This window comes from Streptomyces albiaxialis (assembly GCF_039530985.1).
Classification (GTDB): Bacteria; Actinomycetota; Actinomycetes; order Streptomycetales; family Streptomycetaceae; genus Streptomyces; species Streptomyces albiaxialis.
On record NZ_BAAAPE010000001.1, the window covers coordinates 302657 to 414978 of the forward strand.

The following is a 112322-nucleotide window of genomic DNA, read 5'->3' on the forward strand; positions in this document are numbered from 1 at the left end:
CAGCGCGGTGAACGGCCCGACGAGCACGGCGACGGCGACGATCCGCACGGTGCCCGCGCTGTCGAGGGCCTCCAGGCCGGCGGCGCACAGGCCCAGCACCACGGAGAGCAGCACCTCGCGGGCGATGCGCCGGGCGGGCCACATGCCGGGCGCGAAGAGGTCCCGGACGGGGGCCGCCAGCCGGGCGGCGACGGTGGCCGGACGCGCGTTCGTACGTTGCAGGGGGTTCACGCCGCCACGTTAGACACGCTGCGTCACCCGTGCACCTGACCTTCGTCGCGACCGGCAGCGACGAAAGTGATCACCGCCCGCTCATACGTCCGTGCCGGGCAGCGGCTCCTGCTCGATCTCGACGTCCGGGGGCCTGGGGGCCAGCCGGAGCCGGAGCCGGTCGCGGCAGGCGGGCCCGAGGCCCCAGACGCGCGAGACGCGGTCGTGGAGGAGATGGCCGCAGAGGCGGCAGTGGGCGGGTCCGGGGTGGACGGGCTCGCTGTCGGGGAGGGTGGGCTCTTCGGTCACGGATTCCGGCACGGCTCCGGTCTACCATTCCGCGCGTGCGACGAGCACGGACAGCACGGCGCCGCCGCCCCGGCGGCACGGCGGCACGGCGGCACGGCGGTACGCGGCGCGACACAGACCGGCCCCGGGCCGGACCTCCCCGCGCCGAGCCGGCGCCGGGCCGGCCGGTGACCCGTCAGCGGGGGCTCTCGCGTGGTTCCACCGTGCCCGTGTCCGGAGCCCCCGGCGCATCCCGTGCGGCCAGTTCGGCGCGGAGCCACTCGGGCGCGTACCACTTCTCGGCGTACGAGCGCGCGCAGGGCGGGCAGGCGTACACGATCGCGCCGGGCCCCGAACCCGCCTCCACCGCGCCGATCATCACCGGCTCGTCCGTCGCCCCTCCGCACCGCGCACACCGCTTCCCGCCCGTCATGACGGCTCGCCCCCTCCCCGTGGTTCACGTCTTCACCCCAGCGAACAGGGCGGCGCCCGCCAGGACCATGGCGGATCTGCCCGGGTTCTGTCCCAACCTCGCAGCGAAGCCCAGGGGGCAGTTGTGCTCTTCTCCTGCGTCCCGTTCCGCGTCCCTCACCGCGACACCCGGCCGTCGCCCGCCGTTCGCCTGTCCTGCTTACGGTCGTCGCCGCCCCGTAGTCGTGGGGGAAGCGCGGGAGGTGCGGTGTCGTTCGAGGAGGAGTGGGCGGAGCTGAAGGCCGTCCACGCGCCGTCGGGGTCCGTGGGGATGCAGATCGACGGCGCCGGGAAGGGCCCCGGCGGAGGGCGGGACAAGCCGCTCGTCGTGACGCCGTCCGTGCTGCGTACGCGCGCGGGGCGGGCGGAGACCGTGCGCGGCCAGTTCCTGAAGGCCGACGACGAGGTGATGCGCGAGACCGGGCAGGTCGACGGGACGCTGAAGGGGTTCGCGACGCAGGCCGCGCTCAAGACGTTCCAGGAGCGCTGGCGCGGCCAGATGGCGTACGTGAAGGGCCAGTTCGGGAGCACGGCGGGAGCCCTGCGGTACGCGGCCGACCACTTCCGGAGCACGGACGTCGAGCGCGGAATGGCGACGCGCGACGCCGCCGGGGACACGTCCTCATGAGCGGCTCCATCAGCTACGCGGACCTGCGCGACGCCGACTTCGGCCCGCTCGGCGAGGCCGTCGCCGAGTGGGGCAAGGCACCCGGCAAGTTCGACCAGATCGGGGTCAACTTCGGCACCGAGGTCACCAAGGGGCTCGCGCACTCCAACTGGGAGGGCGAGGCCGCCGACGCCGCCTGGCGGGGACTGCGGCGCGTACGGGCGCAGATCCAGGCCGCCGAGGAGGAGGCCCGGCGTGTGCACCGGGTCATGTCGCAGGCCCTGGAGAAGTTCAAGGCGGCCAGGAAGGTGCTGGAGGACATCGAGACGGAGCTGGCCGGACACGAGTTCCTCCGGCTCGACAAGCGCGACGGCTCGGTCTCCCTCCATCTCGACGCCGAGGAGGAGAAGAAGCGGGCGGAGCTGGAGGACTGGTACCGGGAGACGATCGCGGCGTACGCCGAGCGCACCCGCAGGGCCCTCACCTCCGCCACCGAGGCCGACAGCGACCTGGCCCAGGCGCTCACCACCGACGTCAACGGGACGTCGCGCGGCTTCAACGACCGGGCGTACGACACCCTGGTGGGGGCCCGCGAGGCCTCGGAGAAGGACCTCCAGGACGCGCTGCGGATCGCCCGTACGGAGAACGGCAAGCTGCCGTCCGACGACTTCGCGCGGCTCACCCGCATCGTCGCGCGGCACTCCCAGGACGCCGAGTTCGCCGAGCGGTTCGCGCTGCGGATGGGCCCCGAGGGGACGCTCAAGCTCTTCTACAACGCCACCCACCCCCGCAACCTCGACTTCCCCGGCACGGAGATCGACGAGAAGGAGTGGCAGCGCTCCGCGAAGGTCTTCCAGAAGTCCCTGGGCACGACCCTGGCCACCGCCTCGCACGCGGACAGCCCCGCCATGCGCGAGTGGCAGACGAAGATGATCGCGATGGGCGACGACCGGCTGGAGAGCAGCGGCGGCCGCACGCACCCCTTCGGCTTCCAGCTCATGAGCAACCTGATGCGGCACGGCACGTACGACGGCGGATTCCTCAACCGGTACGGGGACAAGCTGCTGGCCTGGGACAAGAAGGAGAACACCCGCGGCCCCTTCCCGTACTGGGCCAACCAGGCCGACACGGACTCCCTCAATCCGCTCGGCGGCGGCCGGGACACGGGGCACGACGCGGTGGTCGGCTTCCTGGAGGGGCTCGGCCACAACCCCGAGGCGGCCACCCGCTTCTTCGAGCAGCCCGGCGGCGTCAGCGGCGCCGTCGACCGGGGGTCCGAGCTGAACGACCGCCTCAAGTACCTCACCCAGGACCGCAACTGGGACTTCGACGGGATGAAGAGCAACGGCCCCGGCGAGCTGCCCGGCCACGACGCGCTCGGCCACGCCCTGACGGCGGCCACGACGGGGTACGCGTACGACGCCGACGAGCTGACCGGCAGGAACCCGGAGATCTTCCAGCACGGCGGCGACCGCCGCACGGCCGCGACGGCGGGCGTGATGGAGCAGGTCGTGCACGTGTACGGCGGCGAGGACGGGCCGAAGCTGCTGCACGAGCAGCCCGCGATGGCCGCGAGCCTCGGCGCGATGGGCGGCGCCTACGTGGACGACCTCAACCGGAACATCTCCGGGGTCGGCGAGTCCCTGGAGAACGACGCGGCGTTCCCCGCCGCGTACAAGGGCCACGCCGACTTCGGGCGCGGGCAGGCCCTGGACTTCCTCAGCGTCCTCGGCCAGGACAAGACCTCGCACGCGCTGATGAACCAGGCCGAACACCTCTACACCCTCGACCGGTTCGCGCAGCACCCGCCGTCGGGGAGCGACGCGGACTGGGCCGCGGGCCGCCGGGTGCTGCTGACGGAGGCCGAGGCGCGCGGCACCCTCGACCACGCGCGCGTCCAGCAGATCGAGGCTCAGTACAACGCCGAGTCGGCGAAGGCGCAGGACGCGTTCCGAGAGTCGGCGAACTGGACGCGCGTCGGCATGACCGGCGCCGCGCCCGGCGTCACGGCCGGGATCCTCAGCGTCGCCGGGAAGTCGGGCCCCTGGGGCGTGGCGATCCCGATCGTCACGGGCGCGACGACCGAGTTCTCCAAGCTCTTCCACGACGACGTGGTCTTCGGCGGCCCCGACATGCCGGAACCGCCGAAGGACAAGGACCAGTTCTTCGCCCGCGGCGAGAACGAGCTGGGCGCCGCCGCCGACAGACATCTGAAGGGGCGTGCCCCCGGGTTGGACCCGACCGGTGATCTCGCCGACGCGATCAAGAGCAAGTATCTGGCGATCGGGCCTCAGGGGAACGCCTTCGAGGGGCGCGAGCCCTATGTGGGGTAGACCGGTGCGTTCGGGCTCGCGCTCTTTCCGGGTGCGGCTGCTGCGACGGGGCTGCCCCTTGCCGCCGCACGCGGTCCGCGGTCGCGTCGTGGCCGGTCGCGCAGTTCCCCGCGCCCCTTACGGGGCACGCCCTCTCGCGATCGTCGGGCTCGTTCTCGTGCTCGCCGGATGCACCTCCGGTGGGGGTGAGGACGAGGGCGTCGAGGCGCGGGAGTTGTGCCACGGAGTCCTGTCCCCCGGCGCCGTACGGGCCGTACGGGTGCTGGGCGCGGAGGACGGGCGGTACCGCGAGTCGCGGGACGTGCCGCTCGCGCAGGCCGCCCGTACGCTGCGCGGGAACGCGGACGCCGCCACGTCCCGCACCGTCGTCTGCCGGGTGAGCGCGGCGGAGGACGGCAAGGGCGACGACCCGCTCCTCCAGGTCGAGTTCACGCACCTGGGCGCGGGCGACGAGCCGCGCCGCGCGCGGGAGCCGGGACAGGTGCGGTACGGGGTGGGCGAGGTGGCCTGGGCGCGGGACAGCGGGGCCTTCCTCGCGTTCCGCTGCGCGGGCGGACTGCGGCGCGGGGACCCGCCGATGGTGGCGGGCAGCGTGCACGTCCCGTTCACGGACAGGCACGCGAAGCTCTCCGGCGCGGCACGGGCCCGCGCCGCCATGACCGTGCTGCACTCGGTGAGCAGGGCCATGGCCGCGCGGCTGGACTGCCGGAAGGAGTCGCGGATCCCCGCGAAGCCGCCGCGCCCGCTCACCACGTCGGATGCGCGCTGACCCCTCCGTCGACCGTGAGGTCCGTGCCGCTGATCCAGGAGGCGGCCGGGGACGCGAGGAAGACGCAGGCGTTGCCGATGTCCTCGGGGCGGCCGAGCCGGGTGAGCGGGGCCGCCTCGGTCCAGCGGGCCACGCCCTCGGGCCAGTTCTCGGCGAGGCCCGGCTGGTCGATGAGGCCGGGCGAGACGGTGTTGACGCGGATGCCGCGCGGGCCCAGCTCCAGCGCGGCGGCGCGCGCGTGCATGATCACCGCGGCCTTGGAGGCGTTGTAGTGCGCGTGATGGAACGCGGGCTGGCTGCCCTCGATCGAGGCGATGTGGGTGACCGAGCCGCCGCCCTCCTGGACGCCCATCACCTCGGCGGCGGCGTGGGTGCAGGCGAACGCGCTGGTGACATTGGCCTCGTAGAGGCGCCGCCAGTCGTCCGCCGTCTGCTCGGCGAAGGGCTGCACGGGCTGGATCCCGGCGTTGTTGACGAGCGCGTCCAGCCGCCCGCCGCGCCAGGCCGCGGCCTCCTCGACCAGGCGCCGGCACTCCCGCTCGTCGGTCAGGTCCGCGGCGAGGGCCGTGGCCTCGGCGCCCAGTTCGCCGGTGAGGCGCTCGACGAGGGCGCGGGCCGCCTTCTCGCCGTGGTGGTAGTGCGCGACGACGGCCGCGCCCGCGCGGGCGAACCGCTCGGCGATCCCGGCGCCGATGACGCCGCTGGCGCCGGTGACCAGGGCCACCTTTCCGGTGAGCGCGGGCAGTCGGGGGTCAGTCATCCTCGTCCTCTCACTGCGGGTCTTCGAGCGTGTCGGGCATCTGCGACGGCGCGTCCGCACGGCACAGGGCGCGGATGAGGCCGGCGCGCTCCGGGTGGCGGGCGCACAGCGCGTCGGCGTCGGCGCCCTCGTAGTCGGAGGGCAGGAAGCCGGGGGCCATCGTCGTGCCGAAGAGCGACCACCGGCCGCCCGGCGCGACGCGGGCGCCCATCCAGGTGCCCGCGGGGACGACCGTCTGCACGTACGGCTCCCGGCCCAGCGGCACGACCTCGTCCCGCCCGTCGGGGTGGAGGAGGAGCAGCTCCAGCGGGTCGCCCCGGTAGAAGTGCCAGACCTCGTCCGTGGGCAGCCGGTGCAGCGCGGAGAAGTCGTCCGCGTCGTCGGTGAGGAGCATCATGATCGCCGTCCCGGCGGGCCTGCCGTCCGCGTCGGGCGGCCCGGCCCAGGTCTCCCGGAAGAGCCCGCCCTCGACGGGCAGGGGGGCGAGTCCGTACTGCTTCGCGAGTTGTTCCGCTGTCGGGTCCACGCAGGTGACTGTAGGGGGCGGGTCAGCGCTCCGCGAGACCGCCGGGCCCGTACTCGCCCAGCGCGACGGGCAGTTCCGCGAGCGAGTGCGAGCGGAACGAGGTCTCCCGGCGCGGCTCCCCCGTCACGCGCAGCCCGGGGAAGCGGGCGAGCAGCGTCTCCAGCGCGACGGACAGCTCCAGGCGCGCGAGGGGCGCGCCGAGGCAGTAGTGCACGCCCTGCCCGAGCGCGAGGTGCTGGGCGGCGTCGGTGCGGCGGATGTCGAAGCGGTCCGGGTCCGCGTACCGCTCCGGGTCGCGGTTGGCCCCCGCGAGGCAGAGCAGCACGGTGTCCCCGGCGGGCAGCGTCGTGCCGCCGTACGTGACGGGCACGGTCGGGAAGCGCCGGATCGCGGTGAGGTTGGGGTGGCAGTGGCGCAGCGCCTCCTCGACGGCGCCGGGGAGCAGCCCGGCGGGGTCGGCGGCGAGCGCGGCCCACTGGTCCGGGTGGCGCAGCAGGGAGAGCACGCCCGCGCTGAGGGTGTGCTGGACGTTGTCGATGCCCGCGCCCAGGATGAGGAACGCGAGCGAGCACAACTCGTCCTCGGACAGCCGGTCGTCCTCGTCGCGGGCCCTGACCAGCGCGGACAGCAGATCGTCGGCGGGCGCGGCACGGCGGGCGGCGACCAGGCGGCGCAAGTAGTCGTGCATCGCGCCGACGGCGGCGACGACGTCGCGCGGGTCCCGCGGCGCGAGCATCGTCCGCACCCACCCGGCGAACGGGCCCCGGTCCTCCTCCGCCACGCCGAGCAGGTCCCCGACGACCGCGAGCGGCAGGGGCAGCGCGAAGTCCCGCACGAGGTCCGGGCGTTCGGCGGCGGCGAGCCGGTCGGCGCAGCGCGCGGCGACGGCGCGGACGCCCTCGCCCATGCCGCGCACGCGGCGCGCGGTGAAGCCGTGCGACACGAGGCGGCGCAGCCGCAGGTGGTCCTCGCCGTCGAGGTTGAGGAGGTTCGCGTCGAGCGCGGGCGGCAGCGAGAAGCCGGTGTAGCCGTCGCCCGCGTGGGACTTGTCGACGGTGAGGCGGGGGTCGGCGAGCGCGGCGCGTACGTCCGCATCCCGGGTCACCAGCCACACCGCCGTCCCGTCGGGCAGCGCGACCCGGTGCACCGGCCCCTCGGCGCGCAGCCTCGCGTGGACGGCGTACGGATCGGCCCGGAACTCCTCGTCGAAGGGGCGGGGAAGGGGCTGATGCGGGGTCATGGGTTCCCTCGTCGCTGCTGGTGCGGCCGCGTGTGTCAGGGGCACGGTAACGAGCGGAAATCCGGAGGCGCACCGGGCCCCTGCCCTGCGAGCATGAGGCGGTTCTTGTCGTCCTGGAGCACTCCGAGGGGAAACTCGTGGCTGGTGCCGTCCGTCTCATCCGTTCCGGTTCGCTGTCCGACGTCGCCGAGTACGCGTACGCGGCGACGGCGCCCGCCGACGCGCGGTTCATCCATCTCGCCGGGTCCTGCCCGCTGGAGGCCGACGGATCGACGGCCGCCGTCGGCGACTTCGCGGGGCAGGCCGCCAAGTGCGTGGAGAACCTGCGCGTGGCGCTCAAGGACGCCGGTGCCGCGCTGGAGGACGTGCTGAGCACCCGCGTCCTCGTCGCCTCGTCCCGCCAGGAGGACCTGGTGACGGCGTGGCAGGTCGTCCGGGACGCGTTCGGCGCCCACGACGTGCCGAGCACCCTGATGGGCGTGACGGTGCTGGGGTACGCGGACCAGTTGGTGGAGCTGGAGGCCGTCGCGGCGGTGACGGACTGAGCCCGCCGCGCCCTGCGGGGGCGGTACCGGCGCGGTGAAGCCGCCTTGACATCCTCGCCGCCCTGAAGGACGGCGATTCCCGCCTACCGCGCCGTTGAAGGCTGCGGTGTCGGGTGGGTTCCCGCTTCGCCGCGCGGTGCCGGGACGAGTCCCGGTCTTACCTGCGCTCCACAGGCTGACACGGCCAGTCCGGCCGCCTTGGCGACGTTGACCGCCGCGTTGATGTCCCGGTCCAGGACCGACCCGCACGTCCCGCACGTCCACACACGGACGTGCAGGGGCTTGGGGCCGTCCTTGACGCCGCACTGCGAGCACACCTGCGAGGTCGGCTCGAACCGGCCGATCTTCACGAAGGTGCGCCCGTACCGGGCGGCCTTGTACTCCAGAATCGACACGAACTGGGCCCATCCGGCGTCGTGGACGGACTTGGCCAGGCGCGTGCGGGCGAGTCCCTTCACCGCCAGGTCCTCCACCGCGATCGCTTGGTTCTCGCGGATCAGCTTCGTGGAGAGCTGGTGGTGGAACTCGCGGCGCGCGTCCGCGACACGGGCGTGAGCCCGTGCGACACGTGTCCTGGCCTTGTCCCGGTTCTTGCTGCCCTTCTCCTTGCGGGACAACTCCCGCTGCGCCTTTTTCAGGCGCTTCTCGGCCCGGCGCAGGAAGCGCGGGCTGTCGGCCTTCGTCCCGTCCGAGAGAACCGCGAAGTGACCGAGACCGAGATCGATGCCCAGCTCGGGCGCGACCTCGGGAAGGACTACCTCCGGGCCGGTCTCGACGACGAAGCTCGCGAAGTACCTGCCCGCGCTGTCCTTGACCACCGTCACCGTGGACGGCACAGAGGGCAGCGTGCGCGACCACTTCACCTTGAGATCGCCGATCTTCGGCAGGCGCAGCTTCCCGCCGGTCGTGATCGACCAGCGGGCGTTCGCGGTGAAACGGACGGATTGCCGGGTGTCCTTGCGGGACTTGTACCGGGGCGCGCCCATGCGGGGACGCTTGCCCTGCAGGCCGTCGAAGAAGTTCCGGTATGCGGCGTCCAGGTCCCGCAGGGACTGCTGGAGGACGACCGCCGACACCTCGGCGAGCCAGGCCCGTTCCGGGGTGCTCTTCGCCTCGGTGATGAGCTGCTTCGACAGGTCGCCGGTCTTCGGGAACGGCATGCCTTCGCTGCGGGCGGTCTCCCGAGCCCTGAGGGCGTCGTTGTAGACCACCCGCGCGCACCCGAACGCCATCGCCAACGCCGCGCGCTGACCGGTGCCCGGGTACAGGCGGAAGCTGTACCGAAGCTGCACGCGAATCACGATACACAATTGGTTTATGGGTATTGATGAGAACGTTCGTACAGGTCGTCATTGCGTATTCCGGATGCATGTCCACTTGGTTTTCGTGACGAAGTACCGGCACTCCGTCTTCGCCGACCGGCACCTGACGCGGTGCGAGGAGATCATGCGAGCCGTGTGCGAGGACTTCGAAGCCGAGCTGGTGGAGTTCAACGGCGAGGCCAACCACGTCCACCTGCTGGTGAACTTCCCGCCGAAAGTCGCCGTGTCCAGGCTGGTGAACTCCCTCAAGGGCGTGTCCTCGCGCAGACTCCGCCAGGAGTTCCCCGATCTCGTCCGCCACTACTGGCGAGCACAGCGCCTGTGGTCCGGCTCGTACTTCGCCGGGTCGGTCGGCGGTGCGCCGCTCAGCATCGTGAAGCAGTACATCGAGCAGCAGAACCGGCCGCTCTGACCTGAGCTGAGATGAACAGTGCGGATCCGTGCACACATCTGAGGTCAGAGCAGTTCTCAGATTCGCCTCACCACCGGGCTGAAGCCCGGTGCACTGCGACTAGACCCGGTAGCGCACCTACCCCGCGCTACCCACACGTCAGGAGTGCACCCCTCAGACTGCGCCCGTGTCGCGCCGCCACAACCGGAGGCCGGAGAGGCCGAGTCCGGGCAGCACCTGGTCGAGGTGGCGCACTCCGGGGCGCGCGGCGCCGTCGAGGACGGCGCGGGTCGCGTGCGCGGCGACCCGCGCGGTGACCCGCGACTGGTCCCGCCCGGTGAGCGCGTACGCCAGCCGCCGTTCCCCGCGCACGGCCTCCGCGCGCAGTGCGAACGCGTCGCTGCCGAGGGCGCGGAGGGGCCCCTTCGGCACCCGCGCGAGCAGCGGCGCCAGCGCGTGGGCCGGGCGGCGCAGCGCGAACAGGGCGGTGGTGGCCGCCCGGGAGTCCAGGCACAGCCGCGTGGTGACCTCGGGCACGCCGAGCGTCGCCCGCAGCGCGTACTGGTCGGAGAACGGGAACGGGCGGGCGCGCCGCCGCCCGTGCAGCGGGAACCCCTCGACACGCGCGCCCTCCGGCCCCGCGCCCGCCGCCGTGTCCGGTCCCGTGCCCGGCCCCGTGCCCAGGGACTCCAGCGTCCAGCGGAGCGCGTCGGCGCCGTGGTCCTCGCCGGTGCCGAGCAGCACGGCGAGGTCGAGCCGTTCGGCGCCGCCGATCTCCCGGTGGGCGCGGCGGGCGAGGAGGTTGGTGAGGCCGGGCGCGACGCCGACGCTCACCAGCGCGGTCGCCCCGCCCGCGACGGCCGTGCCGTGCAGCGCCTCGGTCGCGGCGAGCAGCCGCGGCGTCGCGTTGAGGTCCACGACGTGCACCCCGCGTTCCAGGCAGAGCCGGGTGATCCCGGCGTCCGGCGGTTCCACGCACAGCACGACGACGCCGACCCGGTGCCGTTCGAGCAGTCCGGCGAACGACTCCGGGTCCCGTACGTCCGCGCGTACGGCCTCCGGGTCGCCCGAGGCGGCGGGGCGGCGGCCCGCGGGCAGCACGCGGCCGGGCAGCACGGCACGCAGGAGCCGGGTGAGCGGGGCGCCGACCGCCCCGTACCCGCCGAGGACCAGGACCGTGTCACGCATGCGCTTTCCTTCCGCAGGCCATTTTCGCTAGAGTTCCACTCTAGTGAATACGGGCGGGCCCGGCCTCGTCCCTTCGGCCGAGGACCGGGCGGCGGAACCGGCCTGGTGGCCGAGGGCGTGGGGCGGGGCGGGCGCGGAGGATCGGATCAGCGGCGCAGCCCGCGCCGTGCCCGTACGAGAGCCGAACCGGAGCCCTTCATGAAGCGCATCGTCATCGCCCTGTCCGTGGCCGCCGTCCTGGCGGGGGCCGCGATCGTGGGATGGAGGGTGCTGGACAACACCTCGACGGCCACGGCCCGGGGCGAGGACCGCACGGTGCCGCGCGCCGAGGTCGAGCGGAAGGCCAAGGACAACTTCGCGCGGCCGCTCATCGAGGAGGCCCCGGACAAGGTGAGCTGCCCGCGCGGACTGCGCGCGAAGCAGTACGACCACGTGCGCTGCGACGCGACCTTCGACGGGGAGCGCAAGACGCTCATCATCTCCGTGACCGGCGTCGACGGCGACCGCGTCACCTTCGACTACGGCGTGGAGGAGAAGGAAAGCGAGTAACGGCAAGGGGCCCGGAGACCCCGGGGCCAAAGCGACCCCGAGAGACCCCGTGGGGGAGGCTCAGCCCTCCCCCACCAGCCCGTTGCGCCAGGCCCAGGCCGCGATCTCCACGCGGTTGCGGACCTCCAGCTTGCCCTGGACGCTCGCCAGATGGGACTTGACCGTGGAGAGCGAGACGAACAGCTCGTCGCAGATCTCCTGGTTGGTCCGCCCCACCGCGACCAGCCGCGCCACCTCCAGCTCCCGCTCCGTCAGCGGATGCCGGGCCGCCCCCGAGGCACCCGCCGTCTGCTCCCCCGGCTGCTCGCCGAGCCGCTCCAGCAGCCGTACGGTCACGGCCGGGGACACCAGCGCGTCGCCGCGCGCCGCCGCCCGCACCGCCTCCACCAGCAGCCCCGGGCCCGCGTCCTTGAGCAGGAAGCCGCAAGCGCCGTTGCGCAGCGCCCCGTAGACGTAGTCGTCCTGGTCGAAGGTGGTCACCACCACGACCCGCAGCGGCTCCACCGCGCCGGGCCCGGCGAGGTGCCGGGTCACCTCCAGCCCGTCGAGCCTGGGCATCCGGATGTCCACGAGGCACACGTCGGGCCGCAGCCGCCGGGCCAGCTCCACGCACTCGGCCCCGTCCGCCGCCTCCCCGACGACCTCGATGCCGGGCTGTGCCTGGAGGATCAGCCGGAAGCCCGTACGGACCATCTCCTGGTCGTCCGCGATCAGCACGCGGGTCGCTGCGCTCATGCCGCAGATCCTGACACGGCGGCGCGGACCGGGAACGACGCGGTCAGGCGCCAGCCACCGTCCTCGGCCGGGCCCGCGGCGAGCGTCCCGCCGACGGCCTCCGTGCGCTCCGACAGCCCGACGAGCCCGAGGCCGCCCCGCCCGCCGAGCGGTTCGGCCGGGGTGTGCCGGGGTGGCGGCGCGTTGTGGACGGTGACCAGCAGCCCGTCCTCCAGGGAGACCCGCACGGTGACCGAGGGGGCGCCGGGGGCGTGGCGGCGCACGTTCGTGAGCGCCTCCTGCACCACGTGCCGCACCGATGTGCCGACCTCCGGGTCGACGGGCGCGCGCCGCGCGTCCTCCGCGAACTGGAGCGTGGCGGGCGCGTCCCGCTCGGAGAACGCGGCGACCAGCTCGGCCAGTTCGGCGAACAGCTCGCCCGGCCGCACCGGGCGCCCGCCCTCCGTGGGGTCCTCCCGCAGCACCCGTACGAGCCTGCGCATCGACTCCAGCGTCTCGGCCCCCGCCCGTTCGATGCCGCTGAGCAGCGGATCGACCTGCTCGGGCGCCGTCTCGCGGATCGTCCGCGCCGCCTGCGCCTGCACGACGATGCCGGTGACGTGGTGCGCGACGAAGTCGTGCAGCTCGCGGGCGAGCGCGAGCCGCTCGCTCTGGCGTACGTCCGCGACCGCGCGCCGCCTGCGCGCGTCCAGCCCCCGCACGTAGCAGCCGAGCCCGATGGCGCCGCCCGCCGCGCAGGTCAGCACGAAGCCGAAGAAGCCGTCCGAGGGGCCCGTCATCCGCAGCGGCGTCGCGATCACCGCGGTCGCCAGCGCGGCGCAGAGCGCGGCGGCGAGCCACGGCGGGGAGACCTCCCGCGCCGAACGGGCCAGCAGGAGCAGCAGGCACAGATTCTCCAGCAGCCCCCAGGACGACTGGAGTTCCGTCAGCGCCGTCAGATACAGCACGGTCGTCGTCCCGGAGGCCAGCGCGGCGGCGCCCGCGCGCCAGCGCAGCGCGAGCATCCCGTCCGGCATCAGCACGGCGACGCCCGCCACCACGCCCGGCGCGAGCACCCACCAGTCCGTCGGGGAGCCGCTGAGGGCGGACGTCGATTCCAGGCTGAACACGTCGAACAGCCACAGCAGCGCCATGCCGGTCCACAGCGTGCCGAGGGCCGCGCGGCGCGTCAGTCGGGGAAAGGGATTGGGATCGTCCACGCTCCGCAGCGTACGGAAGGCGGGGGCGCGCGGAGACCGGCCGAAAGGACGACACGGCGGGCCCCGAACCGGCCGGTCAGCCGAGGCCGGGGCGCGGCGCGGGGCAGCACGGTGGTGCCATGACTCACGCTCCCGCCCCGCCTCCCCCGGTTCCGTCCGGCGCCCCCGTCCTCCAGGGCACGGGCCTCGCCCGCTCCTTCGGCGAGACCCGCGCGCTCGACGGCGTGGACATCGCCGTGCGCGCCGGTGAATCGCTCGCCGTGATGGGCCCCTCGGGCTCCGGCAAGTCCACGCTGCTGCACTGCCTCGCCGGGATCGAACGCCCGGACGCCGGGCAGGTCCTGCTGGACGGCACGCGCGTCGACGAGCTGCGCGAGCCGCACCGCAGCGAACTGCGCCGCACCCGCTACGGCTTCGTCTTCCAGTTCGGCCAGCTCCTGCCCGAGCTGCCCGCCGCCGAGAACGTCGCGCTGCCGCTGATGCTCGGCGGCACCGCGCGCCGCGAGGCCGAGCGCCGGGCCCGCGAGTGGTTCGCGCCGCTGGGCCTCGCGGGCAAGGAGGACAGCCGCCCCGGCGAGCTGTCCGGCGGCCAGGCCCAGCGCGTCGCCCTCGCCCGCGCCCTGGTCGCCGGTGCCCAGGTCGTCTTCGCCGACGAACCGACCGGCGCCCTCGACCAGGCCACGGGCCAGGACGTCATCGCCCTCCTCACCCGCATAACCCGCGAGCAGAACGCCGCCCTCGTCGTCGTCACCCACGACCCCTCGGTGGCCCGCTGGTGCGACCGTACGGCCCATATGCGCGACGGCCGCATCGTCCGCGAGGAGACGAGCACGAGCACGAACGCGAGCACGCACACGGGCGCGGGGGCCGCCGCCGCGGCCGAGGGCGGTCACGAGACGGCGGAGGCGCTGTCGTGACCGCCCTCGACCGGACCACCTGGACGCTGACCTGGCGGCTGCTGCGCGGGGGCGGGCGGCACGCGCGCCTCGGGGCGGCGCTCTCGGTCGCCGCCGCGGCCGTCTCCACCACGCTGCTGCTCCTGTGCGTCGCGGCGAACCTCGGCTTCGACTCCCGCGCCGCGCACGCGGACTGGCGTACGCCCGCGAAGGCGCCCGCGTCCCGCGCGGTGGCCGTGCAGGCGACCGGCACCACGTTCAGCGGCGGAGAGCCGGTGACGGTCGTCGACGTCGCGGCGCTGCCGGGCGGCAAGGACGAGGTGCCCGCGCCGCCCGGCATGACGCGGTTCCCGAAGCCCGGCGAGGTGTGGACGTCGCCCGCGCTCGACGGCGAACTCCCCGGCGTCGGGAAGGCGTCGGGCACCCTCGGCCGCGAGGCCCTCACCCGGCCCGGCGAGAAGGTCGCCGTGGTCGGGCACCGGGCCGGCGACCCCGCCGTCACCGACTCGCGCGCCACCGACCCGCGCCGCGACGGCGACCTCGCGCCGCCGACGCCCGTCGCGGACTTCGCGGGCGAGCGCGCCCCCGGCGGGCTCGGGGAGCGCTATCTGGGGCTGATGAAGTTCGCGACGGTGCTCGTCGTCGTCCCGCTGCTGGTGCTCGGCACGTCCTCCGCGCGGCTGTCGGTCGCGCGGCGCGACGCGCGACTGGCAGCGCTGCGGCTGGTCGGCGCGACGCCGGGCCGGATCGCCGGGATGACGGCCGCCGAGGCCGCGCTGACCGGCGCCGCGGGCGCCCTCGCGGGCGTGCTCGGCTACGCGGCGCTGCTGCCGCTCGCCGCGCGCGTCCCGGTCGGCGGCGGCGGTTGGTTCACCGGTGACCTGTGGACCGGCCTCCCCGTGCTGTTCGGCGTGGTCGCCGGGGTGGTGCTGATGATCGTCGTCAGCGCGCTGGCCGGGCTGCGGCAGGTGGTCGTGGGCCCACTGGGCGTCGCGCGCCGCTCGCGCCCGCCGCGGATGAAGGCCGCACGGGCCCTCGTGTTCGTGGGGATCCTGCTCGTCTACTGGCAGGTCTCGGACGACAGGGACGTCGAGATCAACACGATCGTCTACCTCTTCGCGACCGTCTTCCTCGCCCTGTCCGTCGTCGGCCCCTGGGTCGTGGGCATGCTGGGCCGCCTCGTCGCCGCCCTCGCGCGCCGCCCCGCGACGCTGCTGGCCGGGCGGCGGCTGACCGACGACCCCAAGTCGGCCTGGCGCGCGGTCTCCGGCCTGACCCTCGCGGGCTTCGTCGCCGGGTTCTTCGCGCTCTTCTCCTTCTCCGGCTCTGCCCCCTGGGGCAGCCCGGACACCCTCGCACTCGCCGTGCCGAAGGACCGCGTCGCGGCCGTCCAGCACGAGGCGCGCGAACGGCTGGAACGCGCGGGCGTACGCGCCACGGTCGGCGTCGACGACGACTGGGTCGCGACCGGCACCGACGGCCCCGGCGCACGGACCGAACGCCAGGTCACCGCCGAGGTCGCGGACCCCGCCCGGCTGGACACGGCACGCACCGCGCTGACCGGGCTCGTCCCCGGCCAGTACCCGGTGACGGGCACGGACGTGGACTGGCAGAGCCGCGTGTTCGGCGGGGACTTCAAGCCCGCCACCCTCGGGGTGCTCGGCGCGAGCTTCGCGGTGGCCATCGCCTCCGCGGGCATCACGGCCGCCTCCGCGATCCTCGACCGGCGCCGGACGTACGGGCTGCTGCACCTCGCGGGCACGCCGCTCACCGTCCTCAACCGCGCGCGGCGTACGGAGACGCTGCTGCCCGTCGCGGTCCTCGCGGGCGGCGCGGTCCTCACGGGCCTGTTCTGCGCGGCCCCGCTGACGTTCGCGGGCGGCACGCCCGACTTCGACGGGACGAGCGTGGCGCTGCTCGCCGGGTGCCTGGCCCTGGGCGCCGCGGGCATCGCGGGCGCGAGCGCCGCCACCCGCCCCCTGCTCCGCGGGGTGACCACGGGCACGGGCCCGAGGCCGGACTAGGGCGTTCGCGTGAGAGCATGCGACGGTTCGGGTGACCCACCAGGATCGCGGATGACAGGTACCTCTGGATGTGCGCAGCGCAGCGGGCGGAGGCCCGCGTCGAGGACGCGGGCAATGTCCTGGTCGCGCCTTCGGCCCGGCGGGACGACGAGTCGGTCAGGGACTTCTTCGGGGCCGTGATCACGCCGGAGGAGCTGTCCTCCGGCGCGCCGCCCGGCCTCGCGCGCAAGACCGTCTATCTGTACGGCGACATGCCCGGGATCAGCCACCGCCGACTGGCGGCGGCGGACCGGGTGTTCGCCGTCCGGGAGCCGTCGCCCGGTGACGACGGGGGCGCCGGCGCGCCCTGGCCCCTCGTCGGCCCCGGCCGCATTCCCCTCCGCGTGCACGGCGCCGGGGTGTACTACCGCCGTTTCTTCGACCCCGGCGAGGACCATTTCGGGCGGATACGCGCGGAGCACGAGTTCCAGTCCCTGACGGAGTCCACCAAGCCCGGAACGGCCCGCCGCAGCGGAATCTATCTGACGCCCGTCACGCGCGACGGCGAAGAACTCCGTTTCCGCCTGCTGCGGTGCTCCACGAATCTCTCGGGCCCGACCGAGAACTTCGGCCCGACCGACACCCGTATCGTCGAGGCCCTGAATCGCGAGGCCGACGCCGTCTTCCGGGACCACGCGCCCCTCAATCACGTCCTCGCGCAGATCTACCACAACTCCCTCGCGACGGCGGAGCGCAAGCAGTCCAAGGCCAGGATCTCGTCCCACGCCGACAAGACCAAGGACATGCCCGCCAACGGCATCATGGCCTTCTGCACCTTCTACGACGGGCTCGACAAGCTGAGCCCCCTCGCCGAAGACGCCTACGACCGGGGCGTGAAGGGCACCAGCGGGCTGACCAGGCTCCGCTTCCGCCTCAAGGAACCGGCCGCCGCGCGACGCGAAGGGGCCGCGCTCCCCGAGCGGTTCACGCTGACCCTCCACCCCGGCTCCGTGTTCTTCATGCCGCTTTCCACCAACCGCCTCTACACGCACGAGATCCGCCCCTCCGCATTGGACGCCGCCTCGCTCCCGACCCGCCTGGGATACGTGGTGCGCTGTTCCGGCACCGAAGCCGTCCACAGGAACGGCCGGACGTTTCTCCGCGCGGGCGGAGAACTGGTGGAGCTGGAATCGCCGACGGAGTCGGGAATGGACGAGCTGCGCAGGCTGTACGCCGAGGAGAACAGGACCTCGTCCTTCATCGATTACGGCGACGCATTCCTCTTCAGCATGAACACGGGAGATTACCTTGCCCCCCGGCTCTAGGATCCAGGACGAGATCGTCTCGTGCGCTCTTCCGGCCGAGGGGAATCTCTTCACGGAGCTGTCCGCGTCGGTCCGTTGGGAAGACGTGGGAAAGGGACGCCGGGGAGCCGTGCTCACCCGGCCCGACGAGACGGGCGGCGTGCCGCTCGTCCGTACGACCACGCGGTACGGGAGCCCGGCGCGGCGCTTCCGGGCGGCGCACGAGAGGCTGGCGCGCGAGGTCCGGGAACGGGCGGGGCTCGCGGCCGACTTCAACAACGCGCTCGTCGAGACCTACACGAACGCCTACCGGACCATGGGCGCCCACTCCGACCAGGCCCTCGACCTGGCCGACGACTCGTACATCGCCGTCTTCTCCTGCTACCGGTACCCCGAAGCGGGCCCGCTGCGAAGGCTGATCTTCGAAACGAAGGAGCCCGGCGGAGAGAGGTTCGAGATCCCCCTCGCCCACCACGGCGTCGTCGCGTTCTCCGTCGCCACGAACCGGCGCCTCCGGCACAAGATCGTGGCGGACACGCCCGTCCCGGCGGCGGACAACGAGTGGCTGGGCGTGACGTTCCGGACGTCGAAGACCCTCGTCCGGTACCGGGACGGCCACGCGTACCTCCCGGGGGGCGCGCGCCTGGTGCTGGCCGACGAGGCCGAGAGCCGCGAGCTCTACGCCCTCCGCCGCCAGGAAAACCAGACCCCCACCTTCCCGTACCCCCCACTCCCCCACACCCTCAGCAAAAGCGACCTGCTCCCACCCGTCTGACCTGGATGCTGCGCATCAGGAGCCGAAGAGAATCTGCCCCTTCCCGCCCCCGGCGGGCTGCGGCAACACCGTGGTCACCCGCGCAGTGCCCCGCGCCCCTTCGGGGCGCCCCGAAGCGTCGGGAGTGCCCCATCCAGGGGCGCGGGGAACTGCGCGACCGGCCACGATGCAGCGACAGCCGCGCGACAGCGCGAGGGGCTGCCCGGTAGGCGCCACACGCGCTGTCAGGCGGCGCTCGGCTACTCGGACCGGCGGCGGGCGTCGCGGAACCAGGTCAGCAGGACGAGCCCGGCGGCCACGTACATGACGCCCGCGGCGTTCGTCACGGACGAGACGTACGACTCGTAGCCGTCCGCGCGCAGTTCGCCCGCGAACACGCCCAACACGGTCCCGAGCGCCGCCAAGGCACCCGCCAGGGCGCCGAACTGAGGCTTTCCCATTCCCTCTCCTCCAGACAAGCGAGCCGAAACGATCACCGCCGAGTCTACGGAACGGCCGGTCGGCGAGGATGAACGGCCATGGAGACGACCATGGAAGAGAACCCGGCGGACCGCCCCTCCTGGACGGTGACCCTCGTGTGCGGCGCCTCGGGGGCGGGCAAGTCGCGCGTCGCCGTGCCGCTGGCCGCGCGGTACGGCGTCCCGCTCGCCGAGGCGGACGACATCGTCACGGCCGTCCAGGCGCTGACGACCCCGCGGCAGGCCCCGCTGCTGCACTTCTGGGACACGCACCCCGAGGCGGCGTCGTGGGCGCCGGAGAAGGTCGCCGAGCAGCACTTCGCGGTGGCCGCCGCGCTGCGCCCCGCGTTCGAGGCGGTGATCGCGGACCATCTCGCGTTCGACGCGCCGGTCGTCCTCGAAGGCGACTATCTGGTCCCCGAGTCGGCGTCCGGGCACGGCGGCCGGGTCCGTGCCGTCGTCGTCGCCGAGGACGACACCGCGCGGCTCACGGCGAATTTCCTGGAGCGCGAGCCCCACGCGGGCGACCAGCGCCACCGCGCCGAGGTCAGCGCCCTCGTCGGCGCGCGCCTCGCGGAACGCGCCGCGGAGGCGGGCGTCCCGGTGGTCCCGGCCCGCCCCTGGCCGGACGTCCGGCACCGGGTGCACGAGGCACTCCGCGCCACGCCCCGACCGCACCGCCCCTGACCTCGCACTCTGGCCGGACGGGCCCGTCTGACCTACGCTGGGCACACGTCTTGGTCGGTCGCCCAAGGCGAACGCCCAACGGACGATCGGAGTCAGCGATGACAGGGGCCGCGGCAACCTCTGCCGAGCGGGGCCGGGAGGTGCGCCAGGCACTGCTGTCCGCCGCCACCGGGCTCATCGCGGAGCGCGGCTGGTCCGCGGTCAGCACGCGGATGCTCGCGGAGCGGGCCGGAGTCGGCGCGGGGCTGGTGCATTACCACTTCTCCTCGCTCCGGGCCCTGCTCACCGAGGCCGCGCTCGACGCGATGCGGGGGCTCGCGGACGGCCTCACCGAGCTGCTGGACCGGGCGCGTACGCCGGAGGAGGCGCTGGACGCGATGCTCGGCGCGCTCGACGCGTACGACGGTCAGGACCCGACCTCGATGCTCTTCACCGAGGCATATCTCGCCGCCGCCCGCGACGAGGGGCTGCGGGACGGCATCGACGCGTTGATGCGCGGGGTCCGCGAGGAGTTCGCGGCCTGGCTGGACCGGCACGGGGTGGCCGGGCCGGAGGAGACCGCCGCCGTGCTCGCGGCGGCGGTCGACGGGGTGATGCTGCACCGCACCTTCACCCCGGGTCTCGCCTCGGCCGCCGTCGGGCCCGTACTCCGCAGGCTGCTCGTCCGGGACGGGGCACGCGAGGAAGAGGAGGAAGCGCAATGAGAGCAGTGATCGTCGGAGCGGGGATCGCCGGACTGGCGCTCGCCCAGCGGCTCGGCACCCTCGGCGGCTGGGAGGTCGAGGTGCTGGAGAAGGCTCCGGGCCCCCGCCCCCAGGGATACATGATCGACTTCTTCGCCCCCGGCCACGACGCCGCCGAGGCCATGGGCGTCCTCCCCCGGCTGCGCGAGCTGGGATACCGGGTGGACGAGGCCGCGTTCGTCGACGGGCACGGACGCCGCCGCGCCGCGATCCCCTACGCCCGGCTCGAAAGGGTGGTCGGCGGCAAGCTGCTCAGCATCATGCGCCCGGACCTGGAGCGCGGGCTGCGCGAGCACCTGCCCCCGGAGGTCGCGCTGCGGTACGGGACGAGCGTCACCGCCGTCGAGGACCGCCCCGGCGGCGGCGTCCGCCTCACGCTCACCGACGGCACGACCCGCGAGGCCGATCTCCTCGTGGGCGCCGACGGGATCCACTCGGCCGTGCGCTCCCTGGTGTTCGGCGAGGAGTCCCGCTTCGTGCGCCCCCTCGGCTTCCACACGGCCGCGTTCGTCTTCGAGTCGCCGGAGGTCTTCGAGGCGGTCGGCGGCCGCTTCTGCATGACGGACTCGGCGGGCTGCGAGATGGGGTTCTACACGCTGCGGGACGGCCGCGTCGCCGCGTTCGCCGTGCACCGTACGGCGGAGACGGCGCTCCCCGAGGACCCGCGCGCCGAGGTCCGGCGGGCGTACGCCGGGCTCGGCTGGGTCGCGCCGCACGCCCTGGAGGCCTGCCCGCCGCCCGAGGAGGTCTACTACGACCTGGTCGCGCAGACCACGGTCCCCGCCTGGAGCCGGGGCAGGACGGTGCTGCTCGGCGACGCGGCCTACGCCGTCTCGCTGCTCGCCGGGCAGGGCGCTTCGCTCGGCGTCGCGGGCGCGTACGTACTGGCGGAGGAGCTGGCCGGTGGAGACGTCGACGGGGCCCTGGCACGCTACGAGCGCCGGTGGCGGCCCGTCACCGACGGGAAGCAGGAGGTGGCGCGGAAGGGCGCGCGCTGGTTCCTGCCCGCGACCCCGGGCCGGCTGCGCGCCCGCCGCGCCGCGCTCCGTCTCGCGCGCGTACTGCCGGGCGCCGACCGGATGATGGCCGCGGCCGTCGTCGGCAAGCCCGCCACGCTTCATCAGAACGGCCACGCACGCGCACACGAATCCCGTACGGGAATCCGTACCGCGCGCCGATGAGTTCCCCGGGCCGCCCCGGTCTATCTTTCGACGGCACCGAAAGCCGCACAGACCGACAGGAAAGAGGCCCGCCATGGCTCGCATGATCTTCGTCAACCTGCCGGTGAAGGACCTGGACCGTGCCAAGGACTTCTTCACCAAGCTCGGTTACGAGTTCAATCCCCAGTTCACCGACGACAACGCCGGCTGTCTCGTCCTCGGCGAGAACATCTACGCGATGCTCCTCACCGAGCCCTTCTTCCAGGGCTTCTCCAAGCGGGACCTGCCGGACAACTCCAGGACGACCGGCGCGATCGTCGCGCTGAGCGCGGAGAGCCGCGAGGAGGTCGACGAGTACGTCGACCGCGCCCTGGCCAACGGCGCCACGGAGGCGGGCTCCGGCATCGACGAGGGGTCCATGTACGGCCGCAGCTTCCACGACCCGGACGGCCACCTGTGGGAGTACATGTGGATGGACCCGTCCGCCGTCGAGGGCTGAGCCCTCCGCGGCACGCGCCCTCGGCTCAGCGGAAGTCCGCGGCGTGGTCGCGGGCCCACCGGGCGTACGTACGGGCCGGGCGGCCCGTGATCCGTTCGATGTCCGGCGAGACCTCGGGGGCGTGGTCCACGCAGCGCGCGGCCAGCGCCAGCAGCGTGTCCGCGACCTCCCCCGGCACCCCGCCGGAGGTCATCCCGGCGCGCGCCTCCGCCGCCGGGATCTCCACGAACCGCACGGGCCGCCCGAGCGCCTCGCCGATCAGCCGGACCTGCTCGGCCTTCGTCAGCGCCTCGGGCCCCGTCAGCACCGGCGCCTGCCCGGCGAGTCCGCCGGTGAGCAGCGCCCGCGCCGCGACGGCGGCGACGTCGTCCTCGTGCACGGGGACGGAGCGCGACCAGCCGTAGGCGTCCCGCACGACGCCGTCCTCGCGGATCTGCGGCGCCCAGCCCCGCGTGTTGACGGCGAACGCGTCGGCCCGCAGATGCGTCCACTCCATCCCCGACGCCTCGACCTCGGCCTCCAGTTCGTGGTGGTGGCGTGAGATCGGGTTGTCAGCGGGCAGGTCCAGCGTGCCCGTCACGGAGGACGAGGAGAGCGCGACGACCCTCCGTACGCCGCTCTCGCGCGCCTGCCGCAGCAGCGGGCCCGCGCCGCCGTCCCAGACGACGGCGGCGTTCAGGAAGAGGGCCTCGACCCCGTCCGTCGCCGCCGGATCGCCCGTGCGCGCGCCCTCGACGCCCTCGGGGAACCGGGCCGCCGCCGGATCGCGGGTCAGCGCGCGGACCTTCGCGCCCGCCGCCGCCAGCTCGGCCACCAGGGGGCGCCCGACGTTGCCCGTCGCGCCAGTCACCAGGAACACAGCTCTCTCCTCCGTACCGCTCGGATGCGTCCGTACCGCTCGGACGCGTTCCCCCGCACTTTCATCCATCGGGTTGAAGTTGTCAAACGAATGGATGAAGTCGCGGGGGCACGGCTACCCTGGCCCGGTGACGACGGAGCGAGGGCGAGAGCGAGCCCGGAACCGAAGCCGCCGCGCGCCCGCGCCCGGCGAGCGCCGGCAGGACGCCGAGCGCTCGCGGCGGCTGCTGCTGGACGCGGCGAAGGAGGAGTTCGCGGCGAAGGGTTTCGCGGGCGCCCGGGTCCAGGACATCGCCGACCGCGCGGGGCTCAACAAGCAGCTCATCTCGTACCACTTCGGCGGCAAGGAAGGGCTCTGGAACGCGCTCACGCAGCAGTGGCTGGAGAGCGAGCAGGCGCTCGACGAGCCGGAGGTGCCGCTCGACGAGGTGGTGGAGCGGTATCTGCGCGCCATGTTCGCCGATCCGCGCGGCCCCCGCCTCAGCGCCTGGGCCGGGCTCACCGGAGGGGCCCCGCCCGACCCGGACGAGGACCTGACCGGCCTGGAGCGGCGCCAGGCGGCCGGGGAGATCGGTGCCGACCTCGACCCGGCCGCCGTGCTGCTCATGATCACCGGCGCGACCGCGATCCCGCTCGTGATGCCGCAGGTCGCACGCGCCATCTGCGGGCTCGACCCGGAATCCCCCGAGTTCCAGGACCACTACGCCGAGCAGCTACGCCGCGTCGTACGCCGCCTCTCCTGAAGAGTCCGCCCCCTCGCCCGTCGTCCCGGACCGCTCCCCCGTGACCGTCCGGCCGCCGGGGCGGGCGTCCTTCGCGACTCGGCGGGCCAGGACGTACGACGACGCCAGCAGTACGGTCGCCGCCGCCGGGACCCAGGCCACGTCCCCGTCGCCCGCCTTGAGGATCAGGCCGCCGAGGGCGCCGCCGACGCCCGTGCCCAGGTACATCGCGGAGATGTTGAGGGCCAGAGCCGTCGTGGCGGCGTGCGGCGCGATCGACATGAGGACGCCCTGGGCGGGCGGGTTGAAGGACCAGCCGACGACCGACCAGGCCGCGATCACCAGCGCGAGGGGGACCAGGGCGGCCCAGCCGCCCCCGTCGGCCAGGAACGCCAGGACCGTCGCCGCCGCCATCGCGAGCACATGGCCCCCGACGGAGCGCCGCAGCGTACGGTGCGGGCCCCACGCGTCCACGGCCCGCCCGCCCAGCAGTGCGCCCGCGACGCCCGTGACGCCGACGAGGAAGAGCGCGCCGACGACCAGGGGCCCGGCCTCGTCCGACGTCCGGCCCGAGACGTCGGCCACGTAGGGCGCGAGGTAGCTGTAGAACATCAGCCCTCCGCCCGCCCCGACGAACGTCACGCCCAGCAGCCGGACGACCGGCACGCTGCGCAGCGGGGCCAGCCGTTCGCGCAGCGGCGCGGTCGCGCCGCCCGGCAGGTCGGGGGCGGTCAGCCGGACCGCGCCCGCGGCGACCGCGCCCACCGCGGCGATCAGCCAGAACGTGCTGCGCCAGCCGTAGGCCCCCGCCAGCCAGGCCCCCACCGGCACCCCGGTGAAGAGCGCGACCGTGATCCCCGCGACGACCACCGACAGATAGCGCCCCTGCCTGCCCTCCGGCGCCCCCTCGGCCGCCACGGCGAACGCCGCCGAGGTCACCACGGCCGCGCCCACCGCCGACAGCACCCGCGCCGCCACCAGCACCCCGTATCCGGGCGCGAGCGCGGCCAGCGCGTTGGCCACGGTGAAGAGCAGCAGTCCGCCCACCATCACCGTGCGGCGCGGCAGCCGGTCGGTCACCAGCGAGAGCAGCGGCGCGCCCAGCCCGTAGACGACGGCGAACGCCGTGACGAGCTGGCCCGCGGCGCCGGCGGACACCCCCAGGTCGCGCCCGATCTCCGGCAGGACGCCCGCGATCACGAACTCGTCGGTGCCCGCGGCGAGCAGCACGAGGAACAGCACGTACAGCCAGCCCGGCAGCCCCCTCATCGCGCGCCCCGCCCCTCGGCGTGGGCGCGCTCCGCGATCGTCCGCAGCCGCTCCAGGCGGTCGGCGATCTCGCCCCGGTACCGCTCCAGTTCGGCGGCGCGCTCGTCCAGGACGGCCAGCCGCTTCTCGTACATCCCGATGGCGTGCGCGACATCCTCGCAGGCGAGGAAGTCCGCGTGCTCCTGCTCCAGGCACGGGGCCACGTCCTGGATGTCCTCCAGGGTGAGCCCGGCCGCGAGGAGTTCCCGCACGTTGCGGACGCGGTCGACCGCGTCCTCGTCGTATTCGCGCCAGCCCTTCGGGGACCGACGCGGGTGCAGCAGCCCGTGCTGCTCGTAATAGCGAAGGGACCGGCGGCTCGCTCCTGTGCGTTCCGCGAGCTCACCGATCTGCACAGCGACTCCGTTCATGGCCGTGACCGTAGGTACTGACATCCGTGTCAAGGTCAACCCCGAGGGATCGCCGAGGCTTCCGACGGCCCCCGGTCGTAGGACCGGCCTACGCCGAAGGACCGAGCCGGAGGGTGAAATTCCACGCCGGGGCCGGGAGTTGAGCAAGAGTGAACGCGACAGTACCGAGCGTCACCAAGGAGGGAGCCACCATGGCCATCGAGCTCAACCACACCATCGTGCACGTCAGGGACAAGAAGGCGTCGGCGGAGTTCCTCGCGGGGCTGCTGGGCCTGGAGGTGGAGCCGGAGTTCGGCCCGTTCCGGCCCGTGCTCACCAGCAACGGCGTCGGGCTCGACTTCATGGACGTCGAGGGCGAGATCGTCCCGCAGCACTACGCGTTCCTGGTCTCCGAGGACGAGTTCGACCAGGTCTTCGGCCGCATCAAGGACGCGGGGCTCACGTACTACGCGGATCCGTACCGCTCGAAGCCCGGCGAGATCAACCACAACGACGGCGGCCGGGGTGTCTACTGGCTCGACCCCGACGGCCACGTCCTGGAGATCATCACCAGGCCGTACGGCAGCGGCGGACGTACCGGCTAGCCGTCACCCTCGCCCGCCGTGCCCTGATCCCTCTGCTCATCCTCCCCGTCAGGGCACGGCGTTCCGCGCGGCAGCTTGTACGGGGCGGCGATGCGGTACGTGCCGGGGCGCGGGGCCTCCAGCATCGTCCAGGTGTCGAGCACCGGGTCGTCCTTGCCCTCGGGCGGACGGCCGCCGAACGTCGGCTCGGCCTTGCGCAGGCACCCGTGCTCGTTCGCCGAGGGCCAGTCCGGCGGCTCGATGCGCTCGCCGTCCCTGTCGACCAGACCGAGCCACGGCGAGTACGGCACACGGACGAGCACGGGCCCCTTCTCCCGTACGCGCACGGTCACGCCCTCCGCGTCGGCGCGCTTGACCGTGGCGGGCGGGGCGGCGAGCGGCGTCGGGTCGGAGACCTCGTAGAGCCGCCAATTGGCGTCCGACCAGATCTCCTTCAGGAACGGCTGGCCCTTCCTGACGAGCCTGGCCTCCTCGATGCCGCCCGAGATGTCCGGGTCGTCCGAGGGCAGCACCACATAGTGCACGGCCCAGCGACGCAGCCACTCGTGGTACTCGTCGGGGCTGAGGTCCTTCTCGTAGAAGAGCGGATTGCGGTCGAGGTCGGCCTGCCGGTTCCAGCCGCGCGCGAGGTTCACGTACGGCGCGAGGGCCGAGGCCTCGCGGTGGCTGTTGACCGGCACGACCTCGACCCGGGCCTTGGCGGCGTCGCGCTCCTTGAGCTGGTGCACGAGCGGCGCCAGTTCGCGGGCCCAGGAGGCGTCCGGGGTCGTGTGCACCACGTCCCAGGTCGGCTTGGCGATCTGCCAGCCCGCCGTGACGATCAGCGCGGTCGCCATCGCCACGCCCTTCCACGACAGCCACGACCGCCAGCCCGGCTCCATCACGAGCGGGATCGCGGCCAGCAGCGCCACCGTCGCGAAGAGCAGCCCCAGCCGCTCCACGTTGGAGCCGACCTGCGAGGGGATCAGCCAGGTCAGCACGATCCCGACCGCGTAGACGGCGCCCCCGATCCGGACCGCCATCCACCGCTTCGGCATCAGCAGCACGGTGACGACCGCGCCCAGCACCGGGAAGATCAGCGAGACGAAGGGCATCGGCATGTTGCCCTGGAACGGGAAGAGCAGCGCCGAGACGGCGACCACGGCGGGCATCGGCACCGCGAGCGCGAACGCGGCGGCCCGGCGGCGCTGGAGCAGCAGCGCCCCCGCCACGACCTCCAGGAAGAGCCCCGCGACGGGACTCGCGGCGGTCGCGAGCGCCCCGCACAGGATGGCGACGGCGGCCCGTACGTACCGCTGCGACTTGCTCCCGGGGCGCAGCCAGCTCTGCGGCCAGGCCCAGACGGCGACCACGGCACCGAGCCCGAAGAAGACCCCGAGCGCGAAGGTCACCCGCCCCGAGGCCGCGTTGCACGCGAAGGCGAACGCGCCCCACAGCGCGGGCGGCAGCGGCTTCTTGACGCTGGGCACGCGCGTGAGCAGCCACGCGAGCAGCCCGGCGGAGAGCACCCCGGAGGCGATCAGCGTCGCGCGGACGCCGATCACCGCCATCAGATACGGCGAGATGACGCTGTACGAGACGGGGTGCAGGCCCCCGTACCAGGCCAGGTTGTACGCCGAGCCCGGGTGACGGCCCGCGAACTCCGCCCACGCGTCCTGCGCGGCGAGATCGCCGCCGCTGCTGGCGAAGAACCAGAACCAGACGAAGTGCAGCAGGGTCGCGCAGGCCATGGCGGCCAGCGCCACGTTCAGGGAGCGGGGCAGCCGCCGCCAGGGCCCGCGCCGGGCACCGCGCGCGGGTAGCCGCGAGGACAGCCCGGCGTCTGCTCCTGGGCTGTCTATGTCACCGGCGGCTTCGTCCTCGTCGTCCTCGGACGTCCAGGGCCGCTGCACAGTGGTCACTGCGCTTCTTCTCCCCGTGCGGCTGCTACGAACTGCCGACGTTACCGGACACCCGCGGGTACGCGGCCCGCGGGTGTCCGGCGGATCACAGGATTCTGGTCAGCTTGGAGCCGAAGCCCGGTTCGGTCATGGGCTCCTGGAGCGCCACCGGGACCTTGACCTGGCCCGGCCCCGCGCCCACGGTCAGCGTGCCGACCTTGTCGCCCTTGTCCCCGGTGTGCGGGACGGACTTGCCGCTGTCGGTGAGCCCGAGCTTCACCTTCAGCCCGGACCAGCCCACGGCCGTCACGTCCCTGGTCGCCACGACGGGCGTCCTGCCGCCGAGCTGGTCGTCCACGTACCCGACGACGTCGCCCTTCTTCACGACCTTCCGGGCCTGGAGCGCGTCCTGCCCGGCGTCTATCAGCTTCTTGCTCTCCCCCAGCACCGTGTCCAGGATCGAGGGCTTGTACTGCCCGAGCACCGCGCCCACGATGAGCTGCCTGGTGCCGCCGATCTCCTTCTCGGCCGCGAACAGCAGATTGCCGCCCGCCTTGGTGGTGGTGCCGGTCTTGATGCCGACGACGCCGTCGAGCGGGACCAGCTTGTTCCAGTTCGGCTGGGTCTTGCCGTTCAGGTCCTCGTACTGCGGCTGCTTCACGATCTCCCGGAAGAGCGGGATCTCCATGACCTTCTTGCCGAGCTTGACCTGGTCGGCCGCGGTGCTCTTGGTCTCGGCCTTCAGACCGCTGGGGTCGGTGTAGGTCGAGTTCTTCATGCCGAGTTCCTTGGCGGCGTCGTTCATCTTCTTGACGAACGCCTTCTCCGAACCCGCGTCCCAGCGGGCCAGCAGCCGCGCCACGTTGTTCGCGGACGCGATCATGATGGCGTTGATCGCTTCCTTCTCGGTGAGCGTCTGGCCCTTCTTGACCTCGACCGTCGACTCGTTCTGCGCGCTGAGTCCCGCGTCGTCCTCGGCCTTCTGGTCGACCGGGATCTTCGCCCCGGTCGTGCCCTTCTTCACCGGGTGGTCGCGCAGGATGACGTAGGCCGTCATGACCTTCGCGACGCTCGCGATCGGCACGGGCTTCTGCTCGCCGTACGAGCCGAGCGAGCCCAGTCCGTCGACGTGCACCACGGCCTGCCCCTCGGACGGCCACGGCATGGAGGGCTTCCCGCCCGCGAAGCCGTACGTCTTGGAGGCGGTCATCTCCAGCTCGGCCGCGGGCAGCGGGCGTACCGCCTGGGCGACCAGGAAGAGCACCACGAGCAGCAGCGCCAGCGGCGTCCAGATCTTGACCCGGCGCGTGAGCGTCCGCAGCGCCGTCTCGGGCGGCGGCGGGGTGTTCGTGAGCTGCGCGAGCAGGTCGAGCGGCTGCGGCTGCCCGCCCGTGGCGGGCTGACCGCCGTCCGGCAGCGGCTGCTGCCGGGTCCGCTCGACCTCGTCCGGCTGGGCCTGCGGCTGAGGCTGGGGCTGGGGCTGGGCCTGGGACCGAGGTTGGGGCTGCGGCTGCGCCGCCGGCTTGGCCGCCGGCTTCGCCGGGGGCTGCTGCGGCGGCGCGGGCGCCTTCCTGGGCTCGGCCCTGGCGCCCTGCTTGGGCTCCAGCTTCGGCTGCGCGGGGGTGCGCGGCGCGTCGGTGGACTTCAGCGGGACGAACTGGCTGGTCCGCTCGGCGTCCGACTCCTCCCCGCGCCGGTACGGGGCACGGGGATCGGCCTTGGCACCGGACCTGGCACCGGACTTGGGCCCGCCCGCGGGCTTGTCCCGGGGCTCGCCCTGGGGCTCGTCCGTGTCCTTGGGCCCGGTCTTGGGCCTGTCCGTGGCGGGGAGCTTGAGGACGGTGGTGTTCTCGTTGACCGAGCGCTGCTCGGCGGACTCCCCTTCGGGCCGCCCCTTCTTGTCCTCCTTGGGCTCTTCCTTCGGCTTCGTCCGGAAGGTCGCCGTGGGCTGGTCCACGGACTTGTTGCCGCGCGCCGCCTCGTCGCCCTCGGCCGGCTTCTTCCCGGCCTTCTCCTCCGGCGCGGAGGCTTTGGCCGCGCTCTTCGGCGCACCGAAGAACGCGGTGGTCAGACGCTCGGCGCGCTCGGCGGCGTCCTCGTTGTCGCCGTCGTCGCGGCGCACGACCCCGAACATGGCCGTGGGCGGATCGCCGTTGTCCCCCTTGCCCCTCTTGTCCCCCTTAGCCCCCTTGTCCGGCTTGCCGCTCTTCGAGTCGCGGACGGGAAGATCGCGGGGCGAAGGGCCGGAATCCGACCCCTCCGCCTCGTCGGCGGGCGACTCGGCGGTGCCACCTGTGGCACCCTCGTCGCCCTTGCCCACCTTGCCGCCATCATCACTTTTGCCGGATTCGCCACTCCGGCCGGATGTGCGGCCCTCATCCTTCTTGTCGCCTTCGCGCGCGACCCAGGCGGCCACGGCGGACTTGAGCCGCTCGTCGCCCTCGTCGCCACTGACGCCGCCCTCGCGGCCGTCTTCCGCTTCCGGGCCGGATTTCCCGGACTCCGCACCCCCGTCGCCCTCAGCGGGCGCCGAGGCGTCCTCCGGGGCATCCTCAGGGCCTACGTCCGCCCCCTCGGCGCTCACCGCGCTCCCCCCGGCGGCCTCGTCGCCGGACGCGTCACCGGACGTGTCGCCGGGTTCACCGGCGGACTCCGCTTCGGACTCCTCGGGGGTCGCGCCGGCCTTCGCGTCACGTTCCTTTTCGGCCGTGTTCTCGGGACGCGCAACCACGTCACCGCTCTCCGTCGTCTCCCCCGACGACCTCTCCCGCTCCACCTTGTCGGGGGACTCGCCCGCCACCGATGCCTCCTGCTGATGCTCGCCCGTCGCCATACCAGTTAACAGTGTCCTGTGCACCGCGGCCGCCACCCGGTGTGGCGACGCTCCTCAGAGTCGACCTCTGGCCTCCCCTACCGGCAGACGAGAACGACATACCTACTGGTTCCCGTCCATAACACCCGCGCACTCTCGACAGACCATTGTGAGAGGGGTCACCCTGTCATTCATCCACGCGGGGAGGCATGGATGGGCAGGAGCCGCAGAACAATTCCGGAGGAGCTTCTGTTGCTCGCCTTGGACCCGGCCACGGGCACCACGGCGCAGCCTCAGTCGCTCGACCTCGGCCTGGCCGGGGCCCAGCTAGTGGAGCTGGCTCTGGCAGGACGGATAGCCCCTGATGGGGATCGTATCGCCGTGGTGCTGCCACGGCCGACCGGAGATCCGACGCTGGACTCCGCACTGGAACTGCTGCGCAGGCGCGGCAGCCCGGTGCGCGCTGTCCACTGGATCGGCGGGCCCCGGCTGGGGCTGCGCCAAACCTATCTCACGCATCTGGAGCGCTGCGGCATGGTGCATGCCGTTTCCGGCCAGATGTGCGGGGTGTTGCCGACGACTCGCTACCAGGCGACGGAGACGGCCATCAGCCGGGAGATCAGGACCCGACTGGATTCCGCGATCCGCACCGGCGTACCGCCGGACCCGCGGACGGCGGCGCTCGCGGCGCTGGCACACGCGGTCGGCCTCGGCAAGCACCTCTATCCCGGGAACGAGGGGCGGTCGTGCCGCTCCCGGCTCCGGGATCTGATCAGGCACGACCCGATGGGCGGCCTCGTCGCGCACGCCGTGATGGACGTGCAGAACGGTGCCGCGGCGCAGCCCCGGCGGGCACAGGGCGGCGGCGGAGCACCGGGACGTCCCGCACCGGCACGTGCGGCGGCGCCACCCGCGCCGGCCCGTCACGTTCCGGATCAGGCACGGCACGCGACGGCGGGCGGCATGGCCCGCGCCGGAGTGCGCTGAGCCGAAATCGCCGGGTCCGCCGAGTACGCCGGGTCCGCCGCGTACGCGGTGCACACCGGATACGCGGTGCACACCGAGTACGCGGAACGCGCCAACAGTTCGGAACGCACCAACACGGAAAGCACGCGACGCACCACGGATTCCAGCACCACCAGCACGCGATTCCCTTGTCCGCAGGACCATTTCGGGAGCCGCTGAGACGTGCGGGGTGGCGGTCCGACCGCCGAGGACGACGGCCGGATTGCCACCCCGCGCGTGTGCTTTCTGAGTCGACTGCTGTACTCGGCTCCGCACTCTCTGTTGCCATTTGCCAGCGGTGGTGCACATGTTGGTGGCAACCTGCTGGAAGTAGTCGTACTTACGCGGAGGTGCGGTCCCGTGGCGTCGAACGTCAATCCCACAGTCCGGCGTCGCCGGCTGGGCCAGGAGTTGCGCCGCCTGCGCGAGCAGAGGGGCATGACGGCCGAGGAGGTCGCGGACCGGCTGCTGGTCTCCCAGTCGAAGATCAGCAGGCTGGAGAACGGGCGCCGCAGCATCAGCCAGCGCGACGTACGCGATCTGTGCGGGGTGTACGAGGTCGAGGACCGCCGGATAGTCGACTCCCTGATGCAAATGGCGAAGGAGTCGCGCCAGCAGGGCTGGTGGCACGCGTTCGGAGACATCCCGTACAGCGTCTACATCGGCCTGGAGACCGACGCCGCCTCGCTCCGCGTGTACGAACCGCAGGTCGTGCCCGGCCTTTTGCAGACGCCCGCGTACGCGGAGGCCGTCGTCGCCGGTGCGCTGCCCGAGGCGAGCGGCGCGGACATCGAGCGGCGTGTGCAGGTGCGCATGCGGCGCCAGGAGCGCATCCAGGAGGGGCGGCACCCGCTGCGGCTGTGGGCCGTGCTCGACGAGTCGGTGCTGCGGCGCGAGGTCGGCGGCAAGGCGACCATGGCCGAGCAGCTCGAACACCTCAACACGCTCTCGCGGCTGCCGCACATCACGCTCCAGGTCATGCCGTTCTCGATGGGGGCGCACCCCGGGGTGAACGGGCAGTACGCGATCCTGGAATTCCCCGACGCATCGGATTCGACCGTCATCTATCTGGAGGGCGTGACGAGCGACCTCTACCTGGAGAAGGCGAACGATGTGCAGAGCTACAGCGTGATGTACGAGCACTTGCGCGCACAGGCGCTGAACCCGGACCAGACCCGGGAGTTCATCGAGAAAGTGGCGAAGGAATACGCCAGAGGCTGAGTCACCCCGCACACACCGCCCCTCGCACGCCCGCTCCTTGGCGGGATCGGGAGGTTACACCCCGTCAGAGTCCGGTGTGAAGAGCTGCCTGGAATATGCCATCCGGTCGAGTGAACGACCGCTTCGTGACCCGAAATTGCCGCGTAACGTCGCTCACACGTCACGAACAACCGGAACACCGGAGCAGACATGTCGATTCAGCAGGGAACGACCCACAAGTGGACCAAGTCGAGCTACTCCACGGGTAATGGGGCATGCGTGGAGGTCAGGTCTCCCGAGACGCGCGTGGTCGCCGTGCGCGATTCCAAGGACACCGGCCTTCCGGCGCTGAGCTTCAGCCCGGACGCGTGGAGCGGCTTCGTCGCACGGGTGAGTCGCAGGTGAGCGACGACGCCTGAGTGCGTCGTCCGTAGTCACACAGAAGAGCCCTCTCGACTGGTCGCCGTCCCGGCCGAGGGGGCTCGGCCCTTCCCCCGTCCCGCTCTTCCGCGGGCCTCCCCGCTCGGCGCGTCCCGTCAGCGCAGCTCGTCCACGTACGTGTCCGTGCCCGGGATCGTCGGGACGAACGGGGCCACCAGCTCCACCCTTCCCCGCCCCGACCCCGCGACCTCCTCGCCCAGCCCCGCGAAGGTCTCCTCCCAGCACTCCCGGGGGTCCGCCTCCAGGAACCACAGCAGCGTCAGCCGGGTGTCCACGCCCTCGACCTGCTTCACGTACGTCATCCGGTCCCCCGGCAGCGGCGTCGGCCGGAAGACCGTCACCATCGCCGCGGCCGAGCCCTTCAGCCGCGCCGGGAGGTGGTCGTCCCGCAGCCACTCCAGCAGCTCCGCCCGTCGGCCCGCGTCCGCCGCGTCGATCACCTCGACGACCAGGCCCTTGTACGGGTGGTCGAGCGCGTGGAAGTCCCTCGGACCTCTGTCGCCGTCGCGGTAGAGCGTCGCCTCGTGGTCCTGGAAGCTCGTGAAGACGTGGGTGCGGTCCTGGTGGACGCGGTCGTCGCGGTTGAGGCGCTTGTTGATGGCGACGGTCCACCTCATGTGCTCGTCGTAGCGGCCCTCCGTGATCCAGTACGTGGAGATGTAGCACCCGGCGGTGACCGGCCGGGCCACGGCGGAGCCGGCCGGGTAGCGCAGGAGCTGAAGGTCGCGCGTGGCCACCCAGCGGCGTCCGGCGTAGATCCAGGGCATCGCCATGGCGCCCGCGATGTAGTGGTCGTCCTCGTACCAGCGGTTGTAGGCGCGCTCGTGGCCCGGGTGGGGCTCGACCATGGTGATCAGGGCGTGCCCCGGGCGTACGCCGTAGGGCCCGACCGCGGCGAGTTCGGCGTACGTCCCGCTCCGGGTGTCGCTCCCGTTCCGTGTCTGCTCGGACATTCCCTCTCCTCCCGTCTCCCCCTACGGTGTATCTGACTTGCCGTCAGATAGCGAGAGGCGGGACGCCATGCTGCTGGGTGACAGGACCGTGGTGGTGTCCGGGGTCGGGGCGGGCCTCGGGCACCGGGTCGCCGCCGCCTGCGTGCGCGAGGGCGCGCGGGTCGTGCTCGGGGCGCGCACGGAGGAGAACCTCGCGCGGTGCGCCGCCGAGATCGACCCCGGCGGCGGCCGTACGGCGTACCGGGCCGTGGACATCGCCGAAGAGAAGCAGTGCGAGGCCCTCGCCGCCCTGGCCGTCGAGCGGTTCGGCGGCATCGACGCGGTCGTCCATGTCGCGGCGCTGGACACGGTGATGGGCGGCCTGGAGGACGCGGACTTCGAGGAGTGGCGCCGGGTGCTCGACGTCAATCTCCTCGGCACCCTGCGGATGACGCGGGCGTGCCTGCCCGCGCTGAAGGACGCGGAGTCCGGCTCGGTCGTCATGATCGGCACGCAGTCGTCGGTGGCCGCGCCCACACAGGTGCGGCAGGCCGCCTACGCCGCGTCCAAGGGCGGCCTGGTCTCCGCGATGTACTCCCTCGCCCGCGAACTGGGCCCGTACGGCATCCGCGTCAACACCGTTCAGCCCGGCTGGATGTGGGGCCCGCCGGTACAGGGCTTCGTCGCCGCCAGTGACGACGGCGAAGCCCTGCTGGCACGGCTGAACCGCCGGATGGCTCTCCCGGAGATGGCGACGGACGGCGACGTCGCCGAGACCGCCGCCTTTTTCGCCTCGCCGCGCGCCAGGGGGGTCACGGGCCAGTGCCTGCTCGTGAACGCGGGCGAGGTCATGCGCTAGGCCACGTCCCCAGTGCCCTCGCCTCTGAGCTGGGCAGGGGCTGCCCCGTGCCGTGAATGCAGACTGCGGCTGCCGTCGTGGCTTGTCGCGCAGTTCCCCGCGCCCCTTGAGGGCACTCCTCGGAGCGCCCCGTCAGGGAGCGCCCCGTCAGGGGCGCGGGGAACTGCGCGAGCAACCGCCCACGGCCCGCAGCCTGCGGTGAACAGGCGGGGCAGCCCCTGCGCAGCGGGGGGGCGCTACGCCGGGTTCGGGGACTCCCAGGCCCGTACGAAGAGTTCCGGCACCGGGCACGAGGGGACCGCCGCCATGTGCGCCGTCGCGCGGTGCTCGGCGGTCAGCGGGAGCAGGGCCCGCCTGCCCGACTCGACGGGGAGGCGCGGCGGCTTGGTCTCCTGCCAGGGGCCGCGCAGGAAGAGCGTGCGGCCCGCGCGCGGACGTACGGTGCGGACGACGAGGCCCGTGCCGTCGAGCGCGTCGCACGCCGCCTTGAAGCGGGCGGGCTTCCAGCCCGTCCACTGCTTCACGTTCCGGTCCGTCGGATCGGGGAGCGCCAGCAGCATCAGATAGAGCGCCGCCGCGTCCTCGTCCAGGCCGTGGCGCGCGGCGCACTCCGCGACGAGGTGCGGGACCGAGCGCGTCGGGTCCTGCTCCCAGCCTCCGGGGGCCGCCGATGGGTCCGCGCGCAGATGTTCCCCGAGCACCGCGAAGCCGTCGTCCAGCAGCAGCCGCAGGTCAGCGAGCGCGGGCAGCCCGGCGGGCGTCGGCAGCCACTGGGACGGCAGGACGGAGTCGAGGTACGCGTCGAGGGCGTCCAGCAGTGGGTCGTCGGCGCCCTTCAACAGGGCCGGGTCGACGCGGAGACGGCGTATGTCGTACGTCTCGTCCTCGGTCACCGTGACCGCCTCGTGGGCCGTGAGCGCGTCGGTGGAGGGCGGGGCGCCCATCAGATAGTTGCTCTGCAGCGAGAAGAGGTGCTGCGGGCCGGGCCCTGCCGCCAGCTCCTCGCGCAGGCGGCCGATCGCGGCGCCGACGGCGGGGCGCAGCGGGTCGCCGGCCGGGGTGCGGTACGCCAGCCAGGCCGCGACGCGGGGCAGGGAGAGCAGCTCCGGCTCGCCCGCGAGGCCCGACGCGTCGGGGTCCAGACAGGCCGCGCCCGAGGCGACCCGGCCCAGCAGTCCGGTCAGCCGCAGCACGGGCCAGCCGTCCTCGCCGTGGACGTCGAAGTGCCCGCGCTCGCGGCGCAGCGGGTTCTCTCCCTCCGGGGCCCTCGTCTCCTTGGTGGCGAGGGGCACCAGCGCGTGCGGCACGGGAGGCCGGGCGCCGATCTCCTGCTGCCACCAGGCCACGGCGCGGGCGACGTCGGGCCCCGAGGTCCACAGCGTCTCCGGGTCGTCCGGCAGCAGCCGCTCCACCAGTGCGGCAGCGCGGTCCGGGGCGAGGAACTCGCGAAGGGTGTCGTACGCCCACGCCGCGTCCTTCTCGCGGATGCCCCACCCGCTCAGATCGGCGCCGCGGTGACCGGCGTTCAGCCCCGCCGTCTCGTCCTGGTGCGGGGCCGCGACGGCCCTCCCGGCGAGGACATGGGCCGCCTCGGCCGCCGAGAGGCCCGTCCCCTCGGCCAGCGCGAGCGCGTACTCGGGGCGCGCGGACGGCCTGCCGCGCTCCTCGTACAGCTCGGCGAAGCGCCGGAACCAGGCGCCGGGGCGCTGGGGCTCCAGCACGTACGCGGAGACGAGCGTGGCCCCGGCGGCGGCGAGCGGGCCGCCCTCGCAGAAGGCGCCGTCGGGCGCGTGCTCCAGAAGGATCCGCCGCCGGTCCCTTCCCGCCATCACGACGACGGCGGCCGAGGTCGCCGTGCGGAACGCGTCGCCGGAGCGGGCGGGGACCGGGGAGGAGAGCAGCTTCTTCCCGGCCCCGGGGGTCTCGGGCAGGTCGCACCGCACGACGCGCCAGCGCCCCGGGTCCCCGGCGACGAACGGATAGGTGGCGTAGGCGCGCAGCGCGTCGCTCGCGGGCCTGTGGTCGCGTGAGCCCTGGAGCACGGTGCGCAGGACGAGGGAGGCGGCGTGCGCGTGCGTCGCGCGGAAGTCGCGCGCGGGCTCGATCCGCGACGTGGGCACGGCCGGGTCGCCCTCCCAGACCGGCTCCCCGGACCCGGCCAGCTCGCGCAGCGCCTCGCACATCCGGAGAACCGGATCCCCCGGCGCGGCGGGCGCGGCCTTCTCGTCCACGGGCGTGAGGCGGTCGGCCAGGGAGGCGAGGCCCGCGCGGCAGTTGGCGGCCCTCACCAGCGCCAGGTACGCCTCCTCGGTGGCGCCCTCGTCCGGGACCAGCTCCGGCAGCTCCGCGCCGAGGACGGCGCGGTTGGTCCGCACGCGCTCGGTCACCCACTCCGGCTCCAGCTTGCCGACCACGGCCTCCACGCGCTCGCGCGGCAGCCCGGCGGGGGCACCGGGCAGCGCCGCCAGCTCGTCCATCAGCGGCGGCAGGACGTCCATGGCGGCGAAGTCGGCCGCCGCATCCGCGTCCCTGAGCACCTGGGACACCACGACGCCGACGTGCACGAAACGGCCGAGGAGCAGCACCAGTTCCCGCAGGTCCGGCCCCGCGCGGAGCCGCTCGCGCTCCCGCGCGCACCAGGCGCGCATCTCCTCGTGCCCGGCGGGGTTGTCGAACAGCTTCGGGACGGACCGCCAGCCCTTGCTCTCGTGCGGCTGATACCAGGCGTTGTCGCCGTTCCGGTGGTCGAACGTCATCTCCAGGGTGCTGCGCACCCGGGCACGCAGCTCGCGTCCGTACCGCTCGTCGGCGCGGAGGTGGGCCAGTTCGGGGCGGGCCGACGTCACATGGTTCAGATACGCCGGGCCCAGGGCCTCGGGCGGGTCGCAGACGGGCGCGCCGTGCTCCAGGAGGACGTCGACGAGGTCGAGCGCCATGGCGTCCCTCCTGTACTGGCCCTTCGCCGGGAAATCGAACTCGACCGGCACCCCGTCGGCCTTGAGGCGCGGGGCGACCAGCTCTGCCAGCTCGTACAGCTCGGCGGGCGGGCCCTTGTGCGGGTCGTGGTGGCGGGCGCAGGCCGCCAGCCAGCGCGCCGCCTCGCCGTCGGGCAGGCCCGGCTCCTCGCCGGTGAGCAGCGCGAGCGCGCCCGTACGGTCGAGCAGCTCGCGCCAGAACCCGCCGGTCGTGCCCCAGCCGTGCGGGCGGAGGCGGAGCGCGGCGCGGGCGGCCTCCGGGCCCCGTGCGCGCAGCAGCTCCATGGCGCGGCCCTTGAAGACGGACTGCCACAGCTTGTCGTCGTCGAGGGAGATGCCGTGCGCCGTGACGATCTCGTGGAGCACCCCCGCCAGCGTCTCCTCGGGGTCGAGCCGGGCGGCCTTGGCGATCTTCCGTACGTCGGTGGGGAGCTGCGGATGCACCTCGCCCGTCGCGCCCAACCGGGCGAGGACGAGCGCGCGGAACCGGTCCACGTCGTCCGGAGTCGCGGCCCCCGGCTTCCCCGTGCCGATCAGCTCGCGGACCCGCTCGCGCAGGGTGGTGGCGGAGAGGGCCTGGCCCTCGGCGTAGGTGAGATAGCGCGCGTCGAGCCAGGCCTGGTCGACCTCGCGGGCCTGGAACCGTTCGAGCTTGCGCGCCCGGCCGAACCAGGCCGCCGCGACCGCCTCGTCCTCCTTCGCGAGCGCAAGGTCCGCCATCCCGTCGAGGAGGGTGATCAGCAGCGCGGGCGCGGTCTGGTCGAGGTCCGCGAGGACCCTGTCGACGTCCTTCTTGAAGGGGAACGACAGGTCGAGGGTCTCCGCGCGCAGCTCGCGGATCTTCTCCAGGACCAGCGCCTCCAGGCCCGGGTGCGCGGCGAGCGCCCGCTCGGGGAAGGGCAGTTCGCCCGCGGCCGGATCCGGGATGCCGGTCGCGAAGAGCCCGTCGGGCTCCCAGCCGTCCTCACGCAGGAGCGTGTCGCGGTACGAGATCAGGTCCTCGGCGAGCAGTTGCGTACGGACGACGCCCAGCGGCCCGGTGTACGTACGGGCGAAGAGCGCGCCGTCCATCTCCTCGTCGGGGCGCTCGTCCGCGAGGGGCACGCCCTCGTCGTCCAGCGCGCGCCGCCACGCGGGGTCGGCCTCGGCGAGGGCGCGGGGCGCGTGCCGCCCGGCTGCCGCCCACTGCCGGGCGAGGGCGCGGCACTGGTCCTCGTGGGCCTTCAGCTCCCGGCGCACGGCGAAGAGCGCGAACCTCTCCGGGGCGCTCTTCAGCTCGCGGGGCTCCTTCTTGAGCTCGCGGCCCGAGGTGCCGTAGAAGACGATCTCCAGGTCGTCCGTCAACTCGGCGCTGTAGCCGTCCTTCTCGATACGCGTGCGCATACGGCGCCGCCCTCCCCCGTGTGGATGATCAACCGTTGCGCACAGCGTAGAGGTGCCCGCTGACAACGGAACGGCGCCCTCCGGGGGCGGGCCTCCTCAGGCCCGGGGGTAGCGCGAGAGCCAGGCCGGGGACGCCACGCCCGGGCCGTGCAGCGCGGGGCCCTGGGTCATCTCCATGGCGAAGTCGTCGGCGAGTTCGAGGATCGTCGCGCGGCCCTCCAGCTCGGCGACCCAGCCGGGCGGCAGGGCCGTCTCGCCGTGGATGGTGCCCAGGAGATTGCCGCAGATCGAGCCCGTGGAGTCGCTGTCGCCCCCGTGGTTCACGGCGAGCAGCAGCCCGTGCCGGACGTCCTCGGCGACCAGCGCGCAGTACACCCCGATGGCCAGCGACTCCTCCGCCGTCCAGCCCTCCCCGAGCGCCGCCACCCTTTCCGGCGACGGCATCCCCTGGCGGACCGCGCCGAGCGCCTGCTTGAGCGCCTCGGTCGTCTCCTCGTGCCCGGGGCGTGCGGCGAGCTGCGCGAGCGCGCGCTGTACGGCGCCGTCGAGGCCCTCGCCGCGCGCGAGGGAGTGGATGATCGAGGCGAACGCGCCCGCCGCGAGGCAGCCCGTGGGGTGCCCGTGCGTCTGCGCCGCGCACTCGACGGCGAGCTGGAAGACGAGCTGCGGCTCCCACCCCACCAGCAGCCCGAACGGCGCCGAACGCATCACCGTCCCGCACCCCTTCGACTGCGGGTTCTTCGGCTTGTCGAGCGTGCCCATACGGTCGTCGGCGAGCCCCGACAGGCAGGCGTTGCCGGGCGCTCGGCGGGCGTACAGCCATTCCTCGCGCGCGAGCCAGCCGTCCTCGTCCCGCCGCTCGTCGGGCCCCCAGTCCCGCTGGGTGGCCGCCCAGCGCAGATACGCGGCGTGCAGATCGGTCGGCGGGTGCCAGGCGCCGGTGTCCCGCCGCACGTGGGCCCGTATCAGGCCGTCGACCGTGAAGAGCGTCATCTGCGTGTCGTCGGTCACGGCTCCCCGCCGCCCGTACGCCGGAACGTAGTCCGTCACGCCCTGGTCGCCGCACTTCGCGCGGATCTGCTCCAGCGAGTCGAACTCGACGCCCGCGCCGAGCGCGTCACCGACCGCCCCGCCCAGCAGGCAGCCCCGCACCCGGCTCCGGAAATCCTGCTGCTCGGCCCGGCCCCAGATGGCGGCCGGGCCCACACCGCTCCCGGCCCCCGCACCGCTCCCGTTCCCCGCGCTCTCCGACTCGGTCACGCTCCGCCCCTCCCTCGACACGCCCCCCTTGTCCGGGCGGCACTCTAACCGAGACCGCCTCCGCCGGACAGGCGGGCCCGGCCACCGGAATCCGCCCGTCGGATCAAGAAAGAGCAGGTCAGCGAGGTGCCACCGGCAACTGCTCCCGGTAACTCCCACCCGCGGGCCTCTGCTCCAGCACCGGCGGCTACTCCAGCACAGGCAGCAGTTCCGGCAGGTGGCCGTCCGAGTCCCGTGCCGCGCGCCGTCGTTCCTCCGGGACCGGGCCGTAGGAGGTCGTGCGGGGGCGGGAGGGGCGGCCGGCGGTGTCCGCGATGGCTTCCAGGTCGCGGATCGAGCGGTACGAGCCGTAGGACGAGCCCGCCATGCGGGAGATGGTCTCCTCCATGAGCGTGCCGCCGAGGTCGTTCGCGCCGGAGCGGAGCATTTCGGCGGCGCCCTCGGTGCCGAGTTTGACCCAGCTCGTCTGGATGTTGGGGATCCAGGGGTGGAGGAGGAGCCGGGCCATGGCCGTGACCGCGCGGTTGTCGCGGGTCGTCGGGCCGGGGCGGGCGATTCCGGCGAGGTAGACCGGGGCGTTCGTGTGGATGAACGGCAGCGTGACGAACTCCGTGAAGCCGCCCGTCTCGCGCTGGATCTCCGCGAGCAGCCGCAGGTGGCCGAGCCAGTGCCGGGGCTGGTCGACGTGGCCGTACATCATCGTCGAGGACGACCGCAGGCCCACCTCGTGCGCCGTTTTGACGACCTCGACCCAGGTCGCGGTCGGCAGCTTGCCCTTCGTGAGGATCCAGCGGACCTCGTCGTCGAGGATCTCCGCGGCCGTGCCCGGGATCGAGTCGAGCCCGGACGCCTTCGCCTCGGTCAGCCACTCGCGGATCGACATGCCCGTACGGGCGGTCCCGTTGACGACCTCCATGGGCGAGAAGGCGTGGACGTGCATGCCCGGGACGCGTTCCTTCACGGCGCGCGCGATGTCGAAGTACGCCGTGCCCGGCAGGTCCGGGTGGATGCCGCCCTGCATGCACACCTCGACGGCCCCGACGTCCCACGCCTGCGCCGCGCGGTCGGCGACCTGGTCGAGCGAGAGGGTGTACGCGTCGGCGTCCGTACGGCGCTGCGCGAAGGCGCAGAAGCGGCAGCCGGTGTAGCAGACGTTGGTGAAGTTGATGTTGCGGGTGACGATGTACGTGACGTCGTCGCCGACCGCGTCGTGCCGTACGGCGTCCGCGACGCGGCACAGCGCGTCCAGCGCCGGGCCGTCCGCGTGGAGCAGGGCGAGCGCCTGGTCGTCGGTGAGCTTCGTGGGGTCGTCGGCGGCGACGGACAGGGCCTCGCGCACGTCCGCGTCGGCCCGCTCGGGGGCCATGCCGGGCGCGGCCTGCGCTGCCAGTTCGCCCCAGTCCCCGTACACCTCGTCGAAGTCCTCGCGCCGGTCGCCCGTACGGCCCTCGGTGTCGATGGTGCGGTGCAGGTCCGTGCGCCCGACCGGGACGAAGGCCTCCTCCGGCTCCTGCCAGGGCCTTCCGGTGACGGCCGCGTCCTCGCGCGCGAGGCCGGTCTCCGGGTCGGCGAGCGCGGCGACGTGCGGGCGGATCCGGGGGTCGAGCCAGGGCTCGCCGCGCCGGACGAACTCCGGGTAGACCGCGAGCCGCTCGCGCAGCGCGAAGCCAGCGGCGGCGGACCGCTCGGTCAGCTCCTCGATCTGCGGCCAGGGCCGCTCCGGGTTGACGTGGTCGATCGTCACCGGGGACACCCCGCCCCAGTCGTCGATCCCGGCGCCGATCAGCCGCCCGTACTCCCCCGCGACGAGGTTCGGCGGCGCCTGGAGGCACGCGGACGGCCCGAGGATGTGCCGCGCGACGGCGACGGTGGCGACCAGCTCGTCCAGCTCGGCGTCCGGCATCCCGCGCATCGCCGTGTCCGGCTTGGCGCGGAAGTTCTGCATGATCAGTTCCTGGATGCCGTGGTACGTACGGGAGATCCGGCGCAGCGCGAACAGCGACTCCGCGCGCTCCTCGTACGTCTCGCCGATCCCGATCAGCAGCCCGCTCGTGAACGGTACGGACGAACGCCCCGCGTCCTCCAGCGTCCGCAGCCGTACGGCAGGCTCCTTGTCCGGCGAACCGTGGTGCGGCCCGCCCGGCTCGCTCCACAGGCGCTCGGCGGTCGTCTCCAGCATCATCCCCATCGACGGCGCGACGGGCTTGAGCCGCTGGATGTCCGTCCAGGACATGGCCCCGGGGTTGAGGTGCGGCAGCAGCCCCGTCTCCTCCAGGATCCGGATGGAGATCGCCCGTACGTACGCGATCGTGTCCTCGTACCCCTCGGCCTCCAGCCACTCCCGCGCCTCGGGCCACCGCTCCTCGGGCTTGTCCCCGAGCGTGATCAGCGCCTCCTTGCAGCCCAGCGCCGCGCCCTTCCTGGCGACGTCCAGGACCTCGTCCGGCGACATGAACATCCCGTGCCCGGCACGGCGCAGCTTCCCCGGCACGGTCACGAAGGTGCAGTAGTGGCACTTGTCCCGGCAGAGCCGGGTGAGCGGGATGAACACGCTCTTCGAGTACGTGATGACGCCGGCCCGCCCCGCCGCCTCCAGCCCCGCGTCCCGCACCCGCGCGGCCGACGCGGTCAGGTCCTCCAGGTCCGCGCCCCGCGCCTGGAGCAGCACGGCCGCCTCCGCGACATCGAGCGCCACACCGTCCCGCGCCCTCTTGAGCGCCCGCCGCATCGCGTTGGCGGTCGGCCCACCGGGCCCCTGTCCCTGCTCGTTCGACGTCATCCAACGAGCGTAACGATCCCTCTCCGGGAAGCACCTACGCAGGTCAGCGAGTATGGGAATCGGGCATTCCCGCCGCGCTTCCAAGACAGCGCGCCCCCGCCGCACACCGGGCTCGACGGGTCGTCCAGCCAGACCGTGTGCGTGCCGTCCGGTGCGACGTCGAGGCCGAAGCGGGTGAAGGCCGGGCGGCCCCGGGCGTCCCACCCTCGTCCCGGGCGCAGAGCGCGGTCGGGACGGTGCCCTGTCTCGGCGGCCTCTCGCCCGCGGCGCCGTCACAGGTAGCGGGCGTAGTCGTCCAGGGCGCGCAGGACAGTCGCCTCGTCGCCGTCCGGGAGCTGGAGGATCACTTCTTCCGCGCCGAGGTCGCGGTAGTGGGCCAGCTTGCCCGGGGAGGGGACGACGAAGGCGGGGACCAGGTCGGGGGTGCCCTTGCGGCCCGCCTCCTGCCAGGCGGCCCGCAGACGGGGGGCCGTGTCCGTGAGGCCTCCGCCGCCGACGGGCATCCAGCCGTCCGCGTACGCCGCGATGTCGGCGAAGAGGCGGGGGCCCGCGCCGCCGCCGACGAGGACGCGGGGTCCTCCCGGGCGTACGGGCTTGGGGTGGGCGTGGCTCGGGCTGACGGACGCGAACCGGCCCTCGTGGCCTGTCGGTCCCTCCGACCACAGGGCGCGCATCACCGCCATCCGGTCCTTCACCAGGGCCCTGCGCGTGCGCCATTCCACGCCGTGGTCGGCGGCTTCCTCGACGTTCCAGCCGAAGCCGACGCCGAGGGTCACGCGGCCTTCGGAGAGGAGGTCGAGCGTGGCCAGCTCCTTGGCCAGGACGATGGGGTCGCGCTGGGCGACGAGGGTGACACTGGTGCCGAGGGCCAGCCGCTCGGTGACCGTGGCGGCCACGGCGAGGCCGACCAGGGGGTCGAGCGTACGGGTGTACGAGCGGGGGAGTTCGCCGCCCATGGGGGGCGGGGTCTCGCGGGAGACGGGGATGTGGGTGTGCTCGGGGAGGTAGAGGCCGCCGAACCCGCGCTGCTCCAGTTCGCGCGCGAGACGTGCCGGACGGATCGACTCATCGGTCAGCAAAATCGTCGTGGAGATGCGCATCCGGACACTGTGCCCCCGCCTGCCCGTGAACTCCATGTCTTTCGCGGGGCTTTCGCGCGTCACCCGGCGCACGTAGAACCACCGTCATGGACACAGGCATCGACGCAGGCATTGACGCACGCATCGACAGACGTGACGTGCTCAGGTTCTCCGCGGTGGCGGGGGCCGCCACCGCGCTTACGCTTCCTGCCATGAGCTTCGCCCACGCCGAGGAGGGCCCCGGCCCCGAGGGCTCTTCGCGGACGGTCCGCGGGCATCTGCCCACCGGGGCTCCCGACTTCGTGTACCTCCCCGTCGAGGTCCCCTCCGGCATCCGCGAGATCGCCGTCTCGTACCGGTACGACAAGCCGCAGGTCCCCTCCGGCACCCCCGGCAACGCGCTCGACATCGGTGTGTTCGACGAGCGCGGCACCGGGCTCGGCGGGCGCGGGTTCCGGGGGTGGTCGGGCGGGTTCCGGGACTCGTTCGCGATCAGCGCGGAGAAGGCCACGCCGGGGTATCTGGCCGGTCCCGTACGGGCGGGGACGTGGCATGTCGTCCTCGGGCCCTACACGGTCGCGCCGCAGGGCATGGACTACGAGGTGACCGTCACGCTGAGGGAGGGGGATTCCGGGGAGACGCCGCGCCCCGTGTATCCGCCCGAGCGCGCGAAGGGACGCGGAAGAGCCTGGTACCGAGGTGACTGCCATCTCCACACGGTCCACTCGGACGGCGCCCGTACGCCCGGGGAGGTCGCCGCGGCCGCGCGGAAGGCCGGGCTCGACTTCGTCACGACCACCGAGCACAACACGACCTCCGGGCATGCCGCCTGGGAGGGGCTGTGGGGCGATGACCTGCTGATTCTCTGCGGCGAGGAGATCACGACGCGCAACGGGCACTGGCTGGCGCTCGGCACGGATCCGGGCACGTTCCTGGACTGGCGTTACCGGGCGCGCGACGACGCGTATCCGCGCTTCGCGCGCGCCGTGCACCGCGCCGGCGGACTCGTCGTCCCCGCGCATCCGAACTGCCCGTTCGTGGGATGCCAGTGGAAGTTCGGGTACGAGCACGCCGACGCCGTCGAGGTGTGGAACGGCCCCTGGACCGCCGACGACGAACTCGCCCTCGCCGCCTGGGACAACCTCCTCGTCGCCCAGGACGACTGGCTGCCCGCGATGGGCAACAGCGACGCGCACCGCGAGCCGCAGGTCGTCGGCCTGCCGCAGACGGTCGTGCACGCGGACGGCCTCAACCGCCGCGACCTGCTGCGCGGCATCCGCGCGGGGCGCTCGTACCTCGCCGAGTCCTCGGCGCTCTCCCTCGGCCTCACCGCGACGGGCCCGCGCGGCGCCCACGCCACGATCGGCGGCACGCTCCGTACGGACGACGAGGCCGAGGTCACCGTCACGCTGACCGTGAAGGGCGCGCCCGAGGGCGCCACCCTCCATCTGGTCACCGACGAGGGCACGATGCGCACCGCCCCGGCCGCCTCCGGGCCCCTGGCCTGGAAGACGACCGCGTCCCTCGCGACCTACGTGCGCGCAGAGGTCCGCCGCCCCGCGAAGGAGGGCTCGGGGCTGCCGGGCGCGATGGCGGCCATGAGCAATCCGGTGTGGCTGGAGAGCCGTTAGGGCCGGTAGGGCCGACGGGCCGGTGAGGCGCTATCGCTCGCCGTTCCGGCGCTCCTCGCCGACGAGGCGTACGCACACGGCGAGGCCCTCGACCGCCTGCTCCAGCTCCTCCAGGGAGGGGTAGCTGGGCGCGAGCCGGATGGTGGCGTCGCGGGGGTCGTTCCCGTACGGGTGGGTCGCGCCGGCCGGGGTCAGGACGATCCCGGCCTCGGCGGCCCGCCGTACGACCTCCTTGGCGCAGCCCTCCGGCACGTCGAGGGTGACGAAGTAGCCGCCCTTGGGCGAGGTCCACGCCGCCAGGCCGGTGCCGCCCAGCTCGGCCTCCAGGATGCGGGCCACGGCGTCGAACTTGGGCTGGAGGAGGGCGCGCTGGCGCTCCATGTGCGCCCGTACGCCCTCCTCGTCGCGGAGGAACATCGCGTGCCGCAACTGGTTGACCTTGTCGGGGCCGATCGACCGCTTGGCGTTCTTCGCGAGCAGCCAGTCGAGGTTGGCCTCGGAGGCGCCGAAGAAGGCGACGCCGGAGCCGGCCGTGGTGATCTTCGAGGTGGAGCCGAAGACGAGGGCCCGGTCCGGGTTCCCGGCCGCCGCGCAGGCGGCGAGCAGGTCGGCGATCTCGACGGGCTCGTCGGTGAGGTGGTGCACGGCGTACGCGTTGTCCCAGAAGATCCGGAAGTCGGGTGCCGCCGTGGGCATGGCCGCGAGCCGCGCGGTCGTCTCGTCGCTGAAGCAGACGCCGCTGGGGTTGCTGTACTTCGGGACGCACCAGATGCCCTTGACGGCCGGGTCGGCGGCGGCGAGCCGCTCGACCTCGTCCATGTCGGGCCCGTCGTCCGTCATCGGCACGGGGATCATCTCGATCCCGAACCGCTCGCAGAGGAAGAAGTGCCGGTCGTATCCGGGCACCGGGCAGAGGAAGGCGATCCGTTCCTGGTCGGCCCACCGGGACTCCGCGCCGGGCACCACGCCGAGCAGCGCGTGCACCAGGCAGTCGTGCATCAGCTCCAGGCTGGAGTTGCCCGCCGCGAGGAGCTGGTCCGCCGGGACCTGGAGCGGCCCCGCGAAGATCTCCCGCAGCTCGCGCAGCCCGCGCAGATTGCCGTAGTTGCGCACGTCGGAGCCGTCGGCCGCCCGGTAGCGCCCGGTGCCGGGGAGCGCGAGCAGCGCGTCGGAGAGGCCGAGCTGCTCGGGCGCGGGCTTGCCCCGGGTGAGGTCGAGGGAGAGGCCCCGCGCCACCAGTTCCCCGTACGCCTTCCGGGCCCGCTCAAGGGCCCCGGTGCTCGCCTCGATGGTCATGTGCATCCCCTCACGGCCGCTGCTGGTGCCCGCCGAGGTTACAAAGCAGGGCAGGAGCGACGCTCAGGCTTCAGCCGCCGCCAGTCGGCGCAGGGCCGTCTCCGTCGGGGAGCCGGGGTCGGCGGTGTACGTGCAGAGGGTCTGGGTGTCGTCCGTGGCGAGGCGGAAGGTCTCGTACGCGACGTCCAGGTCACCGGCCTCCGGGTGGCGGATGAGCTTGCGGCCCGACATCGTCTCGCGCACCTCCTGGTCCTCCCACAGGGCACGGAACTCGGCGCTCTCCGCGAGGAGTTCGGCCACGACGCCCTTGACGCGGGGGTGACAGGGGTGCCGTCCGGCCTCGGAGCGGAGGGCGGCGGCGGTCTCGGCGGCAACGCGGTCCCAGTCGGGGTGCAGGGCGCGGCTGCCGGGGTGGAGGAAGACGAGCAGCGCGGCGTTGCGCCGCTCCGGGGGCAGCGCGGCCACGTCGAAGGCGAGACGGGCGCCGAGCGGGTTCCAGGCGAGGTAGTCGAGGCCGGGACCGACGACGAAGGCGGGCACGGCCTCGCCCATCGCGTCGAGCAACCGCTGGATCTCGGGGCGTACGACGGGCGCCGTGCCCGGCTGCGTTCCCGGCGGGGCGGCCATGTTGCGCAGATACGCGCGCTCGTCGTCGTTCAGCCGCAGCGCACGGGCCACGGCGTCGAGCACGGAACCGGAGATGCCCTGGGCACGGCCCTGCTCGATACGGATGTAGTAGTCGACGCTGATCCCGGCGAGCTGCGCGACCTCCTCGCGGCGCAGCCCCGGGACGCGCCGGGGGTTGGGGGCCGGGGGCAGGCCCACGGCCCCGGGGTCGAGCGCGGCGCGGCGGGACCGGAGGAACGCGGCGATCCCCATCGTCTCCTGGACGCGTGCGCGCTCGCTGTGCCGCGTCCTGTCCTGCGTCGTCATACGGCCCAGTATCCGTCGGACGGCAGGCCGGTACCGAGGTGTGCCCCGGGGCGTATCCCGGGTGGTACTGGCGGACCCAGGTTGAGCCTGATCTGGTCCGGCGCCGGGAGGGGGCGCAGGGTTCCCGTACGACACCTCGGAACGTGAGCAGAAGGAACCCCATGCGCCACACCACCCTCGGCGGCACCGGCATCTCCGTCAGCGACCACGGCCTCGGCGCGATGATGTTCGGCACCGGCAACACCGACCACGACGACTGCGTACGGATCATCCACCGCGCCCTCGACGCGGGGATCAACCTCGTGGACACGGCCGACGTCTACGAGCAGGGCGTCAGCGAGGAGATCGTCGGCAAGGCACTGCGCGGCGCCCGCCGCGATGACGTCGTCCTCGCGACCAAGGGCCATATGCAGATGGGCGAGGACCACACCCACCAGGGCAACTCCCGCCGCTGGCTGACCCGCGCGCTGGACGACAGCCTGCGCCGCCTCGGCACCGACCACGTCGACCTCTACCAGCTCCACCGGCCCGACCCGCACACGGACATCGACGAGACGCTGGCGGCGCTCACCGACTTCGTGCGGGCCGGGAAGATCCGCGCGTTCGGCACCTCGACGTTCCCCGCCGAGCAGCTCGTCGAGGCCCAGTGGGCGGCGGACCGGCGCGGCCATCTGCGCCCGCGCAGCGAGCAGGCGCCGTACTCGATGCTCGCGCGGGGCGTGGAGGGGGCGGTGCTGCCGACGGCGCGGAAGTACGACGTGGGCGTGCTCGTGTGGGGTCCGCTCTCGGCGGGCTGGCTGTCGGGGCGTATCCGTTCGGCGGCGGACATCGATCTGTCCCAGGGGCGGACGGCGATCGAGGCCCACAAGTTCGACCCGGCCCGTCCGGGGAACGCGCGCAAGCTCGACGCCGTCCGGGAGCTGGCGAAGCTCGCGGAGGAGGCGGGACTGCCGCTGCCGCACCTGGCAACGGCCTTCGTCCGCGCACACCCCGCCGTCTCGTCGGTACTGATCGGCCCGCGCACCATGGAGCATCTGGAGTCCCTGCTGACGGGCGCGGACGTCACGCTCCCGGCCGACGTGCTCGACCGGATCGACGAGATCGTTCCGCCGGGCACCGACCTGAACAGCGACGACTTCTACTACACGCCGCCCGCCCTGGAGGACCCCGCCCTGCGGCGCCGCTGAGGGTCGGGCGGCCCGGACAGGCGGCACAGGTCACACAGGCCGTACGGGACCCGGTGCCGTACGGCCCGTACGGGACGCGTACGGCACTTCCTTCCGGCCCGGCGCCGACCGGACCGGCGGGCTCACCAGGCCAGTGGCCTCGACGTCCTGCCGGACTCGGCGTCGATCTCGTCGTGCGCCTTGGTGAGCAGCCGCATCGCCATCTCGTTCAGCGCGCGGGCGGCCGCCACCTCCTCACCGACCCTCGGCTGGTTGGGGTCGACGGGGTGCCGCTTGGCGAATCCATGGGTACGGACCTCGCTGCCATCCGGCAGCCGGACAAGTGCGACGGCACGCGTGCGCTGGGAGTCCTCCTCGAACTCCATCTCGACATGCCATCCGACGACGGTCTCCATCATCGCTATCACCTCTCCCTCCAGGGTGCTCCTGTCGCGCCGGGTACGCACACACGCCCACACACGCCGGGGGCCACTGTCAGTGGCCGCGTCTAGCGTGGCGTCATGACTGGGACCGCGGGTGAGCTGAGGATCGTCGAGCTGCGGCAGTACACGCTGCGGCCGGGCCGGAGGGACGAGCTGATCGGGCTGTTCGAGCGCGAGTTCGTGGAGTCGCAGGAGGAGGCCGGGATTCGGCTGCTGGGCCTGTTCAGGGACCTGGAGCGGCCCGACAGGTTCGTCTGGCTGCGCGGCTTCCCGGACATGGAGGCCCGCGCGGAGTCCCTGGCGGCGTTCTACGAGCGCCATGAGGCCTGGAAGCGCCACGGTCCCGCAGCCAACGCGACCATGATTGATTCGGACGACGTCCTCCTGCTGCGCCCAGTGACGGGCGATCTCGCCCGCGAAGGGGCCCGCCCCTCCGGGGACGGGGAAGGGGACGGGGACGGCGTCATAGGCCTGACGGTGAACGGTTTCCGGGACGCGGAGGAACTCGACACCCACGTCCGCGCGTTCACCCCGCGCACCGGCGCCCCGCGCACCGGCACCCCGCCGCTGGCGACCCTCCGCACCGAGCCCGCGGCGAACTCGTATCCGCGCCTCCCCGTCCGCGAGGGCGAGCACGTCTTCGTCCGCCTGGCCCGGTATCCCGACGAGGCCGCCTGCCGGGCCCACGGCCCGACGCTCGTCCTGGCTCCCACGGCGCGCTCGGCGCTGCGCTGAGGACGGCCCAACTCCCCGTGTCCCACTGATCGTTGGTGCACCTCGAATGATCTTCCGGAGGGTTCCGGGAATCGCTGGAGGGCCTCGCTCTACGCGTGTCACGATCACCGCCATGCGTACTCAGAAGGCCGCGGCGGCGGCATGCCTGGTCGCCGCCGCGGCGCTGCTCGTGGCAGGGTGCTCCGGCGGCGGCGGCAAGAAGAAGTCCTCCGGCGCCGGGGACACGACGGTCGGGAACGGAGCCGACCAGACCGCCACCGTCGAGGTCCGGATCACCGGCGACTCCCCCGCCAGCGTCTACATCCCCGGTGTCCTGGGCGAGCGCGGGGCGAGCAGCAAGGATCTCGACCTGGAGCACCTCAAGACGCCCTGGTCGAAGAAGTTCGAGGCCGTGAAGGGCGACATGGTCAACATGCAGGCGGCCTCGGAGGACCCGAAGGCACGCATCTCCTGCCAGGTCCTCGTCGACGGCAAGGTGAAGAAGCAGAAGACGGAGAGGGAGAAGGAAGGCAGCACCCTCGTCTCGCACTGCTACACCACGGTCTGACGGAAGGACGCCCCGACGGGCGGTCCTTCGAACGGCCGGGCGGACAGCCGGGCGGACGGCGCGGCAGCGCCGCGGGACGCCGCCGCCGGGAGCACGCCGTGGAGGCGGCCTCCCGGCCCGGCGCGGGCGAGCCAGTCCCTGCTCAGTGGGGGGCTCGGACTGGCATCCGCTCGCCCTTCCGGCCCCCGCCCCCAGCCGTCACCGCGTACTGACCGTCTCCGTGTCCCGGCCCGAGCGCAGCACCGTGCCCGGCACGGCACCGGTGACCACGTCGTCACGGAGCGTCTCGACGCCGTTGACCCAGACGGCCACCACGCCGATCGCCTTGGAGTCCAGCCGGGGGCTGTCCCCGGGCAGGTCGTGGACGAGCGTGGCCTGGCCCGCGTCGATCCGTTCGGGGTCGAAGAGGACCAGGTCGGCGTGGAAGCCCTCCTGGAGGCGGCCGCGCCCGCGCAGCCCGAAGAGCCGGGCCGGGTCTTCGGTGAGCATCTTCACGGCCCGTTCGAGCCCCATGAGCTTGCGCCCGCGCAGGCAGTCGCCGAGGAACCGCGTGGTGTACGGGGCCCCGCACATCCGGTCCAGGTGCGCGCCCGCGTCGGAGCCGCCGAGCATGACGTCCTCGTGCTCCCACGTCTCGCGGCGCAGGTCCCAGCTCGCCGGGTCGTTGTCGGTCGGCATGGGCCACAGGACCGTGCGCAGTTCGTCGTTGGCGCAGATCTCCACCAGGCACGCGAAGGGGTCCTGGCCGCGTTCGGCCGCGATGTCCCGTACGACGCGTCCCGTGAGGCCCTTGTTGGCCTCGGAGTAGGTGTCGCCGATGACGTACCGGTCGAACTTCGCCAGCCGCCGGAAGACCCCGGCCTCCTTGCTGTCGGCGCGGCGCAGCATCTCGGCGCGGACGTCCGGGTCCCGGAGCCGGGCGATCCGTTCGGGTACGGGCAGGGCGAGGATCTCGCCCCAGCCGGGGATGAGGTTGAGCGCGCAGAACGTGCCCAGGGACATGTTCATCGGGGTGAGGATCGGCATGGTCAGGGCGACGATCCGGCCGCCCTCCTTGCGGGCGCGCTCGCTCGGCACGAGCTGGCGCGGCACGCGTTCGGGCACGGCGGCGTCGATGGTCAGCACGTTCCAGTTGAGCGGGCGTCCCGCGGCGGCGGACATCTGGACGAAGAGGTCGATCTCCTCGTCGGTGAACTGGTCGAGGCATCCGGCGACGATCGCTTCGAGCTGGGTGCCCTCGTGTTCGGCCACGGCCCGGGAGAGGGCCAGCAGTTCCGCGGGGCGGGCGTGGCGCGAGGCGACGGGCTTGCCGTCGCCGTCGGAGTGCGTGGAGGACTGGGTGGTGGACAGCCCCCACGCGCCCGCGTCCATGGCCTCGTGGAAGAGCCGCAGCATCTCCTCCATCTGCGCCTCGTCGGGCTGTCCGCCGACCGCGTCGGGCCCCATGACGTGGCGCCGCAGGGCGCAGTGGCCGACCATGAATCCCGCGTTGACGGCGGTGCGGCCCTCCAGCGCGTCGAGGTAGTCGCCGAAGGAGTGCCAGTTCCAGGGCGCGCCCTCTTCGAGCGCGACGAGGGACATGCCCTCGACCTTGGACATCATCCGCCGCGTGTAGTCGGCGTCCTCGGGCCTGTCCGGGTGCAGTGGCGCGAGAGTGAAGCCGCAGTTGCCGCCGGCGACGGTGGTGACGCCGTGGTTCATCGACGGGGTGGCGTACGGGTCCCAGAAGAGCTGTGCGTCGTAGTGCGTGTGGGGATCGACGAAGCCCGGTGCGAGCACGAGGCCGGTCGCGTCCTCGCGGTGCCGCGCCTCCTCCCGGATCTCCCCGGGTCCGGCGATGAGCGCGATCCGCCCGTCGCGGATCCCGACGTCGGCGACGTACGAGGGCTCTCCGGTGCCGTCCACGACCGTCGCGTTCTGGATGAGGTGGTCGAGCATGACTTCCTGCAACTCCCTTCTCGGCCTTCCCGGCTCCCTTCCCGGCCGGTCCGCTCAGCTCCGGGCGGCGTCCCGGAACCGGGTGGTGCGGTGCACCGGGTCCGTGTCGATCTGGGGGATGACGTGTTCGCCGATCAGCTTGATCGTGTTCATCGTGTCCTCGTACGGGACCCCGACGGGCAGGCCGAAGGAGAGCTGGTCGGCGCCGGCCTGCTCCCAGCGCTTGCACTGCTGGAGGACCTCTTCGGGGTTGCCGCAGATCATCAGCTCCTCGGCGATCAGCAGGTCGACGACCTCCTCGGTGTAGTCCGGGATCAGCTCGGGCCACTCGGGGATGCCCTCGGGCCGGGGGAAGGTGTCGTGGTAGCGGAAGAGCAGCGACTGGAGGTAGTTCAGCCCGGCGTTCACGGCGATCCGGCGGGCCTTCTCGGTGGTCTCGGCGCATATCGCGGTCGAGGTCACCATGACGTTGTCGTTGACGTAGTCGCCGATGGGCTCGGCGTCCTTGACCGCGCCCTTGTAGGACTCGACGACCCACTCCATGTCGGAGACCTTCTGCACGCTGAAGCCGAGGACCCCGAGCCCCTTCTTCGCCGCCATCGCGTACGAGGAGGGCGAGCCCGCCGCGTACCACATCGCCGGGTGCGAACCCCCGTACGGCTTGGGGAGGATCTTGCGTGGGGGCAACGACCAGTGCTTGCCCTGAAACCCCTGGTACTCCTCCTGGAGCCACATCTTGGGGAACTCGGCGATGGTCTCTTCCCAGATCTCCTTGGTGTGGTTCATGTCGGTGATGCCCGGCAGGAACCCGAGGATCTCGTGCGAGCCCGCGCCGCGCCCGCTGCCGAACTCGAAGCGGCCGCCGGACAGGTGGTCCAGCATGGCGACCTTCTCGGCGACCTTCACCGGGTGGTTCACGGTGGGCAGCGGGTTGAAGATCCCGGAGCCGAGGTGGATGCGCTCCGTGGCGTGCGCGAGGTAGCCGAGGAAGACGTCGTTCGCGGACAGGTGCGAGTACTCCTCCAGGAAGTGGTGCTCGGAGGCCCAGGCGTACTTGAAGCCGGACTTGTCCGCCTGGATGACGTACTCGGTCTCCTCGACCAGTGCGTGGTGCTCGGCCTGCGGGTCGGCCTGCGCCCGCGAGGCGGGCACGTATCCCTGAACAAAGAGCCCGAATTCCACGGCGGTTCACTCCTCCGGCGAGCCTGCGGTTGGTGATCTGTTCATTTTCTGACGCCCCGTCAGATGCGATGGCACCACGACTCTGGCACCGAGGGGTGGGAGCGTCAATAGCTGACGAGCCGTCAGACCGACCGGCTGGCGTCCGTCAGAACACGGACACCCCGGCCAGCCACCCGCCGTCGATGACCACGGGCTGCCCGGTGATGTACGAGGAGTCCTCGCCGGTCAGGAACAGCGCGAGCCGCGCCACCTCCTCCGGCCGCCCGATCCGGGCCTGCGGCACGACCTTGGCGTAGAGCGCGTCCAGCGCGTCGTCCGTGCCGTCGCCGACGCCGAAGGAGCCCGGGGGTCTGGCCATGGGGGTGTCGATGGCGCCGGGGCACACCACGTTGACCCGTATCCCCTTGCCCGCCAGCTCCAGGGCCGCGACCCGGGTCATGCCGAGTATCGCGGCCTTCGTCGCCGCGTACGAGGTCAGGAAGGCCATGCCGGAGAGCGCCGCGTACGAGGCGACGTTCACGATCGTGCCGCCCCCGGCCGCCTCCATCTCCGCGACGACCGCCTTCATGCCCAGGAAGCAGCCGACCTGGTTGACCTCCACCACCTCCCGGTACTCCTCCACGGACGTGTCCGCCAGCTCCCGGAAGCGCAGGATCCCCGCGTTGTTCACGAGCCCGTCCAGGCGCCCGAACCGCTCTCTGGCCAGGGCCACGGCCGCGGCCCAGTCCTCTTCCCGGCGCACATCGAGCGGTACGTACGCGGCGCGTTCCCCGATCTCCCCGGCCACGGCCTCGCCCCGCTCGTCCAGCACGTCGCCGAGCACGACACTGGCGCCCTCCTCCGCGAAGAGCCGGGCCTCCTGCTCGCCCTGGCCCCGCGCGGCCCCGCTGATGATCACGACCCGGCCGTCGAGCTTGCCCATGCCTGTTCCCTTCTTCTAGAGGAGGGGGGCGACCTCGTCCCCGAACGCGGCCATCTGGTCCGTCAGTTCGCTCACGGAACGGCTCCGGAAGCGCACCTGGATCTGCTGGACGCCCATGGCCGCGTACGCCCTGAGCGACTCGGCGATCCGTTCCGGTTTCCCGGAGAGGGTGCGGCGGCCCACGTGCCAGCCGGGCTCGCCGACGTACAGCGGCTCGGCGATGGCGCCGATCACGGGCGGCTCCTCCACCCCGGCCTGGGCGCGCAGCGCCCGCAGCCGCGCGATCTGGGCCGGGAGCGCCTCGCGCGGGTCCCCCTGCGGCAGCCACCCGTCGCCCCGTACGGCCGCCCGCCGCACGGCCGCGCGGGACGAGCCGCCGACCCAGACCGGCACGCGCGGCGTCTGGGCGGGGCGGGGTCGCTGGCCGAGGTCGCGGAAGGAGAACCGTTCCCCCTCCCAGACCGGGAACTCCTCCTCGCCGAGCGCCGCCTTCAGCGCGTCGATCGTCTCGTCGAGGACGCCGCCGCGCCCGTCGAAGTCCGCGCCCAGCGCCGCGAACTCCTCCTCCACGTGCCCGGCGCCGACGCCCAGGATGAGCCGCCCGCCGGAGAGGTGGTCGAGCGTGGCGTACTGCTTGGCGGTCGCGAGCGGGTGCCGCAGCCCCACCACGGCGACATGGGAGAGCAGGCACACCCGTTCGGTCGCCGCCGCGAGGTAGGCGAGCGTCGCGACGGGGTCGTACCAGACCGTCGACATCGCGCTCGCCAGGCGCCGCGGGATGGCGACGTGCTCGCAGCAGGCGACGTACGCGAAGCCGTGCCGCTCGGCCGCGCGGGCGACCGCCAGCAGCTCGGCCGGGCCCGCCCCGGCCTCCCACGGTTCGGCGTAGAGAGCGCTCTGCGATTGAACGGGCAACTGGATGCCGTATACAAGTCGGCCAGATTCCACGGTGAACGGGGCAGCGAACGGAGCCACGGCCGTCCCCTCCCCCTCAGCTCGTCGCGCCGCTCGGCGGGCCGCTCCCCGGGCCGCCCGGCGCGTCCGCCCACAGGCCTTCCGGGGTCAGCCCGAGCAGGTCGATCGCGTTGCCGCGCACGATCCGTTCGACCACGTCCGGGTCCAGGTGCCCCATCTGCGCCTCGCCGACCTCCTTGGACTTGGGCCAGGTCGAGTCCGAGTGCGGGTAGTCCGTCTCGTAGAGCACGTTGGGCACGCCGATCGCGTCGACGTTGCGCAGCCCGAAGGCGTCGTCGAAGAAGCATCCGTAGACGTGCCGGGCGAACAGCTCGGACGGCGGCTTGAGCACCTTGTCGGCGATGCCGCCCCAGCCCCTGTTCTCCTCCCACACCACGTCGGCGCGCTCCAGAATGTACGGGATCCACCCGATCTGCCCCTCCGCGTACATGATCCGCAGGCCGGGGAAGCGGTCGAACTTGCCGCTCATCAGCCAGTCGACCATCGAGAAGCAGCAGTTCGCGAAGGTCAGCGTCGACCCCACGGCCGGCGGCGCGTCGGCCGAGGTGGAGGGCATCTTGCTGGAGGAGCCGATGTGCATGGCGATGACCGTGCCGGTCTCGTCGCAGGCGCGCAGGAAGGGGTCCCAGTCGTCCCCGTGGACCGAGGGCAGCCCGAGCCGGGGCGGTATCTCGGAGAAGCAGACGGCCCGCACGCCGCGCGCGGCGTTCCTGCGCACTTCCTCGGCCGCGAGTTCCGCGTCCCACAGCGGCACGATGGCAAGCGGAATCAGCCGCCCGTGCGCGTCCGGGCCGCACCACTCCTCGACCATCCAGTCGTTGTACGCGCGCACGCACAGCAGGCCCAGTTCGCGGTCCTTGGCCTCGGTGAAGGTCTGTCCGCAGAAGCGCGGGAATGTCGGGAAGCACAGAGCCGACTGGACGTGATTGACGTCCATGTCCGAGAGGCGCTCCCGCACATCGTACGAGCCCGGACGCATCCGCTCGTAGGTGATGGCCTCCAGCTTCACCTCGTCCCTGTCGTAGCCAACAGCCGTATCGAGCCTGGTCAGGGGCCGGTGCAGATCCTCGTACACCCACCAGTCGGCAATCGGGCCCTCGTCCCCCGCGGCGCCCATCTTCGGCGCGAACTTCCCGCCCACGAAGGTCATCTCCTTCAGCGGGGCACGCACGATACGGGGGCCTATGTCCTGGTATTTCGACGGGAGCCGGTCCCGCCAGACGTGGGGCGGCTCCACCGTGTGGTCGTCCACCGAAATGATCTTGGGGAAGGTCTCCATGCCGACCACCGTAGCGCCGATCTGACGATCCGTCAGCTAGCGTGCGATGGGCGATAGGAGCAAAGAGCAGGGGTTTGCGAAGGCTTGGCAAGGGTTGGCAGAGAGGCTGGTACCCGAGCTGACGTAATTGCCAGGGACAAGGCAGACTGGCCCCTGCGGCAATGGAGCGCGGATTCGCAGGGGGCACCATGGGCGCCGAGGACCTCAGAGGACCCGAACCGGAGCAGCGGGACACCCAGCTCCGCTTTGCGGTGCTCGGTCCCGTACGCGCATGGCGCGGGGACCGGGCCCTCAGCATGGGATCACCGCAGCAGCGCGCGCTGCTCGCGGCCCTGCTGCTGCGCGCCGGGCGCACCGCGACGGCCGAGGAGCTGATCGACGCGATCTGGGGCGAGGAGCCCCCCGAGCAGGCCAAGGCCGCCCTGCGTACGTACGCCTCCCGCATCCGCAAGTCCCTCGGCGCCGACGCCGACCTCCTCGTCAGCGAGTCCGGCGGATACGCGATACGGACGGGCGGCGAAGCCGTCCTCGACATGGACACCGCCCAGGACCTGGCGACCCACGCCGAGAAGGCCGCGAGCTGCGGCGACCACCTGCGCGCCCGCGACCTCTACAACAACGCCCTCGCGGAATGGGACGGCGAGCCCCTCGCCCACGTCCCCGGGCCCTACGCGGACACGCACCGCACGCGCCTGGAGGAATGGCGCCTCGGCCTCCTCGAACACCGCCTCGACCTCGACCTCCAGGTCGGCTGCCACGCGGAGGCCGTCAGCGAGCTGACGGCCCTCACGGCGGCCCATCCCCTCCGCGAACGCCTCCGCGAACTCCTGATGCTGGCCCTCTACCGCAGCGGCCGCCAGGCGGAAGCGCTTGCCGTCTACGCCGACACGCGAAGGTTGCTCGCCGACGAACTCGGCGTCGACCCCCGCACGGAGCTGTCCGAGCTCCAGCAGCGCATCCTGGAGGCGGACGAGGAGCTGACGTACCAGACGGACGCCGCCTCCGACACCTCCACGGTCACCGTCACCCGCCCCGCCCAGCTCCCCGCCACGGTCGCCGACTTCACTGGCCGCGCGTCCTTCGTCAGCGAACTCAGCGACCAGCTCGCGGAGGCCGACGGCACGGTCATGGCGGTCTCCGCTGTCGCGGGGATCGGGGGTGTGGGCAAGACGACCCTCGCCATCCACGTCGCCCACGGCGCGGCGGACCGCTTCCCGGACGGCCAGCTCTACGTGGACCTCCAGGGAGCGGGGTCCTCCCCCGCCGACCCCGAGGCCGTCCTCGGCTCGTTCCTGCGCGCCCTGGGCGCCCCGGACTCCACGATTCCGGACGGCGTCGAGGACCGCGCGGCCCTCTTCCGTTCCCTCCTGGCGGGCCGCCGCATCCTGGCCCTCCTCGACAACGCCCGCGACGCGGCCCAGGTCCGCCCCCTCCTGCCCGGCACGGCGGGCTGCGCGGCCCTCGTGACGAGCCGCGTCCGCATGGTGGATCTCGCGGGCGCCCACCTCGTCGACCTGGACGTCATGAGCCCCGACGAGGCGATGGCCCTCTTCACCCGCATCGTCGGCGAGGAGCGGGTGGGCGCCGAACGCGAGGCCGCGATGGACGTCGTCGCCGCCTGCGGCTTCCTTCCCCTCGCCATCCGCATCGCCGCCGCCCGCCTGGCGTCCCGCCGCACCTGGACCGTCTCGGTCCTCGCCTCCAAACTCGCCGACGAACGCCGCCGCCTCGACGAACTCCAGGCCGGCGACCAGGCCGTCAAGGCCACCTTCGAACTCGGCTACGGCCAACTCGACCCGGAGCAGGCACGGGCGTTCCGCCTGCTGGGGCTGATCGAGGGGCCTGACGTCTCTCTCCATGCCGCGGCAGCCGTTCTCGATCGCGCTCCGGACGACGCCGAGGAAATCCTGGAGTCCCTTGTGGACACGTCTCTCCTGGAATCGGCCGCACCAGGGCGCTATCGATTCCACGACCTGGTCCGCCTCTTTGCACGCGTGTGTGCGGAGCGCGATGAACAGCCGCCAAGCGTCCGGGAGGCAGCGCTGTCGCGTCTGCTGGACTTCTACCTGGCGACGGCACGGAATGTGCGTGCTTTGGAGCGTTCCGGCGAACGTCTGGCGGACCACCTGGAATCAACGGACACCGAGGGAATGCATTTCTCGGACCAGGGTGCCGCCCTCGACTGGCTCTTCGCCGAGTCCGCCTGCTTCCTCGCCTGCGCCAGGCAACTGGCCTCGGGAAGTACACTGCGCAGGGCGGTCGATCTTCTGCTGGCGACGAACGGACTCGCTGAATCCGGAGTCAACAGCCGTCAGTACGAGCTGATAGCCGAGACCATGAAGGAAGCTTCGCAAGCGGCAGAAAACCCCTATGCCGAAGCGCGCGCCCGGACCATGCTCACCAGCCTCCACCTCGCCGTCGGCCGATTCGACGAGGCGAACGAAGAAGCTCGCCTGGCCGGCATACTCGGAAGCTCGCTCAACGATCCCATCTCATCGTCGTACGCCCTGAACGACCAAGGGATCGTCGCGAATTATCAAGGGCGGCACGCAGAGGCTGAGAGGTTCCTCAGCCGGGCACTCGAAGCCTTCCGCTCCTATGACAACGAGATTGCCGAAACCAGCGCGCTCTGCAACCTCTCTCGTTCCAACACGGAGCTGGGACGTCTGGACACCGCGATCTCACTCGCCGAGCAGGCGCTGACCATCCACGACCGTCTGGACGTCTCCTTCCGCCGCGCCAACGTGCTCTACGCGCTGGGGATCGCACTCGTGCAGGCCTCACGCCTCGCTGAAGCCGAGGGGCACTTCCGCAATGCCCTCGACATCTTCAAGTTGAGTCGCCAGCGCATGTGGGAAGGCATGGCGCACTTCCGTCTCGCCGAAGTGAGCCTCGCCGCTGGCCGTCCTGCCGAGGCGGCCGCGCTCGCTGAGCAGTCCTTGGCCATCCTCCGCACCATCGGAGGGCCCTGGCGCCGGGCCAACGCCCTGACGCTCCTGGGCCGGGCCCTCGAGGCCATCGGACAGCACCGCCGGGCACAAGCGTGCTGGCGGGAGGCCCTCGCACGGTACGAGGAAATCGGAGCCGGCGAGGCTCACGAGGTGCGCGAGCTGCTCACACCGACCACGGCGTAACAAGTCCGTACGCTCCGGAACCGTCTCGCATGATTCGTTCATCGTTCGTTTATCGAGAGCCGCCATGCTCGTTGATGTCGATCCGGCGCGTCGGGGGGCAGGCGGATCGACTGGGGGAACAGGCCGCTGCCCCGTCATGGTGAGCGGCCCTGACAAGCCCGTCCGGCGGCCCACGGGGGAGCCGCTGGGCGGGCACCGACCAACCGCACGGCCCGAGTACAGGAGAAGCCACCATGAGCACTCATGAGGAAAAGCCCGTTCGCAAGAAGGGCAAGATCACTACTGAGGACAACCACCAGACGATCAATCCGGTCAAGACCGAGAACGAGGAAGCTCCGCAGCCTGGTACTGATGACAACCACCAGACCACCAGCCCCGCGAACTAGGTCCTGATTGCCACGGGGGAACAGCCGGGCCGCTGTCGACGACACAGAGGGGGAGTCGTCGACGGCGGCCCGACATCTGCGCCCTCTGCCACCAGCAAGTGCTCTGTTCCGCTGGTCCGGACATCACGACGGAACAACCCTTCTTACTCTGCTCCAGCCGCCGGGCGCTGCCTTCCCACACCTGACATGACGACTTACCGTAGCTATCAACTCACGAATAGCAGTCCCCAGAGAAGGAGTTGCTGTGTCCGGCCTGAAGAGAATCGCCGCGATCTGTGCCCTCGCCTTCGGCCTGAGCATCATGAGCGGCGTCGCCAGCCCCGCTATCGCTGACAACGTACAAACGCTCGCGCCATCCCAGCAGGCGCACGATGCTGCACACATGGACAAGCCAGCGCGCTGATCCTTCTCCGAGCCCCCGGTCGGGAGCTCCGACCGGGGCGAACGGCCAGCAATGCCTGGCCTTGCCTTCTCAGCTTGCTCCACCGTCACCGCTGGGCCAATAGCGCCGCCACTTCGGCGGCTTCCCTCGCTTCTTCCTTTTCGAAGATCTCCAGTGCCTCGCGCCACCGCGCGACCGCCTCGTCCCTCCGGCCGAGCGCGTCGTACGCGCGCCCCAGGACGACCAGGACGGTGCCCCGGCGCCATTCGCCGCCGATGGCGCGGAGTTCGAGCGCCAGCTCGGCATGCTCGGCGGCCTCCTCCGGGCGGCCCGCGAGCAGATGGGCCTCGGCCATACGAAATGAGGTCACCCCCTCCCACAAGGGCTGCCGGCTCTCCCGGAAGGAGGCCTGTGCCCGCCCCAGTTCGGCGAGCCCCTCACTCGTACGGCCGGACTGAGCGAGGGCGTGTCCCAGCGTGTAACGGGCGTTGCCCATACGGAACGTGCTGCCCATGTCACGGTAGATCGCGAGGCCCTGTTCGGCGAGGGACACCGCGCTGTCGTAGTGCCCCAGCGCGACACGGGTGCGCGAGAGATTGCACAGGGCGCTCGCCTCGGAGGGGCGGTTGCCGTCTCTCCGGAAGGCGTCGATGGCCTGCCCCAGGTGGGCCTCGGACTCCTCGTACCGCTCGCTGTAGTACGTGAGGATCCCCAGGTCGTTCTCCGCGGACGCCCGCGCGAGCGCGTCATCGGCGGCCTCCCCGAGCCGAGCGGCCTCCCTAGCCTCCTCCTCGGCCCGGGAGAAACTCCCCGTGACGCTGAAGAAGTGCGTCAGCATCATGCGGGCACGGGCCTCGGCCCGCGCGTCCCCGGCACGTTGCGCCGCCTCGCGCACGGACAGCGCGCACCGCTCGAAGCGGGCCGCGCAGTCGCCCCTGTCGGCGAGCTGCTTCACCACGATCAGCAGGTCGGCCGCGAGCCCCGGCCGTTCCGAGGCGGCGAGCTGGGCCGCACATGCCAGCAGACAGCCGGACTCGGCGACGAACCAGTCGATCGCCGACTCCCTGTCACCGAACTCCAGGCCGTCCTGCCCCGCCGGTTCCAGATGGTCGACCGTACGGTCGCCGGGGTGTTCCCTCACGAAGGCCCGCACCCCCGTCGCCAGATAGAACCGGGCCAGCCGTAGCAGCGCCCCCTCCTCGCGCCCCGCCTTCCCCCGCGCGAACAACCGCACCAGGTCGTGGAACCGATAGCGCCCCGGCGCCACCGACTCCACCATCGACGTATCGACCAGGGACTCCAGCACATCCTCCGCGTCGAACGGCGAACGGCCCAGCAAGGCCGCGGCCGCCGCCAGCGAGATGTCCGGCCCGTCCACCACCCCCAGCAACCGGAACGCCCGCGCCTGCTCCGCCTCCAACTGGCCGTAGCCCAGCTCGAAGGTGGCCACCACGCCCTGGTCGCCCACCCGCAGTTCGTCCAGGCGGCGCCGTTCGTCCGCGAGCTTTGAGGCCAGCAAGGCGACGGTCCAGCTCCGGCGGGCCGCCAGCCGCGAGGCCGCGATGCGGATCGCCAGCGGCAGGAACCCGCAGGCGGCGGCCACCTCCCGCGCAGCCGTACGCTCCGGCCCGAGGCGCCCCTCCCCCACCACCCCGGCGAAAAGGGCCAGCGCTTCCTCCTCCCCCATCACCTCCAGGTCGACCAGATGGGCCCCGGCGAGGTCGGTCAGGCGTGCGCGGCTGGTGAGGAGCGCCGTGCATCCCTCCGCGCCGGGAAGGAGGGGCCGTATCTGCGCCGCGTCCCGCGCGTTGTCCAGCACCACCAGGACGCGCCGGTCGGAGAGGAGCGAACGGTACAGGGCCGCACGTTCCTCCGTACCGTCCGGAATGGCGGGTTCGGGCACGCCGAGTGCCCGTATGAACGACGCCAGGACGCCCTCCGGGTCCGCCGCGGACGGGGCCGCGCCGTGCAGGTCGGCGTAGAGCTGACCGTCCGGGAACTCACCGCGCACCGCGTGCGCGACATGCAGGGCCAGCGTGGTCTTGCCGACCCCGCCGATGCCCGCCACGGCGACGACCGACGACGCCCCCGTCACGACCCGTTCGCGCAGCTCCGCGGCGAGGGACGCGCGCCCGGTGAAGTCACCCACGCCGCTGGGGAGCTGGGCGGGCCGTACATCCGCCACGGGCAGCGGATACGGCACGGCCGTCCCCTGGCCTCCACTCCCACCCCCGAACTGGACGGTCCCGACATGGACCGTGCCCACGTTCACCGTCTCCGCCGAGACCGTCCCCACGTGAGCGGTCTCCGTGTTCACCGTCCCGGCACGCGCCTGCTCCTGCCTCCGCTGCCCGTCCTCCGACCGCAGGACGCGCCGTTGCAGATCGGCCAGCTCGGGCGACGGGTCCACGCCCAGCTCCTCGACGAGGGCACGGCGTACATCCGCGTAGTACGCGAGCGCGTCCGCGCGCCGCCCGCTGCGGTACAGCGCGAGGATGTACTGCCCCGCCACCCGTTCGTCCAGAGGATGTGCCGCGGCCCGCGCCGCCAGCTCCGTCAGCAGCTCCGCGTGCCGGCCCAGGCGCAGCTTGCGGTCGGTGAGGTCCAGCTCCGCGGCGCGACGGGCGTTCGCGAGGGTCGTCCGCAGATCGTTCAGCCAGGGGCCGTCCTCTCCCGCGAACGCCTCGCCCCGCCACAGCGCGAGCGCGTCCTCCAGCAGGCCGACGGCCGTACGGTCGTCCTCGCCCCGCGCACGCCCGGACAGTTCGGAGAACCGGTGCAGGTCCACGGCCGCCGGGTCGGCGGTCAGCACATAGCCGCCCGCGCGGCGCGCCAGGCCCGCGTCCCCGGCGGCGGGGACCAGCGCGTGCCGCAGCCGCGACAGATACGAGTGCAGGGTCCCGCGCGCCCGCTGCGGCGCGACCCCGCCCCAGACCCGCTCCACGAGCTGGTCGACGGTCACGACCCGGTTCACGTCCACGAGCAACGCCACCAGCACGAGACGCTGCCGCGCGTGCCCGATGTCCAAGCGGCTTCCTTCCGCGCGTACCTCGATGTTCCCGAGGAGCCGGAACTCGACCCCGCGCGTCCCTTTCCGCTGGTCCGCCTCCGGCCGTCCCGTCACGGGCTCTCACGCCCGTCCAGGAGGGCCGAGACCTCGGCCGTTTCCTTCGCCCCCCGCTCCTCGAAGATCCGGAGCGCGTCCCGCCAGCAGTCGCGGGCCCGTTCCGGCTCTCCCAGGACGTGCAGGCCGCGCCCGAGCGCTGTGAGGGTCCTGGCGCGCATCCACTCGCCGCCGACGGCACGCAGAGTCAGTGCCTGTTCCGCGTGGTGGACGGCGTCCAGCGGACGGTCGGCCGCGAGCAGCGTCTCCGCCATGCGGGCGTGCGTCGTTCCTTCCCAGAGCTGCTGCTGCGTCTCACGGAAGAGGTCGAGGGAGACCGCGAACTCCTCCAGCGCCTCGTCGAACCGTCCGGCCTGCGTCAGCGCTCGTGCCAGGACGTTGCGCGCGTTGGCCACGCGCATCCGGTGCCCCAGGTCCAAGTAGATGCGGAGCCCGCGTCGCGCGAGGTCGATCGCGCTCTCGGTGCGGCCCTGGGCGACATGGACGTGGGCCAGGTTGCAGTACGCGCTCGCCTCGCTCGGCCGGTTCCCGTCCGCGCGGAACGCCTCGACGGCCAGGAGGTGGTACTCCTCGGCGAGGTCGAACCGCCCCTGCACATTGCCGACCAGGGACCGGGTGTGCAGGGCGTAGCTTCTCGCGAGCGTGTCATCGCACTCCTCGGCCAGCGGAAGCGCCTCCCGTGCGCTCCGGTCCGACTGGTCGAACCTGCCGGACAGGAACTGGACATGCGACAGCATGATCAGAGCCCGCGCCTCCGCCGAAGCGTCCCCGCTGTCGCGTGCCGCATCCCGTACGGCGTGGGCCGCCCTCTCGAACTGTGCCGAGTGGGCCCCGGAGTCCCCCAGGTCCTTCGCCGCGAACAAGAGGTCGGCGGCAAGACGGAACCGATCGGTACCGGCCGCCTGGAGGACGGCTGCCAGCACGCAGTCGGCCTCTTCGAAGAGCCACGCCAGCGCGCTGTCCCGGCCCTGGAACGTGAGGCCTTCGCACGGCGCCCTCATCAAGTGGTCGACGGTCCGCTCCCCGGGCCTCTCGATGGCGAACACCGTAGAGACCGTCGCCAGATAGAAGTCCAGGAGCCTTTCAACGGCCGCGTCCCGCTCCGTCCGCGACTGTTCGTCGCGCTCGGCCCGGCTCCGGGCGAAGAGCCTCACGAGGTCGTGGAAGCGGTAGCGGCCGGGCGTCATGGATTCCAGCAGGGAGACGTCGACGAGCGACTCGATGACGTCCTCGGTCGCGTACGGGTCACGGCCCAGCAAGGCCGCGGCCGCCGCCAGCGAGATGTCCGGCCCGTCCACCACCCCCAGCAACCGGAACGCCCGCGCCTGCTCCGCCTCCAACTGGCCGTAGCCCAGCTCGAAGGTGGCCGTCACCTGCAGGTCGCCCACCCGCAGTTCGTCCAGGCGGCGGCGTTCGTCCGCGAGGCGGGCCGCCAGGCCGGAGACCGTCCAGTTCTTCCGTACGGCCATACGGGAGGCGGCGATACGGATCGCCAGAGGGAGGTATCCGCACGCGGCCACCACCTCCTCCGCGCGGGCAGGCTCCCCGGCCACCCGGGGCTCCCCTACGACCCGGGTGAAGAGGGCGAGAGCCTCCTGTGGGCCCATGACGTCCAGGTCGACGTGGTGGGCCGCCGTGAGGTCTCCCATCTGGGCCCGGCTGGTCACGAGGGCCGTGCCTCCCGCTCCCGGCAGCAGGGGACGCACTTGGGCCGCGTCCCGCGCGTTGTCCAGGAGGACGAGGAGAGGCCGTCCCGCCGACAGGGAGCGGTAGAGCGCGGCCCGTTCCTCCACGCCGTCGGGGACGGCTGATTCCGTCACGCCCAGGGAGCGGAGGAACGTGCCGAGTACGGCCTCGGGGGCGGCGGGTGCGGCGGAGCCGCCGTGCAGGTCGACGTAGAGCTGTCCGTCGGGAAAGGCCTCGCCCGCCGCGTGGGCGACATGCAGGGCCAGCGTCGTCTTGCCGACCCCGCCGATCCCGGCCACGGCGATCACCGGGACGCCCGACGTCAGGCGGTCGGTCAGGTCCTCCGCCAGGGCCGCCCGGCCGGTGAAGTCCGGGACGGTGGCCGGAAGTTGCGCCGGGCGGATCGCGGGCGCGGCGGGCTCCGATACGGACAGGTGCGCCACATGCACCGTGTCCACGCGCAAGGTGGACACCCGCACGTCCCCCGAGGCCGATTCGAGGCCGCTCGTCGGCGCCTCGTCGGCACGCAGGATCCGCTGCTGCAACGCGGCCAGTTCCGGGCTGGGGTCCACGCCCAGCTCCTCCGCGAGCGTCCGCCGGACCCTCTGCAGATGGGCGAGGGCGTCCGCCCTGCGGCCGCTGCGGAAGAGGGCCAGTACGTACTGTCCGGCCAGCCGTTCGTCCAGTGGATGCGCGGTCGTACGTAACGCGAGGTCCGTCAGGAGGGCGGCATGGTGGCCGAGCCGGAGACGGGCGTCGGTGAGGTCGAGTTCAGCCGTACGGCGCTCGTGGGTGAGGCTGTCGCGGAGGGTGGCCAGCCAGGGCGTGTCCAGGCCCGCGAAGGGCTCCTCGCCCCGCCACAGGCCCAGCGCCTCCTCCAGGAGCGAGGCCGCACGGGTGTCGTCCGTCCCTCTCTCCCTCGCACACGCCAGGAGATGGCGGAAACGGTGCAGGTCCACGGTGAGCGGATCGACGTCCAGGACGTAGCCGCCCGAACGGCGCGTGAGCGGGGAGGCCCCGGTGCCGACGGGGGCCAGCGCGTTCCTGAGCCGGGAGAGGTACGAATGCAGGGTCCCCCTGGCACGCTGCGGCGCGTCCTCTCCCCAGACGCGCGAGACCAACTGGTCGACCGTCACGACGCGTCCGGCGTCGGCCAGCAAGGCCACGAGCACGACACGCTGCCGCGCATGCCCGATCTCGACGGCACGGCCTTCGGTACGGCCCTCGATACGGTCCCCCGCGCGTACTTCCACGTCGCCGAGAAGCCGGAACTCCGCTCTCATTTCCCCCCAGAAAATCCGCGGTCCCCCCACCCTCTCTCCCCACCCCCTGTCTAACCCGCCCCAGCAGCGGATTCAAGACACCCACAAGAGTCCTCCACGGGCGACGGGGCAACGTGTTCCCCGTCGCCTCGCACAGTGTCCGGACAGACGGTGCGGGGCGACGCCACGAGCCACGTACGGCGCACGGGGGGGCGGAGGCGGAGACGGAGGCGGAGGCGTTCCGATGGGGAGGATGACCCTCGCGGTCTACCGGATCGACCCCGCCACCGGCGAGAGACGCATGCTGCGGTTCTGGGCGTGCGACGACTCGTACCGGCCGAAGCTCTCCGCCTGGGCGAGCAGATGGCCACCGTGCAAGTGCGCTCGTTGCCGGCTGGAGGCGGCACAGCGCGATGCCGGACGGGACAGGACGTCCGGCGGAGCGCCGGGCGAGGGCACCCCTTAGGCACAGGGGCCTCTCTCCTTCCATGCGCCGCTGTCCGGCCGACGGGCGTGGGGCGGGCCCGCGGCGGCGGGTCGGCCCCACGCGGCCCTGGCTTCACGGCTCCGGCCCCGGCCGCGTGACCGTGACGCCAGGGCCCGGCTCGGACACCGCCCCCGGCCCGTCCGAGCCGGCCAGGGGGTGCCCCTGGGCCGGTCCGGGAGCCGCACCCGGACCGGCCCGGGCAGGCACGGAAGAGTGAACGGAACGGCCCGTCCTTCGGAGCTGGTGCCTCAGAGGGCGCCCAGGTCTGCCGCGTTCCACCGTTCCGGCCGCATACGGAAGGTCACCAGCGCCTCCAGCTCGGACGCCGCGACGTACGCGTCGACCTTGTCGTCCGGCATGTAGCGCGCGGACATCTCGCGCAGCTCCGCCTCCGTGGTCGCGGTGGCGGCGGTGACGGGGCCCTCCACGGACACGTAACGGATCGTGGGATCCACCCGCTCGGCCAGGAGCGAGAAGCGGTCCGCGCGCTCGATGAGCGTGGCCTTGCGGGAGTCGCGCCCGGTGAGCACCCACAGGTCATCACCGGGCTCGTACTGGTACCAGATCGGCACGGCGAGGGGGCCGCGCCCCTCCCCCGCGTCCACGGCGAGGGCGCCGATGTGCGGCTCGGCGAGGAACTTCTCGCGCTCTTCACGGCTCAATGGCATGCGGACTCCTCATCCTCCGTGCGGGCCTACGTGCGGCCCTCCGTACGGCCCTACGTGCGACCCTCCGTACGGGCCTCCGTACGGACCCCGCGGCAAGGGCGCCGCACATGACGCGCGCGTACGAGTGGACCTGTCGTCTCCCGCAACCTCCCCGGCGTGTGTCGAATTCCGGGCCGCCGCTCCGACGTCACCGTGACAGCGGAGGGACATACGGATGCAGCGGAACGAAAGGTGTGTGACGGACATGTTGCTGCGGGACAAGGTAGCGGTGGTGTACGGGGCGAGCGGGCCCGTCGGAGGCGCGGCGGCGCGCGCGTTCGCCCGGGAGGGTGCGCGGGTCTTCCTGGCCGGGCGCGAGAAGGCCCGGCTCGACAAGGACGCGGGGCTGGCCGCGACCGGCGAGACCGCGTCGGTCGACGCGCACGACGAGGAGGCCGTGAACGCCTACGTGGACGGCATCGTCGCCCGTACGGGCCGGCTGGACATCTCCTTCAACGCGACGGGCTACGGCGACGTCCAGCAGCCCCTGACGGAGATCGCGCTGGAGGACTTCCTCCAGCCCATCGCCAACGCCATGCGGACGCAGTTCCTGACGACCAGGGCGGCCGCCCGCCACATGGCGGAACGGCGCTCCGGCGTGGTCCTCGCGTTCGGCGGCGGAGGCACTCAGACCCTCCCCGGGCTCGGCGGGTTCAAGATCGCCCTGGACGCCCTGGAGGGCCTGCGCCGCCAGTGGGCCTGCGAACTGGGCGCCCAGGGCATCCGCGTCGTCACCCTCAAGTCGGGAGGCGTGCCCGAGGGGATTCCGGCGGACTTCCCCGGGCGCGCGGAGATCGAGGCGGAGCTGGTCGGAACGACGCTCCTGGGCCGCCCCGCGACCCTGGAGGACGTCGGCGACGTCGCGGCCTTCGTCGCCTCGGACCACGCCCGCACTCTCACGTCGACGGACGTGAACATCTCCTGCGGGGCCATCGTGGACTGACCCCGCACTCATTCACCATCCCTCACCGTCCCTCCCCTCCGATCACCGGCGCGAGGGAACGGGCGAAGGACGAGCCGGGCGTCATCCTGAGCCCCGTGTTCCGCAGCGCGGTCAGGACGGGCGAGGACCAGTGGGCGACCCCTCCGAGACGGCGGGAGCGCCGCACGACCATCTGGGTACGGGGCCTGCGGACCCGGTCGTAGGCATCGAGTCCGGCGGCCGTGTCCCCGCCCGCCCCGTCCAGCGCCGCGGCCAGTTCGACGGCGTCCTCGATCGCCTGGCAGGCCCCCTGACCGAGGTTGGGCGTCATCGCGTGGGCCGCGTCCCCGAGGAGTGCCGTCCGGTGCCGGTGCGACACGAACGTCGGCAGGTCCGGCAGCTCGTATGTGTCGTGGCGCAGCACCGCGCTCCCCTCGGTGGCGGCCAGCAGGGACGGGATCGGCTCGTGCCACCGGGCGAACCGGCGGCGGAGGTGGGCCAGCTCGTCCTCGGGCGAGCCCTTGCTCTCGCCCTGGGGCGCGTTGGCCATCACGTAGCAGTAGACGCGCCCGTCGGGCAGGGGCGCGTAGCCGAACCGTTCGCCCCGGCCCCACGTCTCCACGCTGCCCTCGGCCGCCACGCCCGGCCGGGCCGTGGTGATGAACCGCCAGGTGCTGTATCCGGCGTAACGGGGCGGCGGGGCCTCCGGGAGGACCGCTCGCCGGGTGACGCTGCGGATGCCGTCCGCGCCGACGACGAGATCCCCAACGCCGGTCCCTTTGCCGACCCCGGCGCCGGGCCCGTCGCGGTACCGAACGGTGCCGTCCGGCAGTACGCCCGTGACCGTGGAGCCCGCTCTCAGCGCGCTTTCGGGGACTTGAGCGCGCAAGAGGGCGACGAGTTCGGCGCGGGGCAGCATCACCCACTGGCCGAAGCGGCGTCTCAGTCCGTCCGTGTCGTTGCGAAGGAGCCAGCCGCCTCCTGCGTGCCGTATCCCGAGCGGCGGGTCGGTCGTCGCCCTCGCCCGTACGGTCGTACCGAGGCCGAGCGCGTCCAGGGCACGAAGGGCGTTCGGCTGCACGGCCAGGCCCGCTCCGATGTCGGTGAATTCCCGCGCCCGTTCCCGCACTTCGACGTCCCAGCCGCGCGCGTGCAGCGCCACCGCCGCGGCCAGTCCGCCGATGCCGCCGCCGACGACAACGGCCTTCACCGCGCCCCCTTCCCGGCGCCCCGCCGGGTGTGCGCGGCGCGCGAGGCGCCCCACCACACGGCCGTCACCAGCAGCAGTACGGACAGCCCCAGGACCGTCCACCAGCCAGGTGTCATCGAAGGCATGTGCCCGCCTCTCCTCGGAAGTTTTCACTTAGACTCTCTAGGTGACTTACGACCTCTAAGGAAATATAGATACCCTAAACTGTCAAGCGGCGGACGAGAAGCACGGGCAGAAGGAGAGCGACAGCCCATGGCGCAGGGCACGGAGAAGGCAGAGGGACGGCCCGGCCGGGCGCCGAGCCGCAGGGACCGGCAGCGGCAGGCCACGCTCGCCGAGATCCACGCGACCACCCGCAAGCTGCTCGTCGAGCGCGGCTCCCCGGCCGTCACGATCAACGCCGTGGCGCGCGAGATGGGTATCAGCGGCCCGGCCCTGTATCACTACTACGCCGGCCATGACGCCCTCGTCGGCGCCGTGACGGCGGGCTTCTTCCAGGAGCTGACGGCGGCCATGGAGCAGGCGCGGGACGCGGCTCCCGAACGGCCGCGCGGGAGCCGCCTGCTGGCCACGTGCCGCGCCATGAGGGCATGGGCGACGGCCCATCCCGCCGAGTTCGGCTGGATCTTCGCCGCTCCCGTCGCCCCTCCGGGGCGCGAGCCGGACTCCGAGCGCCAGTTGGCGGGACACCGCTTCGAGCGCGTCCTGCTGGACCAGGTCGTGGAGCTGTGGAACGAGCGGCCCTTCCCCGCACCCGAGCCGGACGGCCTGGAGCCCTCCCTGCGCGCGCAGTTGGAGGCCCACTCGGAGTCGATCGACGGCCGCCTGCCCCCGGGCGCCCTCCACGTCTACCTGGGGTGCTGGATCCGGCTGTACGGCCTTCTGTGCATGGAGGTCCTGCACCAGTTGGACTTCGCCTTCACCGATCTGGACCCCGTCTTCGAGGAGGCCCTGCGCGACCTGGGCGCCGCCCTCGCACTGGAGACATGAGCGCCCTCAGGGCACACGGCCGCGCGGTCGGCACCGTCCCTACGGCACGAGGGCTGCGAGGCGGTCGGCCTGTGCGGGGTCGGCCGCCCAGCAGTAGAAGACCAGTTCGTCCGCGCCGATGTCCCCGTACGCGGTGACCGCTTCACGGATGCTCTCCGGCGTGCTGAGCAGGCCCTCGACCATGTACTCCGCGTGCCCGGTGAACGCGTAGTAGGCGCCGATCTCCTTGCGGGCCTCCTCGACGAGAGCCTCGGACCCCAGGGCCGCGTTGACCTGGGCGACGAGGCGTGGGCGGCCCTCGCGCCCGTGGCGCTGCCAGCCCCGCTCGACCTCGCGGAACTTCCGGTCCATGTACGGCGCGGGGAGCCCGGCGCCGAGGAAGCCGTCGCCCCAGCGCCCGACGCGCTCCAGGGCCGCGGGGGCGAAGCCGCCGAACAGCACCTCCGGGCCGCCCGGAGTGGCCGGTGCGGGGCCCACGGGCCCGGCGCCGTCCCCGTACGGCTCACCGGCCCACGTACGCCGCAGCAGGGCCATCTGCGCGTCCAGGCGGCGCCCGCGGCGGCGCGGGTCGATGCCCGCGGCCGCGGCGTCGTCCTCGCGCCCGCCGATGCCGATGCCGAGCGTGAACCGGCCGCCGGAGAGGCGGTCGAGGGTGGCGGTCTGCTTGGCGAGGACGGCGGTGTTGTAGTGCGGGGCGAGCAGCACCTCCGTCTGGACGCGGACGCGCGAGGTGGCTCCGGCGACGGTGGCGAGGGTGATCAGCGGATCGGGGTTCCCGTAGACGAGACGGTCGAGCAGCGCGACCGTACGGAAGGGCGACGCCTCCGCGCGGCGCGCCCATTCGGCGAGCAGGGAGAGGTCGTTGACGGGCAGGCCGAGGCCGTAACGCATGAACAGCGCTCCTTCGGAAAAGGGCAGGCGGAATGGATCCTGTGCCGCCCCCTCCTGATCACGCCGTGCGTCCCGCGCGCGCTCCCGTTCTGCGGCTGTCCTTCTGGGGAGCGTGTTCCTGTCGGAGTGGTCGCACTCTAACCGGCGCGTCCCCGGCGCCGCAGCCGGGTTTTGAGGATCTTCCCGCTCGCGTTGCGCGGCAGCTCCGTGACGAACTCGACCTGCCTAGGCACCTTGTAGTTGGCCATCTCCCGGCGGGACCAGGCGATCAGGTCATCGGCCGTGACGGTGGCGCCCTCGTGCCGTACGGCGAACGCCTTGCCCGCCTCGCCCAGGCGCGGGTCGGGGATGCCGATCACGGCCACGTCGGCGATGTCCGGATGGCGCGAGAGGAGCTGCTCGATCTCGGCCGGATAGGCGTTGAACCCGCCGACGATGAACATGTCCTTGATGCGGTCGGTGATCCGCAGGTTCCCGTCGGCGTCCATCAGGCCGACGTCGCCCGTGCGCAGCCAGCCGTCGGGGGTGATGACGCGGGCCGTCTCCTCCGGGTCCTCGAAGTAGCCGCTCATCACGTGGTAGCCGCGCACCAGGACCTCGCCCGGCTCGCCGGGCGGCAGGACGGTGCCGTCGGCCGCGACGACCTTGACCTCCGTCCCGGGGATGGCGCGCCCCGAGGTGCCCGCGATGACCTCCGCGGGGTCGCCCCTGCGGCACATGGTGACCGTTCCGGACGCCTCGGTCAGCCCGTAGGCGGTCAGTACGGTGCCCACCTTCAGTTCGGAGCGGAGCCGTTCGACCAGTTCCAGGGGGACGACGGCCGCGCCGGTGACGACCAGACGAAGTGCGGAAAGATCGTGCTGAAGACGGGCCGGATGGTCCAGAATCGACTGGTGGAGGGTGGGCGGTCCGGGCAGCACGCTCACCCTCTCAGCGGCGATGTGCGCCAGCGCCGCGTCCACCGTGAAGACCGGCTGGGGGATCATCGTGGCGCCCCGCATCAGACAGGCGATGATGCCCGCCTTGTAGCCGAAGGTGTGGAAGAACGGGTTGACGATCAGATAGCGGTCGCCCGCCTCCAGGCCCGCCAGTTCGCTCCATGCCTCGTAGACGCGCAGGGTCTGTTCGTGCGTGATGACCGCGCCCTTGGGATGGCCCGTCGTCCCCGAGGTGAAGGTGATGTCCGAGGGGGACGCGGGAGAGATCGCGTCGGTCCGTTCGCGTACGGACGACGCCGGGACGGTCTCACCGGCCGCCAGGAAGGCGCTCCAGGTGCGGAAGTCCTCCGGCGCGTCGTCGGAGAGCACGACCACCTCGCGCAGGTGCGGCAGCCCGGGGAGCGGCCCCTCCGTCCCGTCGCCCTCCCGGGTCGCGCGGCGCAGCGAGGCGACGTACGAGGTGCCCAGGAAGGTGCCGGTGACGAACAGGAGCCGCGCACGGGTCCGTTCGAGGACGTACGCCGCCTCCGCGCCCTTGAAACGCGTGTTGACCGGGACGAGGACGCCCCCCGCCGTGACGGCGCCCAGCGCCGCGACGATCCACTCCAGGGTGTTCGGCGCCCAGATCCCGACGCGGTCCCCGGGCTCCAGACCGGCCGCCAGACACGCCGCGGCGGACCGCTCGACCCGGACCCCCAGCTCGGCGTACGAGACGCGTGTGCGGCCCTCCACGACCGCGTCACGGCCGCCGTGCCGCGCCGCCGCCGTCCGCACGAGCGCGGGGACCGTGTCCCAGTCCTCGGGGAATCCCCGGAAACCCTGGAGCCCCTGCATGGTCCGCCTCCCGCCCTCGCCGCGTAGCTGACACTCCGTCAGATTAGCTGTAGCCTCCTCGGCTGTCAGCACACCTGACCGACAACGCTCCGCAGCACCGGAGGTGAACTCCATTGAAGGACGCCACGGCGATCGTCGGCATAGGCCAGACCCCCTTCGCCAGACAACTCCCCGAGTCCGAGAAGACACTCGCGTGCCGCGCCATCCTGACCGCGCTCGACGACGCGGGGATCGCCCCGTCCGAGGTCGACGGCTTCGCCTCGTACACGATGGAGGAGACCGACGAGGTCGAGATCGCCAAGTCCGTCGGCGCCGGAGACGTGACGTTCTTCTCCAAGGTCGGCTACGGAGGCGGCGGTTCCTGTGCGACCGTCGCCCACCTGGCGGCGGCCGTCGCGACCGGACAGGCCACCGTCGGTGTCGCCTGGCGCTCGCGCAAGCGCGGCTCCGGGGCACGGCCCTGGAAGAACACCGCCGTCCAGCTCCCCACGCCGGCCCAGTGGACCCGGCCGTTCGGCCTGCTGCGGCCGGCCGACGAGATCGGCATGCTGGCACGGCGCTACATGCACGAGTACGGCGCCACCCGCGACCACTTCTTCAACGTCGCCCTGGCGTGCCGCAACCGCGCCAACCAGAACCCCGCGGCCATGATGTACGAGCGCCCGCTGACCCGCGAGATGTACATGACGGCCCGCTGGATCAGCGAACCGCTCTGCCTCTTCGACAACTGCCTGGAGACGGACGGCGCGCTCGCCTGCGTCGTCGTCTCCGCCGACCGGGCCCGCGACTGCCGCCGCAGGCCCGTCTACGTGCACGCGGCGGCACAGGGCCTCCCCGCCCAGCACCACGGGATGGTCAACTACTGGAACGACGACCCGCTGACCGGCCCCGCGTGGACGGCGGGCCAGCACCTCTGGAAGAACGCCGACCTCTGTCCACAGGATGTGGACGTCGCCCAGATCTACGACGCGTTCACGCCGCTCATCCCGCTCTCCCTGGAGGGCTACGGCTTCTGCGGGCGCGGAGAGGGCGCGGCCTTCACGGAGGGCGGGGCGCTGGAGATCGGCGGACGCCTGCCCCTCAACACCGGCGGAGGCGGCCTCAGCGAGGCCTACGTGCACGGCTTCAACCTGATCACCGAGGGCGTCAAGCAGTTGCGCGGAACGTCCACCGCACAGGTCCCCGACGCCTCGACCTGCCTGGTCACGGCGGGCGAGGGCGTCCCCACATCGGCGCTCCTGCTGAGGAGTTGAGGCACCCATGCCCTCCACGTCCCCGTACATGACGCCCGACGGGCTGCTGCTGCCCGTACCGGACGACGACGGCGCGCCCTTCTGGTCGTACGCGGCCCAGGGCGAACTGCGCGTCCAGGGCTGCGCCTCCTGCGAGGCGCTCCGCTTCCCGCCCCGCCCCTGCTGCCCGCGCTGTCACTCGTTCGACGACGAATGGCGGCGCATGAGCGGACGGGGACGCATCTGGTCGTACGTGCTGCCGCACCCGCCCCTGCTTCCCGGGTACGCGGAACAGGCCCCGTACAACGCGGTCGTCGTCGAACTGGCCGACGCGCCCCGCATCCGGATGGCCGGCAATCTCGTCGCCTCCCCCGACGCCCCCCTGAACTCGGTCGATCCGTCCAAGCTGCGCATCGGGGCGCCCGTGAAGGTCGCCTTCCACCGGATGGCCGACGGTGTGACCGTGCCGCGCTGGATGCTGGAGCGGCCATGAGCATCCGTACGGACGTGCGCGAGGGCGTCGCCACGGTCACCCTGGAGCGCCCGGAGAAGCTCAACGCGCTCGACCTGGACGACGCCAGGGAACTCACGGCCACCTGGCGCGCGTTCCGCGCCGATCCGGAGGTCCGCGCGGCGGTGGTCACCGGCTCGGGCCCCAAGGCATTCTGCACGGGCATCGACCGCGCCGCGGCCGTCGGGGGCGAGATCGTCCAGCCGCCCTCCCCCTACGCGATCGAGGACCCCCTGCTGTCCATCGGCCCCAAGGCCAACGACCTGTGGATCCCGGTCCTCGCCGCCGTCGAGGGAATGGCCTGCGGCGGGGCCTTCTACCTGCTCAGCGAGGCGGAGTTCCTCATCGCCTCCGAGGAGGCGGTCTTCTTCGACCCGCACACCACCTACGGGATGGTCAGTGCCTACGAGGCCATCGGCATGGCACAGCGCATGCCCTTCGGCGAGGTGGCGCGCATGGCCCTCATGGGCACGGCCGAACGCATCTCGGCCCGCCGCGCCTATGAGACGGGGCTCGTGTCCGAGGTGACGCCCGTCGGGGGCGCGCTGGAGGCGGCCCTGCGGTGCGCGGCCGTCCTCGCCTCGTACCCGCCAGAGGCGGTCCAGGGCACGGTGCGTGCCCTATGGGCGGCGAAAGAGGCCGTGAGGGCCCAGGCGATGGCCCAGGCCCCCCAGTTGATCGCCCTCGGCAATCTGCCGCCCGAACGGCAGGGCGAGCTGTTCACGGGACGGGCGAGCAGGGCGGGGGCGGGCACTCCCCGCGTCCGCTGAGACGCGGGGGCCTGCCCGTACGACCGTTGCGTTGCCGTTGCCGTTGCTCATTCCGTTTCGGTTGCCGTACGGGTCCCTCAGCTCACCGAGACGACCACGCAGTCGGTCACCTTGTCCGCCTGGTCCGGATCGGTCATCGGGACCTTCACCTGCTTCGTCCCCGAACGGGGCACCCGTACGGTCGCCGAGCCGGAGTCCATCGCGACGCCGTTGGCGTCGTTGAAGTCCATCCGCACCGTGAAGGTCCTGCTGCCGCTCCCGGAGTTCCTGACGCGGACGGTGGCGCTCGGCCGCGCGGTCGTCACGCACTCGGTGACCTGGCCGCGCCCCGACGCGTTGCCCGAGCCGCTCGTGCTTCCGTTGGAGTTGCTCGTGCTCCCGCTGGAGCTGGAGGAGCCGGAGTTGGAGCTGTCGTAGTCGCTGTGGCTGCTGGACTTCTTGCTGCTGCAACCGCCGCCGCCCCCGCCGGAGCTGCCCGTGCGGCTCTTCCCGCCTCCGCCGCCCGAACTGCGTGCGGGGCTGAAGCCGCTGAGCGTCAGCAGCACGATGGTGACGGCCGCGAGCAGCTTGAGATGGCGTGCTGTCTTCATGAACGGTCCCCCGATGCCGGTTTTGTGTCGCGTACGGTACAACGCCGATCACCGGGCGGAGACGCTCCCAGTGGCGACGGGGTTCCCGCAGGCGTAGCGTCGGTTGCGGATCACGCACCCTGCGGTGCCGCGTCCCTGGCGGCGCCGGGAAGTGAGGCGAGGCCGATGATCCGGAACGCTGTCGGATCCCTGCTCGCTCTCCTCGGAGCGGCGGCCGCCGTATGGAGCCCCTTCCGATCTTGGTACGACGGCCGTCTCGGGCGTGATTTCCGCATCGGCCAGCTCTTCGACAGCCAGGGCGTCACCGGGGACGGCGCGTCCCTGATGAACGGGCTGTTCCTGCCGATGCTCGTCGCCGCCGTGGTGACGCTGCTGGGGCTGCTCCTGCGGTCCCGTCTCCTGGTCCTCCTGGCGGGCGTGCTCGCGCTCGGCTTCACCGTCCTGTGGATGGTGCGCCAGGGCCAGGCGGAGGGCAGCCTCACCGCGGGCGGCGGCGGCCTGGACATCGGCGCGGGCCTCGGCCTCGCCGCCGGGGCCCTCCTGCTGCTGGCGGCACTCGTCATGAGCGGCCGCAGAGCACGTTCCGCCCGCCACCGCCGTACGGACGGCGCGGAGGACGAGCCGAACGGACCGTACGGGACGGAACCGGGACCGGGGCCGTACACGGGCCCGGACGACACCGTGGTGCAGCCCTTTCCCGAACGGCCCGAACGGCCCGAACGCGGCGCTCAGCCCGAACCCGGCGCCCGGCCCCCTGGAGAGCCTCCCGGGCAGTCCCCTGGGTCCCCTGGGCACGACCACCGCGACGCCGCCTGACCCGGCGGACGGCGGGCGTCAGACCGGAACGGCGGGCGTCAGGCCGAGGAACGGGACTGACCGGTCCCCTTCGCCGCGTCGAGCGCGTACACGCAGCGGTCCTTGCTGCACGCGTAGACCACACCGCCCGAGGCGACGGGCGAGCCGGTGATCTCCCCGCCGGTGGCCAGCTTCCAGCGGAGCTGCCCGCCGACCGCGTCCACCGTGTACAGGCAGTGGTCGGCCGAGCCGAAATGGACGCGCCCCTCGGCGACGACGGGCGCGCCCACCACGTCGGCGCCGGTCGCGAACCGCCAGCGGGGCGTGCCGCTCACCGCGTCGAGCGTGTAGAGCGCGCTGCCGCTGCCCAGGTGGACGAGGCCGTCGGCGGTGATGACCGGTTCCGTCGAGTGGCGGGCCTCGGTCGCGATCCGCCAGCGGTCGTGCCCGTTGGCCGCGTCCAGGGCGTAGACGGTGCCCAGGTAGTCCGCGAGGTAGATGCCGCCGCCCGCGACGGCCGGTCCCGGCACGAAGGCGGGCGGACAGAGGAACGCGGCGGGCGCGTCGAAGCGCCAGCGCTCCGCCCCCGTCGTCCCGTCCAGCGCGAAGACGCGCGACCCGGCGCACACATAGACCACGCCATCGTCGGCCACGGTCAGCCGGACCGGCACTCCGCCCGTCGCCGAGGCGTCCCCGACGGGGTACGACCAGTGCTCGGCGCCCGTACGGGCCTCCAGCGCGTACAGCCGGCCGTCGTCGCTCCACATGTAGACGACACCGCCGGTGATGACGGGGCCGCCCTCAGGGGTCTCGAAGTCGGCCTGGGCGCCGGAGAGTTCCCACAGCTTCTCGCCGTTCGCGGCCTCCCAGGCCTGGACGCCGCCCCCGCGCGTACCGGTGACGACGGTGCCCCGGTCGACCTGGAGCGAATAGACCCACCCGTCGGTGGCCAGGCGCCACCGCTCGGAGCCGTCGGTGGCGTCCAGCGCGTAGAGACTCGGTCCGTCCGAGGCGTGCACGCGCCCGCCGGAGACGGCCATCGACCAGGCGACCTCGCGGGTCTTGAACTGCCTGCGCCCACTGGCCACATCGAGGGCGTGCACCTCGAAGGAGGTGACGTAGAGCAGGTCGTCGGCGACGACGGGCGAGCCCCATACGTCGTTCGACATCCGGAAGCGCCAGGGCCGCCAGCGCGGCGGCGCCGCCGAGGGCTGCCCCTGGGGCGGCGGCCCGGTGGGCGGGCCGTGCTGGGTGCGGGGTGCGTGCGCGTCGGATCCGTGCCGCTGGGGCCGCTGCGGGGCGGCGTGCGGGGCGGGCCCCCCGGCTCCCGCGACTCCCGTGCCGGTCCCGGGCGCGCCCTGGACGGACGGGGCGTGCGGGGGCGGCGGCGCGTGCGGTGCCGCCCCGTTGGGCGGACGCACCCATCCGGTGGCGGGGCCCGCGTCCGGGTCGCGCGCGGGGTCGTCGGAACGGCGCGGGCCGGGTCCGATGGGCACGTGCGAACCGGGCAGCCGTACGGGACCGCCGTCCAGGGGGCCGCCCTGGGGCGCCGGGGCCGAGCCCTGGTCGAAGACCTTGGAGGCGGGCGCCACGCCGCTCGCCCCGCCCCCGACGGCCGCGGGGCCTCCGGGGCCGCCGGGGATGCCGTGGCCGGGAGCGCCCTGGCCCGCGGCCTCGTGCCCGCCGTGCCAGGCGTGCGCGGGCTCGTGCGGCGGGGGCTCGACGGGAGGCGCACCGTGTGCGGGCGGAGCGGCCACGGAGGGCCCCGCGCCGTCGCCGGAGGCCCGTACGGGCTGCCCCGCGTGGCCGCCGGGACCACCAGGACCGCCGTGGCCGTCCGGACCGCCGTGACCGGGGCCACCGGGGCCTGCCGCCGCGCCGAGGCCCTCAGCGGGCGCCTGAGCGCCTCCGGAGGCCCCGGAGGCGGCCGCCTGCCGGATGCGGGAGGAACGGCCGCCTCGGCGCCGCTCGATCAGCGTGACGGCGGTCGAGGGCAGCCAGGCCGACACCGTGCCGCTGTCGTCGCTGCCCGAGGCGAAGAGATGCGGGGCGAGCTGCGACTGGAGATCGGCGGGCGAGGGGCGTTCCTCGGCGGCCATGCGCATGCAGGACTCGATGAGCGGACGCAGATCGTCCGGAAGGCCCTCCAGGTCCGGGCCCTCGCGCAGCAGCATGAAGACCGTCTCGACGGGGTTGGCGCCGTGGAAGGGCGCGTGCCCCGTGGCGGCGAAGACGAGCGTCGAGGCGAGCGAGAAGATGTCGCTCGCGCCGGTGACGCTGCGTGAGTCCCTCGCCTGCTCGGGCGACATGTACGCGGGCGTGCCGACGGCGACGTTGGTCATCGTCAGCCGGGTGTTGGAGACGCCCGAGGCGATGCCGAAGTCGATGACCCGGGGCCCGTCCTCGACGACCAGCACGTTGGACGGCTTCAGGTCGCGGTGGACGAGACCGGCGCCGTGGATGGACTGGAGGGCTTCGGCCACACCCGCCGCCAGCCAGCGCACGGCCTGGACGGGGAGGGGGCCGCAGTCATTGACTATTTCTTCGAGGGAGGGAGCGGGGACGTAGGCGGTGGCCAGCCACGGCACGGCCGCGCGGGGGTCGGCGTCGACGACCGCGGCCGTGTAGAAGCCGCTGACCGCCCGGGCCGCCTCGACCTCGCGCGTGAAACGCACACGAAAGAGCTGGTCCTCCGCCAGCTCGGTCCGCACCGTCTTGATCGCGACGCGCCTGCCGGAGGCCGAGCGCGCGAGGTAGACCAGCCCCATTCCGCCGGCACCGAGACGGCCGAGCACCTCGAACGGGCCGATCCGCCGCGGATCGTGCTGCGTAAGCTGCTCCACCACTTGCCTGCCACCTCCCCGTGGGGGCCTTGCGTCCTCGCGGCTGCCTGCCCTGCTCACCGCGTGCTGCGTACTCCGTACTACCGCCCCGTGCAGCTTCTCACTGCCGTGCCGGACCTGGCGGTCCGGAGGCTGATTCTTCCTGGCGAAGGCCACGGTTGCGAACCCGGGGGCGGCTCGTAAGTGTCTTCGTGCCACGGCAAAGCACATCAGGTACGGATGAGTCCGGCATTCCTCTCTCCTGCTGGTCAGCGACCGGCCTCGCGCTGGTCAGCCACGGTGTCACTCCCGGTCCAGAGGCCCGGGACGCAGCACCGCGAAATCGGCCCCCTGATCGTCGACGAGCAGGGCGTGTCGCCCGTAGGCCGTGTCCGTCGGGCCCCCGCGCACCCTGCCGCCGAGCCGTACGGCCGTGTCGGCGGCGGCGTCGCAGTCGGTCACCGAGAAGTACGGAAGAAAGTGCGGCGGCATCTCAGGCGGATGGGTGGCGCCGAGAAATCCGCGCCCGCAGACCGCCGCGCTGTCGTCCGCGCCGCCCCCGGCGGCCGCGTGCCCGACGTCCGCGGGGGTCCAGACGGCGAAGTCCTGACCTGCCGCCTCGCTGTCCTCCCCGAAGTCGGCCTTGTACGTTCCGTATCCGAAGACCGCGGCGTAGAAGGAGTCGACGGCCTCGGCGTCCTCCTCACGGGTCAGCAGTTCGCTCCAGACGTACGCGCCCGGTTCCCGTACGACCCCGAAGCCGGAGCGCTCCTCGGGCTGCCAGAGGCCGAAGGCGGCACCCGAGGGGTCGGTGGCGAACGCGTTGGTGCCCATGCCGGGCACGCGCATCGGCCCCATCAGCACCTGGCCGCCCGCCTGCCGGACACGGGCGAGGGCGGCCTCGGCGTCGGCGGTGGCCAGGTAGAGGTTCCAGGCGGTCGGCATCCGGCCGTCCGGCTTGGCGAACAGGGCCGCCGCCTCACGCCCCTGGAGCAGCGCGAACGTGTAGGCGTCACGCTCGGCGACCGGATCGCCGAACGTCCAGCCCAGCAGCTCGCCGTAGAACCGCTTGCCCGCCTCGACGTCGGACAGCATGGCGTCCGTCCAGCAAGGCTCCCCCTCGGCGAAGTCCCGTGCCCCTGCGCCCATGTTCCCTTCCTCCCGATCACGCGTCCGTCCGGTGCGTTGCGATGTGGAGTTCGTGGAATCCCCCGGGAGGAACCGTAACGGCGGCGGGGCGGGTGTGCCGCGGAACGCGGGCATCCCGTAGGGCACCCGGCCGGTTCCGGCCGCTCCCCCGCGCCACGGGGCTGTTTTGCGACCACGGAGGGGCGCATTCCCGCTCCGTATGGCCGTTTTCTCGCTCCATTCCGTCGTTTTCTCGCACCGTTCCGACGGGCCGCTCGCCCGGCCCGGAAAGCGCCCGCACCCATTTGCATGCGGACGAATCGCGGGTGGATCACCCCTCGGTAAGCTGACGGCATGACAGGACAAGTTCGAACCGTCGACGGCCGGGTGGCCGGTCGCCGTGGTCAGGCGACGCGGCAGAAGCTGCTCGACTGCCTCAGCGAGATGCTCAGCTCGTCGCCGTACCGCGACGTCAAGGTCATCGACGTCGCACGGAAAGCGGGCACGTCCCCTGCGACCTTCTACCAGTACTTTCCCGACGTCGAGGGCGCGGTCCTGGAGATCGCCGAATCGATGGCGAAGGAAGGCGCGTCCCTCACCGAACTGGTCGCGGGGCGCTCCTGGGTGGGGAAGGCCGGCTGGCAGACGGCCCAGGACCTGGTCGAGGGCTTCCTGTCGTTCTGGCGGAAGAACGACGCGATCCTGCGCGTGGTCGACCTGGGAGCGGCGGAGGGCGACAAGCGGTTCTACAAGATCCGCATGAAGATCCTGAACTCCGTGAACAACTCCCTGGCCGATTCGATCAAGGATCTCCAGTCCAAGGGCAAGGTCGACAAGGACGTGAACGCGACGGCCGTCGCGGGCTCCCTGGTCGCCATGCTGGCCTCCGTCGCGGGGCACCAGAAGGGCTTCCAGAGCTGGGGCGTCAAGCAGGCCGAGCTGAAGCCCAGTCTGGCGCTTCTGGTCTACATGGGCGTGACCGAGAAGAAGCCCACCAAATAGCGCCCTTCCGGTTGCCCCTCCTCCCGTACCCCCTCACCATGCGCCCATAGGGCCGGAGGGGTCAGAGCGGCGCTCTGCGTTCCAGCCGGAAAATCCGGATACGCCGCTCGATGCGCTTTTGGTACACCGCGTACGGCGGCCAGAACCGCAGCAGTTCCGCCCACGCCTCCTCCCGCTCCGCCCCTTCCAACTGGCGTGCCCGTACGGCGATGTCGGTCCCGTGCCAACTGATCTCGGCGTCCGGATGGCGCCGCAGGTTCGCGGTCCAGTTGGGGTGTCCCTGTCTGCCGAAGTTGCTGCCCACCAGCAGCCAGCTTCCGCGCTCCTTCTCCGGCATGCACGCCAGCGGCGTACGGCGCGGCTGTCCGCTCTTCGCCCCTGTCGAGGTGAGCACCACTCCGGGCAGCATCTGAGTGCTGATCATCGTCCGTCCGCGCGTCGCGCGGTGGACCGCGCGGTCGAGCACGGGGATCACATGCGGGGCGACCCTCGCGAACGTCCGGGTGGACGAGACCTTCTGGATCGCCTTCATCCTGTCCATCAGACGGCCACCCTCTCCGGCCGTTCCACCGTACGGTCCGCCGCGCCCCGCGCGAAGAGGCCCGCGCGTTCGGCGGCGTGGGCGCGCAGCCGGTGGACGGGCCCGAACAGCAGGTCGTCCCCCGCGGCGCGCTTGAAGTAGAGATGTGCCGCGTGCTCCCAGGTGAAACCGACGCCGCCGTGCAGTTGGACGGCCTCTCCCGCCGCCAGCCGGAGCGCCTCCAGCGCCTGCGCGAGGGCCAGGCCGCCCGCGGTCTCCGCCTCCCCGGGGTCGGCGTCGGCGGCCCACGCCGCGTAGTACGCGGCCGACCGTGCGGTACGCACCTGGACGTACACATCGGCCAGCCGGTGCTGCACCGCCTGGAACGAACCGACCGGACGGCCGAACTGTTCGCGCAGGGTGGTGTATTCGACGGTCCTGCCGAGCGCGCTGTCCGCCGCGCCGACGGCCTCGGCCGCCAGCAGCGCGGCCACCCTGGCCCCCGCCCGAACGAGAGCGCCGGACACGTCCGCCTCGTCGCTCTCGCCCAGCAATACGGCGGGCACGTCGCGCAGTTCGAGTCGGGCGACCGTACGGGTCTCGTCCAGCGCGGTCTGACGGACACGGACGAGTCCGCGCGGGTCGCGTCCCCTGTCGTGCGGTTCCGCTTCCTCGTGCCCGGCGAGGAAGAGAAGCGTGCGGCTGCGCGCGAAGCCGCCCGTATGGGCCGCGACGACCAGACGGTCGGCGGTGTGTCCGTTCAGGACCTGCGCGGCCTCCCCGTACAGCCGCCAGACCTCTCCGTCGCGCCGCGCCTGGATGCCGCCGGCGCGGCCGTCGCCGGACCAGCCGTTCCCGGACCAGCCGTTCCCGGTCCCGCCGTTCCCGGTCCCGCCGGGCGCCCCGTCCGGCGCGGTCGTGCCGCCGCCCGTCAGGCCGAGGGCGAGCGGGAGCGCCCCGGCGGCCACCGCGAGGGTCGCCGTCAGCTCTCCGGAGGCGAGAGGTGGCAGCAGGGCCCGGCGCTGCTCCTCGGTGCCGAGGGCGGCCACGAGGGGCGCCGCGAGCCCGGCCGTGGCGAGGAGCGGCGAGGGCAGCAGGACGCGGCCCGCCTCCTCGAAGGCCAGGGCGAGTTCGACGGTGCCGCAGCCCACCCCGTCGTACTCGGCGGGCAGCGCCAGGCCGGGCAGCCCCAGCTCCCGCGCGAGGCTGCCCCACAGCTCCTTGTCGTACCCGGCCTCCGTGCGTACGGCCGCCTTGACGTCGTCGGACTCCGACCGGGCGGCCAGGACGTCGCGCAGGGCCCGCTGGATCGCGCCCTGCTCCTCACTGAACGAGGCATCCATCGACAGCTCCCCTCATCTGACGGCCCGTCATGTTAGGGACACGCGCGGAAGAAGCCCAGGGGTACGCGCCCGGGACGGCACCCATAATCCGTAATCTGATGTACCGTCAGATCCATGTCTCCTCGCCGGGTAGCCATAGCCGGAGCGGCCCTCTCGGACACGGGCCGCGTCGACCACGCGACGGCGTACGCGCTGCACGCACAGGCCGCGCGCAGGGCGCTGGCCGACGCGGGCGGGGGCATCACCCCCGACCGGATCGACGGCCTGGCCTCGGCCGGACTCGGCACGCTCGCACCGGCCGAGGTCGCCGAGTACCTGGGACTCCGCCCCTCCTGGACGGACTCGACCTCGGTCGGCGGCGCCACCTGGGAGGTCATGGCCGCGCACGCCGCCGATGCCATCGCCCAGGGGCACGCGAACGCCGTCCTGCTGGTCTACGGTTCGACCGCGCGGGCCGACCTCAAGGCCAAACGGCGCACCGCGAACCTCTCCTTCGGCTCCGGGGGCCCGCTCCAGTTCGAGGTCCCCTACGGACACACCCTCGTCGCCAAGTACGCGATGGCCGCGCGGCGCCACATGCACGAATACGGCACGACGCTGGAGCAGCTCGCCGAAGTGGCCGTCCAGGCGCGGGCCAACGCGGCGACGAACCCGGACGCCATGTACCGCGACCCGATCACCGTGGACGACGTGCTGGCCGGGCCGGTCATCGCGGACCCGTTCACCAAACTGCACTGCTGCATCCGGTCGGACGGGGGATGCGCCGTTCTGCTCGTCGCCGAGGACATGATGGCCGATGTCCCGAAGCGGCCCGTCTGGGTGCTCGGTTCGGGCACCTCCCTGTCGCACACGACCATGTCGGAATGGGACGACTTCACGGTCTCCCCCGCCGCCGCGTCCGGCCGGGACGCCTTCGCCCGCGCGGGAGTCACCCCCGGGGACATCGACATCGCCGAGATCTACGACGCCTTCACCTACATGACCCTGGTGACCCTTGAGGACCTGGGTTTCTGCGCGAAGGGCGAGGGCGGCGCGTTCGTCGAGAAGGGGCGGCTGCTGCGCGGGGGCGAACTGCCGGTGAACACCGACGGGGGCGGCCTCTCCGCGTGCCATCCGGGGATGCGCGGGCTGTTCCTGCTCGTGGAGGCCGTACGGCAGCTACGGGGCGAGGCGGGCGAGGGCCGCCAGGTCGTACGCCCGGACGGGACGCCTCCCGCCCTCGCGGTCGCCTCGGGCACGGGCGGCTGGTTCTGCTCGTCCGGCACGGTCGTCCTCGGCCGCGACTGAACCGAAGCCACGGTCCGGCCCGTACGGCCGGGGCGCCCAGCCCGGCCGGATCGCCCAGCCCGGGCGGTCCGCACGGCCCGCGTACGTCCGCCTATACACCCCGTCTATACTCACCATCTCCAGTCGTCGTATCCAGCCGTTCTCTATACACTCGATATATACACGCCGTGTATAGTGCGCCGAGTGATGATCAAAGGCATACGAACGAGAGCGACGGCGTCCCTGTCCCTGCTCACGGCGGTGGCCGCCACGCTGGCGCTGAGCGGGTGCGCCGAGGTCGACACCACGTCCCCGGCGGACGCCCGCAACCACCCGGCGCCGCAGGCGGCGGGCAAGGGCGGGGCCAAGGGCACGAGCAAGGCCGCCGTGGCCTCGGGGCACCCGGACTGCCGCGAGGAGAAGTGCGTCGCGCTCACCTTCGACGCGGGGCCCAGCGCGAACACGCCCCGGCTGCTGGACATCCTGAAGGACGAGAAGGTCCCCGCGACCTTCTTCCTGCTCGGCAAGAAGCACATCACCAAGCACCCCGACCTGGTCCGGCGCATCGCGGACGAGGGGCACGAGGTGGCCAATCACACCTGGTCGCACGGGATCCTGACCGACCTCAAGGACGACGAGGTGCGCGAGGAGATCTCCCGCGTGCAGCGCTCGGTCGAGAAGCTCACCGGCACCGAGCCCACGCTGATGCGCCCGCCCCAGGGGCGTACGGACGAGAACATCACCAAGATCTGCGAGGACCTCGGGGTCTCCCAGGTGCTGTGGAGCGTCACCGCGAAGGATTACCGGACGACGGACTCGGCGCTCATCAAGAAGCGCGTCCTGGAGCAGACCGACCGGGACGGCATCATCCTGCTGCACGACATCTACAAGGGGACGGTCCCCGCCGTGCCGGGGATCATCAAGGCGCTGAAGAAGAAGGGCTACACGTTCGTCACCGTGCCCGATCTGCTCGCCCCCGGCGCCCCGGAGCCCGGGAAGATCTACCGGCCCTGAGAAGCGCCCCTGAGGACCGCTGAGCGTCTCTCAGGACCGCCGAGCGCCTCTCAGAGCCGCTGGTACATGACGTGCAGCCCGACGTACCCCTCGGACGGGTGGTGGAAGCTCTCCGGCACCGTGCCGAGGACCTCGAAGCCGAGGGACTTCCAGAGGGTGACGGCGGGCTGGTTGCACTCCACGACGGCGTTGAACTGGACGCCCCGGAAGCCGTTCCGGCGCGACCAGTCGAGCATGTCCTCGCCGAGGGCCCGGCCGACGCCCCGGCCGCGCGCGTGGGACGCGACCATGAAGCTGCCGCTGGAGATGTGGGCACCGCCGCCCGCACGGTTCGCGTACATATTGGACGTCCCCAGCGCCCGTCCGTCGTCCGCGGCGTCCACCGCGACGGCCGTACGGCCGGGAGGGCCGACCATCCACAGCTCGCGCCCCTCGTCCATGCCGATGTCGGCCGGATACGGAATGGTCTCGCCGGCCGCGCAGATCTCCTGGAAGAACGGCCAGATGGCGGGCCAGTCGGCCGCTGTCGCTTCTCGGATGGTGATGTCCACGCCGTCAGGATGCCGCGCGCCCCTCGGAGGGGCGAGGGATTAACGCCCGGGCACGCCCACCGGCCGGAAGACCGGTACGGCCACCTCCGTACCGTCGTCGGCGCGTACCTCCCTGAAGGACACACGCAGTGCCATTCCGACGCGCAGCCGGTCCTCCGGACAGTCCGTGATCTCGGTCATCATGCGGGGCCCCTCGGCCAGCTCGACGACCGCGGCGGCATAGGGGACGCGTTCCCCGAAGGGCGGCAGGTCGTTCCGGTGGACCACGGACCAGGTGTAGAGGGTCGCGTCGCCGCTCGCCTCCTCCCAGGTGACGTCCTCGCTCCAGCAGCGGGGGCAGAACTCGCGCGGATAGTGGTGCGCCTTCCCGCATCCGTCCGCCCGGCAGCGGCGCAGCAGCAGCCGTCCGTGCGCGGCCGCCTCCCAGTACGGACGTGTGAACGCGTCCGTCTGCGGAAGGTCGAACCGCGCGCCCGCTCCCGTCCCCGTTCCCATCAGAAGAGCCCCCCTGCGGCGTCGAGCGACCAGGTCTGCCAGCTCATCCCCAGGAGCGCGACGAGGGAGATGAGCGCCATCATGCTGTTCTGCCCCTGCTCGGCCCAGTCATGGATCATCAGGACGAGATAGAGCAGGTTCAGCAGCAGTCCGCCCACGAGCGCCACGGGCGTCAGAAGGCCCGCGACGAGCCCGAGGCCGACGGCGAGTTCGGCGTAGACGACGACGTACGCCATGGCCCTGGGGCGGGGCTTCACGACCGTGTCGAAGCCCCTGGCGACCGTCGCCCAGCGGTGCTTGGAGGCCACGTCGGCGGCCCAGGCGATGCCCGTCCCGCGCTCGAACCAGGCCTTCTTGTCCTTGTGCCGCCAGCTCTCCAGCCACCACAGGCCGAGCCCTATGCGCAGCACCGCGAGCCATTCGGCCCCGCTGAGCCAGACGGTGTCCATGGGTCACCCCGCACTCCACCCCGTGCTCCGTGATCTGACGGCACGTCAGTTCACCGGAAGGGGCACGAACCCGCAAGGGGCGTTCACCATGCAATTTCCGGGGCCGACAGTCCCGCGGCCCGCGCGCGGTCACTAGGATTCTGGTCATGCCCATGTCCGACGACGGCTCGCCCGTCCAGATCATCGGCGCCGGCCCCGGCGGCCTGGCCACCGCCGCGGCGCTCAAGGAACGCGGCATCAGCGCGGTCGTCCTGGAGAAGTCCGACTCCGTGGGCGCCTCCTGGCGCGGACACTACGACCGGCTCCGGCTGCACACCACCCGCGCCCTCTCCGCACTCCCCGGCCTCCCCATCCCTCGCGAGTACGGCCGCTGGGTCGCCCGTGACGACCTGGTGCGCTACCTGGAGGCGTACACGGCGCACCACGGGATCGAGGTCGCGACGGGCGTCGAGGTGGACACCGTCGAGCGCCGGGACGACCGGTGGGTCCTGCACGCCAACGGGGGACGGCGCCTGACCGCTCCCGCCGTGGTCGTCGCCACCGGCTACAACCACACGGCGCACCTGCCCCCCTGGCCGGGCCGCGACTCCTACCCGGGCGAGCTGCTGCACGCCTCCCGCTACCGCGGCCCGTCGCCGTACGCGGACCGCAACGTGCTGGTCGTCGGCGCGGGCAACACCGGCGCCGAGATCGCCGCGGAACTGGCCGCGCACGGCGCGGGGCGCGTACGCCTCTCCGTGCGCACCCCGCCGCACATCGTGCGCCGCACCACGCTCGGCTGGCCCGCGCAGCGCAGCGCGATCCTCTGCCGCAGGCTGCCGCCCGGCCTGACGGACCGCCTCGCCACGCGGCTCACACGGATGTCCGTGCCCGATCTGACGGCGCACGGACTGCCGCGCCCGGAGACGGGCCTGTTCTCGCGGGCGCGGGAGGGGTCGATCCCGGTGCAGGACGTGGGCCTCGTCGGCGCCGTACGGCGCGGGCGCGTCGAGCCCGTTCCGGCCGTCGAGTCGTTCGACGGGCCCGTGGTGCGCCTCGCCGGGGGCGGTACGGCACGCCCGGACGTGGTCATCGCGGCCACGGGGTTCCGGCGCGGCCTGGAGGACCTGGTGGGCCATCTCGGCGTCCTGGACGCGACAGGGCGTCCCCGCGCGCACGGGCACCGCACGCATCCCTCGGCCCCCGGGCTGCACTTCACAGGGTTCACCAACCCCATCAGCGGCATGCTCCGCGAACTCGCGCTGGACGCCCCGAAAATAGCCCGCGCCATCGCCCGCGCGGCGGCCTAGGGGGTGTCTGACAAATGAGCGCGGGAGAAGGAGCGGTGTCTGGTGCGTGCGATCGCAAGGCGCCGGAGCGCCCTCGTAGCGGAGCTACTAGGGCGTTTCGGCAACGCCGCGAACGTGCGTGCCAGACACCGCGACGCCGCGGGCATTGGTCAGACACCCCCTAGGGACCGCGGCCCGCCCTGTCCGGCCCGTGGGTCGTGTCGGCCCTGTCGGCCCCGGCCGCCCCGTCCGTGCCGTTATCCGGCGTCCGGGCGGGGCGCTCGGCGGTCGCGGCGGGCGGCGAGTTCCTCCTCGTCGACGTACGTGAGCATCTCCTCGCCGGGGACGCCGACCATGACGACCACAAAGCGGCTCCAGCGGTCGGTCAGCCGGTTGGCCGTCTGGTAGTGGATCACGTCGCCGCCGGGCTCCCAGAACGCCTCTCCGGCGCGGACGACGCGTTCGGGCTCGCCCTCCAGCTCGAAGATCATCTCGCCCTCCAGCATGTAGCCGAACACCGGTCCGGTGTGACGGTGCGGGGGCGTGCCGGGGTCGCCCGGCGGGAGTTCGAAGGTCATGGTCATCCCTTCGGCGCCCTCGGGGAGGAAGGGGGGCACCTCGTGCATCAGTGTCGTCAGGACGGCGTTGGATCCGTTCGGCGTCTCCATGTGAGTGACGCTAGGCCGCGTCCCGTACCGGAAGCGGGACCCATTCGGCGACGCCGAGAGGGGACCACTCGTTCGGCGAGCAGACGGGCCAGGACCGCGACGGCCCGGTCGATGCCGGGCCGTGCGCGCTGGTGCCCGTGGTGCCCGCGCTCGGGGTGACCGGCGGGGCGTACGCGGGCGGGCCGCGTGCGGCCCGGGGGCGGGGCCGGGGCCCGGCCGTGGGCACCCGGTCGCCACATGAGCGCGCCGGGCGCGGGGTAGACGAGTGAGGAACCCCCTCCGGCGATCGTGCCGCCGCACTTCCTGACACCCTGTCAGTTCAGTAATCTGACAGTGCGTCAGTTATGTTGGCCACCGACAGGAGTGGGCGAGAACGATGCTCGGATCGACTCACGGCACCCTCACCACCACCCCCCGCTCGGCACGCGTGCTGGCCTGTGGCGAGCAGCTCTCCGGCGTCGGCGTCGTCCACGGACAGGCGCCCGGCGGCGTCCGCTCCGGCACGGGCGGGGCCGACGCCGACGGCACCGCGGACGCCGTCGCCCTCGACGTCAGCGGACGCCCCCTGCACGCGGCCGTGCCCGACCTCGACCGGCTCTTCCGGCCCGAGTCCGTCGCCGTCGTGGGCGCCTCGGACGCCGAGGGGCGGCCCAACACGGGGATCACCCGGCAGCTCCTCTCCTGGTCGGAACGCGTCGGAGCGCGACTCCATCCCGTGCATCCCACGCGGGAGACGGTCTTCGGCCTGCCCTGCGTCCCCTCCGTCGCCGACCTTCCCGAGCCCGTCGATCTCGCCGTGCTCCTCGTCGCCGACCCGCTGCCCGTGGTCGGGCAACTGGCGGACACCAAGACCCGGTTCGCCGTCGCGTTCGCCTCCGGCTTCGCCGAGACCGGCGAGGACGGCGCGGCGGCGCAGGCGAAGCTCGCCGAGGTCACCGCCCGCTCCGGGCTGCGGCTGCTCGGCCCGAACACCAACCTGAACGCCTTCGAGCGCTTCCGTGACGACCTCGAAGGACCGGCCATCGCGCTGATCACCCAGTCCGGTCACCAGGGCCGCCCCGTCTTCGCCCTCCAGGAGCTGGGCATCCGGCTCTCCCACTGGGCGCCGACCGGGAACGAGGCCGACCTGGAGACGGCCGACTTCATCTCCTACTTCGCCTCACGGCCCGAGGTCGGCGCCATCGCCGCGTATGTGGAAGGGCTCAAGGACGGGCGTGCCTTTCTGCTCGCCGCCGACCGGGCGGCGCGCGAGGGCGTGCCCGTCGTCGCCGTGAAGGTCGGCCGCACCGAGACGGGCGCCCGTACGGCCGCGTCCCACACCGGGAAGCTCACGGGCGCCGACGCCACGGTGGACGCGGCGATGCGCCAGTACGGCGTGATCCGGGTGAACGGCCTGGACGAGCTGCAGGACACCTCGGCGCTGCTGGCCCGCGCGCGCCCGCCGCAGGCCGACGGTGTCGCCGTCTACGCGATATCCGGCGGCACCGGCGCGCACTTCTCGGACCTGGCGACGGCCGAGGGGCTCACCCTGCCGACGCTCTCCGAGGAGAAGCAGGCCGAGCTGCACCAGTGGATACCGGACTATCTGTCCGTGGCCAACCCGATCGACAACGGCGGCCACCCCGTGGGCGACTGGCGCGGGCGGAAGATCATCGACGCGATCCTCGCCGACCCGGAGGTGGGCGTGCTGATCTGCCCCATCACAGGTCCGTTCCCCCCGATGAGCGACAAGCTCGCCCAGGACCTGGTCGACGCCGCCGAGGCCACGGGCAAGCTGGTCTGCGTCGTGTGGGGCTCGCCCGTCGGCACCGAGGACGCCTACCGGAAGACGCTGCTGGGCTCGTCCCGCGTCGCCACCTTCCGTACGTTCGCCAACTGCGTCGGGGCCGTCCGCGCCTATCTCGGGCACCACCGCTTCACCCGCGACTACCGCTCCCCGTTCGCGGAGGCGCCGCGCACTCCCTCCCCCTCGTTCCGCAAAGGGGAGGCCCTGCTCCGGCCCGATCAGCAGCTCAGCGAGCACTCCGCCAAGCAGCTCCTGCGCGCCTATGGCATCCGCGTGCCCCGCGAGAAGCTCGTGACCAGCGCGGCGGGCGCCGTCCGCGCCGCCGCGCAGGTCGGCTACCCGGTCGTGATGAAGGCGTCCGCCCCGCAGCTCGCGCACAAGAGCGACTACGGCCTGGTGAAGGTCGGGCTCACCTCGGCGAGCCAGGTCCGCGAGTCCTATCGCGAACTCGCCGAGATCGCCCGCGCCGAGGGCATCGAGCTGGACGGCGTGCTCGTCTGCCAGATGGTCGACCCCGGCGTCGAAATGGTCGTCGGCATCGCGCAGGACGACCTCTTCGGCCCGACGGTCACGGTCGGCCTCGGCGGGGTGCTGGTGGAGGTCCTGCGCGACTCGGCCGTCCGCGTCCCGCCCTTCGGCGAGGACCAGACCCGCGACATGCTCGCCGAACTGCGCGGCTCCGCGCTGCTCGACGGCGTGCGGGGGCGGCCGCCCGCCGACGTGGACGCCCTCGTCGAGGTCGTGCTCCGGGTGCAGCGCATGGCGCTGGAGCTGAGCGGGAACGGGCCGGGGCAGCTCGCCGAGCTGGACATCAACCCCCTGGTGGTGCTGCCGCGCGGACAGGGCGCCGTGGCACTCGACGCGCTCGCGGTCTGCGGCTGAAGGGAGCCCACCCATGACGTCCTCCTCTCCCGACTCTCCCGAACCCCATGGATCGGATACGGGACCTCCCCGGGCGTCCAACGCCCCCGTGCCGACACCCGGGGGGTCCCTGGAGACAGTTGTAGAGCACGCCACTGACAACGGCGTCTCGTGGATCACGCTCGACCGCCCCCACGCCCTCAACGCCCTCACCTGGGACCAGCGGGAACGCCTGATCTCGCTGCTCTCCGAGGCCTCCGCCGACCCGGACGTACGGGCCGTCGTGATCACCGGAAGGGGCCGGGGGTTCTGCGCCGGCGCCGACCTTCGGGGCTCCCCCGGCACGGGACGTGCGCGCGTCGCCGGGGACGTGGCACGGACCATCGAGCGCGGCGCGCAGCGGCTCGTCGCCGCGGTCCTGGACTGCGAGAAGCCGGTGCTCGCCGCCGTGAACGGCACGGCGGCGGGCATCGGCGCGCATCTCGCGCTCGCCTGCGACCTCGTACTGGCCTCGGAGGAGGCGAAGTTCGTCGAGGTGTTCGTGCGGCGCGGCCTGGTGCCGGACGGCGGGGGCGCGTATCTGCTGCCCAGGCTGGTGGGGCCGCAGCGGGCGAAGGAGCTGATGTTCTTCGGCGACTCGCTGTCCGCGGCGGAAGCGGAACGCATGGGTCTGGTGAACCGCGTGGTCCCGGCCGACGAGCTGGAGAAGACGGCCCGGGACTGGGCGGAGCGGCTGGCGCGGGGCCCGACGCGGGCACTGGCGCTGACGAAGCGCCTGGTCAACGACGCCCTGGACGGCGGCCGTTCGGCTGCCTTCGCCGCCGAGGCGCAGGCCCAGGAGGTCAACATGACCACGCGGGACGCGCAGGAGGGCGTGGCGGCCTTCACGGAACGGCGTACGCCCCGCTTCGAAGGGCGGTAGAGCCTGCCCGTACGACCCTTCCAATCTGACGAACCATCAGATTCAATGAATACATGATGGGACACGCAGGGATGGCGGCCACCGCAGTGCGCTACCTCCGCGCGGTCGGTGCGCCGCCCGCGCCCGCCTCGCTCCCCCGCCCGCCCCTGCGCGCCGTCCGCGAGGACGAGCGCGCCCCCGTCGACGGCGGCGAGTTCCGCCGCGTGCTCGGCCACTTCGCCTCCGGCGTCACCGTCGTGACGGCCCCCGCGGCCCAGGACGCGGAGGGCACAGAGGACGCGGAGGCCGGTGCGGACGGCGGGGCCCCGGCGGGGTTCGCCTGCCAGTCCTTCGCCTCGCTCTCGCTGGACCCGCCGCTGGTCTCGTTCATGGTCGCCCGTACGTCCACGACGTGGCCGCGTATCGCCCGCGCCGGGGTCTTCTGCGTGAACATCCTGACGGCGGGACAGGGCGAGCTGTGCCGGGGGTTCGCGGTGAGCGGCGGGGACAAGTTCGCCGGGGTCGCGCACACGCCGTCGCCGGTGACCGGGTCGCCGCTCCTGGAGGGCGTCGCCGCGTGGATCGACTGCGAGATCCACGCCGTGCACACGGGAGGCGACCACCTCATCGTCGTCGGCCGGGTGCGCGCCCTGGACGCCGCGCGGGACGACGAGGTGGCACCACTCCTGTTTCACCGGGGGACACTGGGCACGTTCTCCTCGTAGTGCGCGTCGATCCCCGTGCGGCCGGGGGCCACGCCCGGCCGTAGCACCAGGTCGTCGTCGTAGTCGCCGCCCGCCTCGTACCGGAAGGGCAGGGGCATGTCGGACTCCAGCCCCTCCAGACGCGCGCGGAGGGCGTCGGCGTACTCCTTGAAGTCCCTTTCGGTGAAGCGCCTGTTCGCGCCGTAGACCGCGAAGGGCGGCAGCGCCCGCATGCCCGTGTACCAGAACACCCCGTGGTGCACGGGGAAGAGGACGCCGTTGAGGTCGCCGTGCACCCCGCGCGGGCCGAACGAGGACTCCCGCGCGCCCACGGACGTCACCACGAGGGCGCGCTTGCCCGCGAGTCCCCCGTCGCCGTAGCGGCGCGTGCGTCCCTCCGCGTCGGTGACCACCTGGGCGAAGCCCTGGACGAGCACCCTGTCGAACCAGCCTTTCAGGATGGCGGGCGGGCCGAACCACCACAGGGGGAAGTGCAGCACCACCGTGTCCGCCCATTCGAGCTTCTCCTGCTCGGCACGGATGTCGGGGCTGAGCGTGCCCGCCCGGTAGGCGGCCTCCTGGGCGTCGCCTACGACCATCCGGCCGTGGTCCCCGTCGTCGAACGCGACGTCCGTACGGTCCACGACCGCCTTCCATCCCATGGCGTACAGGTCCGACTGCCGTACCTCGTGCCCCTGCTCGCGCAGGGCGCGTACGCCCTCGTCGCGCAGGGAGCCGTTCAGTGAGCCCGCTTCCGGGTGGGCGAATATCCAGAGCACCTTCATGCCCTCGATCCTGCGCGGCCGGGACGCGGGGAACGAGTGGCCATATCGTCAGCATGTGAAAGAATCTGGCCATGAGTGTCTTCCAGGAACGGAACCCGGGGAACGGCGAGGGTCCCCACCGGGTCGCGGTGCTGGTGCGCGAGGGCGTGATGCCCATGGAGCTGGGCCTCGCCCATCAGCTCTTCGGCTACGCGGAGTCCCCCGAGGGCGAGCCCCTGTACGAGGTGGTGACGTGCGCCCCGGCGCCCGGTCCCGTCCCTACGGACGCCGATTTCCCCATTCATGTCGCCCACGGCCCCGAGGCGCTGGAAGAGGCCGACACGGTGCTCGTCCCGGCGACGCACGTGGCCGACGAGACCGAGACGGACGGCACGCTGCCCCCGCCGCTCGCCGCCGCCGTGGCCCGCATCCGGCCCGGCGCCCGTATCGCCTCCATCTGCACGGGGGCCTTCGTTCTGGCCGCTGCCGGACTGCTGGACGGGCGGAGGGCGACGACCCATTGGCGCTCGGTCGACGATTTCCGCGCGAGATACCCCGGTGTCGAGGTAGACCCGGACGTGCTCTACGTGGACGAGGGCGACGTGCTCACCTCCGCCGGCGAGGCGTCCGGCATCGACCTGTGCCTCCACATCATCCGCCGCGACCACGGCACGGCCGTCGCCAACACGGTGGCCCGCAGAACGGTCGTACCGCCCCACAGGGACGGAGGGCAGGCCCAGTTCATCCCCCGCCCGGTGCCACCGGCACAGCGCTCCTCCACGGGCAACGCGCGCGCGTGGGCCCTGCGCCATCTGGACCGCCCCGTGTCGCTGGGCGAGATGGCGGCCCAGGAGTCGATGAGCGTACGGACGTTCACGCGCCGTTTCCGCGAGGAGACCGGGCAGACCCCGGTCCAGTGGCTCACCCGGCAGCGGATCGACCACGCGCGCCAGTTGCTGGAGGAGACCGATCTGAGCGTCGACCGTATCGCCGCGGACGCGGGCTTCGGCACGGGCGCGTCCCTGCGCCAGCACATGCGGGCCGTCATCGGCGTCTCACCCCGCGCCTACCGCCGCACCTTCCGCGTCCAGCCCGCGTCCCCCGCCGTCCCGTGAACCCTCACCCCTGGTCCGCGCGGCCCCTCCGGATCACCAGGGCCATCAGCGCGGCGACGGCGCACAGGGCGCCCGAGGAGTACCAGACGACGTCGTACGAGCCGAACACGTCCCGTGCGACCCCGCCCAGGAACGCCACCACCCCGGCGCCCACCTGGTGCGAGGCGAGGACCCAGCCGAAGACGATCGCGCTGTCCTCGCCGTAGTGCTCGCGGCACAGGGCGAGCGTGGGCGGCACGGTGGCCACCCAGTCGAGGCCGTAGAAGACGATGAAGAAGATCATCGGCGGGTGGACGCTCGGGGCGAGCAACATCGGCAGGAACATCAGGGAGACGCCGCGCAGCGCGTAGTACAGGGAGAGCAGACGGCGCGCCTCGAAACGGTCCGTGAACCATCCGGACGCGATGGTGCCCACCACGTCGAAGACCCCGACCACCGCGAGCAGCCCGGCCGCCGCCGTCACCGGCATGCCATGGTCGTGCGCGGACGGCACGAAGTGTGTCTTCACCAGTCCGTTGGTGGTCGCGCCGCAGATCGCGAAGGTCCCGGCGAGCAGCCAGAAGGGGCCCGTCCGAGCGGCGTCGAACAGGACGCGCAGGGCACGCTTTCCCGCGCCCGTACGGGGCGGTGGTTTCGGCACGAACTCCGGCGCGCCGTACGGGGCGAGGCCGACGTCGGCCGGGTGGTCGCGCAGCAGCAGCCAGACGAACGGCACCACCGCGAGCGCGGTCAGCGCGACCGTGACGGCCGCGGGGCGCCAGTCGTACTCCTCGATCAGCCAGGACAGCAGGGGCAGGAAGACCAACTGCCCGGAGGCGCCGGCCGCCGTCAGGATGCCGGTCACGAGTCCCTTGCGCCGTACGAACCAGCGGTTGGTGACCGTCGCGGAGAACGCGAGGGCCATGCAGCCGCTGCCGAGGCCGACGAGGACGCCCCAGAAGAGCACGAGCTGCCAGCTCGCGGTCATCACGGTCGTCAGCGCCGCCCCCGCCGCGATGGTCGTGAGCGCGACGGCGACCACCTTGCGCATGCCGAAGCGGTCCATCAGGGCGGCGGCGAACGGCGCGGTGAGCCCGTAGAGCGCGAGGTTCACCGAGACGGCGAAGCCGACGGTGCCGCGCGACCAGCCGAACTCCCCGTGCAGCGGGTCGATCAGCAGGCCCGGCATGGAGGCGAAGCCCGCGGCGCCGATGATCGTCACGAAGGTCACGGCGGCGACGGTCCACGCACGGTGCACCCGCGGTTTCCGCCCGCCCGTGCCGTCCTTCCCGGGCGGTCCGGAGGGCGGGGGCTCGTCTGTGAGATGCGATGCGGTCGTCTGCGTCACGGAACCGAGTCTCGGCGGGACGATCACGCCGCACGAGTGGCCCGACGGCCATCGTGTGCGAGGATCGGGCCATGAGCGTGTTCCGGTATCCCGAGCGGCACCGGGTGGCCGTTCTCGTGCGCCACGGGCTGCTCCCCATCGAGCTGGGCATCCCGCACCGCCTCATGGGCCGCTCCAAGACGGCGGACGACACCCTGCTGTACGAGGTCGTGACCTGCACCGCGTCCGCTCCGGCGCCGGGCCGGGTCCGTACGGACGCGGATTTCACCGTCAACGTCGACCACGGTCCCGAGGCCCTCGAAGAGGCGGACACCGTGATCGTTCCGGCCGCGCACGAGACGGACGGCGCGTTCACGACGGGCATCCTGGAGGCGCCGCTCTCCGACGCCCTCGCCAGGATCCGGCCGGGCGCCCGTATCGCCTCCATCTGCACGGGGGCCTTCGTCCTGGCCGCTGCCGGGCTGCTGGACGGACGGCGGGCGACCACCCACTGGGCGTCGGCCGACCATTTCCGCGCGCTCTATCCGCGCGTCCGCCTGGAGCCGGACGTGCTCTACGTGGACGAGGGCGACGTCCTGACGTCCGCCGGTGTGGCCTCCGGCATCGATCTGTGCCTCCATATGGTGCGCTCGGACTTCGGCTCCGAGGTGGCGAACTCGGTCGCGCGGCGTACGGTCGTACCGCCGCAGCGCAGCGGAGGGCAGGCCCAGTTCACCGTCCGTCCCGTCCCGCAGTCCGACATCCGCACCACGGGCACGGCCCGCGCCTGGGCGCTCGACCATCTGGACAGACCGCTGACCCTCCGCGACCTGGCGGCACGGGAGTCGATGAGCGTACGGACGTTCACGCGCCGCTTTCGCGAGGAGACCGGGCTCAGTCCACAGCGCTGGCTCACCCAGCAGCGCGTCGAACGGGCCCGGCACCTACTGGAGAGCAGCGACATGGCGATCGACCGGGTGGCGGAGACGGCCGGTTTCGGCTCGCCCTCCTCGCTGCGGTCGCACTTCCACTCGGCGCTCGGGGTCTCCCCCGCGGCCTACAGGCGGACGTTCGCCGTCAGAACGTGAGCCCGCACGGCGTGACCGCCGTCAGAACGTGAGCACCCCCCGGGCCACCCGTCCGTGGTGCGCGTCGTCGGCCGCCTTGTCGAAGTCCTCGACCGGATAGACCTCGGTGACCAGTTCGTCCAGGAGGAGCCTCCCCCGCCGGTACAGGTCGGCGTAGAGCGCGATGTCCCGCTGCGGACGGGACGAGCCGTAACGGCAGCCCAGGATGGACTTGTCGAGGTACATGGAGGAGACCCGGAAGGACGCCTCGGCGTCGGCGGGCGGCACACCCAGCAGCACCGCCTGCCCGTGCCGGTCCAGCAGATCGACGGCCTGCCGGATGAGCGCGGTGCTGCCGACGCACTCGAATGCGTGGTCGGCGCCGTCCGGAAGGGTCTCCCGGACCGCGGCGGGGGCGTCGTCCACGGCGGAGGCGTCCACGAACCGGGTGGCGCCGAACCGCAGTGCCACGCCCTCCTTCGCCGGGTTGGCGTCCACCGCGACGATCTCCCCGGCCCCGGCGATCCGCGCGCCCTGGATGACGTTGAGGCCGATGCCGCCCGTACCGATCACCACGACCGAGTCGCCGCGCTCCACCAGCGCCCTGTTGAGCGCGGCGCCCACGCCCGTGACGACGCCGCAGCCGATCAGCGCGGCGGACGTGAAGGGGATGTCCTCGGGGACCGGCACGGCCTGGACGGCCTTGACGACGGTGCGTTCCGCGAACGCGGAGAGCGCGGCGAAGTTGAACAGCGGCTCGCCCCCGCGCGTGAAGGGCCGCTCCGGCCTGCCGATGGCACGGCGGCACATGGTCGGCCTGCCGCGCCCGCACTCCGCGCACATGCCGCAGTTCGCGATCGTAGACAGCGCCACATGGTCGCCGGGCGCGACGTGCGCGACGCCCTCGCCCACCGCCTCGACCACGCCGGCGCCCTCGTGCCCCAGCACGACGGGCCGGGGGAACGGGATCGTCCCGTCGATCACCGACAGGTCGCTGTGGCAGAGACCTGCGGCCCGGATGCCGACCTGGACCTCGCCGGGCCCGGGGGCGCGCACCTCCAGGTCGCCGACGACCTGGGCCCGTTCACCCTCGAAGATCACGCCTCGCATGACCCCTCCCTCACCGGATCCGTCACCGGACGGTCCTCACCAGACGATGGACTGGAGTTCGCTGTACGCGTGCAGCCCGAAGGAGCCGCCGTCCCTGCCGACGCCGGACTCCTTGAAACCGCCGAAGGGGGTCTCGGGGTGCCGTTGCACGGTGTTGATGCCGACGTTGCCGCTGCGCAGCCGGCCCGCGAGACGCCAGGCCCGGCCCGCGTCGCCGCTGAACACGTAGTCGTAGAGGCCGTACGGCGTCCCGTTCGCGATCCGCACGGCCTCGTCGTCGTCCTCGAAGGGCAGGGCCACGACGACGGGCCCGAACAGCTCTTCGCGGGCCACGGTCATCTCGGGGGTGACTCCGGCGATGAGCGTCGGGGCCACGTAGAAGCCGGTGGCGGGCGCGGCCGGGCGCTCGCCGCCCGCGAGGATCTTTGCCCCCTGGTCCCGGGCGCCCTGCACGTACGCCTCGACGCGGTCGCGCTGGGCCGCGGAGATCAACGGGCCGACGAGGGTTCCCTCTTCCGTGGGATCCCCAACCCGCATTGACGCGGCGTACTGTGAAAGCGCAGTCACGAACTCGTCGTAGTGCGAGTGGTGCACGAGCACGCGCGTCGGCGCCGTGCAGATCTGGCCGCTGTGAAAAGCCCAGGTCGAGGCGACCGAGCCCAAAGCCGCGCTGCGGATGCTCTCCCCGGCATCCTCCATGATCAGCGCTGCCCCTTTTCCTCCCAGTTCCATCAAGGTGCGCTTCATCGTGCGCGCCGCGGACTCAGCGATCTTCTTTCCCACGGAGGTGGAGCCGGTGAAACTGATCATGTCGACGTCCGGATGCGCGACCAGGGCCTCCCCGGTCGCGGCGCCGGAGCCGGTGACGACGTTGTAGAGGCCGTCCGGCAGCCCGGCCTCCTGGAGCAGTGGGCCCAGCTCCAGGCAGGTCAGCGGGTCCTGCGGCGCGGGCTTGCACACGACGGCGTTGCCCATCGCGAGCGCGGGCGCGACCTTCCCGGCCAGGTTGACCACGGGGAAGTTGTAGGAGGTGACGCAGCCGACGACCCCGACGGGACGGCGCACGGCCGCCGCGCCCAGCAGTCCGCCGGGGGCCAGCGCGCTGGCCTTCACGGGCTGCGGCGCCAGCGGCACGGTGTCCGGTTCGAGCGCACCGCGCGCGTAGCGGCGGAAGCGGTCGGCGGCGGTCGGCATCTGCATGCCGCGTGCGACCTTCATCGTGGCGCCGGTCTCGGCCTGGAGCAGCGGCACGAGGTCGCGGCCCCGTTCGGCGAGGAGCGTGGCGACGCGGTCCAGCACGGCGGACCGTTCCTCGGGCGCCGTGGCGGCCCAGGCCTCCTGGGCCGCACGGGCCGCGCGCACGGCGGCGTCGATGTCGTCCGCGCCGCCCTCGGGCGCGAGGCCGACGGGCTCCTCGGTGGCGGGGTTGGTGATCTCGTAGTGCCCGGCCGCCGGCTGGTGCCATGAGCCGTCGATCCAGTGCTGGTGGGCGCGCGGCGCCGGGCCGGTTCCGGGTGCCGGGGGCGCCGTGGGTGTGCGCGGTGTCGTCGTCACGTGCGTGCCTCTCTCGGTCACGTGCGCGTGCCTCTCGGTCACGTGCGTGCCTCTCTGGGCAGGCCCAGCACGCGCTGGGCGAGGATGGTGCGCTGGATCTCGTCCGAGCCGCCGTAGATCGTGTCGGCGCGGGTGAAGAGGAACAGCCGCTGCCAGGCGTCGAGTTCGTAGGGGTGCTCCGGCGACCAGTCGTCGGGGCCGAGCGCCGCCTCCGCGCCGCGTACGCGCATGGCCAGCTCCCCCAGGCGCTGGTGCCAGCCGCCCCAGAGGAGCTTGGCGACGCTGGGCGCTCCGGGGTCCTCGCCGCCGCCGAGGGTGGTCAGCGCGTTCCAGCGCATGGTCCTCAACTCGGCCCAGGCGCGGACGAGCTGATCGCGCAGGACGGGGTCGCGGCGGGCCGCGCCGGTGCGCAGGGCGGAGCGCAGCACCTCGTCCAGTTCGGCGGCGAAGCCGATCTGCTGGACGAGGGTGGACACGCCGCGCTCCAGGGCGAGCAGTCCGGTGGCGACGCGCCAGCCGTCGCCCTCGGCGCCGACCCGGTGCTCGGCCCGGGCGGCGGCGCCGTCGAAGAAGACCTCGTTGAACTCCGAGGTTCCCGACATCTGCCGGATCGGCCGGACCTCGATCCGGCCCGGCTGGTCCATGGGCACGAGCAGGAAGGAGAGACCCCGGTGCCCCCTGGCGCCCTCCTCGGTGCGGGCCAGGACGAAGCACCAGTCGGCGTCCTGGGCGAGCGAGGTCCAGATCTTCTGGCCGGTGATCCGGTAGTCGCCGCTGCCGCCCTCGTCCCGTACGGCCGAGGTGCGGACGGCGGCGAGGTCGGAGCCCGCGCCGGGCTCGCTGTAGCCCTGGCACCACAGTTCCTCGCCGCGCGCGATGGCGGGGAGGAAGCGGCGCCGCTGCTCCTCGGTGCCGTAGGCGAGGAGGGTGGGGGCGAGGAGGTTCTCGCCGATGTGGCCGACGCGTCCGGGTGCGCCCGCGCGGGCGTATTCCTCGGCCCAGACGACCTGTTGGATGAGGGTCGCCGACCTGTTGCCGTAGGTGCCGTGCGGGGGGTCCCAGCCGAGGCCGATCCATCCGGCGCCGCCGAGTTCGCGTTCCCAGCGGCGGCGTACGCCGGTGGCCTCGTGCTCGCTGCCGGGGCGCCCCTGTCCGGCGGCGCGGGCGTACTCGCCGACGAGGTGCGCGCCGAGCCAGGCGCGGGCCTCGGCGCGGAAGTCCTCGTCCTCGGGGGTGAGGGCGAAATCCATGGCCGGCTCCTCCTGCCCTTCCTGAAGAGGTCACGGGCGTCGGGGTGCGCAGGGCCCAGGGGCCCAGGGGCCCAGGGGCCCAGGGGCCCAGGGGCCCAGGGGCCCAGGGGCCCAGGGGCCCAGGGATCCAGGGGTCCAGGGGCCAGGGATCCAGGGGTCCAGGGGGCGCGTCAGGCGTTGGGGCGTTCCTTGTTGGCCGCCGCCCGCGCCATCTCCTTCAGCCGCTCCAGCATCGGCATCGGGTCCTTGCCGACCGTTCCGGGCAGGTGGTCGGCTATCTGTTCCGGGGTCCAGTGCCCGTCCGCGTACGCGGCGCGCAGCTCGCGCGGCTGGGCCCATACGGCGATCTTGGGCCCGGCGACGGTGTAGACCTGCCCGGTGATCTCCTCGTCCCTGGCGCGGTCGCTGAGCAGATAGACGACGAGCGGGGCGACGTCCTCGGGCTCGCCGATCTCCTTCAGCTCCATGGGCACGTTGGCCGACATCCGGGTGCGGGCGACGGGCGCGACGGCGTTGGCGACGACGCCGTACTTGTGCAGGCCCAGGGCCGCGCTGCGGACGAGGGAGATGATGCCGCCCTTGGCCGAGGCGTAGTTGGCCTGGGAGACCGAGCCCTGGTGATTGCCGCTGGTGAAGCCGATGAGCGCGCCGGATCCCTGGCGGCGCATGACGGCGCTCGCGGCGCGGAAGAGGGTGAAGGTGCCCTTGAGGTGGGTGGCGACGACGGGGTCCCATTCGTCCTCGGTCATGTTGAAGAGCATCCGCTCGCGCAAGATGCCGGCGACGCAGACGACGCCGTCCACGCGCCCGTAGCGCGCGAGCGCGGTGTCCACGATCCGCTGGCCGCCGTCCATCGTCGAGACGTCGTCGGCGACGGCCACGGCCTCACCGCCCGCCGCGACGATCTCCTTCGCCACGGCCTCGGCGACCTCGCTCTCGGGCTCGCCGCCCTCGATGGAGACCCCGTAGTCGTTGACGACGACCTTGGCGCCCTCGGCGGCGCAGGCGAGCGCGACCGCGCGCCCGATGCCCCGCCCCGCGCCCGTGACGGCGACGACCTTGCCTGACAGGAAGTTCCCCACGCCGCGCCCCTTCCCGAGTTTTCTGACGGACCGTTAGATTCTTGAGCAGACACCGGGCGAACACAAGACCCGGACGCCGGAACCGGATACCGGACCGGATACCGGGACCGGACGCCGGAACCGGCGAGTGCCCGGCAAGTGCCGTACGCGGAAAGGCAGTCCAGCCCCGGGAGGACCGATGACGCTGCCGCAGGAGTTCCAGGACATCGCCAAGCGCGTGAACAACTGGGGGCGATGGGGCCGGGACGACGAGATCGGCACGCTCAACCTGATCACCGACGAGGTCGTCCGTACGGCCGCCGCGGCCGTACGTTCGGGTCGCCGCGTGCCCCTTGGGCTCCCCCTCCAGCAGGACGGCGTGCAGACGGGGATGATCCCCGGCCGCGTCAATCCACTGCACACGATGGTCGCGATCAACCTGGAGATCTTCGGCCCCGGCACCGTCGCCACCAACGACGACGCGGTCACCATGGGCCTCCAGGCCGCCACCCACTGGGACGGCCTCGCCCACGTCTCGCACGGCGGCAGGCTCTACAACGGGCGTCCCGCCGGCACCGTGACCGCGCACGGCGGCGCCGCGTTCGCCGGGATCGAGAAGATCCCCTCGCTCGTCTCACGCGGCGTCCTGCTGGACGTCGCGCGCGCCAGGGGCGAGGACCGGCTGGAGGGCACGCACGCGGTCGGGCCCGAGGACCTCGCCGCGGCCGAGGAAATGGCCGGGACCCGCGTACGGGCGGGCGACATCGTCCTGGTCAGGACGGGGCAGATCCAGCACTACCTGGCAGGCGACAAACAGGCGTACGCGTATCCGTCGCCGGGTCTGTCGCTGTACGCGCCCGAGTGGTTCCACGAGCGCGACGTGGCGGCCGTCGCCGACGACACCCTCACCTTCGAGATCTTCCCGCCCGAGGTCGAGAACCTCTGGATGCCCGTGCACGCCCTGGACCTCGTCGAGATGGGCATGCTCCAGGGCCAGAACTGGAACCTGGAGGGCCTGTCGGAGGTCTGCGCGGAGGAGGGGCGTTACGACTTCCTGCTGACGGCGACGCCCGAGCCGTTCACGGGCGGGACGGGCGCGCCGGTGGCGCCGGTCGCCGTCCTCTGAGCCGGAGGGCCGGCCCGCTCAGCCGCCCGCTCAGCAGTTCGTTCAGCAACCCGCTCAGCGGCTCGTTCAGCAACCCGCGCGCTTGACCGATCGCGCGGCCGTACGTTCGGCCAGCGTCGCGAGGTCCTTCTTGTGGTGCCCGCCCGGGGGCGAGGTGACGAGCACGCTCCGCGCCCGCTTCCCCGGGCACGGCACATACAGGGCGGCGGCGCTGCCGCTGACGTAGCCGCCGCCGAACTTGTCCAGGCGCTCCTGGTCGCTGCCCCACTTCACCCCGGCGACCACGTCCGCCTGCCAGTCCTCCTTGCCGCGCGCCGGTTCGACGGCCAGGGTGACGGCCCGCTTCCCGTCGGCCTTCACGACGCAGCGTGCCTTGCCCGCGGAGATCCCGAACGTACGGGCGTCCGGGACGATACGGGCCAGTTGCGCGGCACTGCCCTCACCGGCCAGCGAGGCGCACTGCCCCTTGTACTGCGTACGGAAGCTCTTCAGATCCGCGGAATCCGATCCGGAGGAGTCCGAGCTGCACGCGGTCACGCCCGCGACTCCCGCGACGCCCGTGACTCCCGCGACGAGCAGCGGCACCGCACCGAAGAGCCGCGCCCTGCGGCGGATGCGGAAGCGGAAACGGCGCTCCGCGAGGGGGTGGTGGTCCATGGGGGCAAGAGCCTAGCCCGCGCCCGGACGGGCGGAGCGTGGAGGGCGCGGAGGGCGTGCGGGACGGCCGGTCGGGTGGCGGTGCGCCTATGCGCACCCCGAGCACGGCACAGCGGACCGCCACCCGGCTCCGGCGCTCAGGCCCTGCCTCCGTGGAGGCTGACGCCGGACCGCGACCCGCACTCGCCGAGGAACCTCACGTTCCTCGGCGTCCCCTCGCGACGAATCGCTCCACCCAAGGGTGATCAACCAGACACGACACGTCAACACCTGGTCTGGACTTTGGGTGTTATGCCCGCTTTGTCCTGGCGCGTCCTCAGCCGAACGCGCCCAGACCCAGCGCCTCCGGCACCGCGGTGCCCAGTATCCGGGGATCGACCGGATCGGACGTCGCGCCGTCGTGGGCGCCGTCGCGGGCCCCGTCGTGGGCGCCGTCGCGGGCGCGGTCCAGCTCGCACCAGACGCGCTTGCCCCCGCCCTCCTGCTCCCAGCCCCAGCGGTCGGCGAGTCCGGAGACCAGTTCCAGTCCGCGCCCGTTGGTGTCCTCGCCCTCGGCCTGGCGCTGGCGCGGCGGGCGGCTGCTCGCGTCCGCGACCTCCACGCGCACGGAGTCGACCACGCCCTGTCTCGGCAGAAGCATGCACAGCACAGCCGGACAACCTGTGTGCACAACCGCATTGGTCACGAGTTCCGAGATCAGCAGAATCAGCGTCTCGGACAGGGATTCGTCCGCGTCGACCCCGGCACCCGCGAGCCGGGAACGGGCCCACCTCCGGGCCCGCCCCACCTCCGTCGGGTCGGGGCTGATCTCCAACTGCTCCTGAAGCACCTGCACCGCTCACACCATCCGAACTGGCGGACACGTCGCCTCGCGTCTCCATGAAGTCACGGATTGTGACTTCAGCGAGGAACAGCATGGTTGACGCATAGTCACTGCAACAAGCGCTTCAGGCATATTCCGGCGCAAAGGAGTAGACGTACTGCATACTGTGCGACGCCGATCCGGACGAGTCGAACGTTCCGGCGACGATCCCCCGCGCCACCTCCGGCTTCCCTTCCCCGCCTGCCTGGACACCAGGAGCGGGGCGGCCGTGGAAGGCTCGCCGCGGGAAGAACTCGGTACGTGCACCCGAGGGAGCGTACCCGAGCGGAATGAGATCTCCCGCTTGAGGGTGGTCACATCCTGGACACGACGCGCTATCAACGCAGCGTAATCACGCAACGGTTAATTACCGGGATGAATTTGGACATCATTTGGCTAAACGTTCTTTAGAGCGCTGTCGCCAATTTCTCCTCTGCAGTCACAACGCTCTGCCACTGCCCCGCGCGCAGCCACGCCCGCTTGAGGTGGAGATGGACGTCGGCCTCCCAGGTGAAGCCCATGCCGCCGTGCACCTGGAGACAGTCCCGCGCGTTGCGCACCGCCGCCTCGTCGGCCAGGAGCTTCGCGGCCGCCGTCTCCGTACCGTCTTCTGTCAGAGCCGCGGCGTAAACCACACTTCTGGCTGTTTCCGTCCGCACCAGCATCTCGGCGCACAGATGCTTGACGGCCTGAAAAGCGCCGATCGGCTGTCCGAACTGCTCGCGCTCACGTGCGTATCCGACGGCCATCTCGACGGTCCGGCCCGCGCTGCCGAGCTGCTGCGCCGCCGTCAGCAGCGCCCCCTCCCGGCGCAGCCGCGCTCCGTCGACGCCCTCCGGCGCCTCTCCGGCCGCGCGCGTCGCCGGGCCGCCCGTCACCCGGTGCAGCGGCGAGAGCGGGTCCACGGACCGTACGGGCTCCGCGCGCAGGGACTCCGGCGCGACCGTACGGGGCGGGCCGTCGCCGTCGAGCACCAGTACGCGGTCGGCAGCCTCCAGGTGTTCCACCGGCCCCTCCGCCCGCTCCAGCGCCGTGACCACCGCCGTCCCGTCCGCGGCCCCCGGCACCAGCCCCGCCGTCGCCGCCAGCCAGCTCGCCGCCAGCGGCCCCGGGACCAGCGCCCGGCCCGCCTCCTCCATGACGAGCACCGTCTCGGGCAGGCCGAGGCCCACCCCGCCCTCGGCCTCCGGGAGCGCGAGCGCGAAGAACCCGGCGTCGGCCAGTTCGCGCCAGAGCGCCCGGTCGAGCCGGGCGGGCGGAGGCCCGGAGCCGTCGCCCGCGGCGCGCCGCAGCGCGTCCCGCCCGCAGCGCGCGTCCAGCAGTTCCCTGGTGCCGCGCCGCAGCGCCTCCTGGTCGTCCGTGAGCCGGAAGTCCACGGCCGGGGTCACCGTCCCTTCGGAAGGCCGAGGATGCGCTCGGCGACGATGTTCCGCTGGATCTGCGAGGTGCCCGCCGCGATGGTGTACGCGAGCGAGGAGAGCCGGTCGGCCGTCCACGCCTCGTCCGCGTCGAGGGCGCCGCCGTCCGGGCCCAGCACCTCGGCCGCCGCGTCGTACAGCTCCTGGCGGGCCTGCGAGTAGCGCAGCTTGAACACCGAGCCGCCCACTCCCGGTACGCCCGTGCCGCCGCGGCGCAGCGCGTGCTCGGCCTCGCTGACGTTCCACTGGGTGAGCCGCCACAGCGCGGTGAACTCGGCGTTCAGCCGGCCCAGCCTCCGGCGGAGCACGGCGTCGTCCCAGCGGCCGTTCGCCCGTGCCGCGCGGGCCAGTTCGCCCAGCAGGCGGCGGCACGCGACGACCTCCCCCACGAAGGCCGTCCCGCGCTCGAAGGAGAGCGTGACCATGGTGACGCGCCAGCCGTCGTTCTCCTCGCCCACCCTGTTGGCCACCGGGACGCGCACCTCGTCCAGGAAGACCTCGGCGAACTCGGCCGTGCCCGCGAGGGTCCGCAGCGGCCGTACGGTCACTCCGGGCGCGTCCATGGGCAGTGCGAGCCACGAGATACCTCGGTGGCGAGGTACCTCCGGGTCGGTGCGGACGAGGAGTTCGCACCAGTCGGCCACCTCGGCGTGCGAGGTCCAGATCTTCGACCCGGTGACCACGTAGTCGTCGCCGTCCCGTACGGCGCGCGTACGGAGCGCCGCCAGGTCGGATCCGGCGTCCGGTTCGCTGAAGCCCTGGCACCACACCTCGTCGCCGCGCAGGACCGGCGGCAGCCACCGGCGGCGCTGCTCCTCGGTGCCCTCGGCGGCGATCGTCGGCCCGGCGTGCAGCAGCCCGACGAAGCCCGCACCGACGTAGGGGGCGCCCGCGCGCTCGGTCTCCTCCAGGTAGATCAGGTGCTGGGTGGGCGTCGCGCCCCGGCCGCCCGCGTCCTTGGGCCAGTGCAGTCCGGCGTACCCGGCGTCGTAGAGCGTGCGCTGCCAGCCCATGTCGTACGCCCGGCGCGCGGGCCAGTCCAGCGGGTCGGGCTTCGGCGGCAGCCCGGGCAGCGTCTTCGCCAGCCAGGCGCGCAGCGTCCGCCGGAACTCCTCTTCCTCCTCCGTGTGCCCGAGGTCCATCGCGCGCCCGTCAGCCCGCCCGGGACGCGCGCGAGCGGTACTGCCCGGGCGTGCGGTCCAGGTCGAGGTCGAGCATCCGGATGGCGTTGCCCCGCATCAGCTTCCACACGGTCTCGTCGTCGAGGCCCTTCACATGCTCCAGGGCGACCTCCTTGGTGTGCGGGAAGGTCGAGTCGACGTGGGGGTAGTCCGTCTCGAAGGTCGCGTTGTCGCGGCCGACCGCATCGAGTGACGCGACACCGTGTTTGTCGCGGAAGAAGCAGCAGAAGATCTGCCGGTAGTAGTACGTGGACGGGGGCTCGGGGATCAGGTCCCGTACGCCGCCCCACGCACGGTGCTCCTCCCACACGTCGTCCGCGCGCTCCAGGGCGTAGGGGATCCAGCCCATCTGGCCCTCCGCGTAGGCCAGTTTGAGGCGGGGGAAGCGGACCAGGACGCCGCTGAAGAGGAAGTCCATCATCGAGGCCATCGCGTTGTTGAAGGAGAGCGAGGCCTGCACCGCCGGGGGCGCGTCCGGGGAGGCGGCGGGCATCTGCGAGGACGAGCCGATGTGCATGCACACCACCGTTCCCGTCTCCTCGCAGGCGGCGAAGAGCGGGTCCCAGTAGCCGGAGTGGATACTCGGCAGGCCCAGGTGGGTCGGGATCTCGCTGAACGTCACGGCGCGCACGCCCCGCCCGGCGTTCCTGCGCACCTCCGCGACGGCCAGCCCGACGTCCCACAGGGGCACGATGCACAGCGGGATGAGCCGTCCCCCGCTGCCGCCGCACCACTCCTCCACCATCCAGTCGTTGTACGCCCGCACGCAGGCGAGGGCGACGTCCTTGTCGTGCGCCTCGGCGAAGGTCTGACCGCAGAAGCGCGGGAAGGTCGGGAAACAGAGCGAGCCCTCGACATGGTTGGCGTCCATGTCGCGCAACCGCTCGGCGGGGTCCCAGCAGCCGCGGCGCATCTCGGCGCGGGTGATGCCTTCCAGGGTCATCTCGTCCCGGTCGAAGCCGACGGCGGCGATGTTGCGCTTGTACGGGAACTTCAGGTCCTCGTAGATCCACCAGTCGGTCGGCGGGCCGTCAGGGTCCATGGTGATCTGGTACTTGCCGCCGACGTACTCCAGTTCGCCGATCCCGGCGGTGAGCGGCTGGGGACCTCGGTCCCGGAACTTCTTCGGGAGCCAGGTGTCGAAGAGGTGCGCGGGCTCGATCACATGGTCGTCGACGCTGATGATCCTTGGCAGTTCCTCGGATCCGGTCACGCTGGTGCCCCCTGCCTGAAGTCGCTGCCGCTGCCGGACAGCTATCTGACGCTCCGTCAGAAACAGGCTAGACCCGCGACCTCTGGACCGACAAGGCGCCGGGGCTTACGCTTCCGGCCATACCTGACGATGCGTCAGCTCGGGAGGCGGACCGCCATGCCCACCACCACGGCCACCAGCGACACACCCCACACCCTCGGCGCGTCCCGCACCCTGTGGGAGCTGCTCGACCGCAGGGCCGCGCTCTCCCCCGACGCGACCGTGCTGATCCAGGCCGGTGACACGCCGGACGACGACAGGACCCTCACCTTCGGCGCCCTGCGCGAGGGGGCCGAACGGACGGCCGCCGGGCTGCACTCCGCCGGGATCGCCCCCGGGCACACCGTCGCCTGGCAACTGCCCACCCGTATCGAGACGGTCGTGCTGACCTTCGCCCTCGCCCGTCTCGGCGTACGGCAGACACCCGTCATCCCCTTCTACAGGGAACGGGAGGTCCGTCTCGCCCTCCGGGCCACGGGGGCACGCCACTTCGCCCATCCCGGCCTCTGGCGGGGGTTCGACCACGGCGAGATGGCGCGGGGGATCGCCCCCGGACTCGACCGCCCCCTGAACCTGTTCAGGGTCTACGACACGCTCCCCGAGGGCGATCCCTCCACACTGCCGCCCCCGCCCGACGACGGTACGGCCGTACGGTGGATCTACTGGACGTCCGGCACCACCTCGTCCCCGCGCGGCGTGCTGCACACCGACCGGAGCCTCATCGCGGGCGGCGCCTGCCTCGCGCACGCCCTGCGCCTGCGCCCCGACGACGTCGGCTCGATGGCCTTCCCGTACGCCCACATAGCCGGGCCCGACTACACGGTGATGCTGCTGATGTACGGCTTCCCAGCCGTGCTCTTCGAGCGGTTCGCGATGCCGGACGCGCTCGACGCGTACCGCCGGCACGGCGTCACCGTCGCGGGCGGCTCGACGGCCTTCTACTCGATGTTCCTGGCCCAGCAGCGCGAACGGCCCGGCAAGAGGATCGTCCCCAGCCTGCGGCTGCTGGCGGGCGGCGGCGCCGCGAAGCCGCCGGAGCTGTACCACGAGGTCGTCAAGGAGATGGGCTGCCAGCTCACCCACGGCTACGGGATGACCGAGGCCCCCATGATCACCATGGGCGCCCCCGACGACACCCCGGAACGCCTGGCCACCACGGAGGGGCGGCCCCCCGAGGCCATGGAGATCCGGATCACCGACGCGGACGGCGCTCCCCTGCCGCCGGGGACGGACGGCGAGGTCCGGCTGCGCGGCGAGGCGGTGTGCCAGGGATATCTGGACGAGGACGACACGGCCCGCGCCTTCGACCGCGAGGGCTTCCTGGTCACGGGCGACCTCGGACATCTCACCGAGGACGGCTATCTCGTCCTCACCGGCCGCACCAAGGACATCATCATCCGCAAGGGCGAGAACATTTCGGCCAAGGAGATCGAGCAACTGCTCTACGAACATCCAGCGGTCGGCGACGTCGCCGTGATCGGACTCCCCGACCCGGAACGCGGGGAACGGGTGTGCGCGGTGGTCGAGCAGCCCCCCGGCGCCGGGGCGCTGACACTGGACGAGGCCGCCGCGTATCTGCGGGAGCAGGGGCTGGCCCCGTACAAGCTGCCGGAGCGGCTGGAGATCGTGGACGCGCTGCCGCGCAACGACGCGCTGCGCAAGGTGCTCAAGTACAAACTGCGGGAACGGTTCGCGTGAGACCCGGGGGACCCGCCGCGTCGGCTTCCGCCGCGTCGGCTTCCGCCCAGCCGTCGCCCGCTAGGCCGTCTTGGGCTGGACCCCGGACGACTGGATCCCGGCCGTGCCCGGCACCGCCA

102 protein-coding genes (2 of these 102 running past the window's edge) are annotated in these 112322 nt (G+C 72.7%); 45 read left to right on the forward strand and 57 right to left on the reverse strand.

The genetic code is table 11. The features are described 5' to 3' along the window. From ABD343_RS01370 to ABD343_RS01380, 3 genes are all read right to left on the reverse strand, one after another. Window positions 1–231, reverse strand: the start of a protein-coding gene (locus ABD343_RS01370; protein WP_344523053.1) for a histidine kinase. Its footprint begins 1566 nt before the window's first position; 231 of the gene's 1797 nt are visible here — the first part of the coding sequence; it begins with the start codon at window positions 229–231; its stop codon lies beyond the left edge, outside the window. 81 nt (window positions 232–312) lie between these two features. Further along, on the reverse strand, window positions 313–531 hold the full coding sequence (locus ABD343_RS01375) for a DUF6011 domain-containing protein (protein WP_344523055.1): 219 nt from the start codon (window positions 529–531) through the stop codon (window positions 313–315). A gap of 163 nt (window positions 532–694) precedes the next feature. Beyond that, the gene (locus tag ABD343_RS01380) at window positions 695–931 is read right to left on the reverse strand and encodes a hypothetical protein (RefSeq protein WP_344523057.1); all 237 of its coding nucleotides are present in this window, start codon (window positions 929–931) and stop codon (window positions 695–697) included. A 246-nt stretch (window positions 932–1177) separates the two neighbouring features. Here ABD343_RS01380 and ABD343_RS01385 point away from each other — a divergent pair, with 246 nt between their 5' ends. The 3 genes from ABD343_RS01385 (at window position 1178) to ABD343_RS01395 (ending at window position 4678) form a co-directional block, all read left to right on the forward strand. Next, window positions 1178–1597: a hypothetical protein gene (locus ABD343_RS01385; RefSeq protein ID WP_344523059.1), complete on the forward strand. Its 420-nt coding sequence runs from the start codon at window positions 1178–1180 to the stop codon at window positions 1595–1597. After that, window positions 1594–3909 (forward strand): hypothetical protein, encoded by a 2316-nt coding sequence (locus ABD343_RS01390; RefSeq protein ID WP_344523061.1) that lies wholly within the window; start codon window positions 1594–1596, stop codon window positions 3907–3909. Before ABD343_RS01385 ends, ABD343_RS01390 begins: the two co-directional genes overlap by 4 nt. Before the next feature lie 88 nt (window positions 3910–3997). After that, on the forward strand, window positions 3998–4678 hold the full coding sequence (locus tag ABD343_RS01395; RefSeq protein WP_344523063.1) for a hypothetical protein: 681 nt from the start codon (window positions 3998–4000) through the stop codon (window positions 4676–4678). On the opposite strand, the gene ABD343_RS01400 is transcribed toward ABD343_RS01395, so the two are convergent. From ABD343_RS01400 to ABD343_RS01410, 3 genes are read right to left on the reverse strand one after another with little or no spacing between them, the layout of a single operon-like run. Next, entirely contained in the window at window positions 4656–5438 is a 783-nt protein-coding gene (locus tag ABD343_RS01400; protein WP_344523065.1) for an SDR family NAD(P)-dependent oxidoreductase, read from the reverse strand. The two genes, ABD343_RS01395 and ABD343_RS01400, sit on opposite strands and share 23 nt — an antisense overlap. A 10-nt stretch (window positions 5439–5448) precedes the next feature. Continuing rightward, complete coding sequence (locus ABD343_RS01405; RefSeq protein ID WP_344523067.1) at window positions 5449–5964, reverse strand: cupin domain-containing protein; 516 nt, start codon at window positions 5962–5964, stop codon at window positions 5449–5451. A gap of 22 nt (window positions 5965–5986) precedes the next feature. After that, window positions 5987–7204: a cytochrome P450 family protein gene (locus ABD343_RS01410; RefSeq protein WP_344523069.1), complete on the reverse strand. Its 1218-nt coding sequence runs from the start codon at window positions 7202–7204 to the stop codon at window positions 5987–5989. Window positions 7205–7341: 137 nt separating this feature from the next. On the opposite strand from ABD343_RS01410, the gene ABD343_RS01415 reads away from it, so the two are divergent. Next, window positions 7342–7749, forward strand: coding sequence for a RidA family protein (locus ABD343_RS01415; RefSeq protein WP_344523071.1), 408 nt, complete (start codon window positions 7342–7344; stop codon window positions 7747–7749). 83 nt (window positions 7750–7832) lie between these two features. Here the strand turns inward: ABD343_RS01415 and ABD343_RS01420 are convergent, their stop codons facing one another. After that, window positions 7833–9041, reverse strand: coding sequence for an RNA-guided endonuclease InsQ/TnpB family protein (locus tag ABD343_RS01420; RefSeq protein ID WP_344523073.1), 1209 nt, complete (start codon window positions 9039–9041; stop codon window positions 7833–7835). 25 nt (window positions 9042–9066) lie between these two features. Between ABD343_RS01420 and tnpA the strand changes: the two genes are divergently transcribed. Further along, a complete protein-coding gene (gene tnpA / locus ABD343_RS01425; RefSeq protein WP_344523075.1) occupies window positions 9067–9483 on the forward strand; it encodes an IS200/IS605 family transposase in 417 nt (138 codons plus the stop codon). 153 nt (window positions 9484–9636) lie between these two features. Here the strand turns inward: tnpA and ABD343_RS01430 are convergent, their stop codons facing one another. Next, a complete protein-coding gene (locus ABD343_RS01430) occupies window positions 9637–10650 on the reverse strand; it encodes a saccharopine dehydrogenase NADP-binding domain-containing protein (protein ID WP_344523077.1) in 1014 nt (337 codons plus the stop codon). A 198-nt stretch (window positions 10651–10848) separates the two neighbouring features. On the opposite strand from ABD343_RS01430, the gene ABD343_RS01435 reads away from it, so the two are divergent. Beyond that, entirely contained in the window at window positions 10849–11199 is a 351-nt protein-coding gene (locus tag ABD343_RS01435; protein WP_344523079.1) for a DUF4333 domain-containing protein, read from the forward strand. Between the two features lie 60 nt (window positions 11200–11259). Here the strand turns inward: ABD343_RS01435 and ABD343_RS01440 are convergent, their stop codons facing one another. Continuing rightward, entirely contained in the window at window positions 11260–11934 is a 675-nt protein-coding gene (locus tag ABD343_RS01440) for a response regulator (protein ID WP_344523081.1), read from the reverse strand. Continuing rightward, window positions 11931–13133, reverse strand: a complete 1203-nt coding sequence (locus ABD343_RS01445; protein ID WP_344523083.1) for a sensor histidine kinase — start codon at window positions 13131–13133, stop codon at window positions 11931–11933. Before ABD343_RS01445 ends, ABD343_RS01440 begins: the two co-directional genes overlap by 4 nt. A 119-nt stretch (window positions 13134–13252) precedes the next feature. Here ABD343_RS01445 and ABD343_RS01450 point away from each other — a divergent pair, with 119 nt between their 5' ends. From ABD343_RS01450 to ABD343_RS01465, 4 genes are all read left to right on the forward strand, one after another. After that, window positions 13253–14050, forward strand: a complete 798-nt coding sequence (locus tag ABD343_RS01450; RefSeq protein ID WP_344523085.1) for an ABC transporter ATP-binding protein — start codon at window positions 13253–13255, stop codon at window positions 14048–14050. Beyond that, a complete protein-coding gene (locus ABD343_RS01455) occupies window positions 14047–16053 on the forward strand; it encodes an ABC transporter permease family protein (RefSeq protein WP_344523086.1) in 2007 nt (668 codons plus the stop codon). Before ABD343_RS01450 ends, ABD343_RS01455 begins: the two co-directional genes overlap by 4 nt. Before the next feature lie 68 nt (window positions 16054–16121). Beyond that, window positions 16122–17357, forward strand: a complete 1236-nt coding sequence (locus ABD343_RS01460) for a hypothetical protein (protein WP_344523088.1) — start codon at window positions 16122–16124, stop codon at window positions 17355–17357. Further along, window positions 17341–18111 carry a hypothetical protein gene (locus tag ABD343_RS01465; RefSeq protein ID WP_344523090.1) on the forward strand — a complete coding sequence of 257 codons (771 nt, stop codon included), beginning with the start codon at window positions 17341–17343 and terminating at the stop codon, window positions 18109–18111. Before ABD343_RS01460 ends, ABD343_RS01465 begins: the two co-directional genes overlap by 17 nt. 239 nt (window positions 18112–18350) lie before the next feature. On the opposite strand, the gene ABD343_RS01470 is transcribed toward ABD343_RS01465, so the two are convergent. Further along, complete coding sequence (locus ABD343_RS01470; protein WP_344523092.1) at window positions 18351–18551, reverse strand: SCO3870 family protein; 201 nt, start codon at window positions 18549–18551, stop codon at window positions 18351–18353. A gap of 78 nt (window positions 18552–18629) precedes the next feature. On the opposite strand from ABD343_RS01470, the gene ABD343_RS01475 reads away from it, so the two are divergent. The 4 genes from ABD343_RS01475 to ABD343_RS01490 all read left to right on the forward strand — a co-directional run bounded on the left by ABD343_RS01475 (window position 18630) and on the right by ABD343_RS01490 (window position 21658). Then, complete coding sequence (locus ABD343_RS01475) at window positions 18630–19256, forward strand: hypothetical protein (protein ID WP_344523094.1); 627 nt, start codon at window positions 18630–18632, stop codon at window positions 19254–19256. Between the two features lie 98 nt (window positions 19257–19354). After that, a complete protein-coding gene (locus ABD343_RS01480; protein WP_344523096.1) occupies window positions 19355–19960 on the forward strand; it encodes a TetR/AcrR family transcriptional regulator in 606 nt (201 codons plus the stop codon). Further along, on the forward strand, window positions 19957–21180 hold the full coding sequence (locus ABD343_RS01485; protein WP_344523097.1) for an FAD-dependent monooxygenase: 1224 nt from the start codon (window positions 19957–19959) through the stop codon (window positions 21178–21180). Before ABD343_RS01480 ends, ABD343_RS01485 begins: the two co-directional genes overlap by 4 nt. A 73-nt stretch (window positions 21181–21253) precedes the next feature. Continuing rightward, window positions 21254–21658 (forward strand): VOC family protein, encoded by a 405-nt coding sequence (locus ABD343_RS01490; protein ID WP_344523099.1) that lies wholly within the window; start codon window positions 21254–21256, stop codon window positions 21656–21658. A gap of 25 nt (window positions 21659–21683) precedes the next feature. Here the strand turns inward: ABD343_RS01490 and ABD343_RS01495 are convergent, their stop codons facing one another. Beyond that, the gene (locus ABD343_RS01495) at window positions 21684–22517 is read right to left on the reverse strand and encodes an NAD(P)H-binding protein (RefSeq protein WP_344523101.1); all 834 of its coding nucleotides are present in this window, start codon (window positions 22515–22517) and stop codon (window positions 21684–21686) included. A gap of 127 nt (window positions 22518–22644) precedes the next feature. On the opposite strand from ABD343_RS01495, the gene ABD343_RS01500 reads away from it, so the two are divergent. After that, window positions 22645–23259 carry a TetR/AcrR family transcriptional regulator gene (locus ABD343_RS01500; RefSeq protein ID WP_344523103.1) on the forward strand — a complete coding sequence of 205 codons (615 nt, stop codon included), beginning with the start codon at window positions 22645–22647 and terminating at the stop codon, window positions 23257–23259. On the opposite strand, the gene ABD343_RS01505 is transcribed toward ABD343_RS01500, so the two are convergent. Then, window positions 23230–24507, reverse strand: a complete 1278-nt coding sequence (locus ABD343_RS01505) for an MFS transporter (protein ID WP_344523105.1) — start codon at window positions 24505–24507, stop codon at window positions 23230–23232. The genes ABD343_RS01500 and ABD343_RS01505 overlap by 30 nt on opposite strands. Next, on the reverse strand, window positions 24504–24917 hold the full coding sequence (locus ABD343_RS01510; protein ID WP_344523107.1) for a MerR family transcriptional regulator: 414 nt from the start codon (window positions 24915–24917) through the stop codon (window positions 24504–24506). Before ABD343_RS01510 ends, ABD343_RS01505 begins: the two co-directional genes overlap by 4 nt. Before the next feature lie 191 nt (window positions 24918–25108). On the opposite strand from ABD343_RS01510, the gene ABD343_RS01515 reads away from it, so the two are divergent. Then, window positions 25109–25501: a VOC family protein gene (locus ABD343_RS01515; protein WP_344523109.1), complete on the forward strand. Its 393-nt coding sequence runs from the start codon at window positions 25109–25111 to the stop codon at window positions 25499–25501. Here the strand turns inward: ABD343_RS01515 and ABD343_RS01520 are convergent. After that, a complete protein-coding gene (locus tag ABD343_RS01520; RefSeq protein WP_344523111.1) occupies window positions 25498–27402 on the reverse strand; it encodes an MFS transporter in 1905 nt (634 codons plus the stop codon). The genes ABD343_RS01515 and ABD343_RS01520 overlap by 4 nt on opposite strands. Window positions 27403–27487: 85 nt before the next feature. Next, entirely contained in the window at window positions 27488–30214 is a 2727-nt protein-coding gene (locus ABD343_RS01525; RefSeq protein WP_344523113.1) for a serine hydrolase, read from the reverse strand. 192 nt (window positions 30215–30406) lie between these two features. Here ABD343_RS01525 and ABD343_RS01530 point away from each other — a divergent pair, with 192 nt between their 5' ends. From ABD343_RS01530 to ABD343_RS01540, 3 genes are all read left to right on the forward strand, one after another. Next, complete coding sequence (locus tag ABD343_RS01530) at window positions 30407–31180, forward strand: GOLPH3/VPS74 family protein (RefSeq protein WP_344523115.1); 774 nt, start codon at window positions 30407–30409, stop codon at window positions 31178–31180. Window positions 31181–31558: 378 nt separating this feature from the next. Continuing rightward, the gene (locus ABD343_RS01535) at window positions 31559–32419 is read left to right on the forward strand and encodes a helix-turn-helix domain-containing protein (protein ID WP_344523117.1); all 861 of its coding nucleotides are present in this window, start codon (window positions 31559–31561) and stop codon (window positions 32417–32419) included. A gap of 189 nt (window positions 32420–32608) precedes the next feature. Continuing rightward, a complete protein-coding gene (locus ABD343_RS01540) occupies window positions 32609–32803 on the forward strand; it encodes a DUF397 domain-containing protein (RefSeq protein ID WP_344523119.1) in 195 nt (64 codons plus the stop codon). Between the two features lie 131 nt (window positions 32804–32934). On the opposite strand, the gene ABD343_RS01545 is transcribed toward ABD343_RS01540, so the two are convergent. Then, window positions 32935–33792 carry a hypothetical protein gene (locus ABD343_RS01545; RefSeq protein WP_344523121.1) on the reverse strand — a complete coding sequence of 286 codons (858 nt, stop codon included), beginning with the start codon at window positions 33790–33792 and terminating at the stop codon, window positions 32935–32937. A 67-nt stretch (window positions 33793–33859) separates the two neighbouring features. Between ABD343_RS01545 and ABD343_RS01550 the strand changes: the two genes are divergently transcribed. Beyond that, the gene (locus ABD343_RS01550) at window positions 33860–34630 is read left to right on the forward strand and encodes an SDR family oxidoreductase (RefSeq protein WP_344523123.1); all 771 of its coding nucleotides are present in this window, start codon (window positions 33860–33862) and stop codon (window positions 34628–34630) included. A gap of 236 nt (window positions 34631–34866) precedes the next feature. Here ABD343_RS01550 and ABD343_RS01555 read toward each other — a convergent pair whose 3' ends face one another. From ABD343_RS01555 to ABD343_RS01570, 4 genes are all read right to left on the reverse strand, one after another. Then, window positions 34867–38988: a hypothetical protein gene (locus ABD343_RS01555; RefSeq protein WP_344523125.1), complete on the reverse strand. Its 4122-nt coding sequence runs from the start codon at window positions 38986–38988 to the stop codon at window positions 34867–34869. 96 nt (window positions 38989–39084) lie between these two features. Further along, window positions 39085–40194 (reverse strand): ADP-ribosylglycohydrolase family protein, encoded by a 1110-nt coding sequence (locus ABD343_RS01560; protein WP_344524326.1) that lies wholly within the window; start codon window positions 40192–40194, stop codon window positions 39085–39087. Between the two features lie 241 nt (window positions 40195–40435). Then, entirely contained in the window at window positions 40436–43027 is a 2592-nt protein-coding gene (locus ABD343_RS01565; protein WP_344523127.1) for a bifunctional FO biosynthesis protein CofGH, read from the reverse strand. Between the two features lie 272 nt (window positions 43028–43299). Next, window positions 43300–44127: a TIGR03619 family F420-dependent LLM class oxidoreductase gene (locus ABD343_RS01570; protein WP_344523129.1), complete on the reverse strand. Its 828-nt coding sequence runs from the start codon at window positions 44125–44127 to the stop codon at window positions 43300–43302. 122 nt (window positions 44128–44249) lie between these two features. Here ABD343_RS01570 and ABD343_RS01575 point away from each other — a divergent pair, with 122 nt between their 5' ends. Continuing rightward, a complete protein-coding gene (locus tag ABD343_RS01575; protein WP_486387844.1) occupies window positions 44250–45737 on the forward strand; it encodes a CehA/McbA family metallohydrolase in 1488 nt (495 codons plus the stop codon). A gap of 30 nt (window positions 45738–45767) precedes the next feature. On the opposite strand, the gene ABD343_RS01580 is transcribed toward ABD343_RS01575, so the two are convergent. After that, complete coding sequence (locus tag ABD343_RS01580; RefSeq protein ID WP_344523133.1) at window positions 45768–47033, reverse strand: aspartate aminotransferase type Ic; 1266 nt, start codon at window positions 47031–47033, stop codon at window positions 45768–45770. 63 nt (window positions 47034–47096) lie between these two features. Beyond that, the gene (locus tag ABD343_RS01585) at window positions 47097–47966 is read right to left on the reverse strand and encodes a helix-turn-helix domain-containing protein (RefSeq protein ID WP_344523135.1); all 870 of its coding nucleotides are present in this window, start codon (window positions 47964–47966) and stop codon (window positions 47097–47099) included. A gap of 161 nt (window positions 47967–48127) precedes the next feature. On the opposite strand from ABD343_RS01585, the gene ABD343_RS01590 reads away from it, so the two are divergent. Further along, on the forward strand, window positions 48128–49153 hold the full coding sequence (locus ABD343_RS01590) for an aldo/keto reductase (RefSeq protein WP_344523137.1): 1026 nt from the start codon (window positions 48128–48130) through the stop codon (window positions 49151–49153). A 122-nt stretch (window positions 49154–49275) separates the two neighbouring features. On the opposite strand, the gene ABD343_RS01595 is transcribed toward ABD343_RS01590, so the two are convergent. Beyond that, a complete protein-coding gene (locus ABD343_RS01595) occupies window positions 49276–49551 on the reverse strand; it encodes a DUF1876 domain-containing protein (RefSeq protein WP_344523139.1) in 276 nt (91 codons plus the stop codon). Window positions 49552–49653: 102 nt separating this feature from the next. Between ABD343_RS01595 and ABD343_RS01600 the strand changes: the two genes are divergently transcribed. Further along, a complete protein-coding gene (locus tag ABD343_RS01600) occupies window positions 49654–50310 on the forward strand; it encodes an NIPSNAP family protein (RefSeq protein ID WP_344523141.1) in 657 nt (218 codons plus the stop codon). A 112-nt stretch (window positions 50311–50422) separates the two neighbouring features. Then, window positions 50423–50857, forward strand: a complete 435-nt coding sequence (locus ABD343_RS01605) for a hypothetical protein (protein ID WP_344523143.1) — start codon at window positions 50423–50425, stop codon at window positions 50855–50857. A 198-nt stretch (window positions 50858–51055) separates the two neighbouring features. Here ABD343_RS01605 and ABD343_RS01610 read toward each other — a convergent pair whose 3' ends face one another. The 5 genes from ABD343_RS01610 to ABD343_RS01630 all read right to left on the reverse strand — a co-directional run bounded on the left by ABD343_RS01610 (window position 51056) and on the right by ABD343_RS01630 (window position 57153). Continuing rightward, window positions 51056–52795 (reverse strand): N-acyl-D-amino-acid deacylase family protein, encoded by a 1740-nt coding sequence (locus tag ABD343_RS01610; protein ID WP_344523145.1) that lies wholly within the window; start codon window positions 52793–52795, stop codon window positions 51056–51058. Window positions 52796–52849: 54 nt separating this feature from the next. Continuing rightward, complete coding sequence (locus ABD343_RS01615) at window positions 52850–53977, reverse strand: LLM class flavin-dependent oxidoreductase (protein ID WP_344523147.1); 1128 nt, start codon at window positions 53975–53977, stop codon at window positions 52850–52852. A 145-nt stretch (window positions 53978–54122) separates the two neighbouring features. Next, window positions 54123–54899: an SDR family NAD(P)-dependent oxidoreductase gene (locus tag ABD343_RS01620; protein WP_344523149.1), complete on the reverse strand. Its 777-nt coding sequence runs from the start codon at window positions 54897–54899 to the stop codon at window positions 54123–54125. A 15-nt stretch (window positions 54900–54914) separates the two neighbouring features. Next, window positions 54915–55820 carry a TIGR03619 family F420-dependent LLM class oxidoreductase gene (locus ABD343_RS01625; RefSeq protein WP_344524328.1) on the reverse strand — a complete coding sequence of 302 codons (906 nt, stop codon included), beginning with the start codon at window positions 55818–55820 and terminating at the stop codon, window positions 54915–54917. 70 nt (window positions 55821–55890) lie between these two features. Then, window positions 55891–57153 carry an amidohydrolase family protein gene (locus tag ABD343_RS01630; RefSeq protein ID WP_425578076.1) on the reverse strand — a complete coding sequence of 421 codons (1263 nt, stop codon included), beginning with the start codon at window positions 57151–57153 and terminating at the stop codon, window positions 55891–55893. A gap of 188 nt (window positions 57154–57341) precedes the next feature. Between ABD343_RS01630 and afsR the strand changes: the two genes are divergently transcribed. From afsR to ABD343_RS01645, 3 genes are all read left to right on the forward strand, one after another. Then, the gene (gene afsR / locus ABD343_RS01635) at window positions 57342–60287 is read left to right on the forward strand and encodes an SARP-family global regulator AfsR (protein ID WP_344523153.1); all 2946 of its coding nucleotides are present in this window, start codon (window positions 57342–57344) and stop codon (window positions 60285–60287) included. 233 nt (window positions 60288–60520) lie between these two features. After that, complete coding sequence (locus tag ABD343_RS01640; protein ID WP_344523155.1) at window positions 60521–60673, forward strand: hypothetical protein; 153 nt, start codon at window positions 60521–60523, stop codon at window positions 60671–60673. A 244-nt stretch (window positions 60674–60917) separates the two neighbouring features. Next, on the forward strand, window positions 60918–61076 hold the full coding sequence (locus ABD343_RS01645) for a DUF4179 domain-containing protein (RefSeq protein WP_344523157.1): 159 nt from the start codon (window positions 60918–60920) through the stop codon (window positions 61074–61076). 85 nt (window positions 61077–61161) lie between these two features. Here ABD343_RS01645 and ABD343_RS01650 read toward each other — a convergent pair whose 3' ends face one another. Next, window positions 61162–64083: an AfsR/SARP family transcriptional regulator gene (locus tag ABD343_RS01650; RefSeq protein ID WP_344523159.1), complete on the reverse strand. Its 2922-nt coding sequence runs from the start codon at window positions 64081–64083 to the stop codon at window positions 61162–61164. 92 nt (window positions 64084–64175) lie between these two features. After that, window positions 64176–67148: an AfsR/SARP family transcriptional regulator gene (locus ABD343_RS01655; RefSeq protein WP_344523160.1), complete on the reverse strand. Its 2973-nt coding sequence runs from the start codon at window positions 67146–67148 to the stop codon at window positions 64176–64178. A gap of 223 nt (window positions 67149–67371) precedes the next feature. On the opposite strand from ABD343_RS01655, the gene ABD343_RS01660 reads away from it, so the two are divergent. Then, on the forward strand, window positions 67372–67593 hold the full coding sequence (locus tag ABD343_RS01660) for a hypothetical protein (protein WP_344523161.1): 222 nt from the start codon (window positions 67372–67374) through the stop codon (window positions 67591–67593). A gap of 269 nt (window positions 67594–67862) precedes the next feature. Here the strand turns inward: ABD343_RS01660 and ABD343_RS01665 are convergent, their stop codons facing one another. After that, window positions 67863–68282 (reverse strand): pyridoxamine 5'-phosphate oxidase family protein, encoded by a 420-nt coding sequence (locus ABD343_RS01665; RefSeq protein ID WP_344523162.1) that lies wholly within the window; start codon window positions 68280–68282, stop codon window positions 67863–67865. A 244-nt stretch (window positions 68283–68526) separates the two neighbouring features. On the opposite strand from ABD343_RS01665, the gene ABD343_RS01670 reads away from it, so the two are divergent. After that, window positions 68527–69264, forward strand: a complete 738-nt coding sequence (locus ABD343_RS01670) for an SDR family NAD(P)-dependent oxidoreductase (RefSeq protein ID WP_344524330.1) — start codon at window positions 68527–68529, stop codon at window positions 69262–69264. Between the two features lie 22 nt (window positions 69265–69286). Here the strand turns inward: ABD343_RS01670 and ABD343_RS01675 are convergent, their stop codons facing one another. After that, entirely contained in the window at window positions 69287–70453 is a 1167-nt protein-coding gene (locus ABD343_RS01675) for an FAD-dependent monooxygenase (RefSeq protein WP_344523163.1), read from the reverse strand. Continuing rightward, window positions 70450–70578: a hypothetical protein gene (locus tag ABD343_RS01680; protein ID WP_344523164.1), complete on the reverse strand. Its 129-nt coding sequence runs from the start codon at window positions 70576–70578 to the stop codon at window positions 70450–70452. Before ABD343_RS01680 ends, ABD343_RS01675 begins: the two co-directional genes overlap by 4 nt. A 127-nt stretch (window positions 70579–70705) precedes the next feature. Between ABD343_RS01680 and ABD343_RS01685 the strand changes: the two genes are divergently transcribed. Then, window positions 70706–71443, forward strand: a complete 738-nt coding sequence (locus ABD343_RS01685) for a TetR/AcrR family transcriptional regulator (protein ID WP_344523165.1) — start codon at window positions 70706–70708, stop codon at window positions 71441–71443. A gap of 39 nt (window positions 71444–71482) precedes the next feature. Here ABD343_RS01685 and ABD343_RS01690 read toward each other — a convergent pair whose 3' ends face one another. Then, window positions 71483–72334: an LLM class flavin-dependent oxidoreductase gene (locus ABD343_RS01690; RefSeq protein WP_344523166.1), complete on the reverse strand. Its 852-nt coding sequence runs from the start codon at window positions 72332–72334 to the stop codon at window positions 71483–71485. 137 nt (window positions 72335–72471) lie between these two features. After that, window positions 72472–74106: a FadD3 family acyl-CoA ligase gene (locus tag ABD343_RS01695; protein ID WP_344523167.1), complete on the reverse strand. Its 1635-nt coding sequence runs from the start codon at window positions 74104–74106 to the stop codon at window positions 72472–72474. Between the two features lie 113 nt (window positions 74107–74219). On the opposite strand from ABD343_RS01695, the gene ABD343_RS01700 reads away from it, so the two are divergent. Genes ABD343_RS01700 through ABD343_RS01710 form a run of 3 tightly spaced genes read left to right on the forward strand, consistent with a single transcriptional unit; the run spans window position 74220 to window position 76619 of the window. Next, window positions 74220–75359 (forward strand): lipid-transfer protein, encoded by a 1140-nt coding sequence (locus ABD343_RS01700; protein ID WP_344523168.1) that lies wholly within the window; start codon window positions 74220–74222, stop codon window positions 75357–75359. A 7-nt stretch (window positions 75360–75366) separates the two neighbouring features. Further along, window positions 75367–75831 carry a Zn-ribbon domain-containing OB-fold protein gene (locus ABD343_RS01705; protein ID WP_344523169.1) on the forward strand — a complete coding sequence of 155 codons (465 nt, stop codon included), beginning with the start codon at window positions 75367–75369 and terminating at the stop codon, window positions 75829–75831. Continuing rightward, entirely contained in the window at window positions 75828–76619 is a 792-nt protein-coding gene (locus ABD343_RS01710) for an enoyl-CoA hydratase/isomerase family protein (protein WP_344523170.1), read from the forward strand. The genes ABD343_RS01705 and ABD343_RS01710 overlap by 4 nt, the downstream gene beginning before the upstream one ends. Window positions 76620–76696: 77 nt before the next feature. Here ABD343_RS01710 and ABD343_RS01715 read toward each other — a convergent pair whose 3' ends face one another. Then, the gene (locus tag ABD343_RS01715; protein ID WP_344523171.1) at window positions 76697–77209 is read right to left on the reverse strand and encodes a hypothetical protein; all 513 of its coding nucleotides are present in this window, start codon (window positions 77207–77209) and stop codon (window positions 76697–76699) included. Window positions 77210–77374: 165 nt separating this feature from the next. Here ABD343_RS01715 and ABD343_RS01720 point away from each other — a divergent pair, with 165 nt between their 5' ends. Continuing rightward, window positions 77375–78025 (forward strand): hypothetical protein, encoded by a 651-nt coding sequence (locus ABD343_RS01720; RefSeq protein WP_344523172.1) that lies wholly within the window; start codon window positions 77375–77377, stop codon window positions 78023–78025. 38 nt (window positions 78026–78063) lie between these two features. Here ABD343_RS01720 and afsK read toward each other — a convergent pair whose 3' ends face one another. After that, on the reverse strand, window positions 78064–80850 hold the full coding sequence (afsK, locus tag ABD343_RS01725; protein WP_344523173.1) for a protein serine/threonine kinase AfsK: 2787 nt from the start codon (window positions 80848–80850) through the stop codon (window positions 78064–78066). Between the two features lie 279 nt (window positions 80851–81129). Then, on the reverse strand, window positions 81130–81975 hold the full coding sequence (locus ABD343_RS01730) for a VOC family protein (RefSeq protein WP_344523174.1): 846 nt from the start codon (window positions 81973–81975) through the stop codon (window positions 81130–81132). A gap of 333 nt (window positions 81976–82308) precedes the next feature. Here ABD343_RS01730 and ABD343_RS01735 point away from each other — a divergent pair, with 333 nt between their 5' ends. Beyond that, a complete protein-coding gene (locus ABD343_RS01735; RefSeq protein ID WP_344523175.1) occupies window positions 82309–82956 on the forward strand; it encodes a TetR family transcriptional regulator in 648 nt (215 codons plus the stop codon). A gap of 61 nt (window positions 82957–83017) precedes the next feature. On the opposite strand, the gene ABD343_RS01740 is transcribed toward ABD343_RS01735, so the two are convergent. After that, window positions 83018–83497 (reverse strand): nitroreductase/quinone reductase family protein, encoded by a 480-nt coding sequence (locus ABD343_RS01740; protein WP_344523176.1) that lies wholly within the window; start codon window positions 83495–83497, stop codon window positions 83018–83020. After that, complete coding sequence (locus ABD343_RS01745) at window positions 83497–84819, reverse strand: acyl-CoA dehydrogenase family protein (RefSeq protein ID WP_344523177.1); 1323 nt, start codon at window positions 84817–84819, stop codon at window positions 83497–83499. Before ABD343_RS01745 ends, ABD343_RS01740 begins: the two co-directional genes overlap by 1 nt. 114 nt (window positions 84820–84933) lie before the next feature. On the opposite strand from ABD343_RS01745, the gene ABD343_RS01750 reads away from it, so the two are divergent. Then, window positions 84934–86106 carry a thiolase C-terminal domain-containing protein gene (locus ABD343_RS01750; protein ID WP_344523178.1) on the forward strand — a complete coding sequence of 391 codons (1173 nt, stop codon included), beginning with the start codon at window positions 84934–84936 and terminating at the stop codon, window positions 86104–86106. A gap of 186 nt (window positions 86107–86292) precedes the next feature. Then, on the forward strand, window positions 86293–87099 hold the full coding sequence (locus ABD343_RS01755; protein ID WP_344524332.1) for a polysaccharide deacetylase family protein: 807 nt from the start codon (window positions 86293–86295) through the stop codon (window positions 87097–87099). Between the two features lie 50 nt (window positions 87100–87149). Here the strand turns inward: ABD343_RS01755 and ABD343_RS01760 are convergent, their stop codons facing one another. From ABD343_RS01760 to ABD343_RS01770, 3 genes are read right to left on the reverse strand one after another with little or no spacing between them, the layout of a single operon-like run. Beyond that, window positions 87150–87644, reverse strand: coding sequence for a GNAT family N-acetyltransferase (locus tag ABD343_RS01760; RefSeq protein ID WP_344524334.1), 495 nt, complete (start codon window positions 87642–87644; stop codon window positions 87150–87152). 45 nt (window positions 87645–87689) lie between these two features. Further along, window positions 87690–88145 (reverse strand): Zn-ribbon domain-containing OB-fold protein, encoded by a 456-nt coding sequence (locus ABD343_RS01765; protein ID WP_344523179.1) that lies wholly within the window; start codon window positions 88143–88145, stop codon window positions 87690–87692. Next, window positions 88145–88594 (reverse strand): DoxX family protein, encoded by a 450-nt coding sequence (locus ABD343_RS01770; protein ID WP_344523180.1) that lies wholly within the window; start codon window positions 88592–88594, stop codon window positions 88145–88147. The genes ABD343_RS01765 and ABD343_RS01770 overlap by 1 nt, the downstream gene beginning before the upstream one ends. Before the next feature lie 146 nt (window positions 88595–88740). On the opposite strand from ABD343_RS01770, the gene ABD343_RS01775 reads away from it, so the two are divergent. Further along, window positions 88741–89883 (forward strand): flavin-containing monooxygenase, encoded by a 1143-nt coding sequence (locus ABD343_RS01775; RefSeq protein WP_425578077.1) that lies wholly within the window; start codon window positions 88741–88743, stop codon window positions 89881–89883. Window positions 89884–90119: 236 nt separating this feature from the next. On the opposite strand, the gene ABD343_RS01780 is transcribed toward ABD343_RS01775, so the two are convergent. Next, window positions 90120–90530 carry a cupin domain-containing protein gene (locus ABD343_RS01780; protein ID WP_344523181.1) on the reverse strand — a complete coding sequence of 137 codons (411 nt, stop codon included), beginning with the start codon at window positions 90528–90530 and terminating at the stop codon, window positions 90120–90122. Between the two features lie 376 nt (window positions 90531–90906). Here ABD343_RS01780 and ABD343_RS01785 point away from each other — a divergent pair, with 376 nt between their 5' ends. The 3 genes from ABD343_RS01785 to ABD343_RS01795 are packed head-to-tail and all read left to right on the forward strand — an operon-like array spanning window position 90907 to window position 94803. Beyond that, window positions 90907–93198 (forward strand): acetate--CoA ligase family protein, encoded by a 2292-nt coding sequence (locus ABD343_RS01785; protein WP_344523182.1) that lies wholly within the window; start codon window positions 90907–90909, stop codon window positions 93196–93198. Between the two features lie 13 nt (window positions 93199–93211). Next, the gene (locus ABD343_RS01790; protein WP_425578078.1) at window positions 93212–94099 is read left to right on the forward strand and encodes an enoyl-CoA hydratase/isomerase family protein; all 888 of its coding nucleotides are present in this window, start codon (window positions 93212–93214) and stop codon (window positions 94097–94099) included. A gap of 53 nt (window positions 94100–94152) precedes the next feature. Next, a complete protein-coding gene (locus ABD343_RS01795; protein WP_344523184.1) occupies window positions 94153–94803 on the forward strand; it encodes a flavin reductase family protein in 651 nt (216 codons plus the stop codon). On the opposite strand, the gene ABD343_RS01800 is transcribed toward ABD343_RS01795, so the two are convergent. Further along, complete coding sequence (locus tag ABD343_RS01800) at window positions 94770–95567, reverse strand: NAD(P)H-dependent oxidoreductase (RefSeq protein WP_344523185.1); 798 nt, start codon at window positions 95565–95567, stop codon at window positions 94770–94772. The two genes, ABD343_RS01795 and ABD343_RS01800, sit on opposite strands and share 34 nt — an antisense overlap. A gap of 71 nt (window positions 95568–95638) precedes the next feature. Here ABD343_RS01800 and ABD343_RS01805 point away from each other — a divergent pair, with 71 nt between their 5' ends. Further along, a complete protein-coding gene (locus ABD343_RS01805) occupies window positions 95639–96661 on the forward strand; it encodes a GlxA family transcriptional regulator (RefSeq protein ID WP_344523187.1) in 1023 nt (340 codons plus the stop codon). Window positions 96662–96665: 4 nt separating this feature from the next. Here ABD343_RS01805 and ABD343_RS01810 read toward each other — a convergent pair whose 3' ends face one another. After that, window positions 96666–97988, reverse strand: coding sequence for an MFS transporter (locus tag ABD343_RS01810; protein ID WP_425578079.1), 1323 nt, complete (start codon window positions 97986–97988; stop codon window positions 96666–96668). A gap of 71 nt (window positions 97989–98059) precedes the next feature. On the opposite strand from ABD343_RS01810, the gene ABD343_RS01815 reads away from it, so the two are divergent. Further along, a complete protein-coding gene (locus ABD343_RS01815; RefSeq protein WP_344523189.1) occupies window positions 98060–99055 on the forward strand; it encodes a GlxA family transcriptional regulator in 996 nt (331 codons plus the stop codon). Between the two features lie 21 nt (window positions 99056–99076). On the opposite strand, the gene ABD343_RS01820 is transcribed toward ABD343_RS01815, so the two are convergent. From ABD343_RS01820 to ABD343_RS01835, 4 genes are all read right to left on the reverse strand, one after another. Next, complete coding sequence (locus ABD343_RS01820) at window positions 99077–100144, reverse strand: Zn-dependent alcohol dehydrogenase (protein ID WP_344523191.1); 1068 nt, start codon at window positions 100142–100144, stop codon at window positions 99077–99079. A 36-nt stretch (window positions 100145–100180) separates the two neighbouring features. Then, complete coding sequence (locus tag ABD343_RS01825; RefSeq protein ID WP_344523192.1) at window positions 100181–101698, reverse strand: aldehyde dehydrogenase family protein; 1518 nt, start codon at window positions 101696–101698, stop codon at window positions 100181–100183. A 38-nt stretch (window positions 101699–101736) separates the two neighbouring features. Further along, window positions 101737–102948, reverse strand: a complete 1212-nt coding sequence (locus ABD343_RS01830; RefSeq protein WP_344523194.1) for an acyl-CoA dehydrogenase family protein — start codon at window positions 102946–102948, stop codon at window positions 101737–101739. A 170-nt stretch (window positions 102949–103118) separates the two neighbouring features. Further along, on the reverse strand, window positions 103119–104030 hold the full coding sequence (locus tag ABD343_RS01835; RefSeq protein WP_344523196.1) for an SDR family oxidoreductase: 912 nt from the start codon (window positions 104028–104030) through the stop codon (window positions 103119–103121). A gap of 178 nt (window positions 104031–104208) precedes the next feature. Between ABD343_RS01835 and ABD343_RS01840 the strand changes: the two genes are divergently transcribed. After that, the gene (locus tag ABD343_RS01840; RefSeq protein WP_344523198.1) at window positions 104209–105135 is read left to right on the forward strand and encodes a cyclase family protein; all 927 of its coding nucleotides are present in this window, start codon (window positions 104209–104211) and stop codon (window positions 105133–105135) included. A gap of 66 nt (window positions 105136–105201) precedes the next feature. Here the strand turns inward: ABD343_RS01840 and ABD343_RS01845 are convergent, their stop codons facing one another. The 5 genes from ABD343_RS01845 to ABD343_RS01865 all read right to left on the reverse strand — a co-directional run bounded on the left by ABD343_RS01845 (window position 105202) and on the right by ABD343_RS01865 (window position 110466). Next, window positions 105202–105792 carry a hypothetical protein gene (locus tag ABD343_RS01845; RefSeq protein WP_344523200.1) on the reverse strand — a complete coding sequence of 197 codons (591 nt, stop codon included), beginning with the start codon at window positions 105790–105792 and terminating at the stop codon, window positions 105202–105204. A 316-nt stretch (window positions 105793–106108) separates the two neighbouring features. Next, the gene (locus tag ABD343_RS01850) at window positions 106109–106627 is read right to left on the reverse strand and encodes an ATP-binding protein (RefSeq protein WP_344523202.1); all 519 of its coding nucleotides are present in this window, start codon (window positions 106625–106627) and stop codon (window positions 106109–106111) included. A 434-nt stretch (window positions 106628–107061) separates the two neighbouring features. Further along, window positions 107062–108030, reverse strand: coding sequence for an acyl-CoA dehydrogenase family protein (locus ABD343_RS01855; protein ID WP_344524340.1), 969 nt, complete (start codon window positions 108028–108030; stop codon window positions 107062–107064). A gap of 8 nt (window positions 108031–108038) precedes the next feature. After that, window positions 108039–109214 carry an acyl-CoA dehydrogenase family protein gene (locus ABD343_RS01860; RefSeq protein WP_344523203.1) on the reverse strand — a complete coding sequence of 392 codons (1176 nt, stop codon included), beginning with the start codon at window positions 109212–109214 and terminating at the stop codon, window positions 108039–108041. 10 nt (window positions 109215–109224) lie between these two features. Beyond that, window positions 109225–110466 (reverse strand): amidohydrolase family protein, encoded by a 1242-nt coding sequence (locus tag ABD343_RS01865; protein WP_344523205.1) that lies wholly within the window; start codon window positions 110464–110466, stop codon window positions 109225–109227. A 156-nt stretch (window positions 110467–110622) separates the two neighbouring features. Between ABD343_RS01865 and ABD343_RS01870 the strand changes: the two genes are divergently transcribed. Beyond that, window positions 110623–112203 carry a class I adenylate-forming enzyme family protein gene (locus tag ABD343_RS01870; RefSeq protein ID WP_344523207.1) on the forward strand — a complete coding sequence of 527 codons (1581 nt, stop codon included), beginning with the start codon at window positions 110623–110625 and terminating at the stop codon, window positions 112201–112203. Window positions 112204–112263: 60 nt separating this feature from the next. On the opposite strand, the gene ABD343_RS01875 is transcribed toward ABD343_RS01870, so the two are convergent. After that, window positions 112264–112322, reverse strand: the 3' portion of a protein-coding gene (locus ABD343_RS01875) for an STAS domain-containing protein (protein ID WP_344523209.1). 358 nt of this gene lie beyond the right edge of the window; 59 of the gene's 417 nt are visible here — the last part of the coding sequence; its start codon lies beyond the right edge, outside the window — the gene reads right to left on this strand; it ends in the stop codon at window positions 112264–112266.

Coding starts and splice junctions, on each gene's coding strand:
- ABD343_RS01380 (WP_344523057.1), bottom strand. CDS start 931: ATGACGGGCGGGAAGCGGTGTGCGCGGTGCGGAGGGGCGACGGACGAG.
- ABD343_RS01390 (WP_344523061.1), top strand. CDS start 1,594: ATGAGCGGCTCCATCAGCTACGCGGACCTGCGCGACGCCGACTTCGGC.
- ABD343_RS01400 (WP_344523065.1), bottom strand. CDS start 5,438: ATGACTGACCCCCGACTGCCCGCGCTCACCGGAAAGGTGGCCCTGGTC.
- ABD343_RS01410 (WP_344523069.1), bottom strand. CDS start 7,204: ATGACCCCGCATCAGCCCCTTCCCCGCCCCTTCGACGAGGAGTTCCGG.
- tnpA (WP_344523075.1), top strand. CDS start 9,067: ATGGGTATTGATGAGAACGTTCGTACAGGTCGTCATTGCGTATTCCGG.
- ABD343_RS01430 (WP_344523077.1), bottom strand. CDS start 10,650: ATGCGTGACACGGTCCTGGTCCTCGGCGGGTACGGGGCGGTCGGCGCC.
- ABD343_RS01435 (WP_344523079.1), top strand. CDS start 10,849: ATGAAGCGCATCGTCATCGCCCTGTCCGTGGCCGCCGTCCTGGCGGGG.
- ABD343_RS01440 (WP_344523081.1), bottom strand. CDS start 11,934: ATGAGCGCAGCGACCCGCGTGCTGATCGCGGACGACCAGGAGATGGTC.
- ABD343_RS01450 (WP_344523085.1), top strand. CDS start 13,253: ATGACTCACGCTCCCGCCCCGCCTCCCCCGGTTCCGTCCGGCGCCCCC.
- ABD343_RS01460 (WP_344523088.1), top strand. CDS start 16,122: ATGTGCGCAGCGCAGCGGGCGGAGGCCCGCGTCGAGGACGCGGGCAAT.
- ABD343_RS01470 (WP_344523092.1), bottom strand. CDS start 18,551: ATGGGAAAGCCTCAGTTCGGCGCCCTGGCGGGTGCCTTGGCGGCGCTC.
- ABD343_RS01475 (WP_344523094.1), top strand. CDS start 18,630: ATGGAGACGACCATGGAAGAGAACCCGGCGGACCGCCCCTCCTGGACG.
- ABD343_RS01480 (WP_344523096.1), top strand. CDS start 19,355: ATGACAGGGGCCGCGGCAACCTCTGCCGAGCGGGGCCGGGAGGTGCGC.
- ABD343_RS01485 (WP_344523097.1), top strand. CDS start 19,957: ATGAGAGCAGTGATCGTCGGAGCGGGGATCGCCGGACTGGCGCTCGCC.
- ABD343_RS01490 (WP_344523099.1), top strand. CDS start 21,254: ATGGCTCGCATGATCTTCGTCAACCTGCCGGTGAAGGACCTGGACCGT.
- ABD343_RS01505 (WP_344523105.1), bottom strand. CDS start 24,507: ATGAGGGGGCTGCCGGGCTGGCTGTACGTGCTGTTCCTCGTGCTGCTC.
- ABD343_RS01510 (WP_344523107.1), bottom strand. CDS start 24,917: ATGAACGGAGTCGCTGTGCAGATCGGTGAGCTCGCGGAACGCACAGGA.
- ABD343_RS01515 (WP_344523109.1), top strand. CDS start 25,109: ATGGCCATCGAGCTCAACCACACCATCGTGCACGTCAGGGACAAGAAG.
- ABD343_RS01525 (WP_344523113.1), bottom strand. CDS start 30,214: ATGGCGACGGGCGAGCATCAGCAGGAGGCATCGGTGGCGGGCGAGTCC.
- ABD343_RS01530 (WP_344523115.1), top strand. CDS start 30,407: ATGGGCAGGAGCCGCAGAACAATTCCGGAGGAGCTTCTGTTGCTCGCC.
- ABD343_RS01540 (WP_344523119.1), top strand. CDS start 32,609: ATGTCGATTCAGCAGGGAACGACCCACAAGTGGACCAAGTCGAGCTAC.
- ABD343_RS01545 (WP_344523121.1), bottom strand. CDS start 33,792: ATGTCCGAGCAGACACGGAACGGGAGCGACACCCGGAGCGGGACGTAC.
- ABD343_RS01550 (WP_344523123.1), top strand. CDS start 33,860: ATGCTGCTGGGTGACAGGACCGTGGTGGTGTCCGGGGTCGGGGCGGGC.
- ABD343_RS01555 (WP_344523125.1), bottom strand. CDS start 38,988: ATGCGCACGCGTATCGAGAAGGACGGCTACAGCGCCGAGTTGACGGAC.
- ABD343_RS01565 (WP_344523127.1), bottom strand. CDS start 43,027: ATGACGTCGAACGAGCAGGGACAGGGGCCCGGTGGGCCGACCGCCAAC.
- ABD343_RS01570 (WP_344523129.1), bottom strand. CDS start 44,127: ATGCGCATCTCCACGACGATTTTGCTGACCGATGAGTCGATCCGTCCG.
- ABD343_RS01580 (WP_344523133.1), bottom strand. CDS start 47,033: ATGACCATCGAGGCGAGCACCGGGGCCCTTGAGCGGGCCCGGAAGGCG.
- ABD343_RS01585 (WP_344523135.1), bottom strand. CDS start 47,966: ATGACGACGCAGGACAGGACGCGGCACAGCGAGCGCGCACGCGTCCAG.
- ABD343_RS01590 (WP_344523137.1), top strand. CDS start 48,128: ATGCGCCACACCACCCTCGGCGGCACCGGCATCTCCGTCAGCGACCAC.
- ABD343_RS01595 (WP_344523139.1), bottom strand. CDS start 49,551: ATGATGGAGACCGTCGTCGGATGGCATGTCGAGATGGAGTTCGAGGAG.
- ABD343_RS01600 (WP_344523141.1), top strand. CDS start 49,654: ATGACTGGGACCGCGGGTGAGCTGAGGATCGTCGAGCTGCGGCAGTAC.
- ABD343_RS01605 (WP_344523143.1), top strand. CDS start 50,423: ATGCGTACTCAGAAGGCCGCGGCGGCGGCATGCCTGGTCGCCGCCGCG.
- ABD343_RS01610 (WP_344523145.1), bottom strand. CDS start 52,795: ATGCTCGACCACCTCATCCAGAACGCGACGGTCGTGGACGGCACCGGA.
- ABD343_RS01620 (WP_344523149.1), bottom strand. CDS start 54,899: ATGGGCAAGCTCGACGGCCGGGTCGTGATCATCAGCGGGGCCGCGCGG.
- ABD343_RS01630 (WP_425578076.1), bottom strand. CDS start 57,153: ATGGAGACCTTCCCCAAGATCATTTCGGTGGACGACCACACGGTGGAG.
- afsR (WP_344523153.1), top strand. CDS start 57,342: ATGGGCGCCGAGGACCTCAGAGGACCCGAACCGGAGCAGCGGGACACC.
- ABD343_RS01640 (WP_344523155.1), top strand. CDS start 60,521: ATGAGCACTCATGAGGAAAAGCCCGTTCGCAAGAAGGGCAAGATCACT.
- ABD343_RS01655 (WP_344523160.1), bottom strand. CDS start 67,148: ATGAGAGCGGAGTTCCGGCTTCTCGGCGACGTGGAAGTACGCGCGGGG.
- ABD343_RS01660 (WP_344523161.1), top strand. CDS start 67,372: ATGGGGAGGATGACCCTCGCGGTCTACCGGATCGACCCCGCCACCGGC.
- ABD343_RS01665 (WP_344523162.1), bottom strand. CDS start 68,282: ATGCCATTGAGCCGTGAAGAGCGCGAGAAGTTCCTCGCCGAGCCGCAC.
- ABD343_RS01670 (WP_344524330.1), top strand. CDS start 68,527: ATGTTGCTGCGGGACAAGGTAGCGGTGGTGTACGGGGCGAGCGGGCCC.
- ABD343_RS01680 (WP_344523164.1), bottom strand. CDS start 70,578: ATGCCTTCGATGACACCTGGCTGGTGGACGGTCCTGGGGCTGTCCGTA.
- ABD343_RS01685 (WP_344523165.1), top strand. CDS start 70,706: ATGGCGCAGGGCACGGAGAAGGCAGAGGGACGGCCCGGCCGGGCGCCG.
- ABD343_RS01690 (WP_344523166.1), bottom strand. CDS start 72,334: ATGCGTTACGGCCTCGGCCTGCCCGTCAACGACCTCTCCCTGCTCGCC.
- ABD343_RS01695 (WP_344523167.1), bottom strand. CDS start 74,106: ATGCAGGGGCTCCAGGGTTTCCGGGGATTCCCCGAGGACTGGGACACG.
- ABD343_RS01705 (WP_344523169.1), top strand. CDS start 75,367: ATGCCCTCCACGTCCCCGTACATGACGCCCGACGGGCTGCTGCTGCCC.
- ABD343_RS01710 (WP_344523170.1), top strand. CDS start 75,828: ATGAGCATCCGTACGGACGTGCGCGAGGGCGTCGCCACGGTCACCCTG.
- ABD343_RS01715 (WP_344523171.1), bottom strand. CDS start 77,209: ATGAAGACAGCACGCCATCTCAAGCTGCTCGCGGCCGTCACCATCGTG.
- ABD343_RS01720 (WP_344523172.1), top strand. CDS start 77,375: ATGATCCGGAACGCTGTCGGATCCCTGCTCGCTCTCCTCGGAGCGGCG.
- ABD343_RS01730 (WP_344523174.1), bottom strand. CDS start 81,975: ATGGGCGCAGGGGCACGGGACTTCGCCGAGGGGGAGCCTTGCTGGACG.
- ABD343_RS01735 (WP_344523175.1), top strand. CDS start 82,309: ATGACAGGACAAGTTCGAACCGTCGACGGCCGGGTGGCCGGTCGCCGT.
- ABD343_RS01740 (WP_344523176.1), bottom strand. CDS start 83,497: ATGGACAGGATGAAGGCGATCCAGAAGGTCTCGTCCACCCGGACGTTC.
- ABD343_RS01745 (WP_344523177.1), bottom strand. CDS start 84,819: ATGGATGCCTCGTTCAGTGAGGAGCAGGGCGCGATCCAGCGGGCCCTG.
- ABD343_RS01750 (WP_344523178.1), top strand. CDS start 84,934: ATGTCTCCTCGCCGGGTAGCCATAGCCGGAGCGGCCCTCTCGGACACG.
- ABD343_RS01755 (WP_344524332.1), top strand. CDS start 86,293: ATGATCAAAGGCATACGAACGAGAGCGACGGCGTCCCTGTCCCTGCTC.
- ABD343_RS01765 (WP_344523179.1), bottom strand. CDS start 88,145: ATGGGAACGGGGACGGGAGCGGGCGCGCGGTTCGACCTTCCGCAGACG.
- ABD343_RS01770 (WP_344523180.1), bottom strand. CDS start 88,594: ATGGACACCGTCTGGCTCAGCGGGGCCGAATGGCTCGCGGTGCTGCGC.
- ABD343_RS01775 (WP_425578077.1), top strand. CDS start 88,741: ATGCCCATGTCCGACGACGGCTCGCCCGTCCAGATCATCGGCGCCGGC.
- ABD343_RS01780 (WP_344523181.1), bottom strand. CDS start 90,530: ATGGAGACGCCGAACGGATCCAACGCCGTCCTGACGACACTGATGCAC.
- ABD343_RS01785 (WP_344523182.1), top strand. CDS start 90,907: ATGCTCGGATCGACTCACGGCACCCTCACCACCACCCCCCGCTCGGCA.
- ABD343_RS01790 (WP_425578078.1), top strand. CDS start 93,212: ATGACGTCCTCCTCTCCCGACTCTCCCGAACCCCATGGATCGGATACG.
- ABD343_RS01795 (WP_344523184.1), top strand. CDS start 94,153: ATGATGGGACACGCAGGGATGGCGGCCACCGCAGTGCGCTACCTCCGC.
- ABD343_RS01800 (WP_344523185.1), bottom strand. CDS start 95,567: ATGAAGGTGCTCTGGATATTCGCCCACCCGGAAGCGGGCTCACTGAAC.
- ABD343_RS01805 (WP_344523187.1), top strand. CDS start 95,639: ATGAGTGTCTTCCAGGAACGGAACCCGGGGAACGGCGAGGGTCCCCAC.
- ABD343_RS01815 (WP_344523189.1), top strand. CDS start 98,060: ATGAGCGTGTTCCGGTATCCCGAGCGGCACCGGGTGGCCGTTCTCGTG.
- ABD343_RS01820 (WP_344523191.1), bottom strand. CDS start 100,144: ATGCGAGGCGTGATCTTCGAGGGTGAACGGGCCCAGGTCGTCGGCGAC.
- ABD343_RS01830 (WP_344523194.1), bottom strand. CDS start 102,948: ATGGATTTCGCCCTCACCCCCGAGGACGAGGACTTCCGCGCCGAGGCC.
- ABD343_RS01840 (WP_344523198.1), top strand. CDS start 104,209: ATGACGCTGCCGCAGGAGTTCCAGGACATCGCCAAGCGCGTGAACAAC.
- ABD343_RS01845 (WP_344523200.1), bottom strand. CDS start 105,792: ATGGACCACCACCCCCTCGCGGAGCGCCGTTTCCGCTTCCGCATCCGC.
- ABD343_RS01860 (WP_344523203.1), bottom strand. CDS start 109,214: ATGGACCTCGGGCACACGGAGGAGGAAGAGGAGTTCCGGCGGACGCTG.
- ABD343_RS01870 (WP_344523207.1), top strand. CDS start 110,623: ATGCCCACCACCACGGCCACCAGCGACACACCCCACACCCTCGGCGCG.